Annotated in this window: 95 protein-coding genes, 2 pseudogenes and 1 riboswitch (1 of these 98 only partly in view); of the genes and pseudogenes, 44 read left to right on the top strand and 53 right to left on the bottom strand. The window is 70.9% G+C overall.

All coding sequences use genetic code 11. From position 1 onward, the window contains the following. Positions 1 to 530 precede the first annotated feature (530 nt). On the top strand, positions 531 to 1094 hold the full coding sequence (locus tag ACGF8B_RS30610; RefSeq protein ID WP_392745112.1) for a cysteine hydrolase family protein: 564 nt from the start codon (positions 531 to 533) through the stop codon (positions 1092 to 1094). A 657-nt stretch (positions 1095 to 1751) separates the two neighbouring features. After that, positions 1752 to 2084 (top strand): glyoxalase superfamily protein, encoded by a 333-nt coding sequence (locus ACGF8B_RS30605; RefSeq protein ID WP_392745111.1) that lies wholly within the window; start codon positions 1752 to 1754, stop codon positions 2082 to 2084. 6 nt (positions 2085 to 2090) lie between these two features. Here the strand turns inward: ACGF8B_RS30605 and ACGF8B_RS30600 are convergent, their stop codons facing one another. Next, positions 2091 to 2819 (bottom strand): ArsR/SmtB family transcription factor, encoded by a 729-nt coding sequence (locus ACGF8B_RS30600; RefSeq protein WP_392745109.1) that lies wholly within the window; start codon positions 2817 to 2819, stop codon positions 2091 to 2093. Positions 2820 to 3020: 201 nt separating this feature from the next. Between ACGF8B_RS30600 and ACGF8B_RS30595 the strand changes: the two genes are divergently transcribed. Then, a complete protein-coding gene (locus ACGF8B_RS30595) occupies positions 3021 to 3431 on the top strand; it encodes a GNAT family N-acetyltransferase (RefSeq protein WP_392745107.1) in 411 nt (136 codons plus the stop codon). A gap of 81 nt (positions 3432 to 3512) precedes the next feature. Here the strand turns inward: ACGF8B_RS30595 and ACGF8B_RS30590 are convergent, their stop codons facing one another. Both ACGF8B_RS30590 and ACGF8B_RS30585 read right to left on the bottom strand, forming a co-directional pair. Further along, on the bottom strand, positions 3513 to 4097 hold the full coding sequence (locus ACGF8B_RS30590) for a hypothetical protein (protein WP_392745104.1): 585 nt from the start codon (positions 4095 to 4097) through the stop codon (positions 3513 to 3515). Between the two features lie 205 nt (positions 4098 to 4302). After that, positions 4303 to 4965, bottom strand: a complete 663-nt coding sequence (locus ACGF8B_RS30585; protein WP_392745103.1) for a GDSL-type esterase/lipase family protein — start codon at positions 4963 to 4965, stop codon at positions 4303 to 4305. A gap of 814 nt (positions 4966 to 5779) precedes the next feature. Between ACGF8B_RS30585 and ACGF8B_RS30580 the strand changes: the two genes are divergently transcribed. Then, positions 5780 to 6232, top strand: coding sequence for a nuclear transport factor 2 family protein (locus ACGF8B_RS30580; protein WP_392745100.1), 453 nt, complete (start codon positions 5780 to 5782; stop codon positions 6230 to 6232). A 514-nt stretch (positions 6233 to 6746) separates the two neighbouring features. Here the strand turns inward: ACGF8B_RS30580 and ACGF8B_RS30575 are convergent. Beyond that, on the bottom strand, positions 6747 to 6974 hold the full coding sequence (locus ACGF8B_RS30575) for a hypothetical protein (protein WP_392745099.1): 228 nt from the start codon (positions 6972 to 6974) through the stop codon (positions 6747 to 6749). Positions 6975 to 7393: 419 nt separating this feature from the next. On the opposite strand from ACGF8B_RS30575, the gene ACGF8B_RS30570 reads away from it, so the two are divergent. Next, complete coding sequence (locus ACGF8B_RS30570) at positions 7394 to 8926, top strand: MFS transporter (protein ID WP_392745096.1); 1533 nt, start codon at positions 7394 to 7396, stop codon at positions 8924 to 8926. 11 nt (positions 8927 to 8937) lie between these two features. Here ACGF8B_RS30570 and ACGF8B_RS30565 read toward each other — a convergent pair whose 3' ends face one another. Beyond that, positions 8938 to 9870: a sigma-70 family RNA polymerase sigma factor gene (locus ACGF8B_RS30565; RefSeq protein ID WP_392745093.1), complete on the bottom strand. Its 933-nt coding sequence runs from the start codon at positions 9868 to 9870 to the stop codon at positions 8938 to 8940. 73 nt (positions 9871 to 9943) lie between these two features. Here ACGF8B_RS30565 and ACGF8B_RS30560 point away from each other — a divergent pair, with 73 nt between their 5' ends. Continuing rightward, positions 9944 to 10657 (top strand): FMN-dependent NADH-azoreductase, encoded by a 714-nt coding sequence (locus ACGF8B_RS30560; RefSeq protein ID WP_392745090.1) that lies wholly within the window; start codon positions 9944 to 9946, stop codon positions 10655 to 10657. Positions 10658 to 10795: 138 nt separating this feature from the next. Here the strand turns inward: ACGF8B_RS30560 and ACGF8B_RS30555 are convergent, their stop codons facing one another. From ACGF8B_RS30555 to ACGF8B_RS30535, 5 genes are all read right to left on the bottom strand, one after another. Continuing rightward, entirely contained in the window at positions 10796 to 12418 is a 1623-nt protein-coding gene (locus ACGF8B_RS30555; RefSeq protein WP_392745088.1) for a beta-N-acetylhexosaminidase, read from the bottom strand. 8 nt (positions 12419 to 12426) lie between these two features. After that, positions 12427 to 13287: a carbohydrate ABC transporter permease gene (locus tag ACGF8B_RS30550; protein ID WP_392745085.1), complete on the bottom strand. Its 861-nt coding sequence runs from the start codon at positions 13285 to 13287 to the stop codon at positions 12427 to 12429. Then, complete coding sequence (locus tag ACGF8B_RS30545) at positions 13284 to 14321, bottom strand: carbohydrate ABC transporter permease (protein ID WP_392745082.1); 1038 nt, start codon at positions 14319 to 14321, stop codon at positions 13284 to 13286. Before ACGF8B_RS30545 ends, ACGF8B_RS30550 begins: the two co-directional genes overlap by 4 nt. Further along, positions 14308 to 15645 (bottom strand): extracellular solute-binding protein, encoded by a 1338-nt coding sequence (locus ACGF8B_RS30540; RefSeq protein ID WP_392745079.1) that lies wholly within the window; start codon positions 15643 to 15645, stop codon positions 14308 to 14310. The genes ACGF8B_RS30545 and ACGF8B_RS30540 overlap by 14 nt, the downstream gene beginning before the upstream one ends. A 225-nt stretch (positions 15646 to 15870) precedes the next feature. Further along, the gene (locus ACGF8B_RS30535; protein ID WP_392745076.1) at positions 15871 to 17058 is read right to left on the bottom strand and encodes an ROK family protein; all 1188 of its coding nucleotides are present in this window, start codon (positions 17056 to 17058) and stop codon (positions 15871 to 15873) included. A 393-nt stretch (positions 17059 to 17451) separates the two neighbouring features. Between ACGF8B_RS30535 and ACGF8B_RS30530 the strand changes: the two genes are divergently transcribed. The 7 genes and pseudogenes from ACGF8B_RS30530 (at position 17452) to ACGF8B_RS30500 (ending at position 25492) form a co-directional block, all read left to right on the top strand. After that, positions 17452 to 18162, top strand: coding sequence for an endonuclease/exonuclease/phosphatase family protein (locus tag ACGF8B_RS30530; protein WP_392745074.1), 711 nt, complete (start codon positions 17452 to 17454; stop codon positions 18160 to 18162). A gap of 376 nt (positions 18163 to 18538) precedes the next feature. Next, the gene (locus ACGF8B_RS30525; RefSeq protein ID WP_392745071.1) at positions 18539 to 20140 is read left to right on the top strand and encodes a right-handed parallel beta-helix repeat-containing protein; all 1602 of its coding nucleotides are present in this window, start codon (positions 18539 to 18541) and stop codon (positions 20138 to 20140) included. A 131-nt stretch (positions 20141 to 20271) separates the two neighbouring features. Beyond that, a pseudogene (locus ACGF8B_RS30520) lies at positions 20272 to 20394 on the top strand (LacI family DNA-binding transcriptional regulator); the annotation flags it as partial. 51 nt (positions 20395 to 20445) lie between these two features. Beyond that, entirely contained in the window at positions 20446 to 21294 is an 849-nt protein-coding gene (locus tag ACGF8B_RS30515; RefSeq protein ID WP_392745300.1) for a LacI family DNA-binding transcriptional regulator, read from the top strand. A 286-nt stretch (positions 21295 to 21580) separates the two neighbouring features. After that, the gene (locus ACGF8B_RS30510; protein ID WP_392745069.1) at positions 21581 to 24001 is read left to right on the top strand and encodes a glycoside hydrolase family 2 protein; all 2421 of its coding nucleotides are present in this window, start codon (positions 21581 to 21583) and stop codon (positions 23999 to 24001) included. Between the two features lie 306 nt (positions 24002 to 24307). Next, positions 24308 to 24649, top strand: a complete 342-nt coding sequence (locus ACGF8B_RS30505) for a DUF402 domain-containing protein (RefSeq protein WP_392745066.1) — start codon at positions 24308 to 24310, stop codon at positions 24647 to 24649. 288 nt (positions 24650 to 24937) lie between these two features. Then, positions 24938 to 25492 (top strand): hypothetical protein, encoded by a 555-nt coding sequence (locus ACGF8B_RS30500; RefSeq protein WP_392745064.1) that lies wholly within the window; start codon positions 24938 to 24940, stop codon positions 25490 to 25492. Between the two features lie 68 nt (positions 25493 to 25560). On the opposite strand, the gene ACGF8B_RS30495 is transcribed toward ACGF8B_RS30500, so the two are convergent. After that, entirely contained in the window at positions 25561 to 26205 is a 645-nt protein-coding gene (locus tag ACGF8B_RS30495) for a hypothetical protein (protein WP_392745062.1), read from the bottom strand. 194 nt (positions 26206 to 26399) lie between these two features. On the opposite strand from ACGF8B_RS30495, the gene ACGF8B_RS30490 reads away from it, so the two are divergent. Beyond that, a complete protein-coding gene (locus ACGF8B_RS30490) occupies positions 26400 to 27167 on the top strand; it encodes a class I SAM-dependent methyltransferase (RefSeq protein WP_392745060.1) in 768 nt (255 codons plus the stop codon). A gap of 148 nt (positions 27168 to 27315) precedes the next feature. On the opposite strand, the gene ACGF8B_RS30485 is transcribed toward ACGF8B_RS30490, so the two are convergent. After that, complete coding sequence (locus tag ACGF8B_RS30485) at positions 27316 to 28131, bottom strand: NmrA family transcriptional regulator (protein ID WP_392745058.1); 816 nt, start codon at positions 28129 to 28131, stop codon at positions 27316 to 27318. A gap of 85 nt (positions 28132 to 28216) precedes the next feature. Between ACGF8B_RS30485 and ACGF8B_RS30480 the strand changes: the two genes are divergently transcribed. Then, positions 28217 to 28639: a winged helix-turn-helix transcriptional regulator gene (locus tag ACGF8B_RS30480; protein ID WP_392745055.1), complete on the top strand. Its 423-nt coding sequence runs from the start codon at positions 28217 to 28219 to the stop codon at positions 28637 to 28639. 273 nt (positions 28640 to 28912) lie between these two features. Here ACGF8B_RS30480 and ACGF8B_RS30475 read toward each other — a convergent pair whose 3' ends face one another. The 3 genes from ACGF8B_RS30475 to ACGF8B_RS30465 all read right to left on the bottom strand — a co-directional run bounded on the left by ACGF8B_RS30475 (position 28913) and on the right by ACGF8B_RS30465 (position 31571). After that, positions 28913 to 29464, bottom strand: a complete 552-nt coding sequence (locus ACGF8B_RS30475; RefSeq protein WP_392745053.1) for a DoxX family protein — start codon at positions 29462 to 29464, stop codon at positions 28913 to 28915. A 275-nt stretch (positions 29465 to 29739) separates the two neighbouring features. After that, on the bottom strand, positions 29740 to 30411 hold the full coding sequence (locus tag ACGF8B_RS30470) for a response regulator transcription factor (protein WP_392745050.1): 672 nt from the start codon (positions 30409 to 30411) through the stop codon (positions 29740 to 29742). Continuing rightward, entirely contained in the window at positions 30408 to 31571 is a 1164-nt protein-coding gene (locus tag ACGF8B_RS30465; protein ID WP_392745048.1) for a sensor histidine kinase, read from the bottom strand. Before ACGF8B_RS30465 ends, ACGF8B_RS30470 begins: the two co-directional genes overlap by 4 nt. A gap of 137 nt (positions 31572 to 31708) precedes the next feature. On the opposite strand from ACGF8B_RS30465, the gene ACGF8B_RS30460 reads away from it, so the two are divergent. The 3 genes from ACGF8B_RS30460 to ACGF8B_RS30450 all read left to right on the top strand — a co-directional run bounded on the left by ACGF8B_RS30460 (position 31709) and on the right by ACGF8B_RS30450 (position 35372). Then, positions 31709 to 33286, top strand: a complete 1578-nt coding sequence (locus ACGF8B_RS30460) for a hypothetical protein (protein WP_392745045.1) — start codon at positions 31709 to 31711, stop codon at positions 33284 to 33286. A gap of 224 nt (positions 33287 to 33510) precedes the next feature. Then, positions 33511 to 34752: a DUF4303 domain-containing protein gene (locus ACGF8B_RS30455; protein WP_392745042.1), complete on the top strand. Its 1242-nt coding sequence runs from the start codon at positions 33511 to 33513 to the stop codon at positions 34750 to 34752. Between the two features lie 323 nt (positions 34753 to 35075). Continuing rightward, a complete protein-coding gene (locus tag ACGF8B_RS30450; protein ID WP_392745039.1) occupies positions 35076 to 35372 on the top strand; it encodes a hypothetical protein in 297 nt (98 codons plus the stop codon). Between the two features lie 151 nt (positions 35373 to 35523). Here the strand turns inward: ACGF8B_RS30450 and ACGF8B_RS30445 are convergent, their stop codons facing one another. After that, positions 35524 to 36228: an alpha/beta hydrolase gene (locus ACGF8B_RS30445; protein WP_392745036.1), complete on the bottom strand. Its 705-nt coding sequence runs from the start codon at positions 36226 to 36228 to the stop codon at positions 35524 to 35526. A 365-nt stretch (positions 36229 to 36593) separates the two neighbouring features. Here ACGF8B_RS30445 and ACGF8B_RS30440 point away from each other — a divergent pair, with 365 nt between their 5' ends. Beyond that, positions 36594 to 37751 (top strand): protein kinase family protein, encoded by a 1158-nt coding sequence (locus ACGF8B_RS30440; RefSeq protein ID WP_392745034.1) that lies wholly within the window; start codon positions 36594 to 36596, stop codon positions 37749 to 37751. Between the two features lie 139 nt (positions 37752 to 37890). Here ACGF8B_RS30440 and ACGF8B_RS30435 read toward each other — a convergent pair whose 3' ends face one another. Beyond that, positions 37891 to 38757, bottom strand: a complete 867-nt coding sequence (locus tag ACGF8B_RS30435) for a bifunctional 5,10-methylenetetrahydrofolate dehydrogenase/5,10-methenyltetrahydrofolate cyclohydrolase (RefSeq protein ID WP_392745032.1) — start codon at positions 38755 to 38757, stop codon at positions 37891 to 37893. 21 nt (positions 38758 to 38778) lie between these two features. After that, positions 38779 to 38864, bottom strand: a riboswitch (ZMP/ZTP riboswitch). Between the two features lie 97 nt (positions 38865 to 38961). Here ACGF8B_RS30435 and ACGF8B_RS30430 point away from each other — a divergent pair. Then, on the top strand, positions 38962 to 39954 hold the full coding sequence (locus ACGF8B_RS30430; RefSeq protein WP_392745029.1) for a phosphotransferase family protein: 993 nt from the start codon (positions 38962 to 38964) through the stop codon (positions 39952 to 39954). 111 nt (positions 39955 to 40065) lie between these two features. Here ACGF8B_RS30430 and ACGF8B_RS30425 read toward each other — a convergent pair whose 3' ends face one another. The 7 genes from ACGF8B_RS30425 to ACGF8B_RS30395 form a co-directional block, all read right to left on the bottom strand. Continuing rightward, a complete protein-coding gene (locus ACGF8B_RS30425) occupies positions 40066 to 41313 on the bottom strand; it encodes an MFS transporter (protein ID WP_392745027.1) in 1248 nt (415 codons plus the stop codon). Further along, positions 41310 to 41945: a helix-turn-helix domain-containing protein gene (locus tag ACGF8B_RS30420; protein WP_392745024.1), complete on the bottom strand. Its 636-nt coding sequence runs from the start codon at positions 41943 to 41945 to the stop codon at positions 41310 to 41312. The genes ACGF8B_RS30425 and ACGF8B_RS30420 overlap by 4 nt, the downstream gene beginning before the upstream one ends. A 92-nt stretch (positions 41946 to 42037) precedes the next feature. Beyond that, on the bottom strand, positions 42038 to 43531 hold the full coding sequence (locus tag ACGF8B_RS30415; protein ID WP_392745021.1) for a S1 RNA-binding domain-containing protein: 1494 nt from the start codon (positions 43529 to 43531) through the stop codon (positions 42038 to 42040). Between the two features lies 1 nt (position 43532). Further along, positions 43533 to 43703 (bottom strand): hypothetical protein, encoded by a 171-nt coding sequence (locus tag ACGF8B_RS30410; RefSeq protein WP_392745018.1) that lies wholly within the window; start codon positions 43701 to 43703, stop codon positions 43533 to 43535. A gap of 380 nt (positions 43704 to 44083) precedes the next feature. Beyond that, positions 44084 to 45364: a lipase family protein gene (locus ACGF8B_RS30405; protein WP_392745017.1), complete on the bottom strand. Its 1281-nt coding sequence runs from the start codon at positions 45362 to 45364 to the stop codon at positions 44084 to 44086. A gap of 118 nt (positions 45365 to 45482) precedes the next feature. Beyond that, complete coding sequence (locus ACGF8B_RS30400) at positions 45483 to 45992, bottom strand: GNAT family N-acetyltransferase (protein WP_392745015.1); 510 nt, start codon at positions 45990 to 45992, stop codon at positions 45483 to 45485. 111 nt (positions 45993 to 46103) lie between these two features. Then, positions 46104 to 46598 (bottom strand): GNAT family N-acetyltransferase, encoded by a 495-nt coding sequence (locus ACGF8B_RS30395; RefSeq protein WP_392745012.1) that lies wholly within the window; start codon positions 46596 to 46598, stop codon positions 46104 to 46106. Between the two features lie 198 nt (positions 46599 to 46796). On the opposite strand from ACGF8B_RS30395, the gene ACGF8B_RS30390 reads away from it, so the two are divergent. Further along, the gene (locus ACGF8B_RS30390; protein WP_392745010.1) at positions 46797 to 47303 is read left to right on the top strand and encodes a DUF6624 domain-containing protein; all 507 of its coding nucleotides are present in this window, start codon (positions 46797 to 46799) and stop codon (positions 47301 to 47303) included. 226 nt (positions 47304 to 47529) lie between these two features. Here ACGF8B_RS30390 and ACGF8B_RS30385 read toward each other — a convergent pair whose 3' ends face one another. Further along, positions 47530 to 47805, bottom strand: a complete 276-nt coding sequence (locus tag ACGF8B_RS30385; protein ID WP_392745008.1) for a hypothetical protein — start codon at positions 47803 to 47805, stop codon at positions 47530 to 47532. A gap of 219 nt (positions 47806 to 48024) precedes the next feature. Between ACGF8B_RS30385 and ACGF8B_RS30380 the strand changes: the two genes are divergently transcribed. Then, positions 48025 to 48627, top strand: a complete 603-nt coding sequence (locus tag ACGF8B_RS30380) for a dihydrofolate reductase family protein (protein WP_392745005.1) — start codon at positions 48025 to 48027, stop codon at positions 48625 to 48627. Between the two features lie 193 nt (positions 48628 to 48820). Here the strand turns inward: ACGF8B_RS30380 and ACGF8B_RS30375 are convergent, their stop codons facing one another. Together ACGF8B_RS30375 and ACGF8B_RS30370 are read right to left on the bottom strand one after the other, a co-directional pair. Further along, on the bottom strand, positions 48821 to 49741 hold the full coding sequence (locus tag ACGF8B_RS30375; RefSeq protein ID WP_392745003.1) for a hypothetical protein: 921 nt from the start codon (positions 49739 to 49741) through the stop codon (positions 48821 to 48823). 79 nt (positions 49742 to 49820) lie between these two features. Next, complete coding sequence (locus tag ACGF8B_RS30370) at positions 49821 to 50624, bottom strand: cysteine hydrolase family protein (protein WP_392745002.1); 804 nt, start codon at positions 50622 to 50624, stop codon at positions 49821 to 49823. Between the two features lie 71 nt (positions 50625 to 50695). Here ACGF8B_RS30370 and ACGF8B_RS30365 point away from each other — a divergent pair, with 71 nt between their 5' ends. The 3 genes from ACGF8B_RS30365 (at position 50696) to ACGF8B_RS30355 (ending at position 52365) form a co-directional block, all read left to right on the top strand. Beyond that, a complete protein-coding gene (locus ACGF8B_RS30365; RefSeq protein ID WP_392745000.1) occupies positions 50696 to 51208 on the top strand; it encodes a PadR family transcriptional regulator in 513 nt (170 codons plus the stop codon). Positions 51209 to 51351: 143 nt separating this feature from the next. Then, positions 51352 to 51714 carry a hypothetical protein gene (locus ACGF8B_RS30360; RefSeq protein WP_392744998.1) on the top strand — a complete coding sequence of 121 codons (363 nt, stop codon included), beginning with the start codon at positions 51352 to 51354 and terminating at the stop codon, positions 51712 to 51714. Positions 51715 to 51834: 120 nt separating this feature from the next. Then, on the top strand, positions 51835 to 52365 hold the full coding sequence (locus tag ACGF8B_RS30355; RefSeq protein ID WP_392744995.1) for a GNAT family N-acetyltransferase: 531 nt from the start codon (positions 51835 to 51837) through the stop codon (positions 52363 to 52365). Positions 52366 to 52413: 48 nt separating this feature from the next. On the opposite strand, the gene ACGF8B_RS30350 is transcribed toward ACGF8B_RS30355, so the two are convergent. Then, positions 52414 to 52992 (bottom strand): hypothetical protein, encoded by a 579-nt coding sequence (locus tag ACGF8B_RS30350; protein WP_392744992.1) that lies wholly within the window; start codon positions 52990 to 52992, stop codon positions 52414 to 52416. A 200-nt stretch (positions 52993 to 53192) separates the two neighbouring features. Beyond that, positions 53193 to 53690: a MarR family winged helix-turn-helix transcriptional regulator gene (locus ACGF8B_RS30345; protein ID WP_392744990.1), complete on the bottom strand. Its 498-nt coding sequence runs from the start codon at positions 53688 to 53690 to the stop codon at positions 53193 to 53195. Between the two features lie 194 nt (positions 53691 to 53884). Between ACGF8B_RS30345 and ACGF8B_RS30340 the strand changes: the two genes are divergently transcribed. The 6 genes from ACGF8B_RS30340 to ACGF8B_RS30315 all read left to right on the top strand — a co-directional run bounded on the left by ACGF8B_RS30340 (position 53885) and on the right by ACGF8B_RS30315 (position 60343). Then, positions 53885 to 55141, top strand: coding sequence for a cytochrome P450 (locus tag ACGF8B_RS30340; protein WP_392744988.1), 1257 nt, complete (start codon positions 53885 to 53887; stop codon positions 55139 to 55141). A gap of 13 nt (positions 55142 to 55154) precedes the next feature. Further along, a complete protein-coding gene (locus tag ACGF8B_RS30335) occupies positions 55155 to 55352 on the top strand; it encodes a ferredoxin (RefSeq protein ID WP_392744986.1) in 198 nt (65 codons plus the stop codon). Next, positions 55349 to 56692 (top strand): NAD(P)/FAD-dependent oxidoreductase, encoded by a 1344-nt coding sequence (locus tag ACGF8B_RS30330; protein ID WP_392744983.1) that lies wholly within the window; start codon positions 55349 to 55351, stop codon positions 56690 to 56692. The genes ACGF8B_RS30335 and ACGF8B_RS30330 overlap by 4 nt, the downstream gene beginning before the upstream one ends. Before the next feature lie 59 nt (positions 56693 to 56751). Continuing rightward, the gene (locus ACGF8B_RS30325) at positions 56752 to 58209 is read left to right on the top strand and encodes an MFS transporter (protein WP_392744980.1); all 1458 of its coding nucleotides are present in this window, start codon (positions 56752 to 56754) and stop codon (positions 58207 to 58209) included. An 89-nt stretch (positions 58210 to 58298) separates the two neighbouring features. Next, positions 58299 to 59096, top strand: a complete 798-nt coding sequence (locus ACGF8B_RS30320; protein ID WP_392744977.1) for an SDR family NAD(P)-dependent oxidoreductase — start codon at positions 58299 to 58301, stop codon at positions 59094 to 59096. Positions 59097 to 59194: 98 nt separating this feature from the next. Further along, a complete protein-coding gene (locus ACGF8B_RS30315) occupies positions 59195 to 60343 on the top strand; it encodes a DUF4419 domain-containing protein (protein ID WP_392744976.1) in 1149 nt (382 codons plus the stop codon). Between the two features lie 27 nt (positions 60344 to 60370). On the opposite strand, the pseudogene ACGF8B_RS30310 reads toward ACGF8B_RS30315, so the two are convergent. After that, positions 60371 to 60598: pseudogene (locus tag ACGF8B_RS30310) on the bottom strand (ABC transporter ATP-binding protein); the annotation flags it as partial. A 259-nt stretch (positions 60599 to 60857) separates the two neighbouring features. Here ACGF8B_RS30310 and ACGF8B_RS30305 point away from each other — a divergent pair. The 6 genes from ACGF8B_RS30305 (at position 60858) to ACGF8B_RS30280 (ending at position 68507) form a co-directional block, all read left to right on the top strand. Beyond that, positions 60858 to 61958, top strand: a complete 1101-nt coding sequence (locus ACGF8B_RS30305; protein WP_392744973.1) for a helix-turn-helix domain-containing protein — start codon at positions 60858 to 60860, stop codon at positions 61956 to 61958. A gap of 299 nt (positions 61959 to 62257) precedes the next feature. Then, on the top strand, positions 62258 to 63211 hold the full coding sequence (locus ACGF8B_RS30300; RefSeq protein ID WP_392744971.1) for an alpha/beta hydrolase: 954 nt from the start codon (positions 62258 to 62260) through the stop codon (positions 63209 to 63211). 31 nt (positions 63212 to 63242) lie between these two features. Continuing rightward, complete coding sequence (locus tag ACGF8B_RS30295) at positions 63243 to 64868, top strand: flavin-containing monooxygenase (RefSeq protein ID WP_392744970.1); 1626 nt, start codon at positions 63243 to 63245, stop codon at positions 64866 to 64868. Continuing rightward, positions 64865 to 65776, top strand: a complete 912-nt coding sequence (locus tag ACGF8B_RS30290; RefSeq protein WP_392744967.1) for an SDR family NAD(P)-dependent oxidoreductase — start codon at positions 64865 to 64867, stop codon at positions 65774 to 65776. The genes ACGF8B_RS30295 and ACGF8B_RS30290 overlap by 4 nt, the downstream gene beginning before the upstream one ends. 435 nt (positions 65777 to 66211) lie before the next feature. Next, positions 66212 to 66844 (top strand): TetR/AcrR family transcriptional regulator, encoded by a 633-nt coding sequence (locus ACGF8B_RS30285; RefSeq protein WP_392744964.1) that lies wholly within the window; start codon positions 66212 to 66214, stop codon positions 66842 to 66844. A 67-nt stretch (positions 66845 to 66911) separates the two neighbouring features. Beyond that, on the top strand, positions 66912 to 68507 hold the full coding sequence (locus ACGF8B_RS30280) for an MDR family MFS transporter (RefSeq protein WP_392744962.1): 1596 nt from the start codon (positions 66912 to 66914) through the stop codon (positions 68505 to 68507). A gap of 70 nt (positions 68508 to 68577) precedes the next feature. Here the strand turns inward: ACGF8B_RS30280 and ACGF8B_RS30275 are convergent, their stop codons facing one another. Both ACGF8B_RS30275 and ACGF8B_RS30270 read right to left on the bottom strand, forming a co-directional pair. Continuing rightward, positions 68578 to 69354 (bottom strand): hypothetical protein, encoded by a 777-nt coding sequence (locus ACGF8B_RS30275; protein ID WP_392744960.1) that lies wholly within the window; start codon positions 69352 to 69354, stop codon positions 68578 to 68580. A gap of 81 nt (positions 69355 to 69435) precedes the next feature. Continuing rightward, a complete protein-coding gene (locus ACGF8B_RS30270; protein ID WP_392744958.1) occupies positions 69436 to 70320 on the bottom strand; it encodes an alpha/beta fold hydrolase in 885 nt (294 codons plus the stop codon). A 58-nt stretch (positions 70321 to 70378) separates the two neighbouring features. Between ACGF8B_RS30270 and ACGF8B_RS30265 the strand changes: the two genes are divergently transcribed. The 3 genes from ACGF8B_RS30265 to ACGF8B_RS30255 all read left to right on the top strand — a co-directional run bounded on the left by ACGF8B_RS30265 (position 70379) and on the right by ACGF8B_RS30255 (position 72725). Next, on the top strand, positions 70379 to 70969 hold the full coding sequence (locus tag ACGF8B_RS30265; RefSeq protein WP_392744956.1) for a TetR/AcrR family transcriptional regulator: 591 nt from the start codon (positions 70379 to 70381) through the stop codon (positions 70967 to 70969). 198 nt (positions 70970 to 71167) lie between these two features. Continuing rightward, positions 71168 to 71668: a DUF1203 domain-containing protein gene (locus ACGF8B_RS30260; RefSeq protein ID WP_392744954.1), complete on the top strand. Its 501-nt coding sequence runs from the start codon at positions 71168 to 71170 to the stop codon at positions 71666 to 71668. 484 nt (positions 71669 to 72152) lie between these two features. Beyond that, positions 72153 to 72725 (top strand): GNAT family N-acetyltransferase, encoded by a 573-nt coding sequence (locus ACGF8B_RS30255; protein ID WP_392745298.1) that lies wholly within the window; start codon positions 72153 to 72155, stop codon positions 72723 to 72725. Positions 72726 to 72850: 125 nt separating this feature from the next. Here the strand turns inward: ACGF8B_RS30255 and ACGF8B_RS30250 are convergent, their stop codons facing one another. The 12 genes from ACGF8B_RS30250 to ACGF8B_RS30195 form a co-directional block, all read right to left on the bottom strand. Continuing rightward, on the bottom strand, positions 72851 to 74254 hold the full coding sequence (locus ACGF8B_RS30250) for a hypothetical protein (RefSeq protein ID WP_392744951.1): 1404 nt from the start codon (positions 74252 to 74254) through the stop codon (positions 72851 to 72853). After that, the gene (locus ACGF8B_RS30245) at positions 74244 to 76625 is read right to left on the bottom strand and encodes a hypothetical protein (protein ID WP_392744948.1); all 2382 of its coding nucleotides are present in this window, start codon (positions 76623 to 76625) and stop codon (positions 74244 to 74246) included. Before ACGF8B_RS30245 ends, ACGF8B_RS30250 begins: the two co-directional genes overlap by 11 nt. A gap of 318 nt (positions 76626 to 76943) precedes the next feature. Next, entirely contained in the window at positions 76944 to 78518 is a 1575-nt protein-coding gene (locus ACGF8B_RS30240; RefSeq protein WP_392744945.1) for an amidase family protein, read from the bottom strand. Between the two features lie 87 nt (positions 78519 to 78605). Next, entirely contained in the window at positions 78606 to 86834 is an 8229-nt protein-coding gene (locus ACGF8B_RS30235) for a type I polyketide synthase (protein WP_392744943.1), read from the bottom strand. A gap of 220 nt (positions 86835 to 87054) precedes the next feature. After that, complete coding sequence (locus ACGF8B_RS30230) at positions 87055 to 87717, bottom strand: DUF5701 family protein (RefSeq protein WP_392744940.1); 663 nt, start codon at positions 87715 to 87717, stop codon at positions 87055 to 87057. Between the two features lie 207 nt (positions 87718 to 87924). Continuing rightward, positions 87925 to 90210, bottom strand: a complete 2286-nt coding sequence (locus tag ACGF8B_RS30225; RefSeq protein WP_392745296.1) for an ATP-binding protein — start codon at positions 90208 to 90210, stop codon at positions 87925 to 87927. A 284-nt stretch (positions 90211 to 90494) separates the two neighbouring features. Beyond that, a complete protein-coding gene (locus ACGF8B_RS30220; RefSeq protein WP_392744938.1) occupies positions 90495 to 91721 on the bottom strand; it encodes a ferric reductase-like transmembrane domain-containing protein in 1227 nt (408 codons plus the stop codon). A 633-nt stretch (positions 91722 to 92354) separates the two neighbouring features. Next, a complete protein-coding gene (locus ACGF8B_RS30215; RefSeq protein WP_392744937.1) occupies positions 92355 to 94472 on the bottom strand; it encodes a PAS domain-containing protein in 2118 nt (705 codons plus the stop codon). Positions 94473 to 94720: 248 nt separating this feature from the next. Further along, complete coding sequence (locus tag ACGF8B_RS30210) at positions 94721 to 95710, bottom strand: lytic polysaccharide monooxygenase (protein ID WP_392744934.1); 990 nt, start codon at positions 95708 to 95710, stop codon at positions 94721 to 94723. Between the two features lie 401 nt (positions 95711 to 96111). Next, positions 96112 to 96888, bottom strand: a complete 777-nt coding sequence (locus ACGF8B_RS30205; RefSeq protein ID WP_392744931.1) for a VOC family protein — start codon at positions 96886 to 96888, stop codon at positions 96112 to 96114. Positions 96889 to 97225: 337 nt separating this feature from the next. Continuing rightward, complete coding sequence (locus ACGF8B_RS30200; RefSeq protein ID WP_392744928.1) at positions 97226 to 98035, bottom strand: aminoglycoside N(3)-acetyltransferase; 810 nt, start codon at positions 98033 to 98035, stop codon at positions 97226 to 97228. Positions 98036 to 98152: 117 nt separating this feature from the next. Next, complete coding sequence (locus ACGF8B_RS30195; RefSeq protein WP_392744926.1) at positions 98153 to 98668, bottom strand: CGNR zinc finger domain-containing protein; 516 nt, start codon at positions 98666 to 98668, stop codon at positions 98153 to 98155. 26 nt (positions 98669 to 98694) lie between these two features. On the opposite strand from ACGF8B_RS30195, the gene ACGF8B_RS30190 reads away from it, so the two are divergent. Together ACGF8B_RS30190 and ACGF8B_RS30185 are read left to right on the top strand one after the other, a co-directional pair. Beyond that, positions 98695 to 99204 (top strand): GNAT family N-acetyltransferase, encoded by a 510-nt coding sequence (locus tag ACGF8B_RS30190; protein WP_392744923.1) that lies wholly within the window; start codon positions 98695 to 98697, stop codon positions 99202 to 99204. Further along, entirely contained in the window at positions 99192 to 100556 is a 1365-nt protein-coding gene (locus ACGF8B_RS30185; protein WP_392745295.1) for an MFS transporter, read from the top strand. The genes ACGF8B_RS30190 and ACGF8B_RS30185 overlap by 13 nt, the downstream gene beginning before the upstream one ends. Here ACGF8B_RS30185 and ACGF8B_RS30180 read toward each other — a convergent pair. Further along, complete coding sequence (locus tag ACGF8B_RS30180; RefSeq protein WP_392744920.1) at positions 100489 to 101082, bottom strand: GNAT family N-acetyltransferase; 594 nt, start codon at positions 101080 to 101082, stop codon at positions 100489 to 100491. The two genes, ACGF8B_RS30185 and ACGF8B_RS30180, sit on opposite strands and share 68 nt — an antisense overlap. A gap of 149 nt (positions 101083 to 101231) precedes the next feature. On the opposite strand from ACGF8B_RS30180, the gene ACGF8B_RS30175 reads away from it, so the two are divergent. Beyond that, complete coding sequence (locus tag ACGF8B_RS30175; RefSeq protein ID WP_392744918.1) at positions 101232 to 101669, top strand: GNAT family N-acetyltransferase; 438 nt, start codon at positions 101232 to 101234, stop codon at positions 101667 to 101669. 126 nt (positions 101670 to 101795) lie between these two features. Here ACGF8B_RS30175 and ACGF8B_RS30170 read toward each other — a convergent pair whose 3' ends face one another. From ACGF8B_RS30170 to ACGF8B_RS30135, 8 genes are all read right to left on the bottom strand, one after another. Next, the gene (locus ACGF8B_RS30170; protein WP_392744916.1) at positions 101796 to 104600 is read right to left on the bottom strand and encodes a hypothetical protein; all 2805 of its coding nucleotides are present in this window, start codon (positions 104598 to 104600) and stop codon (positions 101796 to 101798) included. Next, positions 104597 to 105709 (bottom strand): AAA family ATPase, encoded by a 1113-nt coding sequence (locus tag ACGF8B_RS30165; RefSeq protein WP_392744913.1) that lies wholly within the window; start codon positions 105707 to 105709, stop codon positions 104597 to 104599. The genes ACGF8B_RS30170 and ACGF8B_RS30165 overlap by 4 nt, the downstream gene beginning before the upstream one ends. Before the next feature lie 12 nt (positions 105710 to 105721). Further along, positions 105722 to 107296 carry a VWA domain-containing protein gene (locus ACGF8B_RS30160; RefSeq protein WP_392744911.1) on the bottom strand — a complete coding sequence of 525 codons (1575 nt, stop codon included), beginning with the start codon at positions 107294 to 107296 and terminating at the stop codon, positions 105722 to 105724. Further along, on the bottom strand, positions 107293 to 108681 hold the full coding sequence (locus tag ACGF8B_RS30155; RefSeq protein WP_392744908.1) for a hypothetical protein: 1389 nt from the start codon (positions 108679 to 108681) through the stop codon (positions 107293 to 107295). The genes ACGF8B_RS30160 and ACGF8B_RS30155 overlap by 4 nt, the downstream gene beginning before the upstream one ends. Beyond that, complete coding sequence (locus ACGF8B_RS30150) at positions 108681 to 109184, bottom strand: hypothetical protein (protein ID WP_392744906.1); 504 nt, start codon at positions 109182 to 109184, stop codon at positions 108681 to 108683. Before ACGF8B_RS30150 ends, ACGF8B_RS30155 begins: the two co-directional genes overlap by 1 nt. A gap of 823 nt (positions 109185 to 110007) precedes the next feature. Beyond that, positions 110008 to 110433, bottom strand: coding sequence for an ankyrin repeat domain-containing protein (locus tag ACGF8B_RS30145; protein WP_392744904.1), 426 nt, complete (start codon positions 110431 to 110433; stop codon positions 110008 to 110010). 69 nt (positions 110434 to 110502) lie between these two features. Next, complete coding sequence (locus ACGF8B_RS30140) at positions 110503 to 111282, bottom strand: S1 family peptidase (RefSeq protein WP_392744902.1); 780 nt, start codon at positions 111280 to 111282, stop codon at positions 110503 to 110505. A gap of 308 nt (positions 111283 to 111590) precedes the next feature. After that, the gene (locus ACGF8B_RS30135; RefSeq protein ID WP_392744900.1) at positions 111591 to 114131 is read right to left on the bottom strand and encodes an ATP-dependent Clp protease ATP-binding subunit; all 2541 of its coding nucleotides are present in this window, start codon (positions 114129 to 114131) and stop codon (positions 111591 to 111593) included. A 362-nt stretch (positions 114132 to 114493) separates the two neighbouring features. Between ACGF8B_RS30135 and ACGF8B_RS30130 the strand changes: the two genes are divergently transcribed. After that, on the top strand, positions 114494 to 115055 hold the 5' portion of the coding sequence (locus ACGF8B_RS30130; protein ID WP_392744897.1) for a hypothetical protein. 209 nt of this gene lie beyond the right edge of the window; the window shows 562 of its 771 coding nt (coding positions 1–562); its start codon is at positions 114494 to 114496; its stop codon lies off the right edge, out of view.

The following is a 115055-nucleotide window of genomic DNA, read 5'->3' as shown; positions in this document are numbered from 1 at the left end:
CGTTAGTGGTCTAGACCCATCTGCACTCCAGTGAACTGCGGAAACGGCTCGACGTAGGCAGAAATTTTTTCAAGTGGGCGGAACGGAAAGGGAGTTCACGGCCCAACTGAGTGACGTTGCACCGGTGGCGCGGGACACGGCACCGATCCCTCAAGACCGGCCTGTGCCGCGCCCGAGGGAGGGTGGGGACATGTCGCCACCCTCCCGTGGAGCGCGTTCGGGGCCACGAGAAGGCGCCGACGCCGTGACGATCGGCCCTGATCCCGGATGACGACGGCAGCCCCGAGCACTCGGGCCGGATCAGCGCAGAGGATGGGCCGGTGCGGAAATCGCTGCTGCGCCGCCGCCCTTCTCCCCGCATGCGCGACCAGCCGCCCCTCGGATGTACCGGCCCAACTCGCCCTGGCGGGCCGCCTGGTGTACCGCGCACCCGGCAGGCACACTGCCACGGTGCCCGCGACCGCGCACTTCCCGGGCATGGTGAACCCGTCCCACTTCAGTTCCGAACCGATGCCGCTCCTGGAGATCTAATGGCCAGCGCCCTTCTCGTGATGGATGTCCAACGAGCCGTGATCGACATCGCCGACGACGGCTCGGGGTACCTGCCTCGCCTGAGCAGGGCAATCGAGGCCGCCCGGGCTGCGAACGTCCCCGTGATCTACGTAGTCATCGCGTTGCGCCCCGGCTTTCCGGAAGTCAGCCCGCGCAACAGGGCTCTCACCGCCGTGGCGCGGGCCGGACTCCATGTCGAGGGCGAGGCCGGCACCGAGATCCACCCGGATGTCGCGCCGCGGCCGGGTGAGGTGGTGGTCACCAAGAGACGAGCGAGCGCCTTCTCGGGGAGCGACCTGGACGTGGTGCTCAGGGCGCACGGCATCGACAGCCTGGTCCTCACGGGCATCGCCACCAGCGCCGTGGTGCTGCACACCTTGTGCCAGGCCAACGACCTGGACTTCGGCCTCACCGTCCTCGCCGACGCCTGTCTGGACACCGACCCGGAGGTGCACCGGTTCCTCACCGAGAGGCTGTTCCCGCAGTGGGCGGACGTCGTCACCGTCGACGACTGGGCCGACGCGATCACACCCCGTTGCTGAAGGCCCGGTCAGTACCGCTTCCGCTGGGGCATGTCATCGGACGGACCGATCCGCGCATCGGGCTCCGGCACCGGTGAGAGATCATGCGGCGGCGGCCGGAAAATCCGGACGAATTCCGGGTGTTCGCCTCAAGACCGTGCTCGACCGGGTGCGGTGAATACGGCATTTCGCCGGAGCTTCGCTCAGGACATCCCTGGCACCACGCGGGCGTGCACATGCGGCTGAAGTTGCGACAGATCCGACCGCGGATCGGGCCACGGGAGTACCGGGTGTTGCAGCCGTGGCACCCGCTGCCGCACACCGCGCTCGCCGGCCCGACCGGCTTCGGCCGGCTGGTCGGCGATCACGACGGTCTGTGGCGGCTCGCCGCGCTCTTCTCCTTCGCCGCCTGCTCCCGGCACACCATCGTGCACATCCCACTGCGGGACGGGGTACCCATGGATGGTGGGTACGAGCCGTACCTGGAGGTCTGTGGCGGCCGGGTCGGCCTCGTCCCGGTCCACCACACGCTCGCCCTGTGTCCCACCGCCTGGCCCGACCTGAGCCGCCGCCTCGGCCGGGGCGGTCCGCTCACCGTCCGGACCGGCGGACCACCTGTGGCCGGGTGCCGGACCGAGCGGCGTCCGCCTCGCCCGACCGGCCTGAGACGATGGGCACATGGACGAGCAAGTGATCCCCATTCTTCGCGTCGAGGACGCTGCGGCAGCGGTCGAGTGGTACGGCCGTCTGGGCTTCACCAAACAGTGGGAACATCGCTTCGAACCGGGACTGCCCGCGTTCGTCGAGATCGCCCGGGGCCAGGTCCGGCTGTTCTTGTCGGAACACTCGGGCGACGCCCGCCCCGACACGCTGGTGTACATGCGTGTCCACAATGTCGAAGCTGTCGCCGCCGAGTTCGGCGTACACGTGGAGGACGCACCGTGGGCACGTGAGATCGAGCTTCAGGACCTTGACGGCAACCGCCTGCGGATCGGCACGCCGGCCGAGTGAATCCGCTCAGCGGCGCGCTGCGCCAAGCTGCTCCGGCGGCAGGCCCAAGTAGTCGTTCCATGCCCGGCGGCCGGTGGAGGTCACGGCGAGCGCGCGCGTCGTTCCGATCCTTGTGACCCAGCCGACGGCGAGGGCGTGGCTGCACAGCGCGGCACCTACCGCGCCTGCCAGGTGGGGCCGGCGCTCGGTCCAGTCCAGGCACGCGCGCACCGGCGGGCGGTGTGAGCCACTCGGCACCGTGATGCCGACCTCGGCCAGCCAGGACACTCCCCTGCTGGTCAGTCCGGGCTCGGACCCCCACTCCAGCAGGCCCCGCCCGACCATGGCGTCGGTGATCGCCAGCGCGACGGTTCCGGCGAGGTGGTCGTAACACAGTCGGGCACGGGCCAGTGCCTGCTGACGGCCGGAGGCCGACAGTGAACGCGGCCGGGCGGTCCGCTGCGGGGCGAGCGCGGCCAGGCCCTCGATCAGCTCGACCACCCGGTGGTCGGCCACTCGCACGTAGCGATGGCGTCCGTGCCGCTCCTCGGCCAGGAGTCCGCCGCTGACGAGCAGGTTCAGATGCGACGTCGCGGTCGAGGGCGCGACCCCGGCATGACGTGCCAGCTCGTTCGCGGTCCATGCCCGGCCGTCGAGCAGGGCCAGGCAGAAGGCCGCCCTGGTCCCGTCGGCCAGCAGCCTGGCCACGGCAGCCAGATCGACGCCCACGTCCCGACCTGCGCGCTGAGTGTCCATGCGGCCAATTGTCGCCGACCTCGGTTCGATGCCCGTCGAAGCGTCCGCGCCATAGCGTCACCGGATGCCCGAGGCGCCCTTGGGCCGGAGGCGCGCCGCCTCCGCTCACACACCGGAGGAACCATGCCCGCGTCCGAGCCGCCCGTAAGCGTGCCGCCGTGCCCCGAACCCCGGACAGATCTCGTGGTCACCGATTCCCCGATGCCTGCGGACATCGCGGTGATCTCCGACGCACTGGACCGGTTCAACACCGAGAGGACGGGAATCGACGACCGCAGACCGCTTGCCGTTCTGGTCCGTGATCCCGAGACACATCAGGTGATCGGCGGACTGACCGGGCGTACCTCGCTCGGGCTGTTCTTCGTCGACCTCTTCTTCCTGCCTCCTGGGCTTCGTGGCAGCGGACTGGGTGGAGAGATCCTTCGACAGGCCGAGAACGAGGCCCGCGCCCGCGGCTGCCGCGCGGCCGTGCTCTACACGATCACTTTCCAGGCACCCGGCTTCTATCGGAAACAGGGCTGGAGGCTCCTGGGAGAGGTGCCCTGCGATCCGCCGGGGGCCGGCCGAGTCTTCATGACAAAGGCGCTCGTTGCCGGGGCCGGCAGCGTCTGACCGGACAGCGGGATGGGGCGTCGTCCGGCGCGGCACGGGACGGCGTCCGTCCACCCTGGATACGGGTACGGACGTCGCGTCTCATCGCCCGACGAGGAGGGTCCACCGGCTTCCGCCGCCGGTACGAGTGTGTCCCAGCAACCGCGCCTGCTCGCTCTTCAGCCGTGTGAACCTGTCGCAGGTGTACTCCTTGAGGTCCCGCCCCGGAAAGGGGATGAGCGACAGGTGCTCTTCGTAGTTGCCCTGGGCCCACCGCGCAGCCGTGATCTCGTAGCCCGCTACATGGGCGCAGAGCTGGAGGAGGGCCTGGGGCATCTCCTCCTCGATGAGAAGGTCGGCCCTTGTCACCACCACGTCCCGCATGGTCTTGATGTTCGGTATGAAGACGGTGGTGGCCCAGGTGCGCCACTGCGCGAGTTCCTGATCGGTGGGTGGCGTGTCGTGTCGGAACGGGTCACGACCGTCCGGTCGGGCGTACCTCTCGGAGAACGTGTCGTAGGTGCGGCTGTTGGCTTCCATGAGGGCGAACAACGGCCCGTAGAAGTCGCTCAGTTGCTGATTGACGCGCGCGAGCCGGGCCTGCCTCTGCGCAAGGCGCAGGCCGTTCAGGTAGGTCGCCAGGTAGCCGATGAACGCGAGCCCGACGGTCAAGATCACTGTAACCATGACAGGGGATGCTATGGGTCTGCTCGTCGGGCCGGGGCGAGGGGACGCGCTCCGGCGACGCGGGGTACGGGTCGGCTCCGGCCGCGTCCGTCGCGGCCCGTACGCCGGGTGGTGCCCGGCGATCGGACCGCGACGGCGCCGAACTGCGGTCGCCCGCCGGGGCGGGCCGTGAACAGCACCGGTTCGCGAGTGGTCACGAGGCCGATCACATGACCAGGCGCAGCCAGGCCGCCGCGAGTGCGGCGTGGCCGGCCGGCGTCGGGTGTACACCGTCCGCGCTCCAGTACTCCGGTCCGGTCGTCGCGGCGAGGTCGGCGAACATGGCGTCGGCGGCGAGCAGTTGCGCGCCGTAGGAGCGGGCGAGACTGCGCACGGCCTGGATCTTCGGGTCCAGATCGGTACGCCATTGCCTTCGCTCCTTCTCTCCGATGCGCATGGCACCGGCCTCCACGACGCCGTGGACCGGCAGAAGGAACGGCTCGATGAGGATCAGTTCCGTGCCCGCCCCGGCAAGGGGCGCGAGGAGGCGGTCGTAGCCCGCCGCGAAATCCTCCACGGGGATCACGTACCCCTTCGGGTCCAGCGTGTGCCAGCCCATGTCGTTGACCCCGACGAGGATCGACACCACGTCCGGGCGCGCGTCGAGTACGTCTGCCTGCCAGCGGGCTTCGAGGTCCATCACCTTGTTGCCGCTGATCCCGGTGTTCAGCCAGGTCACCGGGCGATCGGGATGCCGCAGTCCCCACTCGCCCGCGACGCGCAGCGGATAGCCGAAACCGAGACCGTCCTCGCTCTCCAGCCGTTGGCAGTCGGTGATCGAATCACCGGTGAACATCATGGTGCTTCCCGGTCGGACAGTGATCGTCATATGCGCTCCTTGGATCCCGAACCCACAGCCGGATGGGCACCCGGCCGAACCTCTCGAAAGGTGCCAGCGCCCACCGACATCCGACCGACAAGCCCCGAGACGCCACCGACACCACGGCGCCGGCCGCCGATCGCCCCTGGTCAAAGCGTCGCTCGACCAGGCCGATGGCGGCGGCCGCGAGGATGTCCCAGCCGACGTACCCACAGATCCGGCGGGCGCTCACACTCGCCCCGCGCCGGGCTCGGGCCTTCGAGTGGTCCACGGACCCGCTGTTCGTCGGCAAGGTCCGCGATGTCGTCGCCCACTACTGCCGGCGGGGCTCCGACCCGGGTCACTGGGCCGTGTCTCACAATTGATCTCGACCGCCCCGGGTATCGGGCCAGGTCGCCGACCGGGGCGCCACGTGAGCAGAGGTGGCCATCGCGGTGTTGGTCCTCCGGCTCAGGACGGACGGCTGACCGCGGCGTCCAGTCCGAGCCGGACCGCACCAGCAGTCCGGGCTCGGTTCCAGGCCGGCTCGCCCGAGGTCGCATCGCTGTTCACCAGGTCCGGACGGGGGCGGTGACACGCTGCGCCGGACGGCGGGCCGCACTCTCCTGCCGCCGGCTTCGGCCTCGTCGGCCGACTGCGGACTTCGGCCGCTGCGCGCGTCACGGGAGACTGGGCGGCGGGCCCCACCTGCCGCGGCACCTGGGCTGTTGCAGAAATGGGTCGGGGTGGCCATTACCCGCGAGGTAATCGTCGAAGGCCCCAGGGCTGGAAAGAATGCGATCTCCCCGCGTCGATACGCGGTTCCGCAACGGAAGGAACGGCCATGCCCTCGGACACACCCACGACCACGCGCTCCGTGGTGGAGGAGTTGCTGCGTCGGATCGGCGAGGGCGACCCCGATCGCATCGCCGAACTCTATGCCGAGCGGGGCGACTGGAAGCTGGACTGGCCGGAGTCTGAACACGGCCGCGTTGCCACCCCGTGGATCCGGCATCGGCGCACACGCAGCGACGCCGCGGCCCACTATCGCGAACTCGCGGAGCACCATGTGCCCGGGCGGGAGGCAACCGAGGTCGAGCGCGTCCTCGTCGATGGCAATGATGCGGTCGTGCTCGGCGAAATCCGCCAAACCGCCCGGCCCACCGGGCGTGCGTATCGTGCGCGGTTCGCACTGCACCTCACGGTCGAGCACGGTCTGGTCACCCGTCACCATGTCTACGAAGACAGTCTCGCCGTTGCTCAGGCGTTCAACCCGGAGTGCGGTGAGGGCCGTTAGCCGCATGGGCGGCGAGTGATCGCAGCCACACGTTGCCGGCTGCGACCTGCCCAGTCACCTCGTGGTGGACGACCGGTTCGCCGTGGCGGGCCGCGACATCACGGTGCCCCTTGAGCGGGTCGCTCGTGCATCGGCCCGCGTGCCGCTCCCGGAGGACCGCACCGACCGGCGGCGGTCCTGCCCAAGGCATGGACCGCCTCGTCGGTACCGACGGTGGACACCGGCGCGGGCTGCGCGATTCCGCCGCCGTCGGCCGACCGGACGACGCCCGGTGCGAGGATGTCGAGCAGGCCCCGCAGATCGCCCGGTCTCGCACGAGTCCGGCGTGTTCGCCAGGTCGTCGGGCCGACCGGCAGGCCGCACACGCGGGCCGTCCCAGATTCGCTGGATCCTGGGCAGGCCGGCTCTTACCACGGCCACGGCCACGGCCACGGCCACTGCCACTGCCACTGCCAAGGTCAACGCCGACGCCGACGCCCGAAGGTCGCCGCCACGGCCGTCGCATCTCCTGCCCTCAGCGGAGATTCCCGGTGAGCCAGGCCAGCAGTCTCGGCTTCTCGTCGCAGTCCCCTACACCGTCGGCTGCCAGGTAGTCGCTGTAGCGCACGGTCTTCATCGGCGCGTCACACGCCGGGAGCCGGACGGGTTGCCCCAGGTACCAGCCTGATGCGAATACGGCGGCCAGGACGGCGGCGGCCGTCACCCTGCGCGGGGTGATCCATGCGAGTCTCGGTAGGGGCATGACCGGCGAGCCTACCGGCAGGTCGGCGGGAGGGTTCGGCCGAGGCGGGCGATCCGGCGCAACCCCCCGGCCGGAGCCGTCGAGCTCAAGAGACGCTGTCGGCTCGGCAAGATTCCGCGACCACCCTCACGTGCCGGTAGCCGGCTCCCGGGTTCCGCACGCGTCCCGCCGCATACGTGACGGCGAGGCCTCTGGACAGCGCCTCGCGGATGCAGACGCTCGTCGGAGCCGGCGTACCGAGCGTGACGAAGGGCCCCGCGTGGACGGTACGTCTCCTTGGGACACACGGCCGGCGGCCGTGTGTACCGGTCCACCGGAGCGGCGTCCGGCATCACCGTCCATTGTCCGACCACAGCGCGAGTGATACATTGGCGTCTCAATTAAGACTCATACGTCTTACCCAACCCTCTGGAGTCTCAATGTCCCGCCCCGCCGTGACCCCGGTCGCAGACCGTGTGCACGCGCGCCGCTGGGTCGTCCTGGCGATCCTCTCCGGCAGCCTGCTGCTGATCGCGATGGACACCACGATCCTCAACGTCGCCTTCCCCTCGCTGGTCGCCGATCTTCAGCCTGGTGCCGTGGAGCAGCTGTGGATCATCGACGTGTACGCGCTCGCCCTGTCCGGACTTCTCGTGACCGCCGGTGCGCTGGGTGACCGATGGGGTCGCAAGCGACTCCTGCTGGTCGGCTTCGCACTGTTCGCGGCGGCCTCGCTGGGCGCGGTGGCAGCCACCGAGGCGTGGCATGTGATCGCAGCCCGCGCGCTGCTCGGCGTCGGCGGCGCCGCGATCATGCCCACCACGCTGTCGATCCTGCGGCACGTCTTCACCGACGCCCGAGAGCGGGCGTTCGCCTACGCGGTGTGGGCAGCGGTCATGGGAGGCGGCATGGCGCTGGGCCCGGTCGTGGGAGGGCTCCTGGTCGAGGACTACGGCTGGCAGTCTGCCTTCCTGCTCAACGTGCCCATCGCGCTGACCGTCATCGCCCTCGGTATCCGGTTCCTGCCCGAATCGTTCGCTCCCCGCGCCGGACGCTGGGACTGGACCGGCGTCGCCCAGTCCATCGTCGGCATGATCGCGCTGGCCGCCGGTATCAAGCAGCTCGGCAAGAGCGGGCTCGCCTCGCCCCTGCCCTGGCTGATGCTGGCGCTCGCAGCCGTCGTCCTGACCCTGTTCGTGCGCCGTCAGCTACGCCTTGCCCACCCCCTGCTGCATGTGCGTCTGTTCACCAGCCGTGCCTTCAGCGTCTCGGCCACGGTCCTCTTCCTGGGCATGGTCGCGCTCGGCGCAGTGCTGTTCCTGCTCACGCAGTGGTTCCAGTACGCGCAGGGTTACTCGCCTCTCCAGGCGGGACTGCGGGTACTGCCCGCACCCTTGGCCCTGGTGGTGACCTCCCTGCTCGCACCGGCACTCATGCGTGCCCTTCCGATCCGCCACGTCATGGCATCCGGCCTGGTCCTGATGGCCGCGGGACTGGCCCTGCCCTGGCTGGCCCAGGACGGTGACGATCACCTCGGGTACCCCGTCATGGCGGCCGCCCTCGCCCTCATCGGCTTCGGCGCCGGGCTCGCCACGACGGTGGCTTCGGTGACCCTGATGGCCGCCACGCCCAACGAGCACGTCAGCGGCGCGGCCGCGATCGAGGAGACCTGCTACGAGCTCGGCGCCGCCCTCGGGGTGGCCTCGCTCGGTTCCCTGGCCGGAGCCCTGTACCGGAGCAGCCTGCCGGCCTCCGTCCCGGCCGCGGCACACGACTCGGTGGGTGAGGGAGCCCATGCCGCCCAGGAAATCGGTGGCGCCCAGGGTGCCTCGCTCCTGGAACAGGTGGCCCGCGCCTTCACCCACGGCATGACACCGGCCTTCGCCATCGGATCCGCTCTGGCCCTGGTCGCCGCGGCGGCGGCCTGGGCCTGGATCCCCCGTGGCATCCGGCCCACCGAGAACGCGCACTGACCGGTCCGCCGTCACCCCTGCCGGCGGCCGGTGCGGTGAAGGAGCTCGGCGTCGACACCGCTCTCGGTGAGAACGGCCAGGTCGAGGCGGTGGAGGCGGTCGGGATCCGCAATCACTTCGTACGCCGCGATCCTGTCCTTCTCGACGGTGAAGGTGAGCGCGATCAGCAACCGGCCGCGCGGAGCCACCACGAGCCCCACCCTGCCGTCGACCAGGGCCGGTTCCGCGAGACGCGACCTGTGCGCGAGGAGTACGGTCCCCTCCGCCACGGCCCGCGCGCCCCGGAGCTCGGCGGCCGCGCCGGGGGTCAGCACCGCGGGGTCGCTGCGGCGCACCACGTCGGGTGCGAGCACCGCGAGAATCGCGTCGAGGTCACCGGCCCGAGCGGCCGACAGGAATGCGGAGACGACCCGGCGGTGACGGGCGAGTTCATCCGCAGGGACCGCGGGAACGCCCCGCACCTTGTGGCGCGCGCGGCTGGCGAGCTTCTTGGTGGCCACGGGAGTGCGCTCCAGGATGGGCGCGATCTGGCCGAACGGAACGGCGAACATGTCGTGCAGCACGAAGGCAACACGTTCGGCGGGCTCAAGGGCGTCCAGCACGACGAGCAGCGCACGGCTCACCGAGTCGGCCAGCAGAGCGCTGTCCTCCGGCCGGCTGCCCTGAGCGGGCTCCGAGACCTGGTCGAGCACCTGCTGTTCGGCAAGGTCCTCCCGCCGTGCCGTGCGGGCGCGCAGCATGTCGAGGCAGATGCGCGTCACCACGGTCCGCAGCCAGCCGGCCAGATTGTCCACGGCGCCGACATCCGTCCGGCCCAGACGCAGCCACGCCTCCTGCACGGCGTCCTCGGCTTCGCCCGGTGAGCCGAGCAACCGGTAGGCCACTGCCTGAAGCCGGCCCCGTTGCGCCTCGAAGTGTTCGGCCAGCCCGTCGCTCTCGTTCACCGGTCACCTTTCCTCGTCCCTACTCGTCACCTCTATGACGAATGCAAGCAGCCCGAGGTGACAGGAGAATCCCATGACGTCCTTGCTGCATCTGGATTCCAGTGCCGATCGCTCCGGTGATTCGGTCAGCAGGGAACTGACCGCGTTGTTCGCCGAGACCTGGCGCGCTGAGCACGGCCGTGCCGGAGACCGTTGTCGTTACCGGGATCTGGCCGCCGATCCGGTCCCACCACTGGATACGGCCTACTGCACGCTGGGGCGGCGGCTGGAGCGGAACGGTCTTCCTTCCCCGGCCGACATCGGCGCATGGATCCGCAGCCCGGCGGAGGAGCGGGAGTGGGCGCTGACCCGTCCGCTGATCACCGAGCTGCTGGCCGCCGACACCGTCGTGATCGGTGCCCCGATGTACAACTTCTCGGTCTCCGCCCTGCTCAAGGCGTGGATCGACCGGGTTGGGTTCCCCGGCGTGTTCACGCACCCGGACACCGGGAACAGCCTGTTGCACGCCACGAGGGTTGTGGTGATCACAACGCGGGGCGGTTCCTACGGCCCGGGTACTCCGCGGGAGGCGTGGGACTTCCAGACGCCGTACCTACGGGCCTACTTCGGCAAGCAGGGCGTGGCCGAGGAGAACATCCACTTCGTCAGCGCCGAGCTGACGATGGCCGCGGTGGTGCCGCACCTGGCCCATCAGCAACCACTGGCGGCCAATTCGCTGGCCTCGGCACGGGAGGAGGTGACCGCGCTGGCCGCCGCCCGCCTCCCGGTGGGCCGGACCACCGGGTGAGCCCGGCTCCGGGCGTACGCGGAACGCGGACGTGAGTGAAGGAGCCGGGCCCGGGGCGACCGGTGATTTCTGCGGAACCGGCGGCCTCCTCCGCCGAGGCCGCCGGTCGGATCGTCGGTGCCCTGCGGACTGCGGTGGTCAGGACCTGATGTCGGCCACGAGTCCGTCTATGAATGCCTCCCGCTCGGCGAGCGTCGACGGCCGCCCCACGATGCCGGGACGGGTCTGCCACGGCAGGGGGCCGGTCTCGCGGCGGTACTCGACGCCGACGGCGTCCAGACGGGCCAGATGGTGGTCCAGGCGGCCGCGGAACTCCTCGTACCGACGCTCGCCGGTGGTCCACAGCGCCTCGGCGACGGCGCAGAGGCGGGGGAACGCGAAGTAGTCGACGGTCCGTGGCGAGTCCATGTGCTCGGTCCAGATGTTGGCCTGGCCGCCCAGGACGTGTTCGCGTTCCGCGTCCGTCAGCTCGGGCGGAACCGGGTCGAATCCGTACGCCGTCTCCACCGTGACGGGCACGGCCACGGGGATCGGCTCGTCGGACCGGTCGGACTGCCGGTAGTCGAGATACACCTGGTCGTCCGGGCACGCGATCACGTACAGGCCCCTGCGGGCCGCGGTGACGGCACCGGTCATGCCACGCCACGAGGCGACGACGGATCCGGCCGGCACCTCGTCCTCCAGCAGGTCGTCCCAGCCGAGCAGACGGCGTCCGCGCGATGTGATGTGTGAGCCGAGTTGCCGTACGAACCAGGACCGCAGCTCGTTCTCGTGGCGCAGCCCGCGTTCGCGCATCAACTCCTGGGTGCGCGTGTCCTCGCTCCACTCGGTCGTGGGGCACTCGTCGCCGCCCACTCCGACGACCGGGCCGGGGAAGAGGTCCATGATTTCGTCGAGGACGTCGCGGAAGAAGGCGACGGTCGACTCCTCGGTGTTGAGGACGCGGGGGTTGACGCCCCAACGCGTCCACACTTCCGCCGGTTCGCCGCCGACCCCCAGTTCGGGATAGGCCGCGATCGCGGCCTGGGAGTGCCCGGGTATGTCGACCTCGGGGACGACGGTGATGTGCCGCTGTGCCGCGTATCCGACGATCTCGCGGATGTCGTCCTGGGTGTAGAAGCCGCCGTGCGGTCGTCCGTCCCCCGGCGCCTCGGGGGGCGCGCCGAGCGGGGACTCCCGCCGCCACGCACCGACCTCGGTGAGTCTCGGGTGCCGCAGGATCTCCACCCGCCAGCCCTGGTCGTCGGTGAGGTGCAGATGCAGTGTGTTGAGGCGGTGCATGGCCATCAGATCGAGGAAGCGCAGCACGTCGTGCTTGGGCATGAAGTGGCGTGCCACGTCCAGCATCGTGCCGCGCCAGGCGAACCGCGGCGCGTCCTCGACGCGTACGGCGGGCGCCGCCCATCGCACCCCGGCCACCTCGCAGCGGCGGTGGACCTCTGCGGGCAGCGACTGCAGCAGGCTCTGGCATCCGTAGAAGGCGCCGGCCCGGTCGCCGCCTTCGACGACGATGCCGTCGGAGCTCACCCGGAGCCGGTACGCCTCCGGGCCGAGGCCCTCGCCGAGCCGCAGGTCGATCGTGTGCTGTGCCTCGGGCAGGTGCGAGAGGAACGGCAGGTCCAGGCCGGTGGAGGGCCGCAGGACCGACTGCAGCCAGCGGGCCGTGGAACGCAGCTCCGGCGCGGCGGTGATCGCGGTGGAGGCGTCGAGAACGAACTCGCCGTTGCCGGTCTGCACTGATGTGGGGCGAGGGAGGAACATCGGGCGGATCATCCTTTCACTGCTCCGGCCGACATGCCGGAGACCAACTTGCGCTGAATGAGGAGGAAGAACACGACCACCGGGAGGGAGAAGATGACCGAACCGGCCATCTGCGCGCTGTAGTCGGTTCCGCTGGCGGGGTTGGTGAAGGATGCCAGCCACACCGGCAGGGTGTACTGGCCCCGGTCCTTCATGAACGTGTAGGCGATCAGGTAGTCGTTCCAGGCGGCGATGAACGCGAAGATGCTCGACGCGATCACGCCCGGCAGCACCAGCGGGAAGAGGATCTTCCAGAGCACCTGCCAGGTCGAGGCTCCGTCGAGGCGGGCGGCCTCCTCGATCTCCACGGGAATGGCCGCGAAGAATCCCCGCATCACCCAGATCGAGAACGGTAGCGCCAGTGCGAGGTAGGCGAGTATCAGTCCGGTGTAAGTGCCCAGCAGTCCGGCCTCGTTGAAGACCAGGAAGGTGGGAATGAGCAGCGCTGTGCCCGGCAGCATCTGTGCCACGAGGATCGCGACCATGACGGTGCGCCGGCCCCGGAACCGGAACCGCGAGACCGCGGCCGCCGCGAACAGGCCGAGCACGACGGCGACGATCACTGTTCCGCCGACCACGAGCAGGCTGTTCCACAGGTTCGTCCAGAACCCCGTCCGGTTGAGCGCGACATCGAAGTTGTGCAGGGTGGGTGAGCCGGGCCAGAAGTGCGGCGTCGCCGTCATCGCCTCGGCGCGGGGCTTGAGCGCGGTGTTGACCATCCAGTAGACCGGGAAGATCCACACGAGACAGAACACGATCGCGATGCCGTTGCTGAGCAGCCGGCCCCGGGTCGCGATGGAACGGGTGCCGCGTGTGCGGAGCTTGGTCACAGGTCCTCCCCGGAACGCAGCAGGCGTCGGATGTACAGGGCGGTGACGGCAAGCAGCATGATGGTCGTGATGACGGACAGCGCCGCGCCCTGGCCGACCCGGAATGCCACGAAGGCGGTCTTGTAGGCGAAGACGCCCAGTGTGGTCGTCGCGGAGTCGGGCCCTCCGGCCGAGACGAGCCAGATCTGGTTGAAGACGTTGAAGTCCCAGATCACCGACATCAGGGTGACCAGTGTGAGTGTCGGGCGGAGGAACGGGAGGGTGACGGACCACCACAGGCGCCATTCACCGGCCCCGTCGAGGCGGGCGGCCTCCTGCAACTCTCCCGGCATCTGGCTCAGGGCCGCGTACAGCGTGAGCGCGATGAAGGGTACGGCCTGCCAGACGATGAGCAGCCAGATGGACAGATAGGCAAGGGGCGCGCTGTTCGACCAGTCGGTGTTGGTCATGTCGCCGAACAGGCCGGTCCGGGTGAGCAGCCAGTTGACCACTCCGTATCCGGGCTGGAAGAGCCACTTCCACACGAGGGACGAAGCGACAGTCGGCATCGCCCAGGCCAGGATGAGGACGATGGTGACGGTCATGCGCATGGCCGTGCCCAGCCGGGTGAGGAGTTGGGCGACGCCTGCTCCCACGGCGACGCTTCCCGCCACCATCGCGGCGGTGAACACAACGGTCCGGGTCAGGGCGTCCCAGAACTCCGGCTGCGACAGGAGGTCGGTGTACTGGCGGGTGCCGACGACATCGAACGCGCCGGTGAACAGGGAGCGTTGGTCGTAGTCGGTGAACGACGCGTAGACGAGGAAGGCGATCGGTGCGACGGTGACGGCCAGCATCACCAGCCCGGCGGGAGTCAGCAGCCACCACGCGACCCACGGTCCGCGGTGCCGTGCGGCCGCGGCGCGGGTTCCGGCACCGGCGCGGCGCCGCGGCAGCGCATCGGGGGCGGGCCCGGGTGCGGAGTCCGGGAGGGACACCTTCGGGTTGTCTGCCGTCTTCGGGTTGCCGCGGACGGGCTGGTCAGTGCTGGGCATTGAGTACCCTGCCCACCGTCTTGTCGAAGGTTTCGGCCGCCTGCTTCGGGCTACCGGTGCCGGAGGCGATGGAGGAGAACACCTTGTCGATGTCCTTGTTGCCCTCCACTGCCGCCCAGTCGGCGGCGGCCGGGGTGGCCTTGGATCGCAGAGCCGCGTCGAAGAACCCCCGGAACAGGGGGTCGGCCTCGCCTCGGGCGGCCTTCACCGCACCCGTGCTGTTCGGGATCCAGCCGTCGTGGCCGGCGACCCACTGCTTCTGCACGGACGGTGCGGTCGCGATCTTCACCCACTGCAGGGCGAGGTCCGAGTTGGCGCTCTTCGCAGCGATGCCCCAGTCGGATCCGCCGAGCATCACGGGCTGGGACTTGCCGGACCTGCCCGGGAACGGGAAAGTCCCGAGGTCGGATTCCTTGAAGGCGGGGTTGGCCTTCTTGATGAGAGCGATCGTGGCATTGGTGGCGCTCATCGCCGCCGCCTTGCCGTCCGCGAACACCCGGGTCTGGTCGGGGTTGAGCGTGTCGATGGTACGGGTGGACGGTGCGGAGAACTCGTTCTGGAACTGCTTGTACTCGTTCAGCCCGCGTTGAGCCGCCTCGGAGCCGAGCGACCCCTTCCAGTCGGAGCCCTGCTTCGCCGCGATGTCGCCGCCCGCGTCCCACACGAACTGCACACCGGTGTGCCAGTAGCGGCCCGGCAGGTAGAAGGGGGAGAAGTCGGCGGCGGTGTTCGCCGCGCGTATCCTGCGCAGGGCACCGGTCAGTTCGTCGAAGGTGGCAGGGGCGGACTTCACGCCCGCCCGGTCCCAGATCTTCTTGTTGTAGATCACCGCGCGGGCACCCGCGAACGAGGGCACGGCGTACAGCCGGCCGTCCACCGTCGCGGGCTCTTCGAGACCGGCCAGCCAGGACTGCCCCTGCTTGAGATCCTTGGTGTACGGGGTGAGGTCCATCAGCCCTCCGCTGGCGGCGAAGCTCGCCACCTGCGTGTTGCCTATGTCGATGACGTCCGGCGGGGTCGAGGTCGCGAGCGCCGTGGTGATCTTGGTGGTGATGCCGTCCCAGTTCTGGACCTCCACCTTCACCTTGGCGCCGGTCTGCTGGGTGAACTGTTCGTTCATCGCCTTGAGCGTGGCGTCGGAGTAGTCGCCGTCCATCACCCATACGGTCAGGTTCTTGCCCTCACCCTTGACCACGGGGACCGCCCGGGGCTTCGTATCGCCACCCGAATCTCGTCCCGCGGACCCCGAGCAGGCGCTCGCGCCGAGGGCCGCGGTCAGGGTGACGGCCACAAGTGCGCTGTACCGCTTGCCTATATGTGTCATGGAAACTCCTGGGGAGATGGCCCTGGGAAGTGGGCCCTGAGCAGGGCGGGTTCCGCGGGGGCAGGTTCTGAGAAGGGCAGGTTCAGAAGGGCGTGCTCTGACATGAACAGGCTCTGGGCGGAACTGTCTCCGGATCGAAGGCTCCGGAAGGACGGCGTTCCGGGAGAAAGGCGTTCCGGGAGGGACAGCAGGTGCGGGGCCGGCAGCCGGTCAGGGGCTCGTGTCTCACCACACGCCGAGCTCGCCCGAGAGGACGATGCTGGCTCCGCCGAGCAGGATGAGGTCCGGGTCGCCCGCGAGTGACCGCATGGCCAGTGAGGCGCTGATGGGCGCGTATGTGCGTGCCCGGATCACCGCGGCCGCGGAGTCGAGGAAGGGGCCCTCCACAAGGTCCGGCGGGCCCAGCAGCGCGATCTCGTTGAGGTTGAGCACACTGCTGATCGGGGCGAGTACGGTGCCCAGCGCCCGGCCCGCGTCGGCGAGTACGTCGTCGTGTTCGGACGGGTCGCGGCCCGCCAGGCGTTTGCGCAGTTCGGCCGCGTCGATCAGTGGTTCCAGGCATCCGCGATGTCCGCAGACGCACGGATCGCCGTCCTCGTCGACGGTCACGTGCCCGATCTCGCCGGCGGCGAACTGCTCGCCCTCGACGAGTTCGCCGCCCACGATCAGGCCCGCACCCACACCGTGCTCGATGGTGATGACCATGAGGTTCTGTGTCTTGGCGTTCCGGAAGTGCAGTACGGCGAGCGCGGCGATGTTCACGTCGTTGCCGACGTAGGCCGGCACACCGAAGCGTTCCGAGAGCTGGGTGGCGAGCGGTAGTTCGCTCCAGCCGAGATGCGCGGCGTGATGGATGACTCCGGCATCGCCGACGATGCCGGGCGAGCCGACCCCGATGCCGAGTATGCGGCGCGGCGCGAGGTCCACCAGCTCGCCGACGAGCTCGTGGACCAGGCCGATGGCACGTTCACCGACGATGTCCCCGTACTGGACACGGGCACGATGGACCACCTCGCCCCGGAGGTTGAGGACCGCGCCGCTGAAGTGTGCGCTGCCGGACAGGTCCAGGGCGAGGATGTGGGCGGCGTCGTCGTCGATCCGCATCACGCTCGCCGGCTTGCCCAGTCGGCTGTCCTTGCGGGGACCGGTGTCGACGACGAGCCCGTCGCCTTCGAGGTCGGCGATGAGCGCGGACACCGTGGGGGCCGTGAGACCCAGGGTCCGCGCCATCTCCGATCTGCTCATCGCGCCCTGGTGGTACAGCGTCGCCAGAACCAGCGCGCGGTTGTGGATCCTGCTGTCCAGCGTGCTCGCCTTGGTCCGCTCGGGCGGCTGCCGACGCGCGGACACCCGCGCCAGCCCGCGCTCGGCGCGGCGGCGGGGGTCGGTCGACGGCAGGAACGGCTCGGACACAGAGTTCGCCTCCGGGTAAGTAAAGACCCTTTAATTAAAGGACTTTGGATATGTTCGGGGCGAGCGGCCCCGACGTCAAGGGATCGGCGCGAACAAAATCCGGGCCCCCATATCCGACCATCAGGCCATTGAATGGTGAAACGGTCATCTCTGAACAATTCGCCAGTTGAGTGTTTGACTGAGCGCGGTTATGTTCAACCACCTTCGGAACGCCGTGAGTTGGCGTTCGCTTTCTGTGTGATTCGGAGGTGTGGTGTGTCTCGTACAGGGAACAGATGCGCGTTGATCATGGTGACGGCCCTGACCGCTGTGACGGCTCTGGCCGCTACCGGGACGGCGTCGGCGACGTCTGCGGCGTCCCGGATGTCGGCGGCCGGACGTGACGTGACGGTGATGACGTTCAACATTCACCATGGTGCGGATCCGGACGATGTGCTGAATCTGGATCATGTGGCCCAGGCGGTACGGCGGTCGGACGCAGATGTGATCGGCCTGCAGGAGGTGGACCGGCACTTCGGCTCGCGCAGCGACTTCGCCGATCAGGCGGAGTGGCTCGCGAATCGACTGGGCCTGCACCTGGCCTACGGCACGAACCTGGACCTGGATCCGGAGAAGCCGGGCGACCCACGACGTCGGTACGGAACAGCGGTCCTCTCGCGCTTCCCGATCGTGAACACCCGCAATACGCTCCTTCCCCGTTCGGAGACGGGCGAGCAGCGGGGGCTGCTGGAAGCCGATCTCATGGTCCGGGGAAAGAAGATGCGTTTTCTGAACACACATCTGGAGGACACCTCGCAGGCCGAGCGGCGGACGCAGGTGGCGGCGATCAACGTGATCGTGAACGGCTCCCGTCTTCCCACCGTGCTGGTGGGCGACCTCAACGCGACACCGGACAGCGACGAGATCGCTTCGGTGACGAAGCGGCTGACCGACACCTGGCCGACCGCGGGCAAGGGGAACGGATTCACGTACGACTCGGTGAATCCGCGGGAGCGGATCGACTACGTGTTCGCCTCGTCGGGCGTCGAGGCGCGACGGGCCCGGGTGCTGGACGTGACGGTCTCCGACCACCGGCCGCTGCGGGTCGAGATCAGCATCCGGTAACACGGGCCGACATGCCACCGCGGCGCATCAGGACCACCGGGAGGCCGCCTGGTTTTGCCGGCCTCCCGGACCGTGCCCGCCTCGTCCGACGTCCTGCGGCCGCTCACCGGCCCGCACCACCTTCACGTCCGGGTCGAGCCGGGCCGTTCGGGGCGTAGCCGGGCATGAGCCAAGCCGGGCCGAGCACTGAGCCGGGCGGAGAGGAGCGACTCGTCCGCTTCCCGTCCCGCCATCTTCCGAGCCGCCGCCTCGCGACGCTCCGCAGCTCCACAACAGCACACCGGGCGGGCAACGCCACGCCCCTGCGAACCGAAACCCACGCCAGGCCGGCCGACTCCGACCGCGTCGGGCAAGCAACCAAGGAAAGCGGAGACAGATGACCATACCCTTGCCACGCCGCTCCGGGACCGTACGGGCGGCAGTCGCAGCGCTCGTCGCCGTCGCGCTGGCCGCGTCCACAGCACCGGCCGCTTCCGCGTCCGCACCGACCACCGCCCGGGGCAACTCGGGGCAGGTTCAGTACGTCGACTGTGGGGCCGCGTCCGGAAAGGAGAACGGCTCGCGCAACCAGCCCTGGAGGACTCTCGATCAGGTCAACCGCCTGAACCTGAGGGCCGGCAGTTCGATCCTCCTCAGCCGCGGCAGCCGCTGCACCGGCACCCTCGCCCCGCAAGGCACCGGAACGCCTGGCAGGCCGATGGTGATCGGCGCATACGGACGGGGTGCGAAACCGGTCATCGATGGCGGTGGGAACGCCGAGACGCTGTTGTTGAAGAACACCCAGTGGGTCGAGGCGAAGGACCTGGAGATCACCAACTCCGGGAATCCCGGCCGCAACAAGCGTGGCGTACGGGTACAGCTGGAGGACTTCGGGACGGGGACGCACTACCGGCTCACCGGCCTCGACATCCACGACATCCGTGGTGACGACACCAAGGGCACCGAGGGCTCCGCCGGCATCCTCTTCTCCGTCACGGGCTCGAAGAAGCCGACCAGGTTCGACGACGTGGTCGTCTCCGGCAACACCGTCCGCACCGTCGACCGCGAGGGGATCTACTTCGCCTCCACGTGGAACAACCGCCCGGTGCACGGGGACTACGACCCCGACGGTCCCGCGTACCTGCCCTCCACCCGCATCGTGGTACGCGGCAACACCCTCAAGGACCTCGGCGGAGACGGCATCGTCATCACCGCCACCGACAAGACCCTCGTCGAACACAACCGCCTCGACGGCTTCCAGCGCCGCTCGGCCGGCTACAACGCGGGCATGTGGCCGTGGAACGCCGACAACACCCTCTTCCAGTACAACGAGGTCTCCGGCGGCGAGACCACCCGCGACGGCATGGCCTACGACATCGACGAAGGCACCTTCGGCACCGTCTTCCAGTACAACACCAGCCACGACAACGCCGGCGGCTTCTTCCTCGTCTGCACCGCCACCGGCACACTCGCCGACGCCGTCATCCGCTACAACATCAGCCGCAACGACCACTACCGCGGCATCGAAACCTGCTCCGGCTCCTTCGACGCCGTCCGCGCCCACAACAACACCATCTACATCGGCCAGGGCGTCACCCAGACGGTCATCAACGAGAACACCACCAACAAGCACGACATCGCCTTCACCAACAACATCGTCGTCAAAGAAGGCACCGGCGACGCCACCTTCAACCTCAAGAGCAACGCCGTCGCCCTCTCCCACAACACTCTCACCAACACCCGGAACACCCCCGGCAACCCCGACGGCACCACCGCCGACCCCCGCCTCACCGACCCCACCGGCGCGCTCCCCGGCGGACTACGCCTGCGCACCGGATCCCCCGCCCTGCGCGCGGGCACTCCCGTCCCGGGCTCCCCTCGCCGGGACCTGTACGGAAACCCGGTCGGCAATCCGCCCAACACCGGCGCGTACCAGGGCCGCGGTGTCGCCGGGCCGCTGCGGCCGACGGCCACGGCCGACGCAGGCGACGCCTCGTAGCAGCCACAGCCGGGCGGCCCTCCCGCAAGGACCGTCAAGGGGCCGCCCGGCCGAACGATAGGGTCTCCCCAGACTTCCCCCACCGGGATCAGCTCGGCGCAGAACAGGAGCGGCGTGTGAAGCGGCCGACCATGGCGGACATCGCACGCCGCGCCGGCGTCTCCAAGGTGGCGGTCTCGTACGCGCTCAATGATCTGCCGGGCGTCTCCGAGACCACTCGCGCATCGATCAAGAACATCGCCGAGGAGTTGGGCTGGCGCCCCAACAGCGCCGCCCGAGCCCTCACCGGCGGTCGGGCGCAGGCAGTGGGCCTCGCCGTGCGGCGCCCCGCCCGGACGCTGGGCGTCGAACCGTTCTTCATGGAGTTCATCAGCGGGGTGGAGAGCGTCCTCGTCGAGCGGTCGTACGCGCTGATGCTGCAGATGGTCGACTCGCAGGAGAGCGAGATCGAACTGTGCCGCCGCTGGTGGGGCGAGAGGCGCATCGACGGCATTCTCCTGATGGACCTTCAGACCGATGACCCCCGCCCGCCCGCCGTCGAGGCGCTGGGCCTGCCCGCGGTCGCCATCGGACCGCCTCATGTGACGGGCGGGCTTCCCGCGATCTGGTCGGACGACGGTGAGAGCGTCCATGAGATCGTCCGCTACCTGGCGGCACTCGGCCATCACCGGATCGCCCGTGTGGCCGGGCCCGCAGGTCTGGCGCACACGGCGGTGCGGGACGCGGCCCTGAGCAGGGCATGCCAGGAGGCCGGGATCCCCGAGGCGACCGTGATCCACACCGACTACACGGGCGACGAGGGCGCCCGTGCGGCGCGGAGCCTGATGATCTCGCCCCGGCGCCACACGGCGATCGTCTTCGACAACGACATCATGGCCGTCGCGGCACTCTCCGTGGCCCAGGAACTGGATCTCTCCGTTCCCGCAGACCTCTCGATCGTGGCGTGGGACGAATCGCCTCTCACCCAGGTCGTCCGCCCCGCGCTCTCGGTGATCACCCGCGACATCCCGGCCTACGGCGCCCGCGCGGCGAGCGCGCTCCTGTCCCTCGTCGCGGGTGAGCCGGCGGAGGACATCCGCATGGAAGGCGCCGGCTTCGTCCCGCGAGGCAGTACCGGCCCGCCGTCGCCGGGCGGCGTCCCGCACTCGCGTTGAGCAGAGATCCGTCGCACCCGGCCGAGGCTCTATGCCAGCCGGACCTTTACCGGTAAAGTTCAGATCCGCGGCCGCTGCCCAGCGTCGATTCCCTCGCACCACAATCAGCACAAGTCAGGCTCGTGCGGCCGTCATTGCCGACCGAAGCTTGATCGGTTCATGGACAGTGCGGCGAACGCGTGACCGGTCCGCCGTCCCCGAACCCCATGTGTGCCGCACGGACCGGGCACGCCGCCCAACTCCGTAAACGCATCCGTCAGCTGCCAGGCGATTGGAGCCGTACACCATGAAGGACGTCACCCAGCTGAGCGAGGGCTGGAGCCTGCGCCACGAGGACGCTCTGTTGCCCGCCGACGTCCCCGGCTGCGTCCACACCGATCTGCTCACCGCCCAGGTCATTCCCGACCCCTTCATCGGCCGCAACGAGACCGAGATCGCCTGGGTGGGTCAGCGGGCCTGGTCGTACGTGACCGAACTGCACCACGGCACCGAGCACGAGCGGACCGATCTGGTCTTCGACGGACTCGACACCGCCGCCGACGTCGTCATCGCCGGCGAGAGTCTCGGCACCACGCGCAACATGCACCGGGTTCACCGCTTCGACGTCACCGGACGCACCGGGCAGCTGGAAGTGCGATTCGATTCGGCCTACGCCGAAGCGGACCGCGTCCGTGCCCTGACCGCGGAGCGCCCGAATGCCTACCCGGAGCCCTTCCAGTACATCCGAAAGATGGCCTGCAGTTTCGGATGGGACTGGGGCCCCACTGTCGTGACCGCCGGCATGTGGCGGCCGGTACGCCTGGAACACTGGTCCACCGCTCGCCTCGCCGACGTCCGCCCCCTCGTCTCGGTCGACGGTTCCACCGGCCGCGTCGAACTCCGGGTGCGCACGGAACGCACCGCGAACGGCGCCGGCCGACGGCTGACGCTGCGCGCCTCCGTCGCCATCACCGGTGCAGGTGCCGGTGCCGGTGCCGGTGCGGAGATCGCCTTCGAGGGCGACGAAGCAGTGCTGATCCTGGACGTCGACGAGCCGGCGCTCTGGTGGCCGCGGGGATACGGCGAACAGCCGCTGTACGACCTCGATGTGACGCTGCTCGACGAGCGGGGTGACCGGCTCGACGCCTGGACGCGCCGCATCGGTTTCCGCACGGTCGAGATCGATCGTTCCTCGGACGCCCGGGGCACCGGGTTCACCTTCGTCGTCAACGGCGTACGGATCTTCGCGCGCGGGGTCAACTGGATCCCCGACGACGTCCTGCCCTCCCGGGTCACGCCCGAGCGCTACCGCACACGACTGACCCAGGCCGCCGAGGCCAATGTCGACCTGATCCGGGTCTGGGGCGGGGGCATCTACGAGGATCACGCGTTCTACGACGTGTGCGACGAGCTGGGGCTCATGGTCTGGCAGGACTTCCTCTTCGCCTGCGCCGCCTATCCGGAGGAGCAGCCGCTGCGCGGGGAGGTCGAGGCCGAGGCTCGTGACAACGTTATCCGCCTGATGCCGCACGCGAGTCTGGTGCTGTGGAACGGCAACAACGAGAACCTCTGGGGGTTCCGGGACTGGGACTGGGAGCAGCCGCTGGCCGGCAATTCCTGGGGCGAGGGCTACTACCTCGGCATGCTGCCGCGGATCGTCGCCGAGCTCGACCCGACCCGCCCGTACACGGCCGGCAGCCCATGGTCCGGCTCGTGGGAGCACCATCCCAACGATCCCCGGCACGGCACGCACCACTCGTGGGAAGTGTGGAACCGTCAGGACTTCGCCGAGTACCGCGCGGACGTACCCCGTTTCTGCGCGGAGTTCGGCTGGCAGGCTCCCCCCGCCCTCGCGACGCTCCACCGCGCCCTGCCCGGCGAACGGCTCGCCCCCGACTCCCCCGGCATGACACACCACCAGAAGGCGGAGGGCGGCAACGGCAAACTGGATCGGGGCATCGAGCATCACTTCGGCCTGCCCGAGGGCGACTTCGACCGGTGGCACTATCTGGCGCAGGTCGTCCAGGCGCGCGCCGTCGCCGCAGGAATCGAGCACTGGAGGGCGAGCTGGCCGGTGTGCGCCGGCACCGTGGTCTGGCAGCTCAACGACTGCTGGCCGGTCAGCTCGTGGGCGGCCATCGACGGCGACGGCCGATTCAAGCCGCTCTACCACGAACTGCGGCGGCTCTACGCGGACCGGTTGCTCTCCCTCGTGCCCACCGCCGACGGCCCCGTGCTGGCCCTCGACAACCAGTCCGGCTCCGCCTGGCGGGCGACGGTCGTCCTGCGTCGACTCGGCACGGAGGGATCCGTGCTGCACGAGGCGTCCTTGGACCTGGAGGCGGGCCCGCGATCGGTCACCAGACTGACGGTGCCGGGCCCTCTGCTGCCGGCGGACTCCACCGGGCAATTCCTCGTGGCCGATGCGGACGGGCTTCGGGCGGTGCATTTCTCCGTGCTCGACAAGGAGTTCGCCTACCCGGCTCCGCGGTACGACGTGCGCCTCGATGCCCGGACCGGAGCCGACGCCGTCGACGTCGTCGTCACGGCCCGCACTCTGGTCCGCGATCTGCTCCTGCAGCCCGACCGTCTGGCCTCCGACGCCGTGGCGGACCGGGGCTTGATCACGCTGCTCCCCGGCGAGGAGGCACGGATCACCGTGAGGGGCTGGGCCGACCCCGACGTTGCCGCCGCACGTGAGGCCCTGTTCAGCGTGGGCGCCTCGTGAGGACCCCCGCCGCCCGGGTCACGAAGGTACGTACCGGGCTGAGCGGCCTCTGAACCGGCCCCGATTGCCGGATGCCGGCCGGCGCCGCCCTCCGGCATTCCTTCGGCACCGCCGGGTAAGCCTCCTGACGTGATCGCAGGGAATGCCACGGTGCTGGTCGACATCCGGAAGTACGACGGAAGCCTGAGTGCGCGGTGGACCGCTGACCGACTCGGTGAGGACGAGCACGGCGTGTGGTTGGGCACGGCTCGGGGTGTCCCCGTCGGTTCGGACACGGGTGGCTGGACGAGCCGGTTCCGTCACGTGATGTTGGTCCCGCGCGGCGAGTGGTGGACGGCCACGTTCTGCGCGGACCCGGGACCGGAGATGTACTGCGACGTGTGCACGGCACCCGAGTGGGACGCGGACGGGACGGTCCTGCGCATGGTGGACCTCGATCTCGACGTCGTCCGGGACCGTGGCGGGGAATCCCGTATCGAGGACGAGGACGAGTTCGCCGAACACCAAGTGAGCTATGGCTGTCCCGAGAGCGTTACGAGCAGGGCGCGACAGACCTGTCAGTGGTTGATGGAGGCGAGCCGTCGCGGGCGTGACGGCGTCGAGCCCTTCTCCTCGGTGTACCGCTACTGGCTCGACCTCGTTCGGTAGTTCCGGAGACGGGGCTCGGCACGACGGCACCGGGCCCAGCGCACTGGAGGTGTCCACGCGTACCACCGTTGTCCGGTGGCGGCGTCGGCGGACTCCCTCGCGCCGTGGGACTGCCGGGCTGGAAGCCGCAGCTCCGGTCAGCAGCCGTCCAGGACTGTTCGGGTGGGGTCGGTGCGTACCGGTGTGGTGTCGAAGTGGCACAGCGGGCGGCTACGGGAGGCTGGCGCTCCGAAGCAGGCAGGGAGAGAGCGTGTGAGCGGGCTCAGTCGTCGAGGTGTCCGGGGCCCTGTGGTCGTGGGCGACAAGCGAATGGCCGGCGATGCCGGTGTGCTGGGGACCGCGCTTGCCGTGGTGCTGGCGTTCTCGCTGGCACAGGGCTCGTGGGAGTGGTTCTCCACCTATCTCGGGATGACGCTGCTCGCGGTGGTCCTGTCCTTTGGCCATGTACCGGTGTGGACGCCGGACCGGCGGGTTGCCTACGGGTGGAGTCTGATGGCCTTCTCACTGGTGGTGGGTCTGTGCGTGGCACTGACGTTGGCACCGGCGCTACAGCGCTGGGACTGGCTGTTCCCGATGCCGGGCACTCGTCAGGCGTGCGTGGAGTCGGGCCGGTACGAGAGCCTGAGAACACAGAACGCTCTCGGGAACCTGGCCGGGCGTGACAGCGACGCGCTGGCCCACACGCAGCTGATGCAGAGCCGCCAGGCCGTGAACGGCTGTCTCGCGTCGACGACGACACGTTGGCTGCCGGTGTACGCGTTGGGGACGGCTCTGTTGGTGGGTGCGGGTTCGTGGTCATGGGAGCGGGCGCGGGCCCGGAAGGCGGCTGCCGGTTCCGGTTGAAGCGGTACCGACGAGGTCACGGACTCCCGGGCCGCGGTCCGTCCGACCCGGTGCCCGGTCCCGCTCGGTCACGAACCGGTGCCGCCGTGCTCGGCGGGCAGGAGCCCCGTGCCCGGGGCGAGGGCCGTCGCACGCACTTCGGGATGAGCCCGCAGCCACTCCACGAGCGGAAGCACATCATTCGCCGGCGCGTAGAGACGGAGCAGAGTTCCGTTGTCTTCGCGGCGCGGCCTCCCCGCCACACGGTAGGCACCCATCTGCCGGACGAGCCGCAGGTGCGGCCCGTTGGCCACCTCGGCCCCGACCACGTCGGACCAGGGCACCTCCACTGTTCCGAGCCAGTTCGAACGCACCACGTCCGGCGTCAGTTCGACTGCCGGCTTCCGTGGTCGGGCCACGGCCCGCACGCCGGCCGCTCCGAGTCCGGCAGCGATCAGCAGGACCAGTCCACCGGCGAGCACGACGGCCGGGCGGTAGGCCGTTGTCGCGCCGGAGCGGCCGGCGAGCTCAATGTATTCCTGGCCCCACCGGGTCACCGCGCCGACGCAGGCCATGACACCGGCGACCGCCGCCAACACCAGGGGCACGATCAGCAGGGCGGCCCGGTGCCGGCTCTGCCGGAGTTCCGCGGAACCCTGCGGCGCGTAGGCCAAGCCCGACTGCCTCGCCCGCCATCGGTTCGACAGTGGTGGAGGATGCGGGACTTCGGTCATGGCCGGAGTCTACTGTTCCGGCCCGCCCGTACCGCAGTCATGTTCGACCTGGCAGGCGCGCGAGCCGCCGACGTCCCTGGGGATGCCGGGGCGGGCGCCGGGCCGTACCGCAGGAGTGCCGCCTCCCCGTTGCCCTGGGTGCGGGCTTGGGGGGGGCGGCCACCGCTGTCGCGACTTGTGTCAGGATGTGCGGCATGTCCGATCGCGCGCGAAGCTTCGGGGTGATGGCGGAAGCCTACGAGCGGTTCCGGCCGGGGTATCCCGTGGAACTGTTCGATGTGGTGATGGCGTACGCGGGTCGTCCGGTCCGGTCTGCCCTTGAGATCGGTGCCGGGACGGGCAAGGCCACCCGTCTGTTCACGCGACAGGGCGTCACGGTCACCGCGACCGAGCCTGACCAGGCCATGCTCGACGAGCTGCGCGAGCACGTTCCGGCGAGCGTCAGTACGGTGCGGGCCGCTTTCGAGGACCTGCGGCCGGGCGAGGAGTACGGGCTTGTCTATGCGGCGGCGGCGCTGCACTGGACGGCCCCGGAGGGCCGATGGACCCGTATGGCCGCGCTGCTGGAGCCGGGTGGTGTGTTCGCCTCGTTCGGGGGGCCGATCCAACTGGCCGACCCCGCCGTGAAGGAGGCGGTGCGTGCGGCACGAGCACCGTTCTTGGAGAGTGACGAGATCCCGTCCCCGGACGGGACGCCTCCGGAGTGTGAAATGCAGTGGCCGGGTACGGAGCTCCAGCGGTCCGAGTGGTTCACCGATGTCCAACAGTGCGCGATCGAACGGCGCTTGACGATGAGCGCCCATGAATACATCGGCCAGCTCTCGACCATCTCCGCCTACCTCGTCCTGCCGCCCTTCGAGCGGAAGCAGACGTTCGACCGGATCGTGCGGGTTCTGCCTCGGACCGTCGAGATCGCCGCCGATGTCACTGTTCATCTCGCCCGTAGACGCCACGAGCGGTAGTGCCTCGGCAGCCGGACCGGTGCCTCCGCGAAGGGTCGTCCCGCACGGTCGCGCAGCAGTGCGGCGAGCCGTTCGTGACAGGCGGGCGGGCGGCGCTCGTCGTCGGTGGCCCTCGGACGGCAGCGGCGCGTTGGCGTGGGCATGGAGTTCAACTGGACTCCGGCCGCGCGGCGGCGGCCGCGGCGGCGGCGATGGCCAGCGTGTCGCGTGCGGGGTGGTCGAGAAGGTCCTGAAGGTCCGTGCTGGTGGTGCCGAGGAATCCATGGCGGACACTCGTGGCGATGGAGGAGAGCATGGGCGGCTGGAACGGCAGGAGCCCGGGGGTGTCCAGGAGCCTGCGCCGGTACTCCGCCAGCCCGATGGTGTGGTGGCCCGTTCCCAGGTGACCGGCAACGGACGCCGCCGTGATCGGTACGCCGACGAGGTCGTAGACGCGTCCGCTGTGACGCTCCGGATCGACCGCGACGATCGCCGCCGCATCGGCCAGGTCCGCACGGGCCACGGCTGCCAGTGCGCCCGTGCCGAACGCGGACTCCAGCGTATCGCCGTCCCAAGTCATCAAGGCGCCGAAGAGTTCGGCGTACAGGCCGTTGCGCAGGATCGTCCAGCTCAGACCGCCGGCTGTGACGAGCCGTTCGGTGGCGCGGTGGGCGAGCGCGAAGCCGAGGTGGTCGCCGGCGCCGGTCAGGCTCGTGTAGACGATGTGCTGGACGCCGTCGCGGACGGCGGCTTCGACAACTGCCGCGTGCCGCCGGATCACCCGGTCGTCCTCCGCGTAGCCCGCGGAGACCAGCACGAGGGTGGTGACACCGGCCAGGTCGAGACCGGACGGGTTGTCGAAGTCCAGCAGCCGCGTCGCGTCGCCGGGCGTTCGGCTGCTGCCGGTCGCGTCCGCCTCGCGGGCGTGCAGAGCGGCGAGAGTGAGCGCGCCGAGACTTCCGTTCGTGCCGGTCACCAGGATCATGGGTCGCCGTCTCCTTCGTGGTTCTCTTCAGTAACTACGATGGGATCCTGACCCGTCCGCCCATCGGCCACAAGAAGGCAGTTCGATGTCACTCACGCACACCGGAGTAACCCCCGAGCCTGCGGAACTCGACCCCTGCGGGCAGAAGGACCACCCCGACTGCGGCATCCGGGATGTGCTGGACCGGGTCGGCGACAAGTGGTCGGTCCTCGTGATCGTGGAGCTCGCCGGCGGGCCGCGCCGCTTCCGGGAACTGCAGCGTGCCATCGAGGGCATCTCTCAGCGCATGCTCACGCTCACCGTGCGCAGGCTGGAGCGCGACGGGCTCGTCCTGCGCACGGTCTACCCCACCGTCCCGTCCCAGGTCGACTACCGCCTCACCGAAACCGGCGCAAGCCTGACCCACCTCGTCAAGGCACTCGCCGAGTGGTCCTCGGCGCATCGAGCAGCCATCGCCGAAGCCCGACACGATTACGACCGGAAGCATCCCGGCCACGATGTGCGTTGACCGGGCAGTCCTGGTCCACGCCCGGCACTCGTGGGCGCCGGTCATCTGGTGGCCCGAGTGCTCGGCACCTGCGGCTGCCCGGCATACGGCAGGGCGAGGTGGCGGAACACCCCGGTCAGGACCGTGTGCTCCGTGATCGGCGTCGTCGCCCCGGCAGCACGCGGCGAACTGGGCGGAGAATTGGACGGACCGGGCGGGCGCGCCGGTGGTGTGTCGAGGGCGGTCGGTCGGCCGGGGCGAACCGCACGGCCCGTTGCCACGGGGATGCCGCACTCAAAGGCTCAGGACTACGGCAGCTCCGATGCCGCCCACGAACAGTGCGAAGGCGGCCTCCGGCCAGCCGCCCCGCCCCCAGCGGAATGCTCTGTCGAGTGCGTACCGCCCGGGCCCGATGGCGGCGATGGCCAGGGCCACCACTGCGATGCACACATTGAACTCGACGCCGCCCTGCGATTCCCACAGGCCGTGTGCCGCGGTTACGGTCGCCATGGCGTTGATCATCACACCGATCAGGGCAGCCGACGCCAGTGGCGTGAAGAGCCCCAGGGCCAGGCCCAGGCCGCCCAGAAACTCTGAACCACCGCCTATGGCGGCATAGAGCGCTCCGGGGCGGTATCCCAGAGCGGCGAAGCCCCTGCCCGTTGCGTCGAGGCCTTCGCCACCGAGTATTCCGAAGAGTTTTTGGGATCCGTGCCCGGCCATGAGAAGACCGAAGGTGATCCTGACAAGCAGCAGACCGCAGTCACCGGCGGATACCGCAGTCTTCTCCGGCACGCGGGGCACCGGCTCGGGCGGGGCACGCAATTTCTCATCGATAAACTTCATCGGATTCTCCAAAATCCAAAATCATATGGTCTCTCCATCCTTGCTCCTCCCCCGCCCGGCATCGACCCCGCAGCCGTGGGGTGCGCGCGGTATCAGCGGGTACGAGGAGGCATGACCGCCGCGGATGCGGGCCCCGGGCGTTCCACGCCGGAAGTCGCACCAGACGTCCGGCTACGTGGGGAGACCGGCGGCCGGGGTGGGCTCGGCCCGGGCAGAGGTCATGGGAAATGGGACATGGGGTTGTTCGCTGCCTGGTACCGGCGCGCTCCGCCGCGTCAGGAGGCCGAAGCTTCGCTGATGCGATAACCGACGCCGGGGGTCGTCGTGATGACCGGCGGGCCGCCCAGTTTGCGGCGCAGCCGGCCGACGGTGACGGTCACCGTGTTGGTGAACGGATCGGCGTTCTCGTCCCACACCTGTTCCAGGAGGTCCTCGGCGCTCAGAAAGCCGGGGACGGCACGGAGCAGCGCCTCCAGGACGGCGAACTCCTTCACCGACAGCTCCAGCGGGCGGCCGCCTCGCAGGGCCGTCCGGCGTACCGGGTCGAGTTCGAGGTCGGCGGCGCGCAGTGTGCGGGACCGGGCGTTCGGCCTGCGGCGGGCGAGAGCGCGAATGCGCAGGATCAGCTCCGGGAAGTGGAAGGGCTTGGCGAGGTAGTCGTCGGCTCCGAGGGTGAGGCCGCTGACCCGGTCGCCGGGTGTCCCGGCCGCTGTCAGCATCAGCACCATCGCACGCTGGTCCCGCTCGGTGATCATCTGGCAGAGCGTGTCGCCGTGGATGCCGGGCAGGTCGCGGTCCAGGACCACGACGTCGTACGCATTGTGGCCGAGTTTGGCAGCGGCGGTCAGGCCGTCGTGCGCGATGTCGACGGCCATTCCCTGATCGCGCAGTCCCTCGGCGACGACTTCGGCGAGCGACTGCGCGTCCTCCACGACCAGTACCCTCACCGTGTCACCTCTCCGGAAGCCGCCGCCGTCGGCAGCGTCACACCGACGTACAGCCCGCCTTCGGGCCGGGCCAGCAGGACGAGGCGGCCGCTGTGCGCTTCGGTGATGGCCGCCACGACCGACAGCCCGAGGCCGGAACTCCGTTCCGATCCGGTCCGGTCGGCGCCGAGCCGCTCGAACGGCTCTGTCAGCCGGTCCACTCCGGCCTGGTCCAGAACACACCCGCCACTCTCGACGACCAGGCGTGCCCCGGTGTCGTCATGGTCGGTGGAGATCCTTATCCAGCCGCTCTCCTGGTTGTGCACGATCGCGTTGTCGACCACGTTCTCCACCATCCGGGACAGCAGCGCGGCGTTGCCCCGTGTCCAGGTGTCCGGTCGTGTCTCGTCGCCGACGGTCAGTCTCTTCGCAGTGATGTCGGTGGCCCGGGCGGTCAGTGCCTCCCGCACCAGCTCGCCCAGCGACACGGAGACCGGGTCGGCGAGGGCGCCGTGCTGGGCCCGTGCGAGGACGAGGAATCCGTCCAGCAGGTGGTCCACCCGGTCGAGTTCGGTCCGCAGCCGGCCGGCCAGCGCGACGGTCTGTGCCGCGGGCTCCGGCTTGGCGACGGCAACGTCCAGCGAGGCCCGCATCGTCGCCAGTGGCGTTCGCAGTTCGTGCGAGGCATTGCCGACGAACCGGCGTTGCGCGACGAATGAGGCTTCGAGGCGTTCCAGAAGGCCGTCGACCGTGTCGGCGAGTTCCTTCACCTCGTCGACGGGTCCGGCCACGGCGAGCCGTCGGTGCAGGTTCTCCGCGGAGATGCGCCGTGTCGCCGCGGTGATCAGTCGCAGCGGGCGCAGGACCCGGCCGGCGAGGACGCGGCCGAGCAGGAGCGAGACGCCGGCCATCACCACCAGTGCGCTCAGCGAGCCGACCAGCAGTTGGTGGCTCTGCTGGGCATGCACATCCGCGAGTTGCCTTCCCAGATCCTGGATCTGCTGTTCGGCGGCGGCGAGATCGGTCCCGCCGGGCGGGGGCTGTTCGGGGGCGACGCCGGTTCTCCGGCTGCCGGACATCAGGTAGGTCAGGGCGAGCAGCACGATTCCGGACCCGAGGAACCCGGCCGCGTACAGGATCGTGAATCGCCGGCCGACGGTCCCACTCCACTGCTTTCCCACGTTCCTCTTCCTCCTCGGGTCCGGTGGCCTTCCTTCCCGGGTCCGGCAGCCGCACCCAGACTGCCCCACAGCACATAACAGCGGGATGACAGCGGCGGTTCGGTCCATGTCATGGGCGGGTCCGTAGAACCGATGCCATGCACATACTCACGACGAACGAACTTCTCCGACGGATTCGACAGCTCCGGCAGATCCGCGAGGTCCGCCAGGAGTGGGCCGGCTTCCGGCGTCCGGGTCGGCTGGTCGCGACGGCGGCTGCGGCGCTGCTCGTCATCGCCCTCGGTCTGCTCCCCGCGTTCGGTGTTCACGCGTCCTGCGACGGTCCCTGCCCGCCCGAACCGACCGGGCCGGACGGCTCCCGCGTCAACGACCAGTTCTATTTCCTGCATCGTGACCTTGGCGAGAACGGCAGTATCACGGTCCGCATGACGTCCATGTCGGGCACGATCACCTATCCGCCGCCGGACCATGACCGGATCGTCCCCGGCCTGGTGCCGTGGGCGAAGGCCGGGGTCATCATCAAGGACGGGGTCCGCCAGGGATCCTCCTACGCGGCGTTGATGCTCACCGGCGGCCACGGTGTGCGGATGCAGTACGACTACCGTCATGACATCGCGGGGAGCAGCAGACGGGTTTCGGCCGGATCGCCGCGCTGGCTGCGGCTGACGCGGTCGGTCGACACCATCACGGGTTACGAGTCCGCCGACGGCCGGCGCTGGACGAAGGTCGGCACGGCACAGCTGTCCGGCCTGCCCGGGACCGTGCAGGTCGGCCTGTTCGCCACGTCTCCCGGGGATCTGACACTGCGGTCGGCCGGCCTCGGCGGCGCCACCGAGGAGGTGCGTTTCACGCAGGCCGGCGGCACGTTCGACCGGGTCGTCCTCAAGAACGCTCCGTCCGCCAGGGGTTGGCGTTCGGACGCCGTCGGCGAAATGAACCGGACCGACTGGGAGAAGTACCACAGGGCGTCCGGTGCGGTGCGGGAGAACGGCACGATCAGCGTCACCGGGACCGGCGACATCGGGCCGGGAGGTACCGAGGGGGGTGGCCGCCCGGTGGAACGCAGCCTCGGCGGTCTGGTACCCGCGCTGCTCGTCGTGCTCGTGGTCGCCGTACGGTTCGTCGCCTCCGAGTACCGCCACGAACCAGGACACGGCACGCCGGTCACCCGCCGGATGCTCGTGGCGAAGGCGGTCGTCGTCGGAGCCGTCGCCTTCGTGACCGGCCTCCTCTCCGTGGGCGTCGTGATCGCGGTCGGCGTAACGGACCTGAAGGAGAACGGGGCCGCCGTCGCCGGAGTGTCCGTGCTCACCGGCGTGCGGGTCGTCGTCGGGACGTCCGCTGTGCTCGCGCTCTCCGCCGTGCTCGCGACCGCGCTCGGCGCCCTGCTCCGGCATCGTGTCCGGCTCGCGCTTCTGGTGGCCGTACTGACGATCGTGGGCCCGTACGCCGCGACCTCCGTCCCACTGCTGCCCGACGGTCTGTCGCGGTGGCTGCTGCGGCTCACCCCTTCCGCCGGCTTCGCGGCCCGGCAGACCCTCGTCGAACACCCTCAGGTCATCGCCCATTACGCGCCCTCCACCGGGTACTTCCCGCTTCCGTGGTGGGCCGGGATCGCGGTGCTGTGCGCGTACGTGGTGGTGCTGCTGGTGCTCGCGCTGAGCCGGCTGCCGCGCGGTGGTGTGCCGACCGGGCAATCGCGGCACGGGAGCTGATCGCCGGGAGGGCCGGCGGGTCGTGTCCCGGCCGGAGGATCGTGGGGATCTGCGGTGTCCGACTTGGAGCAGCCGGGCTGCGACCGTGGCCGCCGGAGCGCAAGCCCCTGTGTTCCCGGAAGCCATGGGCGTGACCGTTCCGCGCGGAAGGCACCGCGCCCGGTGGTCCGGAGGCCCTCCAGGTGCGTGGTTGCCTGCCTCTACGCCCTTGGTAGGGTCCACGGATGCGTTTCGACTGGACCGGTCTTCGAGCGGCGATACGGGACCAGGTCGTCGGCTTCGTCCGGCGCATGTGCGCCGAGCATCCCGACGAGCACATCTACGGTGCGGCCGTCCACGAGTTCTACGCCGAGTCCGGCGGCACCATCGCCTGGACGCTCGTCGGCGTGGCGAGCGAGGAGGGACTCGCAGCCGCCGCGCCGGACGCACTCGATGCCCGGGCCCTGCGGTGGAGCCCGGCGGACTGGCCATGGCAACTCGACCCCGGGGCGATCGAGAAGGAGTGGGCCTCCCGGCTGGAGGCGGCCGCGACGGCAGAGGACGGCCGGCACTGGGACACGGTCCACCGGCGCTACCTCCGTACCGCTGCAAAGGCCTGCACGGCAGCAAGGAAGCAGCTGGTGGCCGAAGGGATCGTGGGCAGGGACTTCGTCGTCGTCGCGATGGACGAGGAGTGGGCGCTCATTCCGCTGAGCCTGACCCGGGCACAGGTACGCAAGCACTTCCCCGAGCTGGACACCGAGCAGCGCGAGACGGACCGACTGGCCGCGCTGCCCCCGGTACAGCAGGTGGCCGAGCTCGTCGCGATCGTCGGGTCACACCCGTCGCCGCTGCCCTCCGAACAGGCCGTGCAGTGGCTTCGGACGCTCGGTGAGCTCGCCGTCCCAGCCGCGCTGGCGCGTCTGGACGGTTCGCCCGACAAGTGGCTCTGGGCGAAGCTCCTGGCCGACATCGGCATCGCGTCGGACGGGGTGTCCGACGCGCTGGAACGAACCATGACGAACGAGCACCTCGACGAGCCGGACCGGTCCTGGGCCGCGGCCGCGCTCTCGCGTCTGGGCCGGATGGATCTGGTGGTGAAGCGGCTCGACGTTATTCCGCCGGGGGTGGCGGCTCAGGGCTTCGCCGCACCATATACATCCTTTCGCGACCACGGTGCCCATGGCCCCCTCGACTACGCGCCGCTGGAGAGCGCACTGGCAGTGTGCCCGGACCATGGTCCGGCCGTGTCCGAGCAGCTCGCCCCGGGGAGAGGGCTCTGCTCGATCGGCCCGGACGAGGCCGGGACAGCGCTCGCGGCACTGACCTCGGCACTGCCTGTCGTCCGGCGCCACGCACTCCTCGTTCTGTCCGACGCACCGCTCAGCGCGGAGCAGCGCCACCGCTACTACGCGCGGCTGACGCAGTTGAGCCGGGACGACCCGGATCCGCTGGTACGCGAGGCCGCCGCCACGCTTCGAGGGTGAACGTACGCGGGCTCTCGCCCGTTCCGGTGCGTGGCGCGGGCTCCGTTCGACGGACTCCGCTCGGCACTGCTCGGCGGCGCGGGAGTCAACTCGTTGTGTGAGGTCCGGGACGGCCGACGCATGCTGCGCACCTGCCTTTCCGGTGTCCGGGTGCCGAAGCCGGTGCGGAAGACGGTCTTCGTACGGTCGGCAGTAAACGCTTGCGGCCAGGTTGTCCCGATGATCGACGGCCTCCTCTGCTGACCTTCGACGACATCTTCGTGCCCGAATGAAGTACCGCCCGCGAGTTGCTCGCCGCACACGAAGCGCGCGTCAGTCTCTTCGTGAGCGCGCTCGACCGGCTCACGCCGGCGGGCTGGCCCCGGCTGCGCGAACCGGCCGCGGACGGCCACACGGTGGGTGCCCATGGCATGCGGCATCTGAACGCAGCCGAGCGGGTGGCCGAGGTGGGTTCGGACGCCTACCTGCGTGACGAGGTCGGCCCCTGTGCGGCCGGACCGTGTGCGGAGGGGTTCGACCCGCGTACCTTCGCCTGTCCGTACTCCGCCCGCTCGGAAACCTCGGACGCGCTGCTCACCGAAGCCTTCACTCGGCTTCGTGGCGGCCTCAGCGTCCCGTAGGGCCGAGAGCTCGCCGATATCGACGACTTCTTCGTACCCGTCGCCGAACTGCCCGAACGCCGACGATCTGCCGGAGGCGCCCTTTACCGGGGACGGACCGTTCGGACAAGGCGGGTCGGGCACGTCGGGCGGATCAGGCATGTCGGCCGGATCAGGCGGATCCGGTCGAGCCGGCAAGTTCCACGAGGTGCCGGGCCGTGCCGGCAGGGTCGACGATCTGATGGAGGTGCGCGCCGGGCAGGTGCGCCACGGGCCAGCCTCGCTCGTGTGCCTCGGCGGAGCAGTCCTCGTACGGCGGGCCGAACAGCAAGTAGGAGCAGGGGTGGTCGTCCCAGCCGTCGGGGACCGGGATGCGCTGCTCGTAGTAGGCCAGCGGCAGGGCCGGCTGCTCCTCGACGACCGTTCTCCGCACCGCCGGATCGGAGAACATGGGTGCGACGTCCGTCTCGTCCCACCAGTCCGTCCAACGCGGCAGCCTGCCGTTCACCGCCATCGGGCGGAGGAACTCCTGAAATTCGGGAGAGGCGACAGGTGTCGGCCCGATCCGGGCCGGCAGCGCGGCATCGACGAAGATCGAGCCGGCAACCGGATGGTCCAGACCGGCACGGATCGTCGGGAGGAACAAGCCGGCGTTGCTGTGAGCGACCAGCGTCACCGGGTTGCCGACCGGTACCTGCCGCAGGTCGTCGCGGACGGCATCGGCGATCCGGGGCCAGAAGGGCGGAGCACCGGCGCCGATGTGCAGCAGGGACGGCACCCGTACCTCGTATCCCGCAGCCGTCAGGTGTTCGGCCACGGGTTGCCAGGTCGAGGGGCCCACGGAAGGGCTGTGGACGAGAACGAAGATGGGCTGCATGTGACGATCCTGCCGTCCTGTCCACGGGAACGCGACAGCGTCAGCCGACAGCAGAACGGCGGCTCCGCAGCGGGCCGGAAGCCATGTCGTGTGTGACCGCGCGCTGATGCGCGATACGCCTGGAGGCCCCGTCCGGCCTGGCGTCCGGGCAGCGACAAAGGCGTTGGTGCGGTTCTCGAAGACCGCGGCCTCGCCCGCTGCCGCCAGGCCGCTTGCCGTGGCGGGACCGCTCCTGGAGACGGCAGGGCGATCACCCGTACCCGGCCCTGCGCACCGGCGCTCAGGGCGTGAGCCGGTTGCCACGCATAGGATCGATCACGCCAGTGAGTTCGCTGATGTCGCGTTCGGGCATTGAGGAGTCGTTCATGGACCGTCCGGACCCACGGCGCACGGCACGCCTGGCCGCATACGTGTCCGTCTCCACCCACTTGTCGCTGTTGAGCGACCGTCGACTCGGCGAAGTCGTGGCCTCGGCCACCCCTCTCGGGTCCGGCATCGGCGGCAGGTCCGCAGAGCTCGATCTCGACGGAACCCGGGTCTTCGTCAAGCGAATCCCTCTGACGGACGTCGAGTTGCGGCCGGAGAACGTACGGTCGACGGCGAACGTCTTCGGGCTGCCGACGTTCTACCAGTACGGGGCGGGCTCCTCCGGGTTCGGCGCATGGCGTGAGCTGGCCGTGCACACGATGACCACCGGTTGGGTTCTCGGCGATGAGCACGAAGGCTTTCCGCTGACGTACCACTGGCGGGTCCTGCCGGACTCCCCTCCCCCGGCATTCGCCGACGAATTCGGCGGCGTCGACGGTGCGGTGGCCCACTGGGAGGGCTCGCGGGCCGTGCGTGACCGGCTGGAGGCCATCGGTCGATCCTCGTCCAGCCTTGTGATCTTCCTGGAACACGTGCCACAGACTCTCCGCACGTGGCTCGGCGACCACGGGGCGGCCGCAGCGGAAGGTCCGTACGCCCCGAGGTACGCGTGGGCGGAGGAGGCCCTGATACGTGGAGCCGACTTCATGAGCTCCCGGGGCCTCGTCCACTTCGACGCCCACTTCGACAACGTCCTGACCGACGGCCGGTTGATCTACTTCGCGGACTTCGGCCTTGCCCTGAGCTCCGCCTTCGAACTCTCGCAGGCCGAAACCGAGTTCCTCTCCGGCCACCTCACGTACGACGGCTGCTACGTCGCGAACCACCTCATCCGTCACCATCTGCCCGCACACCTGCGCGGCGGCACGGAGCACGGGGCGTTTCTGCGCAACTGGATCGCGGGGGAAAGATCCGCGAAGGTCCCACCCGCCATAGCCACGGTTATCGATCGGCATGCTCGGACAGCCTCTGTTGTGGACGAGTTCCACCGTCGGCTGCTCTCCGAGAGCAAACTGACCCCGTACCCTGTCGCCGACATCGAGCGGGCGCGGCAACAGGGCGACTGTTCAACCGGTCAACGGGGCGGGCGCGACGCGGCCCACGCCGTCCCCCTCCCCGCCCCCGTCCAGTCGGATCAACCAAGGCATCGACCATGAACGCCCCGGCCGCGAGCGACGGTGCGCCGAGCCGTCATCGACGCCCTCGCGTCGGCCGCGACCGGACCGCTTCCCCCGCGATGTGCGATGCTCGGCATCGTCACGGGTCACGGGTCACGGCATGCTCCCGGTCGGCAGGTCAGCCCTGCTGGATTCCGAGCTGGTTCGCGGCTGCTTCCACGGTCTGTGCGAGCAGGACGGCGATGGTCATCGGCCCGACGCCGCCGGGCACCGGAGTGATCAACCGGGCACGGGTGAGCGCCGTGTCGAAATCCACGTCGCCGGTGTTGCCGGGGTTGTAGCCGGCGTCGATCACCACAGCTCCAGGTTTGATGTCCTCACCCCTGATCAACCGTGGCCGCCCCACGGCGGCCACCACGACGTCCGCTTCCCGGACGAGCGACGACAGGTCCGCCGTGCGGGAGTGGCAGTACGTCACTGTTGCGTTCCTGGCGAGCAGAAGCATCCCCACCGGCTTGCCGAGAATCGCGCTCCGCCCCACCACGACAGCGAGCTTGCCGCCGAGTTCGACGTCGTACGCCTCCAGAAGCCGCATGATCCCGCCGGGTGTGCAGGACATGAAGCCGGGCAGGCCGAAGCTCATCGCGGCGAAGGACTGCATCGTGACCCCGTCCACATCCTTCGCCGGGTCGATGGACTCGAACGCCGCTCGCTCGTCGATATGCGGGCCGCAAGGATGCTGGAGCAGAATGCCGTGTACTTCCGGATCGTCGGACAGACCAGCGAGGACGTCGATCAGTTCTGCCGTTGTGGTCTCGGCGGGCAAGCGGATGTACCGGGACTTGATCCCCGCCTTCGCGCACCGCGCCTGCTTCATACGGACATAGGTGACCGAAGCGGGGTCCTCCCCCACCAGCACCGTCGCCAGACAGGGACTGGTCCCCGTCCGCCGCTTGATGTCCGCCGCGTGGGCGGCCGTTTCTTCGGTCATGCGTCCGGCAAGGCTCGTGCCGTCCATGAGCTGGGCCGTCTGAGTCCGGGACATCGTCGCCTCCAGGCGTTGCTGACCACTCGCCCAGGCGCACGGCATCGACTCTTCGTCAGACCGCTCCCCGGTGGTACTCCACCTCAGCGCCAGTCACGGTCCGGGCACCACTGTAGTAGACGCGTCACGCCGACACAGGTGAACGGTCTCTCCGCGGAGAGTATCCGGTGGCGCACGCGGCACCGTCCTGTGTAACTTCTGCGGATGCGTCGCTTCGCGGAGATCGAAGACCTGTCGGAACTTGTGCGTGATGCGCTGGGGACGGGACACCGCGTCGTCGCGGTGGACCGGTTGCGCGGGGGAACCAGGAAAGGCGTGTACCGGGTTCGGCTCGATGGCCCCCGTGCCGGGAGCGTGATCGTCTACAGCTGGGCCGAGGACGAGAACTTCTGGCCGAGTACGAGGGCTGGTGATCCGGCCGACCCCTTCGTGCCCGCCTCCGGGATGGTCCCGTTCCTGGCCGCGCAACGGGCCTTGCACGGCATCGGAGTTCGGGTTCCGCAGGTACTGCTCGCGGACGACAGCCGACGCCGGTATCCGGCAGACGTCGCCGTGATCGAGGACGTGACCGGCGGCACGCTCGAAGCCCTGTTCAAGAGTGATCCCGCGCGCGCCTCGGGGGCACTCGGCGATCTTGCCGAGATGCTCGGTGTGATGCACCGCAGTCCGGCCCGGAACTACGGCAGTGTGTACCTGCTGGAGCGGGGCGACGGCGTGTCCGAAGTCTCGTGCGAGCGCCGGGTCCTCGATCGTGCCCTGGAGGATCTCAAGGAGGCGGCGGGGCGTGACGGCAGCATCGCGGCGGCTGAAGCCGCGTTGCACGACCGCCTGCGGGAGCTGGCCGAACGGGTGAGTCCTCGTACGGAGTACGGGCTGGTCCACGGCGAACTCGGACCCGACCACGTCCTGGTCGATGCCGACGGGCGCCCCGTCCTGATCGACATCGAGGACCTGATGTACTTCGACGTCGAGTGGGAGCATGTCTTCCTCCGGCTCCGCTTCCGCGAGCGGTACGCCGCACTCGACCGGCCCGGTCTCGACCCCCGACGACTCGACCTGTACATGCTCGCGATGCGACTGTCGCTGGTGGCCGGTCCTCTGCGTCTGCTCGACGGTGACTTCCCCGACCGTGCGTTCATGCAGGGGGTCGCCGACCACAACGCGAAGCAGGCGCTGGCACTTCTGCCGCCGGTGTAGCCCGTGGTCGGACCGAGCGACGCGGAGCCGTCGCCCGGTCCTCGACGTGACCGGCGCAAGCGGGCGGGCCGGAGGCGGAGAGCGGTCGAACTCCGGTACACCGCAGGGTGGTTACCGTCCGTTCGGCGCGGCGGGCCGGAGTTCGGCGCATCGTAGCGCGGGGACAGCCAGGCCGAGCGCTGCGGCAAGCAGGCAGACGGCGCCGCATCCGGCGAAGAACACACCGGCACCCCACAGGGCCACCGTCACACCGACGACGGGAAAGAGCGCAGGGGCGAGTCCCAAGGTGCACAGGGTCGTGACCGAGGTGACCCGGCCGAGGAATCGGGGGTCGGTCTCCGTCTGGAGCAGAGCGCCCGTCACCACCGTGGTGAAACCGCTCGCCAGGCCGATCAGCGCTCCGAGCGTCACAGCGACGGGCAACGAGGGCGCCTGCCCCATGGCGACCGCTCCCGCAGCGGTCACGAGCAGTGCCGCGGGCATCACCAGCCCCGCACGCGGAATCCGGGACGACATGGTGAGCAGCGTCCCCGCGGCCGCTCCTCCGACGCTGAACGCGCTCGCGACCCAGCCCATCCCCGAAGCGCCCCAGCCGCGTTCGTCCGCCAGGAGCACCAGTCCGGTGGCGACCGGGCCGCTGAAGCACATCTCGCTCAGACCGATCACCGCGGTGAGGGGTGTGAGCATCCGGTGGCGGCGGACGTAACGCAATCCGTCACCCAACTCACGCCAGGCTGAGGCGTGGCGAGGCATCTCGCTCGGTGTGGTGACCCGTACGGTGAGCAGTACGACGAGCGACATGGCGAAGAGAGCCCCCGCGGCCGTGAACGCACCGGCCGCACCGCCGATCGCCAGCACCGATCCCGCCAGGAGCGGGCCGACGGCGTTGCTCAGTCGGATCGACAGCCCGCGCATCCCCTGGACCCTGGCGAGTTGTTCGGGTGCTGTGATGCGTGGTGGAAGAGCGCCCACCGCCGGCATGAACACCGCGTCGACCACGCCGAAGACCAGCGCGACCGCGACGAGCAGCCACACGCCCGGCGAGGCCGACATGACGGCCACGGCCACGGCGAGCATCGCCGCGCAGCGGACCGCATCGCCGACGACGGCGACCCGGCGCGGCCCGAACCGGTCGGCGATCACGCCCCCACCGAGCATCAGCACCGCCCGGGGAAGTGCTCCGGCCGCGACCACCATGCCCGCCTGCGACGGCCCGCCGGACCGAGTGGCAGCCCAGGACAGCGCGAGGAAGTACACGACGTCGCCCGTGACCGAAGCCGTGTACGCGGAGAGCCAGCGCAGGACATTGACATCCCGGTGAGCAGGCCGCGCGGCGGCGGCCACGCCGAATGTGCTCACGCGTCGCCGGCCGGCGGCAGGGCCGCACCCGGTACCGGAAACGCCTGCATTTGCAGCACCACGGGGGTGGAGCCTTCGGGCGCCTCGCCCGCTCCGCGGCGGTAACGTTCGATCACCTCGAAGAGTTCGGACTTCATCCGATCCGCGTCGGCAGGGGTCAGGTGCAGGAGGAAGTCGCTGTACGAGGTGACTTGAAGCCACTCCTGAGGGAGCAGGGCCACCTCCTGCGCGGCCCTGCGCAGTCGGTCGGCGGCGGCCACGGCGACTGCCTGGGTGTACGCGCGCCCGGCCTCGCGCTGTTCCACGGGTGCGGTCGCGGGGTCGTGGATGGACTGGCGGTGGACGGACTTCCACCATCGCTCCCGCCCGGTGCCCCTGCCCGGCTCTTCCCCGATCAGCCCGCCCGATGCGAGGCGACGCAGGTGGTAGCTCGCCGCGCCGGGGTTGATGCCGAGTTCGTCGGCTATGCGAGTGGCGGTGGAGGGGCCACGTTCACGCAGCAGGGTGAGCACGGTCAGGCGTAACGGGTGAGCCAGTACACGCAGGGCGGCGGTGTCGAGTTCGACGTCCCGCTCCGAGGACTCGATGTCCCGCTCCGAGGGCTCGCCGGATTCAGCGGAGGAAGCAGCCATGCACCGAAAATAGACCTGCAACAGTTCTTTCGAAAGAGATGTTGTGAACAGTCGCGCAAGAAGCCGGTGCCTCGGTGCGTCCGCTTCATCCTTCACACGCCGGCGGCAGGGATCTGAGCACGGGCAAGGACGGTGCGGCGCGTGCGGTCGACGTCGAGGATCTCCACGGTGAGGATGTCGCCCACCCGCACGGCGTCCTCGGGTCTCTCGGCAGGTCTGTCCGCCGGCCCTTCGGTGTGCACCAGCGCCGCGATGCCGTCGTCCCGGTCTTCGATACGCACGAAGAACCCGAACGGCACGACCTTCGTGACCGGGCCGGTGACCACTTGCCCGATCCGCTGCGCGAGCTGCGGCCAGGGGTCCTCCTGCACCGCCTTCAGCGACAGCGGAACCCGCTCCCGGGACATGTCGACGTCGAGTACTTCGGCCGTGATCTCCTGGCCGACACCGACGATGTCCGTCGGATGGTCGAAAGGACGCCAGGACAGCTCCGGAATGTTGATCATCGCGGTGAAGCCGCCGATGTCGACGAATGTGACACCGAAGTCCGCGATCAACTTCACGGTGCCTGTGACGAGTTGACCGCGCCGCAGGGTCTTCAGGAAGGCCCAGTCCCGGTCGCTGGGCGTCGGCTCGGTCCGCCAGCGGGCGCGGAGTACGCCGTCGCTGTCGGGCAGTACTGCCGTGAGGAGCGGGAGCCGCTCGTCACCGGTGACGGGCAGGACGGCGGCGGCCCGCGCGTCGGCGATGCAACGGGTCACTGCCTCGAACCGGGTCTCGTCGGCAATCGTGCTGTCGATCCGGCCGTCCGCGTCCTCCCGGAGGACCACCACCGTGCCCTCGTCGGGCAGTGCGGACACGGCCTCGTCGACCTCGGTCAGCAGGTCCGGCCAGACCGTCAGTCGGGCGCGGGGAGCGAGTCGAGCACGCACGGTCTCGATGTTCTCGTACGTGAGGCGGTGCCAGCGGGACGCGTTCCCGACGTAGGTCTCCTCCAGGAGCGCCGCGCGGTAGGAGCCGGACACCCACCGCAGACGGTCCCAGAAGTCGGCGTCGGCCGGGCGCTGTACGTGTTGCCGATCGGGGACGAAGTCGTAGGGCGATGCGTCCAGCCGCTCCGGGAACAGTCCGAGCGTGCGGGTTCGGTCCAGCGCCGCTTCGCACTGCCGGCTGCTGCCGACGTACAGGTATTGGTCCCGCCCGACGTGCACCGAGAATCTGCCTTCGACCTCCAGACGGCACCATGCGCCGTTGTCGCGCAGCATGGCCCTGACGAGTTCCAGGCCGGCTTCGATCGACACCCGCGCGCCGTCGTGGAATCCGGCGAGGCCGTGCGGGAGGAGGGCTGCCGGTCCGCGGCCGTCGACCGGCGGCTCCGGGCCGAAGCGGGCGGAACCACTGATCTCCGGTTCACGGACGGACAGCCGGCCGATGCCGGTCTCCTCGGCGAAGGCGGCGACGGCCATCAGGTACGCGGCCTCGACCGGCCCGTGGTCACTGGTCTCGGTTTCGGCACCGGTGTAGTGGCCGTGCTGATCGCGGTCGGCCGGGTCGTATTTGGTGATCCGGTAGACATGGGGCAGCACGTCACTGCCCGTCGGCCGTCGAAGACACGAACCGGTCGGTATCCAGGGCAACGGGACTGACGAGCCGAGGCTCCGGGCCGGCCAGGTGGTCCGAACCGTGCAGGATCTCGCGCCGGACGGGCAGGCACTGCCCGCCGGGTCGGCGTCCCACGCCGCCGACGTATTCGTTCATGTCCGCAGCGTACGGGAACACCGGGCCGACCTGAAGATCACCGGGCGGGCCGGGTGACCCACCATCAGTGCGGATCGGTCTCGCCCCTCTGCTCCGGGAGGAGGGCGATCCACCACACCGCGCAGGGGTACAGGAAGTATACCGACGGCTTCTCCCCCAACGCCGAAGGGGCCGATCAGCGCCTCCGCCGGGCTGCGGGGCCGAAGCCCGGGCCGCACGCCCACGCACGCATCTGCGATGCGCTCGCGAGAGTGAGATCTCTTGGGCAGTGCGGCCCGGGGCCCCGGGTCGGCATCGGTCCAAGCCGTCTGTCCGATGGAACCGGTACGGGTAGGGAAGGTTCCAGGGGCGGCGGCGATTCCGAGTCCGCTCGGGACGTCTCAGTGCGCGTCGGCGGTCTCGTCGAAGAAGCGGACGATGCGCGGAAGAGCCTGCCTCACCGAGCTGTTGTGGTCGTAGTCACCGACGTCCGTGAGCCGGAAGTCGGCACCGTTGTCCGTCAACTGCTGTGCACAGTATGCGGAATGCGAGGCGTCGACGTCCTTGTCACCACGGCCGTGGAAAAGGCTCACGGGCACGTTCGGCTTCCAGTCACACGTGGTGTCCAGCGCGTGGAGTCGCTGCTTGAGGACACCGCCGGGGGTACGGATCCTGTCCAGGAAGTCCTCGGTGAACAGATCCTTGGATGCGGGCGGCAGCGCACCGGCGATCTGCTCGGTCGTGTGATCGCCGTCGAAGAGCCCCTCCACGATCTGGTCGTACGGTGCACGGAAGGCTTCGCTCGGCGAGCTGTAGAGGCCGTAGGTCTTGTTCCAGGCCGTCGCGAAGTAGGCGAGGTAGAGGCCGGACTTGTCGATCTTGTCGTCCGCCGCGGCTGCCTCGAAGACGGACAGATGGAACGGCCCGGCGACCGGGGCGAGCGCTCCGAGCCGGAAGTACTGGTCGACGCCCTCCTCCTGGAGGGCCCGGCCGACCAGCATGGTCGCGGGCCCGCCTTGCGAGAACCCACTGACCTGGACCCTTCGGTCGAGCTCCCGGCCGCTTCGATGAGCGAACGTGCGCGCCGCCCGCAACCCGTCGACGGTGGCGGCGACAGTGGCCCGTGGATCGCCGTACGGGTGGAAGCCCTCGCCCACGCCGAGGCCCACGTAGTCGGGCGCCGACACCGCGCGGCCGGTCGAGGCGAGCAGGTACGCGGCGAGCCGGTCGCTGGAGGCGGGGTTCTCCGACGCGACGTCCTTGCGGTAGGCGATGGTGCCGTGCAGCCAGGCGGCGGTCGGCAGATGACGGCCGAAGGTCCTGGGCAGCACGAGAAGCTGGCTCGCCGTGGTGGGCTCGCCCGCGCTGTTCGTGGTGCGGTAGACGACCTGGTATGCCGTCACACCGTGGCGTACCTGGGAGGAGTCGACCTTTCCCCGCAGTTCCGCGGCTACCTGCTGTGCCGTCAGATCAGCCACCTGCCGGGAGGAGACGATGGATCCGGCCCGTGCCGGTCGCATTCGGGTGTCGTCGATCGAGGCCTGCTGGGCCGGAGCCGGCCGGTCCACGGCGTACACGGACGAGGTCACTGCCGATGCGGGCACGGCCAGGGCCGCACCGGCGCCGAGGACTGCCATGGCGACCAGCAGGCGGGCCGGAGTGCGCTTGCGCTGTGAAGTCATGCGGGGATCCTGCCTGTTGGCGTCTCCACAAGGACATGACGCCAGCCGCCCGCTCTGCGTAGGGCAGGCACCACCGGGTTTCCCTAGGGGTTTGCGCGATCCACGCGGCCAGGGGCGTTCATGCGCCCGGCAGGACGCCCTCGCCGGGCAGGCCGAGGAGGTACCAGTCGGTTCGGTTGCCGTCCTCCTCCAAGAGCTGCTTGTCATAGGTGAAGCCCGACCGTCGCGCGGCTGCTGCCGACGCGTGGTTCTCCGGATCCACCCGGATCACCGCCTGGGTCATCCCTTCGGCTGCGGCGTACCGGCAGATCAGGCGGACGGCACGGGTCACCAGCCCCTGCCCCCGCCAGGCCGGGTAGAGCGCGTAGGAGATGTTGCCCTGCCCGGGCTCCAGGCCCGCCACATCGAATCGCAGATCGATGTAGCCCACCAGGGTTCGCCGGGCAGCCGTACGGATCCCGAGCGCACGCAGTGGTCCGCGCGTGGCCCATTGCTCGATGCAGTGGCGGAAGTACGCCTCGATGCCGGCCCGGGTCGCCGGCTCCCCACTGAGCCACCGGACCAGGAGTTCGTCCTCGCCGGCCAGATGCGCGTCGACATCGTCCAGGCACGGAGGAGACAGAACCACAACCCCATCTGAAAGGTTCACGTCATGCATACAGCCACCATCACCCCCTGACTCCCGACCTGCAAGCGAGTAATTACGGAGCCGTGCGTCCGCGACCCGGATGGCATCCGGTCAGTCGAAGTCGGGAGCCGGTGATCGACCGTCGGGGGCCGCCGCCGCGGCCTGCCACTGGCAGAGATAGAACAGCTCGGGGTCACCCTCATCGAGGCCGTGGAGAAGACCGACAGGGCTCCACCCGGCTCGTTGGAGCAGCCGCTGCATCGACTGGTTGGAGACGTTGGTCGAGGTGAACAGCTTCGGGGTCGTGCACGAGGCCGCCACGGCGTCCAGCAGTCGGCGGCCAACGCCCCTGCCACGGGCGGAGGGCGCCACCATCAGCATCGTAACGAATCCCTGCTCGAAGAACGTGTACTCAACCACGCAGTAGCCGAGCAGGCCGGACGCGTCCTCCGCCACGACCGCCAGGCCCCGTCCGCACCACCTTCGGATGCTCGCCTGTCGCCCGTCGTCGCCTTCGACCGCGATCACGTCGATCCCGACCAGCGCGTCCGCGTCCGACTCACTCGCACGGCGCACGACGAACTCGCCCATATCCACTGTATCCATGCGGTCATGCTGCCAGCCCACGTCGGATACCCGCCCCGCGCCCCTCCGGCGCAGCCGCCACCGCCCCGGCCGTAGATCCATTATCCCCACACGAGAAGGCACCTGTCACCGTTCTCCAGAATGATCTTTACGCCCGAGATGCACCTTTAGGGTTGCGATCGAAGAACACAACACACCTATCCATTCAGGGAGTTGAAAGTGACGCATGACGTTGCCGCGCTGGCGGTGGAACTTACGGACATGGCTGCCGCCGATCACCGGTCCTCGGCCGGTGCGAACAGCGATGACCCGGCCGCGCAGCTGGCATGGCGCCGTCTGACCGCACGGCACGGTGACCGGCTCCGCGAGATCATGGACGAGTACGGCTGGCCGACGACCGCTGTGGTCGGCGAGGAGGCCGCACGCGCGGCGTGGTTGATCGCTCAGCACGCCGACCGGCAGCTCGACGTTCAGCGTCGTGCCCTCCATCTGATGGAACAGGCGGTGTCGGCAGGCGCGGCCGGCCGACGTGAACTGGCTTTCCTGCGCGACCGCACATTGGTCAACGAGGGCCGCGAACAGGTCTACGGCACACAGATCGCCGGCGTGAAGGACGGGACACCGGTTCCGTGGCCCTGCGAGGAGCCCGAGCGCGTGGACGACCTACGTGAGCAGGTCGGCATCGAACCCTTCGACGAATACGTCGCCAAGTTCGCGATGCCCTGACACCCCGCGCCCCGTTCCCCGTTCCCCGTTCCCGGTCCTTCTGCGGCAGATCATTTGCTTCGCGACCCGCCTGCCGCGATGCTGCCGGGCTGGGTACGGGGCCTGCCGGGCCAGGTCCGGGACACAGGGCTTTCGCCGGCGCAGCCCGGAGCCGAGTGCAGCCGGCCTGGGGCGCGTGCCCGCGATGAGGGCCGGTGCCGGCCCGAAACACTCCGTCCGCCGCCGTTCAGTCAAGAGCCCTGTACTCGGCTGACGGCTGGGCCAGTTCGGGATGCGCCACGGTGTACCGATCTCCGTGGATCGCGAGCATCGCCCAGTGCCACGCCTCGTCGTGGAAGATGAGTCCGCGGAACGGCGCGTCACTCGGCTCGTACGGGTAGCGCTCCAAGGCCGCCGCCCAGGCATCTTCCGGTGCCAGCTCGCCGTGCCGCTGCATCAGCCACGCGTAATGACGCCGCTCGGCCCGAAGACACTCGACGTACTCCGTCTCACTCCAGGTCATGCGGGCGACCCTAGCCGAGGCTCCTGTGCGCGGCCGCGGCTGCGGCTGCGGCTGCGGCCTCGTGCTCGTGCTCGTGCTCGTGCTCGTGCTCGTGCTCGTGCTCGTGCTCGTGACAAGCACGTAGTGATCATGGAGACTCTGGCACTTGGGCCTACGGCTTGCCTCACTTCGCGCCGCATGCCGATCGCCACTGCCAAATCGATCAACGGAAGGTCGTCCGTGCGCAAACTCGTGTACTACATCGCGTCCTCTCTCGACGGATTCATCGCGGGACCGGACGGTGCCGACCCTTCGAGCGCGGACGGCTTCTGGCCGATCCCCGAGGACTACATTCAGCACCTCGTCACCGAGTACCCGGAGACCCTTCCCGGACCGGCCCGTGCCGCATTTTCCCTCACTGACGGCGGCAAGCACTTCGACACCGTCGTCGAAGGACGGCGTTCCTACGAGATCGGGCTCAAGGCCGGTCTGACGAACGCCTACCCGCACCTGCGGCATCTGGTGTTCTCCCGGACGCTGAGCGAGAGCCCGGACCCTGACGTGGAGCTGATCGCCGACGATCCGGCAGCGACGGTACGCCAGTTGAAGCAGCAGGACGGCAAGGACATCTGGCTGGTCGGCGGCGCCGAGCTGGCCGGTGCGCTGTATTCCGAGATAGACGGGCTGGTCATCAAGTTGAGCCCGCTGACAATCGGCTCCGGAATTCCGCTCTTCTCCCACAAGGCAGTGTTCGATCCGTGCAACTGGGATCTCACCGACCACACCGTCCTGAAGTCCGGGGCTGTCTTCCTCACCTACGCGCGCAGGGTCCCCGCCCAGTAGCGACAAGCGGGGGTCCCGGCAGCCCGAAGAACCGTCGGGATTCGGGAATCGCGGGCCGGGCGACGCCCACTCGGCACCCGGTCCGCGGCCTTCCCGTACGACAAGGTCGGCCCTCAGGATCCGTACGTACGGATCCTGAGGGCCGACGTCACACCACACGGTGCCGGGGCCGCAGACCGAGTCAGGGTCAGGGTCAGGGTCCGCAGAGCGGCACGGTCCTCACGTAGCCACCGAGGTTCTCGTCATCGGTGCCCAGGAGGGCGTCGGAGGAGCCGGGCAGGCATTCCACCGCCTCAATCTTGTACTGCGGGAATGTCCCGAGCACCGTCGGGGACTCCGCGAGCGCGACCCGTACCCGGCCGGCGGCCGACACGGTCACCCGGCCCGCGTCGCTCACCGCGGAGTCGAACGGGCCGTCGTCACCGGCGTCCGACGCCGAGCTCACGACGATCCGGCCGGATCCGGTCACCGAGATGTCCGAGATATGCCGGGTGCCCTCGCCGGTCGGGTACGACGCGACGTAGGACCGCCGTGTCACGGCACCGAACTGCGGCTGCCCCCACGGGGCGAACGACAGAGGTGACGCGTTCAGTGTGGCGGGACGGTCCGCGCCGGCTCCCCGATCGGCCCACAGTGCGGCGAGCTTCCCGTCCCGGGCGACGAGTGCGAAGCTCTCGAAATCGTCGCCCTCGGCGATCCCGGGCAGCGGCGTGTAGTCGACGACTTCCGCCGTGGAGCCGGCGACCTTCAGACGGTAGACGATGCCGCGACTGGCGAGCGCCAGATACTCCCCGGGCATCCCGGGGACGGCCTCGATGGCCTCCAGATCGACGGGTTCCGGTCCGTCCCAGGTGATCGGGGAGACGCCGTCGGAGCCGTCGCGGTGGGTGATCCGGGAAAGGCGCTGCTGCCCGGACCGCTTGTTGTCGTGCACGGCCAGCGCGTACACCCCTCCTCCGTCCGCGGTGCGGCCTTCGTACGCGAGGCCGCTGACTCCGCTACGGGCGTCACCGCCGACCTTCTGCCATTGGCCGGCGTCCGCTCCGGCCGGGGCACCGCCGAGCATCGTCAGCAGCGCGGCCGCTGCGGTGATCGAGGCCATGCGCTGCAACATCGGGAGTTCCACTGGGAGTCGCTCGCCTTCTCTGTCCGACAGGCACGAGGTCACGCGCCGGGCGTCACGTTATTGATCATCACGAGCGCGTCCCAGCGGTGGTTACGCCATTTGCCGGAGCGCGAAGTCGAACTGGGCAGGCGCACATCACGCATCGCGCGCCATGCCTGTCCCGGCCCGGGTGCCGCGTCAAGCGGCCCTCGCCGCTGACTCCGTCCTCCGGCGCCGGTGCGGCGGCCTTCAGTCGGTCCGCGATCTCCCGGGCGGTCAGCACCAGGGCGAATCCCTTGCGCAGGACGGCGAGTTCGGGCTCCTGGCGGGACTCGTCGTCGGTGGCCGTGACATCGGCTCCGAAAACGACCTGGTAGCCACGTTCATACGCCTGCCGGGCCGTGGTGCCGCAGCAGTAGTTGGTGAGTGTCCCCGTGACGACGACCGTGTCGCGGCCGAGATTGCGCAGCATCGTGTCGAGCGGGGTGTCGTGGAACGCGCCGTAGGACGGCTTGCGGATCAGGGCCTCGTCGCGGCGGCGCCCCATCGGGGCCCACACCTCGGCCGGGCCGGGCCTGCGCCAGTCGGTGTCGGCGTGAGGGAGCCGGCTCAGAGCCCGTGGCCGGTCCAGGCCGAGATGTGTGTCGTCGAAAATGGTCCAGATGACCGGGACCGCGGCGGCCCGGCATTCTTCGACCAGTCGATGCAGTCCGGGCGCCATCCGGGTGGCCGCGGGTACCCAGTAGGGGCTCCACCCCGGCCTGACGAATTCGTCCTGCATGTCGATGACGAGCAGCGCCGTCCGCTCCGGTCGTACGTCGAACGATGCCCGGCCGTGCTCGTAGGCGTCGCGCGCCCGCGCGGTCACCCATTCCTCGGTGTACTCCATCATCGTTCCCCCGCCTCGAACATCGCCCCTACCTCGAATCGATGTACCTCGTTTCGATGTGCGAGAGTAGCAGGATGCTGGAACTTGCGATCCTGGGATTCCTGGCCGAAGGCCCCCTGCACGGCTATCAACTCCGCCGCCGCATCGCACACTTGTCCGGTCACGTCCGGCCGGTCAGCGACGGCAGCCTCTACCCGGCGATCAACCGCCTGGTCGGGGCCGGGCTGCTGGACCGGCGGGCGGAGCCGGGCGCCTCGGCCGCCCAGCGGTACACCCTGAGCCTGACCACCGCCGGCCACACCGAACTACTGCGTCGGCTGCGGGACGCCGACGGCCTGGAAATCAGTGACGGCACTCGGTACTTCACGGTCCTGGCCTTCCTCTCCCGGCTTCCCGACACCGCCGACCAGCACGCGGTGCTGCGTCGGCGGCTGGTATTCCTGGAACAGCCCGCGAGCTTCTTCCACGACGGCGACGTCCCGCTCGGTGTCGAGGACACCGCCGACCCGTACCGCCGAGGCATGCTCACCATCGCCCGTGCCACCAGCCGGGCGGAACGGGCCTGGCTGCGGGAGGTGCTGGCCTGACGTCAGGCCGGCAGCGCCAGGTGCCGCAGGGCCGGCCGGGGTGCGGAAACGTCGTGGCCGACCGCCTTGTCGTGCGGGTATCGTCCGGTTCCCCGGATGAGCCGCTCCGGCGGCCTCCGCCCCGTCCCCAGAGAGCGATTCCGATGAGCAGCCGGCAGGCAACGACGACCCTTTGGCGCCCGACCGGCCCCGCGGAGCTGGATCTGGTCCGGGAACTGAACTGGCGCGCGTGGCCACCTCGTCTTCCCGAGCAGCCCATCTTCTACCCGGTTCTCAACGAGGACTATGCGGTCCGGATCGCCAGGGACTGGAACGTGAAGCACGACGGTGCCGGGTTCGTCACTCGTTTCGAGGTCGATTCGGAGTTCCTGTGCCGCTACCCCGTACAGCAGGCCGGCGGCCGGACGATCCTTGAGCTGTGGGTGCCGGCCGGGGAGCTCGACGAGTTCAACGCCCATATCGTCGGCGAGATCCGGCTCGTCCACGAATTCCGCGGGAGATCCTGAGGGCTGTCCGGGTCGTCGTTTCCGGAACGCCTTCGAGGCTTGTTGTGGGAGCGTTGTTCCGCACACGGACTCGGGAGCGCACCGTGCGGTGCCGGCCCCGCACGGTGCGAGGATCTCGACATGAACAACGATCTCCGCTTCCGCCTAGCTGACGAAACCGACCTCCCCACTCTCGTCCGGCTGCGCGACGACGCCGCCCGCTGGATGCTCGCCCGGGGTATCACCGGGCAGTGGCAGCCCGGCGAGCTGGACGAGGGCCACTTCCGCCGGATCATGGCGGATGGTGAGGTCTGGATCGCCGAGGCCGACGGCCGCCCGGCCGGGGCCTGGGAGTTGTGGTGGGCGGACGAGGACGCCTGGGGGCCGCAACCGCCGGTGGCCGGGTATGTGCACCGGCTGATGGTGGATCGCGTCGGCGCCCGGCCGGGTACGGGGCTGCGGCTGTTGCGAGCCGCGGAGCAGCGGGTGGCCGCGGCGGGGCGGGCGTTCGTCCGTCTGGACTGCCTGGCCGGGAATACCACCCTGAGCGCCTACTACGTGAACGACGGCTACCGGGTGGTCGGGCACAAGGCCGGTAAGCAACAACCCGGCGGCATACCCAAGTCGTTCACGCTCCTTGAGAAGGCCCTGCAGGTCGACCGCGAGGGCTGAAGCCGCCACGGCCACAGGGGGAGCACCGCAGAGGGCGCACCAACCCCGTCAGCGGCGGAGTGCGTAGCGGGTCAGGCGGGAGCGGGCGGTCCGCCGGCCGACCCCGAGGGCCATGGCGACACCGTCCCAGTCCGGCCCGTCCACGGTGTCGAGGCTGTACGCGGCAGCCGCGGCTGCGCGCCGGGTCATGCGTTCCAGGGTGGCGGCTGCCCGGATCGCGGCCAGTGGCTGATCGGCGGCCGGGGCCGTGAGACGTGTCTCGACCTGGTCGAGGAGGGCCGCGAGGTCGACCGGCAGGGGAACCGCGCGGGCCTGTACGTCGGTGATGTGGGCGTCCCAGTCGGCTTCCGGGCCGCTGGTGTCGAACGGGTACGGATTCCGCCGTTCGACGCCCTCCCAGTCGAGCGGGTAGCGGGGCGTGCCGCGCCAGCCGCACGAACACGCACCGCGCATCTCGGTGGCGACCGGAGCTCCGAGCGTGCCGTCGCAGACGTACCAGTCAGTGCTCTGATGCACCGTCGGCCCGCTCCCGGCGTCGAAGTACACCGGGCCCGGTTCCGTGCCGTCGGCCAGCAGGACGCCGGGCCGGCCCTCGTGTTCGTCGCCGAATTCCTCGGTCTCCCACATACCGGACTCCTCCCCCACCGGAACTCCGACGAGTCGCGACCGGCCGGCCCGGGCGACGCACTCGAAACGCCACTCCGGTCACGGGCCCGGCCGACCCGTCGACACCCCTGCCCGACCACGGCGAGTCCCGGCGGGCGGATACCCGAACCGGTGAATCGGTCGACGGGAACGACCGGAACGACCCAGGAGTGCGGTACTTGTCAGTCCGCCGCCGACGAGGGGATGTCCGGTCGGCCCGCGCGGGACCAGGTGAGGCCTTCGAGCTGTTCGATGCTCTGGTTGAACTCCACCAGCAGGGTGAGGAACTGCTCGGTGCGCTCTCCCGTCCACCCCGACGCCTCGATGAGGCGCGTGGTGCCCGCCCGGCTGATGGCGCGATCCGCCTCCAGGCGTTCCAGGCCGAGTGCGGTGGGGCGGAATTTGCGCGCCATCCCGCCCTCGGGGTCGGGGATGCGTTCCACCAGGCCGTTGCGGAGCATCGCGCTGACCTGGCGGTTGATGGTGGACACGTCGACCTGGAAGGTGTGCGCCAGTTCCTTGAGGGTGAGCGGATCACCGACTTCGAGTCGGGTGAGCAGGACGTAGGCCGAACGTTCCAGGCTCTGGCCTATGCGGGGGCCCCGTGCGGCGATGAAGTGCCGGGACAGCAAGGTCAGCTCCCGTTCCAGATCGCTCAGCCGGTGCGCTTGCTCACTCATGTACTTGGTCCTCTTCCACCGTCGGTTCCCACTCATCATCGCGCATTCCCGCCCCGTCCCGGAGGACACCGCGGACCAAGCTTGTGCACTATGCACATCATGTGTATCTTGAACATTATGTGCATGATGCCTACACCGGTCGGCACTGACCGCACAGCCCACTTGCTCGACGCACCCGAGGCATGGAGTCCCGCATGAGCGCAGACCAGCCCGAGGATGAAACAGCTGTTACGTATCCGACCGCACGAACCTGCCCCTTCGACCCGCCCGCCGAATTCACCCGGCTCCGTGCCCTCCCCGGGCTCCCGCGCACGCGCGCGCTGGAGGGCGCACGTCCCTGGCTGATCACCCGGTACGAGGACGCCAGGGCCGTACTCGCCGGCCCGGCGTTCTCCGCGCGGCTGGACAGTCCCGGCTTCCCTCTCTTCAGCCCGGGCGACGTTCAGCAGCGCGACGACCGGGTCGAGAGCCTCATCCGCAGCGACGACCCCGACCACCTCACCCGGCGACGTCGGCTGACCCGGCATTTCACGGTCAAGCGGGTACAGGCCATGCGCGCAGAGATCCAGCAGGTGGTCGACTCCGCGCTCGACGACCTGCTGGACGCGGGATCGCCCGCCGATCTGGTGGCGCTGGTGGCCCGCCCCGTTCCGGCACGGGTCATCTGCCTGCTGCTCGGGGTGCCCTATGCGGACCACGCCTTCTTCCAGCGGGCGGCCGCCCGGGCCCTGGCGGGCGACGCGGACCCCGCCGACGTGCGGATCGCCCTGCGCGAACTGGGCGACTACCTCGACGTACTCGTCCAGGAGAAGGCGCGTACGTCCGGCGACGACGTCCTGTCACAGCTGGCCCGCGACCTGCTGCTGCCGGGCACCGTCGACCGGGCGGAGCTCGTCAATGTCGCGATGACGCTGCTCGTCGCGGGCTTCGAGACCACCGGCAACATGATCGGTCTCGGCACCGCGCTCTTCCTCCGCCATCCCGAGCAGCGGGACCTGTTCATGGCCGGGGACGAGACCCTCGGGGCCAACGCGGTGGAGGAGCTGCTGCGGTACCTCTCGGTGGCCCAGCACCCGCGTCAACTGGCGGTCCGGAGCGAGGTGACCGTCGCCGGATGCCTCCTCTCGCCCGGCGACGGTGTGCTGATCTCGCTGCCGTCGGCCAATCGGGATCCGCGGGAGTTCGAATCCCCCGACGCGTTCGACATCGGCCGCACCGCCCGCGGGCACCTCGCCTTCAGCCACGGCACGCACCAGTGCCTCGGCCAGGCGCTCGCCCGGCTGGAACTGCTGCTGACCTTCCGCACCCTGTTCGCCCGGGTGCCCGCGTTGCGACTGGCCGACAGTTCCGATCGCCCCGACGGTTCCGAGGGCTTCGAGGACTTCGAGGACTTCGATGTCAACACCCGGAGCCGTGTCCACGGTTTCAACTCGCTCCAAGTCGCCTGGTAGGAGAGCCACTTCGATGAAGATCGACATTGATCAGGACAAGTGCGTCGGCGCCGGCCAGTGTGTACTGGTCGCTCCCGAGGTCTTCGACCAGCGGGACGAGGACGGGGTCGCCGTCCTGCTGACCGAGGATCCCCCGGCCCAGAAGCGCGGCGGGGTCGAGGAGGCAGCCCGGATCTGCCCCGCCGCGGCCATCCGGGTGGACGGCCGGTGAACCGGCACATCGTCGTCGTCGGCGCCGCGGCAGCGGGACTGGCCGTCACGGAGCAGCTGCGCCGCCTCGGTTACGACGGTGACCTCTCGCTCGTCGGCGCGGAGAACCATCCACCCTACGACCGTCCTCCGCTGTCCAAGCGCTTCCTCGCCGGCGAACTGAGCGCAGAGCAGCTCCGGTTGGCGGCGCCCGAAGCCCTGGACCGGCTGGCGCTCTCCATGTACCGCGGCCGCCGGGCGGTCGCCGCCGACCTCGACTCGCGCACCGTCACCCTGGATGACGGGACCGTGCTCACGTACACCGACCTGGTCGTCGCCACGGGCGTCACTCCGCGCGGACTCACCGGTACCGGGCCGTCGGACGGTGACGGACAGCCGGGCGACGTCGGACGGCCCGGCCGTGTCGGGACGCTCAAGACCCTGGACGACGCGCGGGCGCTGGCCGAGCAGCTGGGGCCAGGTCGACGGGTGGTCATCGCGGGTGGCGGCTTCCTCGGTACCGAAACCGCGTGGACAGCCCTTGCGCTGGGGTGCGAGGTCACACTCGTCAATCGCGCCGCGACTCCGCTGGCGGTCCTCGGCAGTCACGTCGGCTCCCTGGCCGGTGAGAGGCTGTGTGCGGCCGGCGCCACCCTGCTGAACGGGCGCACGGTCCGAGCGGTGCACCAGCGGGACGGGCTTCCCGACGCCGGGCGCCCGACCGTCCTGCTGAGCGACGGCACCCGGCTGCCCGCCGATGTCGTACTGGGCGCGATCGGCTCGGAGCCGGCGACGGACTGGCTCGATCCAACCGGACTCGACCTGTCCGACGGGGTGCGCTGCGACGCGGGCGGCCGGGCCGCGCCCGGCGTGTACGCGTGCGGTGACGTGGCGTCCTGGTACCACCCACGCCACGGTGGGCACCTGCGTCTGGAACACCGGATGCAGGCCGGCGAGCAGGCGCGGGTCGTGGCCGCCAATCTGCTGGGCGGCACGGAGGTACTGGACTCCGTCCCCTTCTTCTGGACGGATCAGGGACCGCACAAGATCGTCGTGCACGGCCTGATCGCACCCGGCGCGGAGTTCATGCCCCTTGAGGTCGATCCGGACCGTGACCGCTTCACCGGTGTCTACCGGCTGGACGGGCGACCCGTCGCCGTACTCGCCTGGAACTCGCCGAGGGAGGCGCTGCGCCTGCGCCGGGAACTGCTCATCGATCCCCGGTCCGCCGGTGCCCCGACGCCCGCGATGCCTGCGATGCCTGCGATGCCCGCGACGCCCGCGACGCCCGCGACGCCCGCGACGCCCGCGACGCCCGCGACGCCCGCGACGCCCGCGACCGGGATACCCGCACCGCAGTAGAACCACCCGTTCATGTCCATCGGCGCCCGACGGGCGCCGATCCGTTCAAGGAGCCTCAGTTGTCAGCCAGATCCACCCGCGCGGTGGGACCGGGTGCGGTCACCGCCGTGATCGCGCTGAGCGGCGTCGTGGTGTCGCTCATGCAGACGCTCGTCGTCCCGATCATCCCGCAGCTCCCGCAGTTGCTGCACGCCGAGCCGTCCGACGCGTCCTGGGTGGTCACCGCCACGCTCCTCGCGGCCGCCGTGGTGACACCCATATCCGGGCGCCTCGGTGACATGTTCGGCAAACGCCGGATCCTCATCGCCAGCCTGGTCGCGCTCGTCGTCGGCTCCGTGGTGTGCGCCCTGTCCGACAGCCTCGTCCCGGCGATCATCGGCCGGGTACTGCAGGGCCTGGCCACCGGCGTCATCCCCGTCGGCATCAGCATCCTGCGCGACGAACTGCCCGCCGAGCGCGTCGGCGGTGCCGTGTCGCTGGTCAGCGCGAGCCTCGGGGTCGGTGGTGCGATCGGGCTTCCCGTCTCCGCCGCCATCGTCCAGTACGCCCACTGGCACGTCCTGTTCTGGCTCTCCGCCGGGCTGGGACTGGCCTGCCTCGCCCTGGTGACCGCCCTCGTACCCGAATCCCCGAACAAGGCGCCCGGCCGGTTCGACACCCCTGGTGCGATCGGGCTGGCCGTCGGCCTGGTGTGCTTGCTCCTGCCGGTCACCAAGGGCGGCGACTGGGGCTGGACGAGCGGCGCCACGCTCGGGCTGTTCGCGGGCGGCATCGTGGTCCTGGTTCTCTGGGCGGTCTACGAGATGCGCGTCTCCCAGCCGCTGGTTGACCTGCGGGTCACCGTGCGCCGGCCCGTGCTCTTCACCAACCTGGCCTCCGTGCTCGTCGGCTTCGCCATGTACGCGATGTCCTTGACCCTGCCGCAACTGCTCCAGTCGCCCGAGGCCACTGGCTACGGCCTCGGCCAGTCCACGCTCGCGGCGGGTCTCGCCCTGGCACCGGGCGGCCTGGTCATGATGGCCCTGTCGCCCGTCTCGGCCCGGATCACCGCCCGGCACGGTGCCCGCGCCGCGCTGCTGCTCGGCGTGTGCGTCATAGGGATCGGCTACGGCGTCGGCCTGTTGCTGATGTCGGAGGTGTGGCAGATCGTCATCACCTCGATGATCGTCAGCGCCGGTGTCGGCATCGCCTATGCCGCAATGCCCGCCCTGATCATGGATGCCGTCCCGGTGACCGAGACGGCATCCGCCAACGGGGTCAACGCGCTCATGCGGTCGATCGGTACCTCCACGTCCAGCGCGGTGATGGCCGCGATCCTGGCGAACATGACCATGCGGCTCGGCCCGGCCTCGGTTCCTACCGAGCACGGGTTCCGCATGACCTATGTCGTCGCGATGGTCGCCACGGTCGTCGGGCTCCTCCTCACCCTCGCCATCCCGCGAGTCCAACGCTCCTCCGCGGAGCAGGTCACCGGGACGGAGGCCGTACAGCCCCGGGCCACCACCGGAAAGCACTGAGCCGACCGGGCCGGCTGAACCAACAAGCCCAACAGCACCACAGCACCACAGCACCACAGCACCAACAGGTACGACGAAAGGACATGGCCATGGAACGCCTCAAGGACAAGGTCGCGGTCATCACCGGCGCGGGCAGTGGGATCGGAAGGTCCGCCGCCGAACTGATGAGCCGGCAGGGCGCCCGCGTCGTGGTCGCCGACCACAACACCCAGGCCGCCGAGGAGACCGCCGCGATCATCGAGGCCGCGGGCGGACAGGCGCTGCCGGTCACCGTGGACGTCACCGACGAGGGCTCGGTCGCCGACATGGTCGCCGCGACCGTCAGGGAGTTCGACGGCCTGCACGTCCTGTGCAACCACGTCGGCGGGACGAACCCGCGCAGGGACCTGGACCTGCTCCGCATGGACATGGACGAGTTCGACCGGGCCGTCGCCCTCAATGTGCGCAGCACCCTGCTGGGTTCCCGCCACGCGGTGCCCCACATGATCGGCGCCGGTGGCGGATCCATCATCAACACGGCCTCCGTGGCAGCGCTCGTCGGCGACGTCCTGCAGACCTCCTACGGTGCCGTCAAGGCCGCGGTGGTCAGCATCACCAAGTCGATCGCCGTCCAGTACGGGCCGCAGAACGTGCGCTGCAACGCCATCGCTCCCGGCGCGGTCATGACCCCCGCGCTGGAGAACAACCTCCCCGAGGACGTCGTCGAGGCGCTGCGCAGGGGCAATGCCCTGCCGTACCTGGGCTCTCCCGAGGACATCGGCCACACCATGGTGTTCCTCGCCTCCGACGAGTCGCGCTACCTCACCGGCCAGCTCCTCGTCGTCGACGGCGGGATGACCATGCAGTCCTCCGCCGCCCCCGGGCGGCGTGCCATGCTCCCCGGCTAGGGTCCGGCCCCGGGGGCGGTGGCGACCGCCCCCGGGCGCACCGGCTCGGTAGAATCGGGTCCGGTCGTTGCTGGTGAGGGTTGTTCCTGGGGGTGCGGATGGCGGTCGAGATCGTCCTGCCGCTCGGCGAGGACGCCGACCCGGAGGGCCTGGCCAGGGCCGATGCCGATGCTTTCCGGCTCGCTTCCGAGCTCACCGAGATCGGCAACGAACGCTTTCTGCGGGCGGCACTGCCCGGTCCGGCACACTTCCACCACCGCAGCACCGAACGGCTCATCGGCCGGCCCGGTCGCGATCCGGAGGCCGACGAACCCACCTCCAGCCTCCTGCTGCGCGCGATCCATCTGTGCTTCACCGCCCACCTGCCCCTGAGCCTGTCGCCGGACCTGCTCTGGTACGCGATCGTGCACGAGACGGCCGTCCACATCCGGCTGAACTCCCGTACGTACGAGGGGCTGTTCACCAGCACACCCGGCGAGCGGCAGGAGATCGCCGTCCGTGACGATCTGGCGGCGTCGGACTGGGGGCGCTCGGTCAACCTGGTCCAGCGGCCGTTGCGCACCCGGATCGGCGACGACGTGGCCGATCTGTTCCAGCCCACGTTCTCCACCACCACCCCGGACGACGCCACTGCCGCGCTGGTGGCGCTGATGGACGCGGTCAGCCCCTACTACCGCTTCCGGTGGATCTCGCTCTGCGGCATCCCCCGGATCAGGCTGGAGGGCTCCGGCCGCGACTGGCGCCTGCTGGCCGGCCGGGTACGTGAACTGGAGGAGTGGTTCGACGGCCTGCGGCCGTGGTTCCAGGCCCTGCACCCCGTGTTGGACTCGATCAGCGCGACGGCTTCGGGGTGGGGAGCGGACAAGGACTTCTGGCGTTCGCTGTACAAGTGGGAGTCGGCGTCGGGCGGGGACCGGGTCACGGGTTGGATCACCGCCTTCTTCGCCCATCGGTACACCGACGACGGCCCCGTTCCGAAGGAGTCGTTCGGTCCGGGGACTTCCGTGGAGGAGGAGTTTCCCTCGCACCTCTCACAGGTCCCGTTCCGCTGGCAGACGCCGTCCGGGGACCGCCGGATGGCCTTTCTCGGGGGCGTGCTCGGTATCACCCGTGACGGTGAGTGGATCCGCCCCCGGCTCGGTCATGCCGTGGTGGAACTGCCGCCGCCCGATTGCCCGGACCGTGAGCGGGCGGAGGAGGAGCGCGCGGGTGACGATTGCCCGCACCTGCCCGTCACCGCGGACTGACAGACCGGTCGGCAGTCCTGGGGTCGGTCAGCGTTCCTGCGAGAGTGCCAGGATTTCAGCGAAAGGGCCGTCGGCGCGGACCAGGTCCTCGTACCGGCCCTGTTCGGTGATCCGGCCGTCCTCCATCACGACGATGTGATCGGCTGTCCTGGTGTTCTCCGGCCGATGGGTGACGACGACCGTGATGCGGTCGCCGGTGATTGACTTGATCCGTTCGAAGATGCGGTGCTCGCCCCGCGGGTCCATCTGCGAGGACCAGGGCGGTGTCCGTCTCGGTGGTCAGTCTCTGGGTGATCCGCCGCTCGGCGTACGCCCCCAGCGCCCCCACCCTCCGCGCGAGGGCGGCGGCCTCGCGAAGCACGGCGCGGCCGGCGCTCCACCCGGTTCGACGAGTACCCGGCGGGCACTGACCGGGTGGCCCCGGCGGGCCCATGCCTCTTCCCCGGCCCGTCGCCGTGGACGACACTCGTCGCAAGATCAGAACACTCTGCGACGGGGAGATCGGGGTGGGCACATGCGGGGTCTCGTACTGCGGCTGGCCGGGCTCAATGCCGGGGCGGAGAGCGCCATGCGGCTGATCGGCTTCTTCGACACCCTCGTCGAACAGCGGCTGGGGCTCGACGGGGTGCTGGGGACGGCAGCCCGGGTCGCCGGGTGTCCGGTCGGTCTGGCCGGGCCCGGTTCCGACGGTCTGGCAGCCCGGCCGGACGGCGGTACCCGGCCGGGCGGGCCACCTCCGGGCGCGGCCGTACGGGAGCTGCGTGGCGGGCAGTGTGCCTGGCTGGCACGCGAGGGTGGGTCCCAGCCCCTGGACGGGTTGTTCCTGGAGCGGCTGGCACTGGCCTGCGACACCGTGCTGAGCCGTCGGGGAAGTGAGGCGGTGCCGCTCGACCCGGCGCTGCTGGAGACTGCCATCAGCTCCACCGCCCCGCTGCCCGAGCGGGCACGCGCACTGCGTTTGCTGGGTTTCGCGCCTTCGGGCCCGTTCACTGTCCTGGCCGTCGACGGCGGGCACGGCCCGCAGGGGCTGGTGCCGGTCCTCGAACGGCTCCCCACCGCCCCGGCGGGGCGGCGCCGCACGGCCGCGCTGGGCCCGGTGCACGCGGTGGCCGTGGCGGGCCCGCTGCCCGAGCGGTTGCTCGCCCCAGCGGGCTTCCGGATCGGGGTCGGCCCCGAGGTCACGGCGACGGAGGCGCCGCGTTCCTGGGAGGGCGCGATGCGGGCGCTGCGGTTCGCGGGGACCTCGCGCTCGGATGCGGGGCTGGCCCCGGTCGCGGAGGAGCCCGCCATCTACCACTCCTCGCTCGGCGCCTTCGAGGTGCTCGCGAGGGAACTGTCCGGGCCGGCCATCGCGGGCATCGGGGACCTGGACGTCCTGGACGCGCTCGCGGCGGAACCGGGCAGCGGCACGGAGCTGCTGACCACCCTGGAGGTCCTGGTGCAGGCGGGTTCGCTGCGCGCGGCGGCGCGGGATCTGCACCTGCACCACAACTCGGTGGCCGTCCGGGTCGCCCGGGCGGAGGCCGCGCTCGGCTACGGACTGGGCGAGACGGTGGGCCGCTTCCGCCTCGCGCTGGCCCTCGCCCTGCGCCGGCTGCGGGACAACCCGGCGTAGCGCCGACCACGCAGGCGGCGCGGCGGAGAGCCAAGAGGACGGGGTGGAAGAGGAAGCGAAAGAAAAGACGGGGGCCGAGGAAGGGGAGGGAAGAGGAGGTCGCCGAACGGACGTGTCCCTGTCCCCTTCCTCTCCCCGGCGCAAGCCGCCAACCGGCTCGGACGGGGGCGGATCGCGCGCCACCCGGCTCATGACCCGGTCGGGGCGGCGGACACAGACTGACGGACGTCAGCAGCGGTTCTCCCGGGCGGTCCAGTTCTCCGTCCGGGGCCGCTCCGTGCCGTCCGCCGGAGGCCCCCGTGCCCCTTCCCCTGCCCGTGGATCCCGAACTCGCCCCGTGGCTCGCCCTGCTGCCCGCTCTCGATGTCGGTGATGCCGCCGCCGCGCGGGCCACCGTCGAGGCGATGGGCGCCGCCGCGCCGCCCTTCGTCGTCCCCGTGGGCGTCGAGGCGAGCGCGCACCGCGTTCCGGGGGCGCCGGACGCCCCCGACGTTCCGTTGACGGTCTTCCGTCCGACAGGGACCGGGACCGCGCTGCCCGCCGTGCTCCATGTGCACGGCGGCGGGTTCATCCTGGAGGAGGGGGACGGGGACCGGGCCCTCGCCGCGCGCTGGGCGGCCGACCTGGGTGCCGTTGTCGTCTGCGTACGTTACCGCCTGGCTCCCGAGCACCCCTATCCGGCCGCCACCGACGACTGTTACGCGGCTCTGGAGTGGCTGGCCGGGAACACCGCGGGTCTGGGGGTGGACCCGGCCCGGATCGCCGTCGCGGGGATCAGTGCCGGGGGCGGTCTGGCCGCCGCACTCGCCCTGCTGGCCAGGGACCGCGGCGGACCGGCGCTGTGCTTCCAGTTGCTGGACATACCCGAACTGGACGACCGCCTGGAGACACCCTCGATGCGGGAGTTCACCGGCACACCGGTGTGGAACCGTCCCAACGCCGTACACAGCTGGCGGGCCTATCTCGGGGCGGACCGCGACCCCGGCGCCCCGGTACCGGCCTATGCCGCGCCCGCCCGTGCCGAGGACCTGACGGGGCTTCCGCCCGCGTACGTCGCGGTCAGCGACCTCGATCCGCTGCGCGACGAGGGCCTCGACTACGCCCGGCGTCTCGTACAGGCCGGTGTTCCCACCGAACTGCACCTGTTTCCCGGCACCTTCCACGGCGCGGCGGGCTTCGTGCCCGACACCGCCGTGACCCGCCGCATGACCGAGGGCGCGCTGGGCGCGCTGCGCCGCGGCCTCTCCGCCTGACGGCACCCCACTCCCCCGCAAGGAGCCGCACATGACCGACTCAGCAACCTCCGTGCCGGAGTACGACGCACTCGTCGTCGGCGCCGGATTCGGCGGCCTCTACGCCCTGTACCGGCTGCGCGCGCACGGGTTCAGCTGCCACGCCTTCGAGACGGGCGACGACGTCGGCGGCACGTGGTACTGGAACCGCTATCCAGGAGCCCGCTGCGACGTCGAGAGCCTGGACTACTGCTACTCGTTCTCCCCCGAGCTGCACGCGGAGTGGGACTGGTCCGAACGCTTCGCCACCCAGCCCGAGATCCTGCGCTACGCCGGACACGTCGCGGACCGCTTCGACCTGCGGCCGATGATCTCCTTCAGGACCCGGGTGGCCTCGGCCGTCTGGGAGGAGGAGACCAGGACCTGGCTCCTGACCACCGATGACGGCTGCCGTGCCCGGGCGAGGTTCCTGGTCACCGCCGTGGGCTGCCTGTCCGCATCCCGCGTGCCCGACCTGCCCGGTCTCGGCAGCTTCGGCGGCGAGGTGCACCACACCGGCCGCTGGCCGCAGGCGGGCGTCGATCTGGCCGGCAAGCGCGCAGCCGTCATCGGCACCGGCTCCTCGGGCATTCAGGCCGTACCCGAACTCGCTGCGGAAGCACGTCACCTGACGGTATTTCAGCGAACGCCGAACTACAGCCTCCCGGCCCGCAACCGGCCTCTGTCGGGCCGGGAGAGCCGACGGGCCAAATCGGAGCTGGAGGAGTTGCGTACGTATGCCCGTTCCGGATTCTCCGGCTTCTACATCGCCTCCACCGGCCGCTCGGCCCTCGATGTGGGCGAGGAGGAGCGCCGGGCCGTCTTCGAACGCAAGTGGGCGATCGGCGGGACCGAGATCATGTCGGTCTTCAGCGACATACTGACGGACGGGAAGGCCAACGAGCACCTCGCCGAGTTCGTCCGCGAGAAGATCCGGGACGCCGTGGACGACCCGGAGACGGCACAAAAGCTCGTTCCCCTGGACTACCCCATCGGCGCCAAGCGCATCTGCGTCGACACGGGATACTTCTCCACGTACAACCGGGAGAACGTCGACCTCGTCGACCTGCGGGCCGAACCGCTCGTGGAGATCACCGGGAACGGCATCCGCACCGAAGCCGGCACCTACCCGGCCGACGTGCTGGTGCTGGCCACCGGTTTCGACGCCATGACCGGGCCGCTCACCCGTATCGACATCCGCGGGTCGGGCGGCCGGGCCCTGAAGGAGCAGTGGGCCTCGGGACCGCGCAGCTACCTGGGCCTCGCGGTGGCCGGCTTCCCCAACCTGCTGACGGTCACCGGACCGGGGAGCCCGTCGGTGCTGGTCAACATGGTGCGGGCGGTCGAGCAGCACGTCGACTGGATCGTGGACTGTCTGCGGTGGCTGCGCGAGGACGGGGTGGACCGGATCGAGGCGCGGCCCGAGGCACAGGACTCCTGGGTCGCCCATGTCAACGAGGTCGCCGACACGACCCTCTACCCGCGCGCCGATTCCTGGTACGTGGGTGCCAACGTGGAGGGAAAGGCACGGGTGTTCATGCCGTACGCGGGTGGGCTCAACCACTACCGGGAACGGTGCGAGGAAGTCGCGCGGTCCGGCTACCGGGGCTTCGCTCTCGGTACGGGGGGCTCGGCATGAGGCGGGACACACTGAGGCTGGACGGGCGCTCCGTCGTCGTCACCGGCGCGGGCCGGGGCCTCGGCCGGGCCTACGCCCTGGATCTCGCGAGGCGCGGCGCCCGTGTCGTCGTCAACGACCTGGGGACGGCTACGGACGGCACTGGGAGCCAGGACGCGGGCCCGGCGGCGCAGGTCGTCGAGGAGATCCGGGCGGCCGGCGGAACAGCCGTCGCGAGCACCGCGGACGCGAGCGGCGTCGAGGGGACGCGCTCCCTGATCGCTCTGGCACGTGCCGAGTTCGGATCGGTCGACGGGATCGTGGCGAACGCCGGAATCTACCGGCCGGGACTGGACTTCACCGACATCGACGAGGCGCTGCTGGAGCGGATGACGGCCATTCACTCCCTCGGCGCCTGGCGACTGGTACGGGCCGCCTGGCCCCACTTCACGGAACGCGGCCGGGGCCGGATCGTCCTGGTCACCTCGGCGGCGGGTCTCTACGGCATGGCGGGGAACGCCGCGTACTCCCTGCTCAAGGCGGGGATCGTGGGGCTGACACGGACACTGGCCGCCGAGGGCGCCGCGTACGGCATCCGCGTCAATGCCGTGGCCCCGGTGGCCTGGTCGCGGATGTCGGCGGCGACCGAGGGCGTCCCGCCGGAGGTGCTGGAGCGGATGCGGGAGGAGGCGCCGCCCGAGGCGGTCGCGCCGGTGGTGGCCGCGCTGCTCGCGGACGGGGTGCCGGTCACGGGCGAGGTGCTGAGCGCCGGGCGCGACCGGGTGGGTCGGGTACTGACGGGTGAGACCCCGGGCATACGCTCGGCGGACGGCGGTCCGCTGCTCGCGCAGGACCTCACCGAGCGGATCGACGAGCTCCTGTCCGTGGACGGGACGGTGTACCCGGCCTCGGCACACGAGACTCCCTGATCGCTCCGGTCTCCCCGAGTGGGGTCGTGGGGCGGGTGGGCGGCAGGGGATTCCTCCGCGCCGCCCGTCCCGGCACACAGGCTCGGACCTCTCCGGCGAGGAACCGACGGGCGCCGCGCAGGGCCGTACGGAGCCGGCGCCGGGCGGCGCGGCTGTCGAGGCGGATGTCGGGCCCTCCGGGAAGAGTGCTGCCCGCCCGCCGGCCCGAGGGCAGGCGTGAGGCGTCGAGCCCGTCGGGCCGCGCGACGGGAGTGCCCGGTTCCCCGGCGTCGCGAGTGCCCAGTTCATGGCACGCCGACCACCCGGAGTGTCATGACGCGCCACGGCAGGGGGTCCTCCCTCCGGCCGTGACACCCGGGTTCCGGTTCCCGGCGGCCCGACCGGGCATGCGCACCCCAGGCAGAGAATTTTGCACATCACGCAAATTTGCATAGCATGCACTTCATGAGTGCCGACAACCCCGCCAGCGCCGACGACACGGCCCTCGGGCTGCGCGAGCGCAAGAAGCGCGCGACGCGCAACGCGCTGGCGGACGCGGCACTGCGCATGGCCGCGGACCGCGGGATCGAGCACGTGACCGTGGAAGCGGTCACCGATGCGGTCGGCGTATCCGTGCGCACCTTCTTCAACTACTTCGCAGGCCTTGAGGACGCGATCACCCGCCCCGCCCAGGACAACGCCGAGCGGATCCGTCGGGCGGTGCTCGACGCGCCGGACGAACTCACGGCGCTCGATGCCCTGCGCGGGGCGATCGGCCAGGAGCTCGCCCACATCGAGGAGGACCACGAACGCTGGGAGCTCCAGATGGCGGTGCTCAGGACCAGCCCCTCGCTGCTGCCCGGCTTCCTGGCCGCCCGGGGTGCGGACGAGCGCGCGCTGATCGCCGCCGTGGCCGAGCGCCTCGGCCAGGATCCCGAGTCCGATCTCCACCCCAGGCTCCTCGCACACGTGACGCTCGCCGCCGTGCGCGCCGCCGTCGAGCTCTGGGTGGCCTCGGGCCGTACCCGTACGTTCCAGAGCATCTACCACGAGGCGTTCGCCTCACTGGCCGCCGGCCTGGGCGACTGAAGCACATTCGAAGGCCCCGCACCGGAGCCGTTCACCCGAGAATCCAGAGAATGAGGAACGCCAGCCGATGAGCGCTGCCGTCACACCCGAAGCCGGCACGGCCGGTGCGCCCGAGGGGGCCGCACCAGCCATGTCGCGTCGTCAGATACTCCAGGCCATGTCGGGCCTGATGGCCGGCATGTTCGTGGCCATCCTGGCGTCCACCGTGGTCTCCAACGCACTTCCCCGGATCATCGCCGACCTCAACGGCACCCAGTCCTCGTACACCTGGGTGGTCACCGCCGAGCTTCTGGCGATGACGGCGACCGTCCCGATCTGGGGCAAGCTGTCCGACCTGTACGACAAGAAGCTGCTCATCCAGCTGTCCCTCTCGATGTTCGTCGTCGGCTCGCTCGTCGCCGGCTTCTCGCACAGCGTCGGCCTGCTCATCGTGAGCCGTGTGGTCCAGGGCATCGGCGCGGGCGGCCTCACGGCGCTCGCCCAAGTCGTGATGGCCGCGATCATCCCGCCGCGTGAACTCGGCCGCTACTCCGGCATCTTCGGCGCCGTGTTCGCCGTCGGCACCGTCGCGGGGCCGCTCATCGGCGGTGTGCTCGTGGACACCTCCTGGCTGGGGTGGCGCTGGTGCTTCTTCATCGGCGTGCCGTTCGCTCTGCTGGCGATCGTGCTGCTCCAGCTCACCCTGAAGCTGCCCACAGTCCGCAGAGAAGTGAAGATCGACTATCTCGGCGCCGTCCTCATCATGAGCGGGGTCAGCGCACTGCTGCTCTGGGTGACCCTCGCCGGCAACCGGTTCGACTGGGCCTCGTGGCAGACCGCCGCACTGGTCACGGCCGGTGTGGTCCTGCTGCTCGCCGCGGTACTGGTCGAGTCCAAGGTCCAGGAACCGATCATCCCGCTGGACATCTTCCGCAACCGCACCGTGGCACTGACGACCGTGGCGAGCCTGCTGGTGGGCGTGGCCATGTTCGGTGGCACGGTGTTCCTCTCCCAGTACTTCCAGATCTCGCTCGGCAAGACGCCGACCGCGGCGGGCCTGATGAGCCTGCCGATGATCCTCGGTCTGATGATCTCCACGACCGTCGCCGGGCAGATCATCTCCGCCCGGGGCAAGTGGAAGGGCTTCCTGATCGCGGGCGGCATCATCATGACCGCGGGCATGGGCCTGCTGTCCACGATCAGCGCGGACTCCTCGTTCGGGCTGCTCAGCGTCTACATGGTGGTGCTCGGTGTGGGCGTCGGGATGCTGATGCAGAACCTGGTGCTGGCGGCCCAGAACGACGTACCCGCCTCGGAGCTGGGAGCGGCGACCTCGGTGCTGTCGTTCTTCCGCAGCCTCGGTGGAGCGATCGGCACGAGCGCGCTGGGTGCCGTGCTCAGTCACCGGGTGGCGAGCGAGATGGCCAAGGGCTTCGGTGGGGCGGCGGACAACGGGGGCGCCGGCCACGGCGTTCCCGACCTCTCCAAGCTTCCCGAACCGGCCCGGGAGATCGTCGAGCACGCGTACGGGGTCGCGACCGCGGATGTCTTCCTGATCGGAGCCCCCTTCGCGTTCCTCGCTCTGGTCGCAGTGCTGTTCATCAAGGAGAAGCCGCTCAAGACGCAGAGCGGCATGGAACGGCTCGCGCAGGAGAACGCCGCCGCGGCGGAGTCGACGCACTGATCCCGCAGGGGCGCCGAGGGCACCGGCCCGCACCGATCGGCCGATCGGTGCGGGCCGGTGCTCTCGGCCGTCAGTCGGTGGGAGAGGCCGGCCGGGCGCCCGACGGCGCTCCGCGGCTGATTTTCCTTCCGGTGGAGCGGTTGCCGATGAGCGCCTGCCGGATCTGTGCCGCGGTCGCCCGTGCGTGTTCCGAGGTGGAGATCGCCTCTGCCGTGGCGGGAACGAAGCGGTGGGCCGGCCGGCGGCAGTAGGGGCAGGGCCCTCCGTCGGCGAGGAGGTAGCCGTCCTCGCACGCCCGGTTCGAACAGCTGCCGGGGCATACGAGCGCCTCGGCGATCTCCTGGGGCGCCCAACGGCGACGGTTCTCCTCGTCGCGTTCATGGATCGCGTGCGACCAGCGGTTGCTCCAGCGCCTCTCGATACGGTCGAGGAGCTGGGCGGCCGTGCGGTGCTTGAGCTCCTCGAACAGGATGTCGGGCAGGGTGCGTGGAACCCGGTGCCCGAGCGCCTGGAGCAGCGGCTGGGGAAAGCCCTGCATGATGAAGCGGATCGGGTCGTTGCCCGGGCTCTGCTTCCACTGCTGGCAGTGGCAGGCTCCCCCGTCGGGCAGCGGGCCGTGGCAGCGGGTGCACAGTCCGCGGCAGTCCACGCAGATCCCGTCGTTGAGTCCGTCCAGGTGTGACGCGGGCGCTCTGCCGCATTCGCGGCAGCAGGCCGCGCACGGCCCGCACAGCCGCTCGTTGCCCTGCTGGGTCGTCCAGTTCCGCTGCTGACAGCGGCAGCACAGGCTGGTGTTGCAGTAGTCGCTGTGCTCGCCGTTGTGCCGGCCGAGGGGAGCGAAGGACATGGTGCTTCCTCTTTTCGTGCCCGCGCACGTATCGCTCCGTACAGACTACGGGCTGCCCCGCGGTGGCCGGTGGACAAGCGCTCAGGCGTCCTCCTCGATGAACCGGCGCAGTTCCCGGGCAAGTGCCGCCGGGTTGTCCATGGGGACCAGCGTGCCGGCCTCGGGGATCTCGACGTATCGCCCCCGCGGCAGCAGTTCGGCCAGGCGCCGGCCGGTCCTGTGCGGCATCATCCGGTCCTGCGCGCCCCAGGCCACCAGCGCCGGCCGGTCGAAGTGCCGCAGCCGTTCGGCGGCCCGCAGATAGGTGTCCTTCCTGGTGGAGCGCAGAAAGCGGGCGAGGTCCGCGCGGACGGCCCGGTCGGTGAGCAGCGGCCGGTACCAGCGGCGCACCCGCTCGTACGGGATCCCGTGCGCCGTCATGCCGCCCAGTGAGCTGCGCATCGACACCAGGAAGGGCACCCGGAACGACTGGAGCAGCAGGAACAGCCCGCCCGGCACCCGGCTCGCCGCCAGCAGGGTGCGGCCCTGGATGCCCGGCGGGTAGTTGTCGAGGGCTTCGCAGGAGGTGAGTACCAGCCGGGCGACGCGCTCGTCGCGCACGCCGGCCAGGAGCTGAGCGGTGCCCGCGTCGTTCTGGACCAGCGTGACCGCACGCAGGTCCAGCCGCTCCAGGAATTCGGCGAGCAGGTCCGCGACCCCCTGGGCCGACAGATCCGCCGACGGCCGCATCGGGCGGCGGTGACTGCCGAGCGGCAGGACGGGGACCACCACGCGGAAGTCCTCGCGCAGCTCCGCCACGATCGCGTCCCAGACCGATTCGTCGAAGGCGAGACCGTGGACGAGCACCACGGTCTCCCTCGCTCCGTCCCCGGTGCCCGCATGGACACCGGTGTCGGCATCGATTTCGGCATCGGTGTCGGTGTCGGTGTACTCGATGGTTCCGGCGCTCAGTTCGATCTCCGGCATCGCGTGGCCTCCCCATGACCGTGACTTGATAGACCGATCTAGTGAGAGACTATCCGGCATGAGGACCACCGGCGACACCAGGCAGCGGATCGTCACCGCCGCCACCGAACTCTTCCGGCGGCAGGGCTACGCGGCGACCGGCATGAAGCAGATCGTCGCGGCGGCCGGGGCTCCGTACGGCTCGGCGTACCACTTCTTCCCGGGTGGCAAGGGCCAGCTCGGCGAGGAGGTGATCCGTACCTCCGGAGCCGCGTATCTGGAGCTGATCGGCGGTCTGTTCGCCGACCCCGAGGCGGATCCGGCAGCCGCCACCGCCGCCGCCTTCACCGGCGCGGCCGAGACTCTCCGGGAACTGGACTTCACCGACCCGTGCCCGATCGCCACCGTGGCGCTGGAGGTCGCCAGTACGCACGAGGGGCTGCGTCGCGCGACGGCGGACGTCTTCGCCTCGTGGGTCGACGCCCTCGCCGCCTTCTACGCCGGGGCGGGCATCGAGGCGCAGACCGCCCGGGACACCGCCGGTTCGGTGATCGCCCTGCTGGAAGGGGCCTTCATGCTCGGCCGCGCGGCCCACGACACGGCTCCGGTCCTCGCGGCGGCCAGGGCATCCGCCGCGATCGTCCGCGACGCCCTGGGCCCGGCCGGGTAGCGTCGGGCCCCGACGGAGTCGTCCGGCCGTCAGGTGGTGGCCGGGAACAGGTCTTCCTGCTGCCGGCCCAACTGCTCGACACCGGCACCCGGCACCCGGCACTGGTGGACACTCCGACCGGCCTGCTCGGCCGATGCCCGACAGGGCCGCGTCCGTTTTCCGCCAGCACCGGGACGGGCGGCTGCGGATGCTGGAGCCATGACCACGACTTACGAGGTGCGGGCCATCGACCCCACCGTACTGAAGCAGCTTCGGGAGCGGGACGACGCCGGTCGTGCCCGGACGCCCGTCACCGATCCTGAGGGCGGTGCCCCGCTGCGCTGCTGTCTGCGGCACAGCGAGGCGGGTGAGCGGATCGTCCTCGTCTCGTACGCGCCGTTGCGGCGCTGGGCGGCGATGACGGATGCCGAGCCAGGCCCGTACGACGAGTGCGGTCCGGTCTTCGTCCACGCCGACGAGTGCGACGGACCCGGTTCCGGCACCGGCTACCCGGTCGAACTCCACGGTGCCCGCCGGGTGTTGCGCGCCTACGACGGCCAGGGACGCATCCTCGGCGGGCGGCTGATCGAGATCCCGAAGGAGCGGGCGGCCGAGGTGGACGACGCGCTGCACGAGGTCTTCTCCGATCCGCAAGTGGCCCTCGTGCACGTCCGTGCGGTCGAATTCGGCTGTTTCATGGTCGAGGCACGGCGCCGGTAGACGAGGCGGAGAGTGCTGCTCCGCACAGCCGCGCGGCCGGGTGGGCGAGTGTCCGGCCGTCCCTGCGGAGCGGGTGGCGGCCGAGGTCGTCGCCCGGGCCCGGCAGCCGGAATCATGCGCCTGCACCGCCGACAGCGCGGGCACATGTTTCCGGCGCCGCTGGGGGTGAGGAGCACTCGGGTCTGCGACAGCCTCGTCCGCCGACGCTGCGCAGTAACTCCACCTCCCCAGCGGCACGACCAGCCTGCCGCACGAAACGGCGCCTCGGCGTGCGTTGAACCGCAGGTCGGTACACGTATCTGTGCCGCCGGACCCGTCTCACCCCGATGGCGTCGGCATACGTACCGGCGAGGTGGCAGAGGTACGTACGACTGCGGGGCGCGACCGTGACTCGTCCTCGTCCGGGTCCGAGCCCGCTCGCCGCTCATCGGCCCGCCGTGGATATTGGGTGGCCGGCACGACCGCCGGTGGTGATGATCACGGCATGCATGTCTTCCTGGAGACCGAGCAGCTGGTGCTGCGCCCGTTCACCGACACCAGCAGCGACGTAGATCTTCTGTTCGCGCTGGACAACGACCCCGATGTCATGCGCTTCATCAACGGCGGCCGGCCGACAAGCCGTGAGGCGATCCGGGCACAGACTCTGCCGCGGCTCCTCCACGACCATCCGTGCTTCGGTACCCGTGGCTACTGGGCCGCCGACGAGAAGGCCACCGGGACGTTCCTGGGCTGGTTCGCGTTGCGCCCGGTCGATGAGCAGAGCCCGTTCGTGGTCGAGCTCGGCTACCGGCTGAACAAGGCGGCCTGGGGCAAGGGGTACGCCACCCAGGGGTCGCGGGCCCTGATCGACAAGGGGTTCACGGATCTCGGGGTACAGCGGGTCACCGCGAACACGATGGCGGTGAACACCCGGTCCCGGCGTGTGATGGAGAAGGCCGGCCTGTCGTTCCTCCGGACCTTCACCGAGGACTGGCCGGAGACGATCCCGGGTTCCGAGCACGGTGACGTCGAGTACGACCTCGTCCGGGCCGACTGGGAGCGGGAGCGGCGCCGGTAGCCGTCGCCGATGTGCCGCTTCGGCCGGCGGACGGGGCAGCCGGGAGCCGGCGGCCCGTCAGCGGTTCGCCATGTTCAGCGGTTCGTCGGGATCAGCGGTTCGCCATGTACAGAGGTTCGTCGGGATCAGTCCGTGGCCGCGCCGTCGTGGTCCTCGGACTGCTGCCGGGCGCGGCTGAACTCACCGGTGCCGACCCGGGCGGCGAGGGTGTCGTCGGGGCCGGAGAGCAGGGAGCCGTAACCGGTGGCGGCCCACAGGCTGCGTTCGGCGGGCACCTCGAAATAGGGGACGGTGCGGCCCCGGTCCCGGACCGCGAGCACCTGCGGCGAGCGGCGGGCGCGCAGGGCCTGGCCGCAGTCCTCGCAGACGGCGACATCCACCCGTTCCCGGCGGCCGAGCGGGCGCCAGGTGGTCCGGCGGACGGCCGTGCCGTGCCGGGGGTCGAAGAAGCACAGGGGGAGGCCGGGGGCCGGGACCAGTGCGGAGCGTCCTTCCTCGACCAGGGCCAGCACTCCGACCAGGTCGGGGAGGCCCCGAGCCGCGTCCAGCACCCGGCCGGCCGCGTCGTAGGCGTCCAGGGCACGGCTCAGGCCCGGGGTGTCGGCACCGTCGGCCTGGTCCACGGCCTCGCCCAGGGCGAGCAGCTCGGCGGCGGCCCGGCGGCGCAGCCCCGCCTCGTCGGCGGCCTGGTCGGCGGCGAAGACGGCGTCGGGGAAGCTGAAGACGGTGTGCCGGGGCGAGCGGCGGCGGCGCACCACGAAGGCGGCGCCGGCGACGGCGAGGACCAGCACCGCGACGACCGTGAGCAGGGTTGTCGAGCCGCCGCCGGAGGCGTGCTCCTCGTCCTTCGGCCGGGCCGAGTACTCCTTGTCGATCCTGGCGGTCTCGGCCTCGTAGACCTCGGTGCCGTTGCCGGCCTTGATCAGTTCCACGGCCTTGGCGACCCGGGCGGCGAGGCCGGCGTCGTCGAGTTCCTTGAGGAAGCCGACGGCGGAGACGGCGTCGCGGGTCTGGTGGGTGTCGGTCGGCCACTCGGTGCCGTTGAGCCACTTCCCGTACTCGTCGGTGGTGATCAGGATCAGCTTCTGCTCGCCGAGCCGTTCCTTGACCACCGCGGCGAGGGTGCGGGCGTCGCCGTCGAAGGCGTCGCCCTTCTTCAGGGGGACCAGCACCACCTTGATCGGCAGGCCGGTCGCGGCGATCCGGTCGACGAGGGCCTGCTCCTGGGCCGGGTCGACCGCGGCCGCGTAGGACGGGTCGACGTGGACGGGGTCCTTGGCCAGCGACTCGGCGATCGTCGCGGCGGTCGGTCCCGTACCTGCGGTCGCCGCCCGGGCGGGGGCGCCGGTGCCGAGCAGACAGGTGCAGGCCAGCAGCAGCGCGGTCAGCAGTCCGGCGGCGCGGCCCCGGAGGGCGCCGACCGGTCGGACGCTGCTCGGGCAGAAGCTGCCCGGGCGGTCGCTGCTCAGGTGGTCGCTGGTCGACCGGTCGCCGGTCGGGCGGTGACGGGTCGGTCGGTCACTGGACACTGGCGGACTCCCTGGCCCTGAGGATGAGTGCTTCGAGCCCTTCGCGGGCGGCCGGCAGGACCTGCCCGGCCTCGTCCCAGGCGGTCCGGGAACGGCTGTCCGCGCCAGGCAGGCTCAGCAGCCGTTCCGCGGCTTCCCGTTCGCGGGCGGCCCGGTCGGCGGTGCTGCGGCCGGCGCCGCTGCCGCGGAGGGCGTGGTGGCAGGCGGGACACAGTCGTGCGGGCCTGGGGCCGATGCCGATGTCGGCGAGCCATCCGGGGGCCTTGCCCCCGGTGGCCGCGCCGTGCAGCGGGTTGAGCCGGCAGAGGCTGGGATCGGATTGCCCCTGGAGGGCGGCGAGCCCGGCCCGGGCGAGCACCGCGACGGCGGCCAGGTTGCCCGCCTCCGTGGTGACGTCCGGGTGCTCGTCACCGGAGTCGGCCAGCAGTCCGGCTGCGTCCAGGCAGTCCCAGGCGCGGGCGCGGCCGGGCGCGTCCTGGTCGGCGGCGGCCAGCTGCCCGGTGAGTTCGCGGACGTCGGCGGTGGCCCAGGAGCGCAGTTGCCGGACGGACGGCAGCGCTGTGGCGTGCCCGGGTCCGGAGTGCTGCGGCGGCGGCGAGGGGTCGGCCGCGCCCGCGCGGCGGGAACGCAGCACGGCCCGGGCGACGGCGATCACCAGCCAGGCGATCAGCAGCAGCACGCCCAGCAGCATCGTTCCGAGCATGAGCCCGGGGCCGAAGTCGCTGCTGAACAGGGCGGGCAGCCGGTTGTCATGGAGCGGGGGAAGCTCGGTGTCCTGGGGCACCGAGTCGTAGCCCTGCTCCGGCCGGGCGGCGGCGACGGCGTCCAGGGTCTGGTCCAGGCGCGGCACGATCCGCAGGTCGCCGTCCCTGCGGTACTCCGGGTAGCGGACGCCGGACGGCAGACGCATGAAGCGGCGTGAGGAGTCCTGGTCGGTGCCGAAGGTCTCCAGGTCGATCCGGCCGGACACCGGGTCGATCAGCACGTAGACGCCGTTCTGGCCGGTGCGTTGGTGGACCCGGGCGAGCAGGGTGCTGCTGATGCCGCCGCTCTCGTCGTCGCTGCCGGTCGTCGTGACCAGTACGTGCACCGGGCCCCTGGGGGCGAGTTCGGCGATCCGCTGCCGGATCGTGGGGAGGTCGGCGGCGGTCAGCACGTACGCGGTGGACGGGTCCTGGTAGACCGGTCCGGCGGCGAGCCCGGCGGCTGCTTCCTCCACCCGTGCGTTCAGGTCGTCCTGGGTGACTTCGAGATACGGGCTGTCGACGGTCTGCGGGAAGACGGTGGGCGCGGCCAGCACCACGGCGACCGCGGCGGCCACCGTGGCCACCGCCGTCACGGGAAGCACACCGCGTCGTCGGGAGGCGGGCCAAGTGGTACGGGCCGGGGCCTTCGACTTCGCAGCGGTCTTGCCGGACCCCTTGCCCGATCCCGTACCGGATGTCTTGCCCGATCCCGTACCTGACCCCTTGCCCGATCCCTTGCCCTGGTCCGTTCCGGAATCCTCGCCGGATCCCTTCCTGGATCCCTTCCCGGGTCCCTTCCCGGGTCCCTTCCCGGAGTCCTTCTCCAGGCGGACGGCCGGGGCCCGCGAGCCGGTTGCCCTCTTCGGGCCGGTCGGCTCCGGCCGGTCGGAACGGCGGCGGGAGAGCCGGATACCGAGGGCCAGGACCAGGCCGGGGATCACCACCACGGCCAGGCCGAGCAGCAGGTTCTGGTTCTGCCGGTCGGTGGAGCTGATGTACAGGTCGGGCGAGCCGTCCTCGTGGTAGCGGTCGTACAGCTCGTCGGCCCTGGCCGCGGCCCGGTCGTGGCCGGAGGCGATCGCGTCGGCGAAGGACTCGAACGCGGCGAGCGGGCCGGCCCCGTACGGGGTGCCGTACAGGGCGATGCGGCCGGCCTCCTCGACCGGGACGTCGACGCCGAACGCGGAGGCGGTGATGCGGCTGTGGTCGCTGATCAGCACATACAGCCCGTCCTCGCCGAGCCGGTCGTGCACCAGGCCGAGCAGCGTGGCGTCCCCCGCGGGCAGCGCCAGCACATAGGTGGGCACGCCGGTGCGCTCGGCGAGGGCGGCGATGTCCGGGGCGAGTGAACGGGGCAGTCTGCGCGGACGGTCGGCCGAGACGTAGACCGGGTTCCGGCGCAGCTCCGCGGCCAGGTGCTCGGACTGGGTCGCGCCGTCGGCGGGCCGACCGCCCGGCGTGGTGGTGGCGGTCACCCCGGGCGCTGCCGTGACACCCGGCGCGGTGCCCGGTTCGGCCGCGACGGCCGTTCCGGCGCTGCCGAGCAGCACGAGCGACGCGAGTGCCGTGCCCACCCGGGCCCCGAACGTCCCGCTCCGCCTCCGTATCCCTGACAGCGTCCGCATCGGCGCCTCCCCCTGGTTCGGCCGGTCACTCTACCGGCGCCGGGTTCCGATGCGTACGGATACCTCCTGGTCCGGGCGGCGCGGGGCGGTCGGACCGGCGGCGACAGGGGCGGCGCGGGGAAGACGGCCGGGGTCGCGGCCCGGCCCTGCCCCGTCTCCCGCCCCACTCTTCGCTCTCTCTGCGCCCCCTCCCGCGCCCCCTCTTCGCCCCGTCCGTCGTCGGAGCCCGGCGGCCGGCGAAGGTGTCGTCGCCGGCCGCCTCAACGAGTGGTGCCGGACGGCGCCCGAAGGCAGGTACCGCGTTCGTCCCCGGTCGCCTCAACGAGTGGCGTCGGACGGCACCGAAGGCAGGTACCGCGGTGCCCGCCAGGCGTCCAGCCGCCGTTCCACCGCCGCCCCCAGCGACAGCAGCTCGGCGTCCTGGCGGTCGCCGGCCATCAGGAGCAGGCCGACCGGCAGCTCGCCGACGAACCCGGCGGGCAACGACAGCGAGGGGTACCCGGCGACGGCGGCCGGGGTGGAGGACGGGATCACGTCGTTGTCGCCCCGGGCGCAGTCGGTCGTCCAGGCGGGCGGGTTCGCCGGGGAGGCGATGGCGTCCAGGTCGTGGGCGGCCATGGTCTCGTCGATGGAGCGCCGGGACAGGTCCTTCAGCTCGGCGCGTGCGGCCCGGTGGACCGGATCCGTGGTCGGCGGCGCGACCAGGGCCTGCTCGAACAGCTCCTGCCCGGCGAAGCAGGTCCGCTCGGCCGGGTGCGTGCGGTTGAATCCGACCAGCCCGGCGAGGTCGCGAGGCCCGTTGCGGGTGGCCAGATAGGCGTCGATGTCCCGGTGGAACTCGCTCAGCAACGCCGGGAACTCAAGTTCCGCGAGCCTGTCCTGGTACGGCGGGGTCACCTCGACGACCTCGGCCCCGGCGGCACGCAGTCGCGCAGCGGTCCGGGTCATCAGCGCGTCCGTCCCGGCGCCGAGCGAGGGGAGCCGCCACAGTCCGATCCGCTTGCCGCGCAGACCGGCGGGTCGCGGGGCCCCGTCCGTGAGGCCGAGGGCGCGCGCGGCGTCGCCGCCGCTGAGCACCGAGAGGGTGATCGCGGTGTCGATGACGTTGCGCGCCATGGGCCCGGCCGTGTCCTGCTCGGCGGAGATCGGGACGACGCCCGACTGGCTGACCAGTCCGAGGCTGGGCTTGTGGCCGACGATCCCGTTCATCCCGGCCGGGCACACGATGGAACCGTCCGTCTCGGTACCGATCGCCACCTGCGCCAGCGACGCGGCGAGCGCGGCGGCCGATCCGGAGGACGATCCGCACGGATTCCGGTCCAGGACGTACGGGTTGTTCGTCTGCCCGCCCACCGCCGACCAGCCCGACGTCGGTTTCGCCGCGCGGAAGTTGGCCCATTCGGACAGGTTGGTCTTGCCGAGGATCACCGCGCCTGCCGCGCGCAGCTTCACGACCAGGTCCGCGTCCGTGTACGGCGGGCTCCCGGCCAGTGCCGTCGACCCGGCCGTCGTCGGCATGTCGCGGGTGTTCACGTTGTCCTTCAGCAGGACGGGGATGCCGTCGAGCGGACCGCGGACCTTCCCGAGGCGGTGCCTGACGTCGCTGGCGGCCGCCTGGCGCAGGGCCGTCGGGCTGGTGCGCAGCACCGCGTGGATCTTCGGGTCGACGGCCTTGATCCGCCGGAGGTACGACAGGGTCAGCTCCGACGAGGTCAGGGCCCCCCGGTTCATGCGTTCCTGCAGCTCGGGGATCGTCACCGTGTCCAGGTCCACTCCGCGCAGGAGCGTCGGCCCGGAGTCGGCGGCCACCGCGGGCTGCCCCGGCACACCCGTCGCCAGCAGGGGTGCCGCGGCCAGGGCCGCGGTCAGGGCCGCAATGCTTCGCTTCTTCATGGGAACAGCCCATTCCAGGAGGATCCGCGGGCGCAAGAGACTTCTGCGCCTCCTTTCGCGTCGCACCCGCGCCCTCCCGGGGTGTCCTCAGCCCAGGTCGCCGAGCCATCGGTGGACGGCGAGTGCGGTGGTGCGGGCGTGCTCCTCCAGCATGGTGAAGTGGTCCCCGGGCACGGTGATCCCGGCGTGCGGCAGGAGCCAGTCGGGGGCGGGTTCGGTGCCCGGCAGCCGGTCCTGGGCCCGTACGTACAGGGTGGGGCAGGCGAGTGGCGCGGGTTTCCAGCCCTTGAAGAGCTCGAAGTATCCGGCCATGGCGGTGAGCCGGCCCGAGTCGTCCGAGGTGAACTCCGCCGCCCGGCGCAGCATGTCCGACGTCATCGCGGAGAGCCTCTCGTCCCGGTCGTCGTGACCGGGCGGATAGGTGTCCACCAGGACGACGGCCACCGGGGCTGCGCCCTCGGCCTCCAGACGCTCGGCCACGGCATGGGCCACCCAGCCACCGGCCGACCGCCCCAGCAGCACCGGAGGGCCTTCGCCGGCGGCCGCGCGTACGGCCGCGGCCTGGGCGGTGACGAGGGCGTCCAGCGAGGCGGGCAGAGCCTCGCTGGGCTCGAACCCCGGGTGCCGCACCGCGGAGACCGGTCGCAGTCCGCGAAGCCCGGCACCGAAGCGTGCGTACTCCTGCGGTCCGGACAGTGCGCTGAGCGCGGGGGCGCAGACGAGCCGGGCCCCCGTGCCACCCGCCGCGAGCACGACGGGTTCGTGCGCGGCGCCGGGCGCCCCGGTCCTGTCGAAGACCGGGCGGAGACGGGCTGCGACGGTGAGGAGCACCATGCCGTCCCAGCCCCGTCCCCGGTCGCATGCGGTGCGGAAGAGCGCGCCCAGGGAGTCCGGGGCTCCCCCGGCATGCGGTGCTTCGGCGGCCCGCGCCGGGATGACCGGCGGTGCGCCTGCCCCGCCGGTGGTGTCGGGCCGTGCCGGGGCGTCGGGCGCGGCGCCCGCTGACGGTGCGTCGGCGGCATGGCGGCGGGTCAGCTCGGTGGCGAGCGCGCGCGGTGTCGGGAAGTCGAACAGCAGCGTGGACGGCAGTGCCAGCCCCGTCGACGCCGCGAGTTCGTTGCGCAGATCGACCGCGGCCAGGGAGTCCAGCCCCAGGTCGGCCAGCAGGGCGTCCTCGTCGATCTCGCTCGCCTCGTCCCCGTGGCCCAGGACGCGGGCCGCCAGGGTCCGGATCCTGGCGAGCAGCGCCACGCCCCGCTCCGCGGGAGCGGCCGGGGCCCGGCCGGGTCGGTTCCCGCTCCCGCCACCCGCTTCGGCGGCAGGCATCGGGAGCCGGTTCGCAGCCGGGTCACCGGCACGGAGAGCGGCCGGGGCGAGACGGGCCGCGACCACCACGGGCTCGTCACCGGCCACGGCGGCGTCGAGGAGGGCCAGACCCTCCTCGGGCCCGAGGGGGCCGAATCCGGAGCGGGCCATCCGCCGCCGGTCCGCGTCACCGAGGTGCGCCATCATGCCGTCGTCCTGCTGCCAGGGGCCCCAGGCGATCGACGTACCGGGCAGTCCGAGCCGGGCGCGGTGTCGTGCCAAGGCGTCCAGTACGCAGTTGGCAGCGGCGTAGTTGGCCTGGCCGGCGGAGCCGAAGGTACCCGCGATCGAGGAGAACAGCGCGAACACCGCCAGGTCGTGTTCCCTGGTCAGTTCGTGCAGGGCGAGAGCGGCGTCCGCCTTGGGGCGCAGCACCCGCCTCAGACGGTCGGGGGTGAGCGCCGCGACGACGCCGTCGTCCAGCACCCCCGCGCTGTGCACCACTCCGGTCAGCGGGTGGGCGGCCGGTACGGCGTCGAGCAGGGCGGCGAGCGCGGCCCGGTCCGCGACGTCGCAGGCGTGGACGGCCACCTCGGCGCCCGCCGCACGCAGTTCCGCGACGAATTCCCGGGCTCCCGGCGCGTGGGGCCCGCGCCGGCCGGCGAGCAGCAGATGCCGGACGCCGTGGGCGGTGACCAGGTGCCGTGCCACCAGCATGCCCAGGGAACCGGTGCCGCCGGTGACCAGGACTGTGCCCTCCGGGTCGAGGGACCGCCGCCTCCGCGGCTCCGGGTCCGTCCCGGCCAGTGGCGTCAGCTTCGGCACGTACGCCGCCCCCCGGCGTACGGCTGTCTCCGGCGCCGGGGCTGCCAGCAGGGCGGGCAGGGCGTTCCAGGAGTCCGGGTGGCCGTCGACGTCGATCAGGGCGAAGCGGCCGGGGTTCTCGCGCAGGGCCGAGCGGACCAGGCCCCACACCGGTGCGTGCGACGGTACGGACGGCTCTTCGCCGGATGGGCCGTCGCCCCCGTGTCCGTCGTCGGCCGGGGCGACTGCGCCGGACGTCACGAGAACGAGACGGGAGCGGGACAGGTGCGGCTGGGCGAGCCACTCCTGGACGAGCCCCAGCGCCCAGTCCGCCGCCCGCAGCAACTCGGCGGCCTGGTCCTGCGCGTCGCCGGTCGTGGCGGGCGGCGTCGGGCACGGGGCCACGACCACGGTGGACGACTCGTCGCACGCCGCCGGTCCGGCGTACACCGGGACACCGGACCCCAGGGGCGCGAGGACGTCCACCAGCCGGGTGCCGGCCGTGCCGAGAACTCCCCAGCGGGGCATCGCCGCGGGGACGGGCGGTGCGGTCGGCGGTGTCCAGTCCGTCCGGTGCAGGGCACCGGTGAGGGCGTCGGTCGCCGATCCGGTGCGCGGCAGGGGCCGGAGCGTCAGTGCACGGACCGTCGCCACCGGTGAGCCCGTCCCGTCGGTCAGCTCCACTCGGGTCTGCCCGTCGGTCCCGGGTGTCGTCCGCACCCGCAAGCCCTGTACGCGGGTGCGGTGCACGCGAACCCCGCTGAAGGCGAACGGCAGGGACAACCCGCCGGCCGCCGGACCGGCTGTCCCGGAGCCGTTCGTGACGAGGCTGTCCAGGGCCAGGGCGTGCAGCGCCGCGTCGAGCAGCGCGGGGTGCAGGACGAATCCCGGGCCGTCCGCCTCCTGCCCCGGGGCGCGGGCCGCTTCGGGCAGTACGACATCGGCGTACAGCTCCTCCCCGTGGCTCCAGGCGGCGCGCATGCCCCGGAAGGCGGGGCCGTAACGCAGCCCGTCGGCGGCCAGCCGCTCGTACGGTCCGGTGGCCGGATCGCCGGCACTCAGCGGTACGGCCGCCTCCGGCGGCCAGGGTGTGTGCCGCCGGGGGGCGCCGCCGGTACCGGTGGTGGCCGCTTCCCGGCCTGTGGGCGGCCGGGCCGGCGAGAGGGTACCGCCGGCGTGCCGTTGCCAGGGCCGGTCGCCCTGCGGTGTGTACGGCCGGGAGTGGAAGAGCACGGTCCGCCGACCCGCGCCGTCCGGTCCCGCCACCTTCACCTGCAACTCGACGGTGCCGTCCGGGGGCAGTGCCAGCGGCGCGGTCAGCACGAGCTCGTCCAGCTCGGCGGCGCCCGCCGACTCACCGGCGTGCAGGGCCATTTCGACGAAGGCGGTGGCCGGCAGCAGGATCTCCCCCGCCACCACGTGGTCGGCGAGCCACGGCTGGTCGTGCACCGAGAGCAGCCCGCTGAGCAGTACCCCGTCGTCGTCGGCCGTACGGGTGACCGACCGCAGGAACGGATGGGTGGCCCCGGCCGCGGGGGACACGACCGGCCGGCCCGGTTCGGGCTCCAGCCAGAACCGGCGGCGCTGGAAGGGGTAGGTGGGCAGTGCGACGCGCCGCCCGCCGCGCCCGGCGAACACTGTCCGCCAGTCGACCGGTGTGCCGTGGGCATGCAGCGCGGCCAGTGTGTCGAGCAGGGCGTCCGCTTCCGGCCGCTTCCGGCGCAAGGTCGGCAGGACCAGCGGTGCCGGGCCCCGCCCGCCGCCGCCCGTCCCGACCGTGTCCGGGCCGGCCGGGGCGAGGCAGTCCCGGACCAGGCCGGTGAGCACCCCGTCCGGCCCCAGTTCGACGTAGTGTGCCGCTCCTCGGTCACCCAGGTACGCCACCGAATCGGCGAAGCGGACCGGCCGGCGGACATGGTCCACCCAGAACTCCGGTGTGCGCAGTTCCTCGTCGGTGGCCGCCCGGCCCCGCACGGCGGTGATCAGGGGCAGCCGCGGCGCGGCGAAGGACAGGCTCCGGACCACGTTCGCGAAGTCGGCCAGCGCGGGTTCCATCCGAGCGGAGTGGAAGGCGTGACCGACCCGCAGACGCGTCGCCGAACGGCCCCGCTCCCTGAAATGCGCGGCGACCTCGTCCACCGCGGTCCCGTCGCCGGAGACGACCACCGAGGTTGGCCCGTTGACCGCGGCGATCTCCACCGCGCACCCCGTCCCGGCGAGGTGTGCGGCCACTTCGTCCTCGTCGGCGGCCACGGCGGCCATCGCGCCGCCCGGCGGCAGTGCGTCCATGAGCCGGCCCCGGGCGGCCACCAGTGTGCATGCGTCCCCGAGGGACAGCACCCCGGCGACATGTGCCGCCGTCACCTCGCCCACCGAGTGCCCGGCCACCAGGCCGGGGCGTACCCCCCAGGCCTCGAACTGCCGGAACAGGGCGGTCTCCAGGGCGAAGAGAGCCGGTTGCGCGAACCTGGTCGTGTGCAGCAGCGCGCCCGTCTGCGTACCGGGCTCGGCGAACACGACGTCCCGCAGGGGCACCGGCAGCAGTGTGTCGAGCAGGGCGCAGCACTCGTCCCACGCCTCGGCGAAGACCGGGTGCAGTTGCCGCGCCTCGTACAGTTCCCGGCCCATGCCGATGCGCTGGCTGCCCTGGCCGGTGAACAGCACGGCCGTCGGGCCGTGCCGACGGGAGCTGCCGGTGTGCACGCCGGGACGGTCGACGCCCTCGGCCACGGCCCGCAGGGCGCCGAGCAGTCCGGCACGGTCCCGGGCCACCAGCACGGCCCGGTGGTCGAAGGCCGCGCGTGTGGTGGCGAGCGAGTACCCGATGTCCGCCGGGGCTGCGTCGGGGGCTGCGGCCGTGTGGTCGTACAGCCGTCGTGCCTGGGCCCGCAGCCCCGGCAGGCTCCTGGCCGACACCGCGACGGCCACCGCGGCCGGTCCGGGACGTGCCGTGCCTTCCGGCTCCGCCACGGCGCGCGGAGGCTCTTCGAGCACCACGTGGGCGTTGGTGCCGCTGATGCCGAACGAGGACACCCCCGCCCGGCGCGGACGGCCCGTGGCGGGCCACTCCACCGCCCGGCTCAGCAGCTCGATCCGCCCTGTCGACCAGTCGACACGAGGGGTCGGTTCGTCGGCGTGCAACGTACGCGGCAGCACTCCGTGGTGCATCGCCTGCACCATCTTGATCAGGCCGGCCACGCCGGCTGCGGCCTGGGTGTGGCCGATGTTGGACTTCACCGAGCCCAGCCGGAGGGGGTGTTGCCGTTCGTGGCGCCCGTACGTCGCGAAGAAGGCCTCCGCCTCGATGACGTCTCCCAGCCGGGTGCCGGTGCCGTGCGCCTCCACCGCGTCGATGTCGCCGGGGTCCAGCCCCGCGTCCACGAGGGCCTGCCGGATCACCCGCTGCTGCGCCGGTCCGTGCGGTGCGGTCAGTCCGTTGCTCGCCCCGTCCTGGTTGATCGCCGAGCCACGCACCACGGCCAGCACCGGCAGCCCCGCGCGGCGTGCCTCGGACAGCCGGCCGAGCAGCAGCATGCCGGCGCCCTCGGCCCATCCCGTGCCGTCGGCGGAAGCGCCGAACGCCTTGCACCGGCCGTCCGGGGACAGTGCCCGCTGACGGCTGAACTCGACGAACGACGAGGGCCCCGACATCACCGTGGCACCGCCGGCCAGCGCGAAGGCGCACTCGCCCCGGCGCAGCGCCTGGGCCGCCAGGTGCAGGGCCACCAGGGACGAGGAGCACGCGGTGTCCACGGTGAGGGCCGGGCCTTCGAGACCGAAGGTGTAGGCGATGCGCCCCGAGGCGACGCTTCCGGCGTTGCCGAGGCCGAGATAGCCCTCGACGTGTTCGGGCGTCCTCGTCAGGTGGCGGGCGTAGTCGCTGTACATCAGCCCGACGTACACCCCGGTCGGCGAGCCGCGCAGGGTGCCGGGGACGAGACCGGCGTGTTCGAAGGCCTCCCACGCCACTTCGAGCAGCAGTCGGTGCTGCGGGTCCATGGCCAGGGCCTCGCGGGGCGAGATGCCGAAGAAGCCGGGGTCGAAGCGGTCCACACCGGAGAGGAAGCCGCCCTCGCGCACATACGTCCGTCCGGAGCGCCCCGGGTCCGGGTCGTACAGCTCCCGGGTGTCCCAGCCCCGGTCGGTGGGGAAGGGGCCGATGGCGTCCCTCCCGTCGGCCACCAGCTGCCACAGCTCTTCGGGAGAGGTCACGTCTCCGGGGTAGCGGCAGGCCATTCCCACGATCACCACGGGGTCGTCGTCCGAGCGGGCCGGACTCCGGTTCACGGGCCCGGCGTCGGCCGGCGCGGCGGCGTTCCGTTCACCGAGGTGGGCGGCGAGCGCGGAGACGGTGGGGAAGTCGAAGGCGACGGCCTCGGAGAGCGGCAGGCCGGTCACCGCCGACAGTCGTTCCCGCAGCACCGTCGCCGTCAGGGAGTCCATGCCCAGGTCCCGCAGTGCCGTGCGCGGTTCCACCTCCCGGGCCGGGCAGCCGAGCACGGCCGCCGCCTCGTTCCGCACCAGGGTCAGCAGGTCCCGCGACGGTTGCCCGGCGGCCCCTGCGCCCAGTGCCCGCGCCGGCAGGCCGGCGAGGTCACGCCGCACGATCTTCCCGGAGCCGGTACGGGGGATCTCCGCCACCTCGAAGAGTTCGGCGGGCACCTTGTGTCCGGAGAGTTCCGCACGGCAGGCGGCGAGGACACTCCCCCGGTCCAGCGCGTCGTCACCGGGCCCGGCGACCAGATAGGCGACCGGTACCTCACCGAAGGAGGGGTGCGGGCGTCCGGCCACGGCGGCGTCCGCCACCCCCGGCAGTCGTCGCAGCACGGCTTCCACTTCCGAAGGGTGGACGTTCACCCCGCCCCGGATGATGAGGTCGCTCGCCCTGCCTGTGATCGTCAGTTCGCCGGAGGCGTCGATCCTGGCCAGGTCCCCCGTGCGGAACCAGCCGTCGCGCAGTACTTCCGCGGTGGCCTCTGGCCTGCCGTGGTATCCGGCCATGATCCCGGGTCCGGTGACCCACAGCTCGCCCTCTCCGGTGTCCTGGCCGTCGGTGCCGCCGCCGACCCGGACCCGGGTGCCGGACAGCACCCGGCCGCACGATGTCGCCTCACCCGGCGCCGGCATGGTGACCGGGCCTGCCTCCGTGCTGCCGTAGTGCTCCAGGTAGGGGGCGCCGCAGATCGCCTCGAAGGACTCGCGGAACCCGGGCCCCGCCGCGGCGCCCGCACTGACGCAGCCCCGCAGCGCGGGCGCGCCGAGACCGCCGCCGCCCTCGGCGCCCGCTTCGCCGCGCACCGTGTCGAGCAGCGCGGAGTACGTGGTCGGGACGCCGCCGAGCAGGGTGAACGCGGCGTCCTTGTCCCGTAGTTCGCCGAGCACTCCCGCCACCGAGAACCGGGGCAGCAGCACCGCGCTCGCCCCGACCGCCGTCACCCCGAGGAAGCACACGATCTGGCTCATCGCGTGGTGGAGGGGCAACGGCCACAGCACGTGGTCCTGTTCGGACAGGCCCAGGGCACCGACAAGGCCCGCCGAGACCGGGGCCAGGCGGTTGCGCTGGGTGGACAGAACGCCCTTGGCCGCGCCGGAGGAGCCCGAGGTGTAGAGCAGCCAGGCCACTTCGTCCAGTGCGAGATCGTCCCGGGCCGGCGTCATCGGCTCCGTGCCCGCCAGCTCCTCGTACCGCAGAACGCCACCCGCGACCGGGGCGGGCCCGCCCCCGGTGCCGCCGTCCTCGTCCGCCGGTCCCTGGGAACCCGTGCGCGTGGACGGGTTTCCTGTCTCTCCCTCGTGGCCGCCCCCGACCGCCACCACGGTCAGTCCGGGCCGGCCCGGCAACGCGGGCCGCCGTGCCAGGCCGGCGTCATCGGTGATGAGCACCCGGGCCCCGCTGTCGTCCAGCAGGCGGGTCAGTTCCTCGTCCGGGTTCCCGGGGTCCAGGGGTACGCCCACGCCACTCGCCCGGGTGACGGCGAGCAGGCTCTCGACCGCCTCGACCCGGTTGCCGAGCAGTACGGCCACCCGCTCACCGCGCACCAGACCGAGTCCGGCCAGGTGGCCGGCCAGCCGTGCGGTCCTGAGTTCCAGCTCCCGGTAGGTCACCCGCGTGACCACGTCCTGGAAACAGACCTTGTCCCCGAGGCGCCGGGCATGGTCCCGGAGCAGTTCCGGCAGTGTTCTGACGATGTCGGCGTGCGTACCCACCGCATGACCTCCCTGAGACGACCCGCCGTTGAGGACGACGGCACGGTGCACCGGGTTGCCTCCCGGCGGCGGGTGGACGGTGCGGGCGGCGGCGTCCGGACAAACACCCGCTCGGCGCACGTCAGTTCATGGCGCCGTGTCACCCGTCCATGATCCACCACGCGAGATCATTTCCAGGACACCGTCCCGGAAGGCGCTGGCACGTGGCCCGTCCCTCGGCTCACACCGACTCGCGGCCGGTGGCGGAGGCGAAGCCCAGCCAGGTGTGGCGGTTGCCCCACCAGCACCAGCCGACCTTCGGGGCGTTGCGCCGCTCGCTGCCGTCCCTCCCGGTGCCGTTGCTGATCCAGATCGCCGGGGTGCGGGCGTCGAAGCCTCCGTTCGCCTTGCGCAGCCGGGAACCGATGGTCATGAAGCAGCGGTTGCGCTCCAGGGCCCCCGGTTGCTGGAGCACCCAGTGGATGCCCTCGGTGAGCAGCAGCGGAGAGCGGTCCTCCCCGGTGAGGGCGGGCAGCGCCTCCTCCGGGCTCCAGTCGGCCTTGTCGTCGCCGCGGTCGATGCCGGTCACGAGGTAGAGGGAGGCCTCGGGCAACTCGATGTCCACCGGGGCGAACCGGTCGACGTCGGGCATGTCGACGACGACGAATCCGGGCTTGCCGTCACGTCGGAGCAGCGGCGCGAGGGCGGAGGCGGGGGCGCGGTCCGGGTGGACGACGAGCAGTGCGTCCGTACGGTCGTCGCCGGCGCCTTCGGCGAAGGCGCGCACCTCGTCGGCGGGTATGCCGGCGAGTTCGGTCACCCCGAGTTCGCTCAGTCGCTCCGCCTGAGCGGCGAGCGACGGGAGAGGGCCGACCGTGGTGCTGGTGGAAGCGGTACCGGGCACAGTACTCCTCGGGTCGTGGTGCAGAGCGAGTGGATCAACGATGCGGCCGGCCGGGTTGTTCCCGCCGGGCACGGCCGGTCAGGGGTCCGCCGGCCGGCCGCCGGCTCCTCGGCGCGCAGGACCGTCGAACGGGTCGTCGGACACTGGCGCACGGCGGTCCGTTCGACCGGAACACCGGCTGTTCCGGCCCGATCCAAACGAAAGAACCTAAGGACTGAGCACCGACGCGATCTCGGTACGTGAGTCGATCGCGAGCTTGGTGAGGATGCGCTCGACGTGTGTGTCCGCGGTCCGCTTGGAGATCACGAGCCGCTCGGCGACCTCCCGGTTGGACAGCCCCTGTGCGACGAGCGTGGCGACTTCCCGCTCCCGCGGGGTGAGCACCTCGGTCACCGGGGACCCCGACCGGCTGCGGGGCAGTCGCTGCCCGGCCAGTGGGCTGTCGGTGTCCGCGCGGACCGCGTCCAGGATCTCGGTCCCCGACAGCCGGGCCCCCACGCCGTACCAGCGTTCGTACTCCGTGTTTCCCAGCGTTTCCCGCACGGCGTTCCGGGTCGCCTCCTGCTGTTCCAGCACGGACGTCAGCATGGCCACGGGGTCACCGCCGTGCCGCCGCGCGCCTTCCGCGTATCCCAGCAGCCATGCCGCCCTCACGTGGCGTTCCTGCTGTGCGGCGTGCCAGGCCAGGCCCAGACAGCAGAGCGCGGCGACCAGCACGTCTCCGATCTCGCTCATGGCGTCGAGGGCCTGCCGCAGCGCGTCGGCGCCTTCCTCGTGGCGTCCGGCGAGCCAGAGGATGAGGCCCTCGGCCATGAGGGTGGATCCGTAGAACTGGCGATCGCCCGTGCCGTGCAGATGGGCCAGCCCCACCTCGCACAGTTCGAGGGCCCCGTCGGTGTCCCCGAGCACCGCCCGCAGCAGCGCGCCTTCGTAGTGGACCATGCTGATGCCGAGCGAGTCGCCCACGGCGACGATCCGCCGGCGCCCCTGTTCCAGTTCGGCCAGTCCCTCCTCGATCTCGCCGCAGAGCGCTCTCATCGCCCCGATGTACGGCTCGGTGAACATCGCCACGCGCTGTTCGTCGCAGTTCAGCGCCGCCTCCCGTGCCTCCCGGAAGAGGGTCGGCGCCTCCGCTAGGTCGGCGGTCCAGGTGGCGAACACGCCGGACATGAACAGGCCCCAGGCCCGCTCCGCGCAGTCCTCGGGCACCAGACGGAGCCCCTTGTCGATCCAGTACCGCCCCTCCGACAGGGTGCCGGTCGCCCGCCAGTGCGGGGCGAGCCGCACGGCGAGGCTCAGCCCTTCCGCCGCGCGGCCCGGGGCGGTGAAGGCGTACTTCATCGCGGCCCGGATGTCGGCGATCTGGCCGCGTACCGCTCGATGAAGCTCCGTCTGGGCCGGAGTGATGAGCTCGGCCCACAGCCGGCCGGCCGTGTCGCGATGGTGTTGGAAGTGCCGGCCGCGCACGGCGGGCGCGTTGCTCTCCTCGTCGAGGCGCTCGGCACCGTATTCGCGGATCGTGTCCAGGAGTCGGTAGCGCGCCCCGTCCTCGCCCACGCGTTGCACGACCGATTTGTCCACCAGGCCGAACAGCGCCTCCAGGACCGCGTCGGACGGGAGCCCGTCGCCCCCGCCCACCCGTTCCGCGGCCGACAGTTCGAACGGGCCGGCGAAGACGGACAGGCGTGCCCACAGCAGGCGCTCCGCCGGGGTGCAGAGCTCGTGGGACCAGCCGATGGTCGTACGCAGCGTCTGGTGCCGGGCGCAGGCCGCGCGCTGCCCGCCGGTGAACACCTCGAACCGGCGGTCCAGCCGGGACACCAGCTCGGCAAGCGGTGCGACCCGCAGGCGTACGGCGGCCAGTTCGAGAGCGAGCGGGATTCTGTCGAGCCGTTCGACGAGTGCCAGCGTCTGTGTCCGGTTGGCCTCGGTGACGGTCCAGCCGGGCAGCACCCGGGCGGCCCGCTGTGTGAACAGCTCCACGGCGTCGTCCACTCCGAGCGGTGTGATCGGCATCGTCCGCTCGTCGGACACGTCGAGGGGCTGCCGACTGGTGGCCAGTACGCACACCTCGGCGGCCTCGCGCAGCAGGACGTCGCAGAGTACGGCGCAGGCGTCGACCATGTGCTCGCAGGTGTCGAGCACGATGAGCAGCTGCTGCCCCTTGAGATGGTCGACGACCGCGTCCAGTGGCTCCATCCCGGCCCGGTCCGGGACTCCCAGCACGGTGGCCAGCGTCGCGGGGACGAGTTCCGGGTCGGAGAGGGCCGACAGTTCGGCCAGCCACACCCCGTCCGGGAACCGTTCCCGCAGCCCCTCCGCCGCGCGCAGGGCGGTGCGGCTCTTGCCGACACCTCCGGGGCCCACCAGCGTGACCAGCCGTACTTCGCCGAAGGCAGCCTGAATCAGCGAGATCTCCTCGGCACGTCCGACGAAGCTGGTCCGCTCGGCGGGGGGTTGTCCGCCGCGCCGCTGCCCGAAGCCGAATCCCATGGGGCCCCCGTGGTGATCAGGTTCTCGCGCCATTGCGAGAAGTCAACACAGTGTAGATGTACGACTCCGGAGCGTGGTCGGCGTTCGAATGCGCAGGCAGGTACGGGCATGTACGGGCGGGGGCGGCGCGGGGGCGGAGAACCCGGCGCCTCCCCGGGGTCCACGGACCCGCCCGTGGACGGGATCGCTCTCCGCACGGCCGGCACGGAACCGGACGGCCGGCGCCGGGGCCGGGGCCGGGGCCGGAGCCGGAGCCGGGGCCGGAGCCGGGGCCGGAGCTCCGGTCACAGGGCGAAGCTCTCGGTGTGGATTCGCTTCTGCGGAACCCCGGCCTGGACGAGTGCCGCCACCGCAGCGACGGTCATGCCGTGCGGCCCGCACAGATAGACGTCGCGCCTGGCCAGGTCGGGGACCAGACTCCGCAGCGTCTGCGGGGCGAGCGGATTGAACGAGGCGTCGGACGGGCCGAGCAGATAGTGCAGTCCCGCCTGACGGAACGCGGCTATGGCCTCCAGTTCCTCCCGCAGCACCAACTGCTCCTCGCTGCCTGCCCGGTAGAGCAGGGTGATGTCGCCGGGTCCGCCCGGCAGCGCCTCGAAGAGCGCCCGCATCGGTGTGATTCCCACGCCGCCCGCGAGCAGCAGCACCTTGCGCCGCTTGCGTCGTTGGGCCGTCATCGCACCGAAGGGACCGGTGGCCAGCACTCGTGTACCGGGCTTGAGCCTTCGGATCCGCCGGGTGTGGTTCCCGACCGCCTTGACGGTGATCCTGAGTCTGTTGTCCCGCACGGGGGCGGAGAGCGAGAACGGCAGCGCGGAGTGCCAGACCCGGCGCCGCAGGAACCGCCAGCGGAAGAACTGCCCCGCCTCCGCCTGGAGTTCGCCGAGACCGTCCCCCTCCATCACGACCGAGAACACATCGGGTCCCTCGGCCCTGACCTCCACGACCCGCAGGTTGTGCTTCAGCGCCTGGCGTACGGGGACGACGATCCGGTACCGGACCAGCAGTGCGACGACCGCGGCGTGCAGCAGCGCCCACAGCCAGAAGGCACAGGTGTTGCCGGCGAGGTCCGGGCCGGTCATCTGGTGCGCCACCCCGAGCGCGGCTCCGAGGTAGGTGAGCAGGTGCACCGCCCGCCAGGTCTCGTGCGGGATCCGGCCGCGTACCGACCGCGCCGATACGGCTCCGGCGGCACACAGCAGCACCAGTCCCAGTGTGGCGAGCGCCAGCTGCGTACGGCTGAGCATCTGCAACGCGGACGTCAGCAGGTCGTCCCCGTGGCGTGCGGCGGATCCGCACAGGGCGAGCAGTGCGTGCCCCAGACACAACAGCAGTACCCAGCGCCCGCTCCACGAATGCCACCGCGCGAGCCGGTCGGCCCCGACGCCGTGTTCGAGGGCGGGCACCCGTGCCATCAGGAAGAACATGCCCAGAGCTCCGTAGCCGGCGAGCAGGCCGGTGAGATGGGCGAACGTCGCGAACAGCTCGTCGAGCCGGAGTGTCGGCCGCATGCCCACGGCCCACAGGGCCAGGACCCAGAGGACTCCCGCGACCAGCCCTCCCCGCAGGGACTTCGGAGAGATCCGAAGGGGCACCGGGAGTCGGGGCCCGGCGGGGAAGGCCTGCTTCGCGACTCGTGCCAGATGCTCGCGGCGCGACCGCGCAGGCTGCTCGCGGTGCCTGGTCCGCGCGGGCTCCGCGGGTGCCGACCGGCTCGCGGCGTGCCGGGGGCCGGGAACCGGACCGGGGGACGCCGGTCCGGTGCGCGAGGCACGCCGCCGGCCCACCGGAGCGCCCTTCGGCCGAAATGCGGAGGGGTTCATATTCACTTCAGGATGGTCCCGGGTTTCCACAGAGCTGAACCTAGCTGCTGGAATCTCACGAAAAGGCCGGCATCGGCTTCCTTGAAGATCCTTAAGGTTTTCTTGAGTCTGACTTTCGGACCGGATAAGAACCGCTCCACGCCGACCGGTTCGCACGGTTCACGCACCGCGAATTCACGGCCCTTTCCGCATCTGCCGGAAATTCATGACACCGGGCGTCGATTCCGGACGCGCGACCGCCGGCCGTGGTCATTCATTCGGTGTGACGGTGGAGATCTCGTGCCGGCCGGAGTCCGGGCGGAAATGCGGGGCCCTGCCGAACTACGTGACCGATGCGTCCAGCGCGTCCGGTGCGTGGTACAGAGTCACCCCGCCCGGCAGGGACTGTGCCGGGGCAGGGGGAGGCGGTTCGGGCCACTCCGAGGGGGCCGGCATCAGCTCGGGGACACCTTCCGCCCGGGCCGGTGCCGTCCCGAACCGGGTCCAGGGCACTACCTCGGCCGTGGCGGGCCACTCCTGCGCGGCCACCAGCACATGCCGCCCGTCCTCGGTGGACAGCGGTACGGGAAACCCGCCCTCGTCCGCCTCGAAGGCCGGCACGCCCGCGTACATGGAAGCCGCGCCCCCTCCTTGCACCCCGTGCAGATGCACGGCGTCTCCGGGCGCGGCGTGCTTCTTCGCGCCCTCGGACGCGGTCACCACGACGCCTTCGGCCGGGCGCCCCCGGCGGCGGCCGGTCGGTCCGGATCCGCGGTGCGCGGGAGCCGTCGAAACGCGCGGGACCATGTCCATGGCAGCGCGCCGGGCATGTCGACGGCCGCTGCCGCCGGTGTCCGGGACCTCTCCGGAAGACCCGGGAGCGGGCAGGGCGTGCCGGGCGTCCGGGGAAGGCCGCGCGGTGGCGGCTCTCCTGCCCGCCGCGACGGGCACTTCGAGGACGTACGCGGTCCCGCCCGTCTCCCGCACCTCGCGTGCCCGCACCACACCACCGTGCGCGGCGACGATCCCCCGCACGATGGGCTGACGCACGGGGTCGCCGCCGGTGTGCGGCCCCCGGACCTCGATCCGTACGGTGTCTCCCCGCTGCGCTGCCACGACGACGATCGTCGGGTCGACACTCGCGGCACCCATGTCGTCGTCGATGCCCGCCACGTCCGCGACGAGGTGGGTGAGCGCGGTCGCGAGCCGTTCCGGGTCGATCTCCGCCTCGATCGGCGGTGTGTCCACGGAGAACCGGAGCCGGCCCGGGCCGATCAGTTCGACGGCTCCGTCGATGCCGTCGTCCACCACTTGGTCGAGCAGGACGACCTTCTTGCGCAGCCCGTCCGCGCCCGCGTCGAGCCGCTGGTACCCCAGCACGTCGTCCACGAGGGCGGTCATCCGGGCGTATCCGGCCGACAGGTGCTGCAGGAGCCGGTTGGCCTCCGGCCACAGGTGAAAGGCGTCGTCGGCCGCCAGGGTGCCGAGTCCGGTACGCAGTCGCTCAAGAGACCCGTGCAGGGCTCCGTCCAGGACTGCCTTCAGCTGCGCGTGCCGGGCGTCCAGGGCGGCGTAACGCTCCTCCTGCTGGCCCAGTTCGGTGTTGTGCCGCTCGATGAGGTCGGCGAGCTGCTCCTCGTGCTTCTGCGCGAGCTGCTCGTAGCGGCGCTGATCGGTGAACGTCATGACCGCGCCGACGAGTTGACCCCCGTCACGTACCGGTGCGGTGGTGATGTCGACGGGAATCGGCTCGCCGTCCTGCGCCCACAGGACCTGCTCGCGGACCCGGTGCTTGCGGCCGGATCCGAGGGTGTCGGAGAGCGGTGATTCCTCGTACGGGAAGGGCTCGCCGTTCGCCCGGGAGTGCAGGATCAGCGGGTGGAGCTGCTGCCCGCCCAGCTGGCTGGCCCGGTAGCCGAGGATCTGTGCCGCGGCCGGGTTGACCAGTACGACGCGGCCCTCGGTGTCGGTGCCGACGACCCCTTCCGACGCTGCCCGCAGGATCATTTCCAACTGCCTTTGCGAGCGCACCAGTTCGGCCTCGGTATCGAGGGTGCCGGCGAGGTCCCGTACCACCAGCAGGAGGAGCCGGTCGTCGCTGTGGCCGTGGTAGGGGTCGGACGTCTCGTGCCGGTCGTCCAGGTGGACGCCGGTGACCTCGGCGGCGAACTCGTTGCCGTCGGCACGCCGGGCGACCATGCGTGCGGGCGCGGTGCGGCCCTGCCCGCCGGCGTCCCCGGGCAGCGGCATCGAGCCCGGGAGAAGGCGTGGGTCGAAGTCCGGCAGCAGGTCGAACAGCCCACGGCCGACCAGCACCGTGCCGGGCATTTCGAACATGTCGAGGGCCATGGTGTTGGCATTGACGATCGTGCCGTTGCTGTTCACGAGCACGAGGCCGTCGGGGAGGGCGTCAAATATGGCCGCGAGGCGGTCGGCACCTCGGGATGGTCTGTTGTTCACGACGACGCTTCCTTCCTGAACCACCGCATCTTGCCCGCAGGTCCTCCGGGGCCGGCAGCTTCCTGCCGTCCGGAACACGGGCGGGTGAGGGGTGTGGGGTACGGTCCGCCCGCGCAGGCGCGCCGTCGCGATGTGGGCCGCGACAACAGCGCCCTGCACGAGCACGCGGCATCGGGCCGATTCGACTCGCCGCATTGCCACTTGGCGTGCCGCGGCGAGGGGCCGCCGCGGCACGGGGCGAGGGGAGGTCAGCGGCCGCCTGCCGCCGAGCGACGACGGCCGAGGGCGAATACTGCGGTCGCGCCGATCGACAGCACGGCGGCCCCGGCGATGGCGATGTAGGGCGTGCTGCTGCTGCCTCCGGTCTCGGCGAGTTCGGTGTTCGGGGACTGTCCGGTGGCGCCGTCGGTGCCGTTGGCCCCGGGTCCGGCGGCCGCGTCGGCTGCCGCCTTCGGCGCGGGCGAGGCACCCGAGCCGGTCTGCGTGCCGTGGCCCTGGTGCTGGACCGAGGACTTCGCCGCACCGTCCGCGATCTTCTGCTCGGTCGGCGCGGACGCCGTCGGCACGGGGGCGTCGGAGCCGCCGGCCTTGTTCCCCCCGCTGTCCTTGCCGAAGACGACGTCCGAGCAGGTGTAGAACGCCTCGGGGGAGTCCGAACGCTGCCAGATCGAGTAGATGAGGTGGCGGCCGGACCGGGCGGGGACATCGCCCTGGAACACGTAGTCGCCGTTCTCCATCTTCGGGTCGGCGACCTCAACGAACGGCTTCGCCTCCAGGTCCGACCACTTCAGCGGCTTTGCCGGGTCGTAGGACGCCTTCGTGATGTACAGCTCGAACGAGCCCTTGTGCGGGGCGGTGCCCTTGTAACGGAAGGTGTGACTGCCCCCGGACATCTTCGTCGACGGCCAGTCCGCCCGCGGCAGGTCCAGCCCCCGGTACTTGTCGTTCGCCGCACTGCACAGCTTCCCGTCGGGAATGATCTGCTTCGACTTCCCGACCGCATTCGCTATGTTGACCGCGTTCCAGTCGTAGAAAGCCTGCTTTCCACTGGCCTCCACAGCCGCCTTGCACGCCGCCGACTGCGGCGACTCCACACCCTCCGCATAACAGGCGGCGACACGGCTCACCGGATCCGTCATCGACCCATGGGCCGACGCCGGAACACTCAGCGAAAAAGTCAGCGCAAGCGATGCGCCACCCGCAGCAGCACACACGGCAGCCTTGCGGCGAACGGTCATGGAAGAACTCCTCACCAACGATGATCTCCGGGGGACAGACCTGCGGGACAGCCATTCGGCACGGCATCTCCACGGCCCGGCGATCAGCAACCTAACCCCGGAAACCCCGGCAATCGGCCCCCCGGAACCGCCACGGGCAATTCTTATGGATGCCTTAAGGCATTCCTCAGGCTCCGATCACTCAAGCGAGTTCCCGTTCCGTCGGACAGCCTCGGAGGCCGGTGCCCCGGGGTGACGGTGACTCAGTCCGCCCCCGCACTCCGCGAGGCGCCCGTGGTCCATGGCGAGCCGGGCTCCGGTGGACCGGGTCCGCATCCGTCGCCGCAGGCCGGGACGGGCTGAACAGGCGTTGCTGCGGCGGGAGGACGGCGTCCGCGGTCTCGTACGGGCGGGGCCCGCCGTCACGGGCCGGACACGGTGAAGAGCGCGCCGTACGGATCGCGGATGATGAAGGCGTTCTGCGACGGGTCGTCGAGTGCGGGAACCAACGACGACTCGCCACCGGCGTCGAAGGCCGCGGCCGCGGCGCGTGCGCCGTCCTCGACCCGGAAGTCGACGATCCACCGGGGCCGGATTCTGGGGTCCGCGGCGGTTTCGACGCCCCCGCCGCGCAGGGTGGCAACAGTGCGTCCTTCAAGCCCGACGCGGACGTGGTCCTCCGCGTAGTCGACCGTGCAGCCACCTGGAGGCTGGGCCCAGTCGAAGATCCCCGCATAGAAGATGGCCGCCTCGAAGGCGTGGCGTGTCTGCAGGTCCAGCCGCGCGGGTGCGCTGCCCCGCCCCACCGACCAGGCAAGGGCCATGCCCTCCCAGATGCCGAATACGGCGCCGTCCCGGTCGGCGGCGATCGCCGCGCGGCCCTCGGCCAGCTTCACCGGACCGACGGCGAGTGTGGCACCCCGCTCCCTGATCCGGTCCGCGGTCTCGTCGGCGTCGTCCACGGCGAAGTACGGGGTCCAGACAGCGGGCGTGCCGGCGGCCGGAGAGCAGCAGCCGATCCCGGCCACGGGCCGGTCGTGTGCCACGGCCACGGAGAAGTTGCCGCCGAGGGTGCTCGCGACGAACTGCCAGCCCATGACATCGGCGTAGAAGCCCTGCGCCGAGTCCAGATCGTGAACGATCAGGCTCACCCAGCAGGGAGCGCCGTTCGCGTGCCTGATCCTTCCGAGGGCCGGCATTCGATGCTCCTTCGGGTCGTCCGCCGCTGCCGATGCCCCACGGATCGCCCCTCGCTCCACGTGGACGACTCCGCCACGTGGTCCGCCGTGAGTTCCGCGATCGCTCGCCTCCCGTACCAGGGGCTCGGCCCCGTCTCCGTGACCGACCGTCGTACGGGGTTCGCCCGTCGGTGACCGACGTCCTGGCGATCGGCAGGCCGAGTTCGTGATCCAACCGTGTACCTCGGACCGCTCCACCGCACCTCAGCACTCCGGCCCCCACGCCCGATCCCACACCGGCGGGGCCGGTGAGCGGGCCCGGCCGGACTGTCGGCCCGGCACCCCGGGCCGGGCCCGGTCACGTCGTGGCTGCGCGCGGACGGTGCTCGGACAGCCAGCCCTCGGCGTACGCGACGGCGTCGGCCAGGTCGAACAGCCTGGCCTGCGCACCGCCCACCGCGCCGTGCACCACCCGGTGTTCCTCCTCGAAGGCCGCTCCCAGTTCGTCGAAGCGTTCCGAGCAGATCGAGGTGTCACGCACGGTGGCCCACACACGGCCCTGCGGAGTCATGACCGCGAAGGAATTGTCCGCCTGCGGCGAGGGAACGCGGTACTCGGCCAGATGGAACGCGGTGCAGGATTCGAAGCCCACCCCCAGGAGAAGAACCCGCGCCCCGCCCTCCTCCAGCCGGGCAAGCGGGCTGTGCTCGCCGAGCCGGCAGTCGAGCGCGTGACCGTTCATGAGCGCGGCGGCACGTGGGCCGATGGCCGCGAAGGACGTCTGCGGATGGCAACTGCGTACCGCACCGGGCCAGTTACGCACGGTTTCCGGGACGACACCGACGCCGAGGGTGGGAGTGGTCCGCGCGTCGAAGGCGGGCGTGGAGGCGCGGATCTCCGCCCACCACGCCTCGGGCACGGGCGGGTTCGTCCAGTACGCCGGGTCCGAATTGTCGGCGCAGTGGGCCGGAGCCACCAGAGTCCCCGTGTGACCGAGGGTGTCGAGCAGCGCCTTGACGACGACGGCAGGGCCGCCGCAGACCCAGCCGAGGGAACTGAGCGAGGAGTGCACAAGGAGGGTCTCACCGGCGCGCAGGCCCATTGCGCGGAGGTCGGAGGTGAGCGAGTCACGGGTACACATGGGGCTGGGCGAAGATTTGATGGACATGACCGGTCAGTGTCGAGGCACCGAGCCGCCCGGGCCACCGATTTTCGGCACGGGGCGCGCTTCGGTTCCGGCCACACGGCAGTGGCGCTCGAAGCGTGCCGGAGCAACCGCTGTCGGTCACCGCAGGGCACGGTGTCGACGTACCGCGTCGCGGTTGGCACACCGCTGGGAGCAGTAGCGCCTGCGTCCGGTACGGGAGGTGTCGGCGAAGATCACGGTGCATTCGGTCACGGCGCACCGCCCGAGCCGCCGCATGCCCCGTCCCACCAGGTGCAGCGCGGTTCCGACGGAGATCAGCGAGAACAGCAGGGGGCCGAGCGGCTGCCGGTCGTCGCGGTAGTGCAGGTGCCAGCCGTCGTCGGCGTGGTCGGTCAGCCTCGGGTGGGTGGCGGCCGCTGCCAGCATCCGGTTGAGCAACTCGGCCCGTTCACGCTCGTCGTCGGCGTCGACGACCTTCTCCCACGCGTCCAGTACTTCCTGGGTGCGGTCGACGTCCTGTGCCGTGACGGGGTGTTCGAGGGCCAGGCCGGCCGCGCGGCAGCGGTCGGCGAGTTCCCCGGCGTTCGCCGGGCGCCGGTTGGCCAGATCCGCGGCCAGGTTCACGACATCCTCGCCGTAAGGGTTGAGGTGCATAGGACCATTACACCAGTCTGGTGGTCATGAGACCACGCACTGGGAGCGGAGCCGCTGTACGGCAGGCGACGGAGGACGACATCGCGGAACTCGTGCGCCTGCGGGCGATGTTGTTCGAGAACCTCGGCGGCGACTTCTTCGCCCCCGCATCGGGAGGCGAAGACTGGCTGGATGCCCTGACCACCGTACTCAAGGATCAGCTGACCACGTGCGCCGAAAGCGGCTCCGGCACCGTGCGCATCCTCGTCGCGGACGGTGAGAACGGCCTGGCCGCCTGCGGCATCGGCACGATCGAACAACGGCTGCCCGGTCCGCACCTGCGCAACGGCCGGATCGGACAGGTGATCGGCGTGGTCACCGACCCGAGGTCCCGGCGACGTGGTCACAGCCGCAGGATCATGCAGGGACTGCTCGGCTGGTTCCGGGAGAGCGATGTCGCCCGAGTCGATCTCTACGCCTCCACCGAGGGCGAACCGCTGTACCGCGATCTCGGTTTCACCGACCACCCCGACCCGTCGCTGTACTGGCGCCCGTGACCACCCGGCGCGGCCTCTCCTCCGCTCCCCACGCCCACTCCTTCCGCTGGGTCGTCCTCGGCATCGCGACCTTCACCCAGGCGGCGTCCGGCTTCTTCGTGCAGGGCATCGGCGCGATGGGCATCCATCTTCAGAACCAGCTGCACTTGAGCACTGCCCAGTTGGGCCTTCTGATCTCGGCAGCCCAGTTGGCTCCGCTGGCCGGCCTGCTGGTGGCCGGGGAGCTGCTGGACCGCTACGACGAGCGCTGGGTCGTCGGAGCGGGCGCCTGCGCGGTCGCGGTGAGCCTGTGCGCGGGAAGCCTCGCGCCGGGCTACGGGGCTCTGCTCTGTGTCCTGCTGGTCGTGGGCGCGGGATACAGCACGGTTCAGCCCGGCGGGAGCAAGTCGGTCGCGTCCTGGTTCGACGCCTCCCAGCGGGGTTTCGCGATGGGCATCCGCCAGGCCGGTCTGCCACTGGGCGCCGCACTCGCCTCTGCGGTGCTCCCCCACCTGGCGATCACCCTGGGCTGGCGATCGACGCTTCTGGCCGGTGGCCTCGTCGCGCTGCTGGGATCCGCCGTCTTCATGGGCTTCTACCGCCGGCCGCCCACCGAGACCTTGGAGACCAGTCACGTCCTTCCTCGGGACAGCACACCGCGCGCCCCGCTCAAGTCCCGACTCGGCATCCGGCTACGAATGCTCCGCGAACCGTCGATGGCGAGGATCATGCTGTCCGGGACGACCCTGATCTCGGTGCAGTCCGGCGTGGGCATCCTGACGGTGCTGCACCTTCATGAAGCGGCTTCCGTCGGCGCCGGCACGGCGGCTCTCGTCCTGGTGGTGGCCCAGGGAGCGGGGGTCGTCGGCCGGATCTGCCTCGCCGCGTGGAGTGACCGCAGCAGGTCCGGACGGTACGGCGCCGTCATGATCTGCATGGTCGCCGTAGTCATCGGAATGACGGTGCTGATGACACCGCTGGGGCGGTCACCGGCGATCGCCTGCTGCGTACTCGTCTGGCTCGGGTTCTTCGGCTTCGGCTGGTACGGCCCGTGGGTCGCCCACGTGGCCGAATCCGCTCCACCGGGCAGAACCGGCTTCGCCCTCGGGCTGGCCATGTCGGCCAACCAGATCGCCATCGTCACGGTGCCACCCGCCCTCGGCCTGCTCAAGGACCTCACCCACAGCTTCGTCCCGGCCTGGGCCCTCCTCACCACGATAACCGCTGCCGCCCTGATCGTCCCGGCCGGGGCAGAACGCAGGCGTCGCCAGTCGTGTTCCACGCGTCGGACGGATTTCGCCCGGTTCACTTCGCGTTCGCCGCGGGATCCAGAGGACGGCCCGGGGGTTCGCCGGCCGGGTGCAGCTGGGTGAACTCGTGGGTGATCAGGCCCATCAGGACGAGATCGTGGTGCCGTCCGGCCATGAACACGTGATCGCGGAGGCGACCCTCCTCGACGAATCCGAGCCGGCGGTGAAGTGCCAGCGAGGCCCCGTTGTGCGCGAAGATCCGTACCTGGCACTTGTGGAACCGCCGCTCGGCGAACATGTGGCGCAGCAACAGCAGTACGGCTTCCGCCGCGTACCCGTTGCGCCGGAACTCGGCCCCGATCGTGATGCCGTACTCGAACCAGCCCGAACGCGCATCGGCGTGGAACGTGCCCAGGGAGCCGACGACCTTCCCGGTGTCGGCGGCTTCGATCACCAGCTGGAAACAGTCCCCGTCAGTACGGGCAACAGCCTGCTCCTTCGCCCGGGCACGATGACTCTCGGCGGAACGAGGCGGGTTCAGCAAGTCTCCCAACCGCTCCTCGTCCTCGGCGAAGCGCATGAGCGCGGTCCAGTCGTCCGGCTCGATCCCCCGCAGACGTATCCGCTTCCCCACCCAGAACGAAGTCATCCCTCATCGAATCACGCACCGGCATCGCCGTCCAGGGCTGTCACCACCTCTCACAACACCACCCTGACCAGGTACTTCGCAGCACAGACGGTGGCCTGCGGGGCCGTTCCCGCACCGCGTTCGCGGGACTTGTCGGTAGGGTCACGTTCATGAGCGTCGAGGTGCAGGTCGTCCGCGAGGCGACCGATGAAGTGGTGGAAGCGATCGCCCGGCTGCTGCCCCAGCTTTCGAGCACGGCCGGTGTGCCCGATGGGGAGTCCGTGACCCGATTGCTGCGCAGTGACGCCAACACCCTGTTGCTGGCCAGGGTCGACGGCCGCGCGGTGGGCATGCTGACTCTGATCGTGTGTCCGTTGCCGTCGGGGCTGCGCGGCCGCATCGAGGACGTTGTGGTCGACGAGGCGGCGCGGGGTCACGGAGTGGGAGCGGCGCTGACCGAGGAGGCGCTTCGCCTGGCCGACGCGGCGGGGGTACGGACGGTCGATCTCACCTCTCGTCCGTCCCGCCGGGCAGCGAATCGGCTGTACGAACGCCTGGGATTCGAGGCCCGTGACTCCACCGTCTACCGGTTTGCCGTACGGCCGTAGGCGCCCGGCGCCGACCGGCGCGGCCGGTGCCGGTCCCGCCGGGGCCGGCACCGGACTCGTCGTCCTGGACGGATCCGCGGCGCGTGTGCACCTGCGCCGTGCGCTCGTGTGTCCGCACCGAAGCGGTCATGCTCCGGTCAGCAGCACCTCCAGTGCGACGGCCGTCTCCGGATGGCGGCCCGGCAGTGCCGCGCCTGCCGGGCGGCCGGGCTCCGCCGTCTCCCACGGATCCTCGCAGCCCAGCAGGGCCGCCACCGCGTCGCATGTCGCGGGGTGCGCGGCGAGGAGTGTGCAGCCGTGGGAGCCTCCGGCACTGTGTGCGGAAAGCATGGCCTCGGAGTCCGGCCGGGAGTGCCACGGCGGCACCCACGCGTCCAGTGCCGCGAGCCGGCCGGGGAAGGTCCGTCCGGCCTCACGGATCAGCAGGGGAGCCAGTTCCGAGCCGCCGGACCGCAAGGTGGTGATCAGCGTCGGCAGCCATGGCAGGAGCACCGGGTCCGGCAGCCGTGCGAACGCGTTCGAGACTGCCTCCACCACGAAGTCCGTGAGGCCCGGGACCGGTTCCAGGGCGTGCACGAAACCGCTGAGATAGCGCGGGTAGGCGGGTACCACCAGGGGGTTGCCGAGCAGCTCGTCGCACTTGGCTCGCAGGTCCGCCCGGGAGAGGTGGCCGAGCTGTACCTGCGCCGCCCACAGCAGGGCCGTCTTCGGCGGCTCCTCGGGATGTGACTGGGCCACCGCCAGTTCCAGCTGGGTCCGGTCGCAGCCCAGCGACAGCGCCAGGCTCTCCATGCTGAACAGGAAGCCCAGCATGGCCGCCACCTGGCGGACGGTGGCGTCGTCGTCGGTGAAGGCGGTCGGCAGCAGAGTGCAGTAGTGGGCGTATCCGGTCTTGGCGAAGGACTCGATCCATGGCGGCAGCACCGGCTCGCTGGTGCGGTAGTACGCCAGCAGCCGCCGCACCCGGCGCAGTACCTCCGGCGCACCGTCGACGCTGCGCTCGGCCGACAGCACCTCCAGGGCGTGGGTGCCCAGTTCGTCGGCGAGGCGGCGGCTGCGCAGGTACAGCGTGGCGTCCTCGACGGCTTCCAGGACGGTCGCGGCGGTGGCGCGCCGGTCGTAGGCCGTGCGGCGCAAGCGCTGTTCCAGCACCTGCTCGATGCTGACGCCCTCGTAGCCCAGCTCGATGAGCGCGCGCTGGTAGGTGCCCAGAGCGAGGTCCCACGATTCCTGGATGGGCCGCTCCCCCAGTTTCCGCTCTCCCATGATGGGGCGGGCGGCGCCCTGCGGCATCAGGTGGCGAAGCATCCACAACGCGTCGGAGCACCGCTCCAGTTCGGGTCGCGAGGCGATGTCCAGCAGTGCTCGTTGTACGCCGCTCTGCTGGAGCTTCAGGCCCAGGGGGGCGAGCCGGTCGTGGACGTCACGGGCCAGTGGCGGCAGCGCCTCGTAGCCGACCTGGCCGACCCGGTCGCCGCCCATCATGATCTCCACGAGGCGCCGCACATCGCGCCGGCCCGGCACGGTGTCCTTCTCGATGCAGGTGACCGCCGCGTCCTGGAAGTCGTACGGCGTGGGCTTGGCCCGGTCACGCATTCCGGCCAGCAGGATCGACGTCTCGAACACCGCGATGGCGTCGGCCGTGGAGGCGAGGTAGCCGTTTCGGCGGGCGGCGCGCACGATCTCCACCGACCAGCCGAGCAGTTCCGCTTCGTCGAGCCGGTCCAGGGCCGGCGGTCGCTGCAGGAATCCGGTGAGCCTGTCCGAGGGCGGGAGCTCCGGGGCGGGCCCCGTCGGGGCTGCGGCCTTCTTGGCTCTCGACTTCTTCGCCCCCGCCTGCCCGGCCAGGCGGAAGGGCTCCACGCGGGTGCGCCGGACGTTCTTCGCCCACACCGTCGCGGCGATGGACACCGATCCTGCCGCGAGGCCGAATTGTGCCTCGATCGCCGCGTGGCTGGACGGGATCAGGCCGTGCTGCCACGTGGTGGCGCTGGGCGGGCTGATCTCGAAGGTGTCCGTGCCGTGGACACCGAACTCGGCGACGCGGCTGGCCGCGTGGAAGGCGCCGCAGACGTAGAGGCAGTCCGCGGGATCGGTGCCGGTCGCGGCCAGGTGTTCGCGCATCCTGGTCCACATGTGGCGTTCGCGGTCCTCGTCCACCCGGACCCGGTGGGCGTCGCCCGGTGCGAGTCGCCGGAAGAGGCTGCCGATCAGGAGCATGACCTGGCGGTAGGTGTCGTGGTCGCTGTCGCCGAGCGGCAGCTCGACGTACTGGTGCCACCACTCCGACCAGTGCCGCACCTTGCCGTGGTGCAGCAGGTGTTCCTCCAGTTCGGCGAAACGCGGTCGCAGGTCTCCGATCTCCACGCCGACCGCGTCACCGTGCAGGGCGGCCTCCTCCTCGGCGGGAGGCGCGTCCGGGTCGGCCGGCCCGGCGGACTCCGTCGCGCGCGCGTCCCACTGGAAGACGTGGTCCGAGGAGCGGTCGACGAGGACGAGTTCCACGCCCGGGGTGTCCAGGGCGTAGGCGATCGCCTGGTATTCGGCGGAGGCCTCGGTGATCGGTGCGACCACCGAGAGCGGCGACCACTCGGCGGGGAAGCCGTCGACCTCCGTCGCGAAGGACTGGACCGCCACCGGGAGCTTGCAGTTGCGCAGCTCGGTCAGCAGGGGCGCCATGTCCTCGCACAGTTCGAGGTAGACCACCTTGGGCTGCTTCTCCCGCAGGCGACGGGCCATCGCGACGGCCGAGGCGGGTGAGTGATGACAGACGGGGAAGATTTCGAGCGGCTCGCGGACCGCGTGGTCGACGTCGTCGACGATGCCGAGGAGGATGCCCTCCAGGGCATCGGGTCCGTCGGCGAACGTCGCGGCGGCCTCCTGCAGCTGACCACGCAGTCCTTCGAAGGTCCCCTCGTGGGTGCTGGTCATGACAGGGTGGCGATCGCGTCGCGGCCGCCCTCCAGGAACTCCGGCCAGGAGCCGCCCTCTTCCTTGCTGCGCGGCTCGACGACACCGTGCAGGTACTTGTTGAGGATGGCCAGGTCCTCGGGCTCCCGCCGGGCCAGTGACCCGACGAGCGAGGAGGCCAGCGTGCGGGCCGTGAGGGCGCGGTCCCCGAAGAAGTTGCTGTGCAGCACCGCGTCCTCCAGCACTCCGATCTGTTCCGCGGTGGACAGGGCGGACTCCAGTTTCTCGTCGTCGCTGCCGGCCGCGGCCGCCGAGGCTCGCAGGTCGGCGAAGCTCTGCAGCAGCACATCGAGCAGCGTCGGCGGCACTTCCAGTTCGATCTGGTGGCGGCGCAGCAGTTCCTCGGTGCGGAAGCGGACGATCTCCACTTCGCTCTTCTTGTTCGTGACCACGGGGATGCGGACGAAGTTGAAGCGGCGCTTGAGCGCCGAGGACAGGTCGTTGACGCCTCGGTCGCGGCTGTTCGCGGTGGCGATGATCGAGAAGCCGGGCTTGGCGAAGACGATGCTGTCGCTGTCCAGTTCGGGTACCGAGATGTACTTCTCGGACAGGATCGAGATCAGCGCGTCCTGCACGTCGCTGGTGGAGCGGGTGAGCTCCTCGAAACGGCCGATCGCGCCGGATTCCATGGCGGTCATGATCGGCGAGGGGATCATCGATTCCCGGGACTGGCCCTTGGCGATGACCATCGACACGTTCCAGGAGTACTTGATGTGGTCCTCGGTGGTGCCGGCCGTACCCTGCACCACCAGTGTGGAATTGCGGCAGATCGCGGCGGACAGCAGCTCGGCCAGCCAGCTCTTGCCCGTGCCGGGGTCTCCTATGAGCAGCAGGCCGCGGTCGGAGGCCAGGGTGACGATGGAACGTTCGACGAAACTGCGGTCGCCGTACCACTTCTGCGAGATCTCCCGGTCCAGGCCGTCGGAGCGATCGGAGCCCAGGATGAACAGCCGGACCATCTTCGGGGACAGCCGCCAGGAGAAGGGCTTGGGGTTGTCGTCGATGGACTCCAGCCACTCCAGTTCCTCGGCGTACTTGATCTCGGCGGGGGCGCGCAACAGGTCGGACATGAGGGGGCCTTTCTAGGCGAGGAACGTCTTGAGCTCGTTGACGAGCTTGCGGATGTGGCCGGAGAGCACCGGCGTACCGAGGTCTTTGAAGCGCTCACGGAACCACGGGTTGACACTGCCGCGGCCGGAGCTGGTGACCGACCCCACCGGGATGAACCTGGCTCCCGATCGGTGGATGGCGACCATGCTCTCGAACAGCGGCTCGTGCCGCCATTCGTAGAAGTCGGAGATCCACACCACGACGGTGTTGCGGGGCTCCGCGATCTTCGGCTGGGCCAGTGCCATGGCCACCGTGCCGTCGGTGCCGCCGCCGAGGTTGGTGCGCAGCAGGGTCTCGAAGGGATCGTGCACCCATGGGGTGAGGTCGAGGGCCTGGGTGTCGTAGGCGATCAGGTGGACGTCGACCTTCGGCAGCCCGGCGAAGATGGACGCCAGGATGGTGCAGTTGACCATGGAGTCGACCATCGAGCCCGACTGGTCCACGACGACGATCAGCCGCTGGGGTGTCGTCCTGCGGGCCGTGTGCCGGTAGTAGAGGCGGTCTACGTAGAGCCGTTCCTCCTCCGGGCTCCAGTTGGTGAGGTTCTTCCAGATCGTCCGGTCGAGGTCGAGGTTCCGGAACACCCGCTTGGGCGGGACGGAACGGTCCAGGGCGCCCACCGTGGCCTTTTCCACCTGGGTGCGCAGTACTTCGGCGACCTCGTCGACGAAGCGGCGGATCAGATCCTTGGCGTTGGCCAGGGCTGTGCCCGAGAGGTTGTTCTTGTCCCTGAGCAGTTGCTCGATCAGCGACATGCTCGGGGTGAGCTGCGAGGCGAGCTTCGGGTCGGCGAGCACCTCGCGCAGGTGCATCCGCTTGACGAGGTCGGCCTCGATGGCGCCGAGTTCCGGGCCGATCGCCGGGATCAGCCGGCTGAGGTCGGGGGTCGTGCGCCCGCCGCCGGTGCCGGTCGGGCCGGCGCCTCGGCCGCCGGCCCCTCCCCCGGCACGACCGCCGCGCAGCTCGCCGGGCCGGCAGCCCAGTGCGCGCTCCAGCCAGCCCGCGTCGGACTGCCAGCCCGCCAGCTGTCCGGCGGTGACCGTGCCCGAGCCGGTGGCGAAGACGTTGAGCAGCACCTTCGACACCAGGGCCGCCCGCCGCACTTCGGCGGCCCGGTCGCGTGCCTCGGCGGTCCCGGATCCGAGATCGGGGTCAGGGCCGGGAGCGGAGTCGGAGGCAGGTACGGGTTCGGGTACGGGTTCGGAGGCGGGTGCCATCAGGCCGTCGAACTCCGTGGCCAGCTCCGGGTGGCGCTGCACGATCGAGTCGACGGATGCCTGTGGGTCCAGCAGCGCGGAGGGCAGGCCGATGTCCTCGACGACCGCGAGGCTCGCGGATTCCAGCGTGCCCTGTTCCTCGGAGTCGAAGAGCCGGGCCAGCAGCCGCCAGTACAGGACCTGACGGCGGTTGTCCTGGGGATCCGCCTCCGGAGTCCGCAGGACGGGAGAGGCCTGCGCGGTCTGGAGTGTTTGCGGGGCCCGAGCAACTTCGTCGCCCTGAAGCGGCCCGTTCCCGGCAGTCCGCTCCGTCGTGTTGTGGTCCGTCATTTCCGCAGCAGCCTTCCCGCACGCTCCCGCAGCACGGCCACGGCGTCGGTGGCGGCCTTCTCGGCCTTGACGCCGGCCTTGTCTGTGGTACCGCCGGCCCATCCCCCGGCGTGGATCGCGACGGCCTTCTTCCGTACGGTCGTCTCGACGGCCAGGGGCTGCACGTGATACGTCCCGGCGTCCCAGCGGAGCAGTCCGATGCAGGCGCCGGATGCCGCGACGGCCTCGGGGGTGAGCGGTCCGGCGGTCGGAATGCGGTCGGTGTCGACGGCCAGGGGGCCACCGGGGAGTGTGAACGTGAGTGTGCCGTCATCCTTCTGGACCGAGTAGCCCTCCAGGAACACGGGGACGGCGATGCGCGCCGGGTGCCGGTCCAGGGGTGCTGTCGCCTCGTCGGTGGCGGCCGGCAGGGCGACGCGGGCGGTGGCGAAGGCGTCGGCGGGCTCGCCCCGGCCGGCGCGTTCGTCGCTCCAGATCAGGTCGCCCTCCGCGGTGACCGGCATGTCGGTGAGCTCCATCGACCGCCCCTCACTGACGGCGGTCAGCAACGACATGTGCGGGCGGAGCAGCTGCCAGAGACCTGCTCCGACGACCGTGTCGGGTTTCGGGACCGCGATCCCGGCGCGCACCAGGCGGGGCGCCGTGCCGTCGGCGGGCTCGAACACCGCGTGGACCTGGACCTGTACGGCGGTCGCGTGCTCATGGACGTCGACGCCGAGAGGCAGGAGACGGCCGGTGGCCGTACCGTTCATCGGCGCGTCGGCCGCGCCGGGCACCGTGAGCAGCAGAGCACGTGACCACAGATCGGCCCAGCGGCGTACCGGAGTCCGTTCCATGGAAGCGCCCGGGCAGGACGCGGCGAGTTCGGCGGCGAAGCCGTCGAGAAGCGTCGCCAGTCGGCGCAGTCCTGGATCGGGAAGCATCGCGGAGACGACCGGCGCCGCGCCGGAGACCAGGTCGTGATCGATGCCCTGCCATCCGGAGCGGGCCAGGTCGGAGAGCCAGGAGCGGGCGGCGGTGAGCAGGTTCGCCACCTGCTTCCCGGCGGGTTCGGGGGCGGTCGCCTCGCCGCGGGGTCGGCCGGTCGCCTCTTCGATACGGCTCATCAGCGCGTCGTGGACGGAGCCGAGGAGCGCGGTGCGGGCGGCGGCGAGTGCGACGAAGTGGTCTTCGTTCGCGGCTCCGCCCGCCGCCTTCTCGGCCGCCTCGGCGACCCTCGCGGCCAGCGGCGTCCCTGCGACGGCATGGGCGAGTCCGGTCAGACCGGCGCTCTGGGCGGGTTGGGGACGGAGCAGGCCCCCGACAAGTGCCCGGTCGAAGCCGTCGACGGCCGCCAGTACCTCGTCGAGCCCGGTGATGTCCTCCGCGAACAGGTCGGCACGCATCACGCCACCGCCCTGGTCGGCGGGAACCACTGCATCTCCGGCAGTGGTGCCGTGGTCGGGGTGAGTTCCAGGTAGGCGAGATGGCGCAGGAACCGGCTGAAGACGGGCGCGGCGGCCTTGGTGTCCCCCTGCGGTGGACGTGCGGCGCCCATGCCGTCGGTGATGGTATGCGCGCTCGGCTCCCCGTCCGACGGCTCGACCCTCAGGTAGCGTGCGACACGCTCGGCGCCGTACTGCAGCACCGCCTCGTTGATCAGGGCCCGGATGTGATTGCAGAACGATCCCCGCGCTCCGCCGCAGGGACGGTTGTTGTTGGTGCTGCACGCGAATGTGTAGGTGGCCGCGGCGACCGACGACACGTAGACGCGCCCGATGTCCGAGCCGCTGGACACCACACCCTGCAGGCGTCCGTCGGCCAGTTCGACGAACGGTACTTTGGCCAGCTTGCGCGGCCGCGCGGGCGCTGTCACCCGTGCCGTGCTCGACCTCTCCCAGTCTGACAACGCACCACTCCTATGTGCACCAGGGCGACTTCCTCGCCACAACGGCAGGACACGACCGAACATACCTACGGGCACTGACAATGCCCGGTCGCGGCCGCGGAACCGCCTCGTCCACCGCCCTCGGCCGGACATGGGTGTGCCCCACCGCACGGCCGCGACCGTCGAAGTGCGGTCGTGGCCGCGCGGCAGGGCATCAACGTTTCAGCACCGGAGTGAGGCGTCGTCCGCATGCGACAAGGGCCGGCGAACAGCGGAGGGCGCCCCCGCCAGGCGGGTGTCAGAAAGTGCGCGCGGGGCCCGGGGAGATCATGGCCTCACTGCCCGGGGACAGGGGGTGGAACGGGATGGCGACGAGATCGTACTGAGGACACGGCGTCGTGAAGCACTGCTTCGGCGACGGCACACAGAACTGCCCGACGGGCGCCACGACGGCAGCACACGGACTCGCCTGTGGAGCAAGGGAGCTCGACTGCGGCGCGGCGGAGCTCGTCCGTGGTGCGCCGGAGCTCGTCCGTGGTGCGCCGGAGCTTTCTCCGGCGAGCGCCGGGCTCGCAAGGGTGAGGGGCAGGGCGGTGAATGCGACCGCCGTGGCGGTACGCAGCAGGTTCTGAATCACAAGCAGCAGAGTTAGCCGCAGCTCGGCGCGCCGTCGCGGCGACGGAGGGGTCAATCACCCGTACGGGTCGCGAGGTTCACCCCCGGAACACACTTCCCATTGCCGGCAAGGGCGCGGACCGCCCCTCTTCCGACCGCCCCTCCCCCGGCCCCCGGCTTCCCCGGTCTTCGGAGGAGAAGGCTCAGACGGTCGTGGTCCGGGCACTCCTCAGGTACGCGCGACGGCTCCCGCAGCGATGAGGAGGGCGACTGTTGCGGCATGCGGGCCGGCCTGCGCCCAGTCCAGGGGCGAGCGGCCGGCGCCGTGATCTTCGCGGAGGTTCGGATCGGCTCCGTGCGCCAGCAGTTCGCGCACCGCTTCGGTGTGTCCCCAGCACGCGGCCGCGCACAAGGGCGTGCCCTCCGAGCCGAGTCCGCCGCTCTCGGTGTCCGGTGAGGCCCCGGACACCAGGAGCAACCGGGCGATCTCGGCTTCGCCGTTCACGGATGCCAGGTAGAGGGGGGTGACGCCTTCGCTGTCCGCCCGATCCGGGTCGGCCCCGGCCCGGAGGATCGTCTTCACCCGGCCGGATCGGCCCATGAGGACTGCTGTGCCGAGGTGTTGGGAGAGCTTCTTGCGCCGCCGCCGGTTCATGGGAGCGAGGCTAGCGGCCGGCAGCGCGGCGTGGACAGCCGTTCCGGCCCGCCGGGTACCGGCCTGCGATCACCCGACCGGGAGACCGAGCCCCGCGGCGATCGCGCTGACCCGGGTGAAGACGGACACCGGGTACTGGTCGTCGCAGTACTTGTTGCCCGTGGAGACCACACCGATCACCTTGCCCCCGGCGACCAGAGGGCCGCCGGAGTCGCCCCGGCAGACGCTGTCGTGGGTCTTGGCGGCCGGGATCCCGCACACCTTGAGCGCGGCGGACTCGCCCGGCTCGGTGAAGGGCGCGCACCCCTTGAGCGGCGCCAGGGTGAGCGTGGCCGACTTGAGCCGCTTCCCGGGGGTGTCGGTGGCGGTCTTGCCCCAGCCCACGGTCTTCGCGGTCTTCCCCGCGGCATAGAGAGCCGAGTCCTTCGGACCGGCCGGCTTGAGAGACGCGTACGGCATCGGCTCGGAGAGGGTGATCACCGCCGCGTCGTAGGTGAGGGTGGCCGCGGCGAACTTCGGGTGGATCCTTACCGACGCGACGTGCCGGACCGTCCCCTTGGTGCTGCTCATGTCCGTTCGCCCGCCGATGACCAGCAGGTCGCGGGGCTCGGGGGCGTCCTCGATGCAGTGCGCGGCGGTGAGCACCTTGGTGGCTGCCACCAGCGTGCCGCCGCAGAACTGCTCGCCGTCCGGAGTCTCGATGAGCATGGCGTACGGGTGGTCCACCACGGTGGTGTTCTGCCCGCCGTGGACGGCGGCGGCAGGAGTCGCGGTGGCCGCGAGACCGGCCGCGGCGAGGACGGAGGCGGCCAGCGCGGCGGCCGCGGAACGCCTGTTGAACGTGAACATGTGGTCCCCCCAGGACACATTGCGTGGCCGGTGGCCGCGCGTCGTGTGGAGGAGGATGCGCAGATCGGAGCCGGGGTTCCGTGATCGGCCGGTCCGAATCGCGCGGACGCTGCCGGAACACCGCACAGGGCTTGTCGCACAGTTCTTGGGACTGTGCGACAAGCCCTGCCATCACCGGGGAGCCGGGGGAACCGGACAGCTCGGGGTCCAGGCATCCCGGCATCCCGGGAGCCCGGGAGCCCGGGAGCCCGGGAGCCCGGGAGCCCGGGAGCCCGGGATGCCGAGCCGGGGATCTGCGGCGTCGGAGCCTACTCGGCCGCGACCGCCCCGGTACCGGCCCCGGCCTCCGTCTCCGCCGCGGCAGAGGTCTCCGGGCGCCGGGTCGAGCAGACCAGGGCGTTGTCCTTCACGTCGGCGACGATGGTGTCACCCGGCTCCGCCTCGCCGCTCAGCAACAGGGACGCGATCCGGTTGTCGAGTTCGGTCTGGATCGTGCGGCGCAGCGGGCGGGCGCCGAACTCCGGCTGGTGGCCGTGCGCGACGAGGAGCTTCTTCGCTGCCTCGGTGACCTCCAGCTCCATGTCCTGGGCCCGTACACGGCGCTTGCTGCCGTCGAGCATGAGGTCGACGATTTCCCCGAGGTCCTCCTTGTCGAGGCCGTGGAAGATGATGGTCTCGTCCACCCGGTTGAGGAACTCCGGCGGGAAGTGACCCCGCAGATCGCCCATCAGGTCGTCGCGGATCTCGGAGACATCGCCCTTGTGGGCGAGGATGCGCTGGGCACCGATGTTGGACGTCATGATGACGACGGTGTGGCGGAAGTCCACCGTTCGCCCCTGCGCGTCGGTCAGGCGCCCGTCGTCGAGAACTTGCAGCAGTGTGTTGAAGACGTCGGGGTGCGCCTTTTCCACCTCGTCGAACAGGAGCACGCTGTACGGCTGGCGGCGCACCTTCTCCGTCAGCTGGCCGGCCTCCTCGTGGCCCACGTATCCGGGCGGTGCGCCGACGAGCCGCGAGACGGTGTGCTTCTCCTGGAACTCGCTCATGTCGAAGCGGGCCATGCGGTTCTCGTCGCCGAAGAGCAACTCCGCGAGCGCCTTGGCCAGTTCGGTCTTGCCCACACCGGTGGGCCCGAGGAAGAGGAAGGAGCCGACGGGGCGGTTCGGGTCGCCCATTCCGGCCCGGTTGCGGCGCACCGCCTGTGCGATCGCGGTGACCGCCTCGTCCTGGCCGACGACACGGGAGTGCAGCGCGTCCTCCAGCTTGAGCAGCTTCTCCTTCTCGCTGGCGGTGAGCTGCGTGACCGGGATGCCGGTGCGGCGGGACACGACTTCGGCGATGTCGGCGGTGGTGACGTCCATGACGCCCTCGCGCCGTTCCTCGACACCGGCGAGTTCGGCCTCGGTCTCCGCGATCCGGAGCTTCAGCCCGGACGCCTTGTCGAAGTCCTCGGACGCGACCGCTTCGTCCTTCTCCCGCTTCAGCTTGGCGAGCTCGTCCTCGCGGGAGACGACCTCGGTGGACCTGCCGAGCGACCGCAGCCGCACCCGGGCGCCCGCCTGGTCCATGAGGTCGATGGCCTTGTCCGGCAGGAAACGGTCGCTGATGTAGCGGTCGGACAGCTCGGCCGCCGCCACCAGCGCGTCGTCGGCGAAACGGACCTGGTGGTGGGCCTCGTAGGAGTCCCGCAGGCCCTCCAGGATCTGAATGGTTTCCTCGACCGTCGGCTCGGGCACCATGACGGGCTGGAAACGGCGCTCCAGCGCGGCGTCCTTCTCGATGTGCTTGCGGTACTCGTCGATGGTGGTCGCGCCGACGACGTGCAGTTCACCGCGGGCCAGGGCCGGTTTGAGCATGTTGCCCGCGTCCATGGCGCCCTCGCCGGACGCTCCGGCGCCGACCACGGTGTGCAGCTCGTCGATGAACAGGATCGTCGAGTCCGCGGCGGCGCTGACCTCGTCGATGACGTTCTTGAGCCGTTCCTCGAACTGGCCCCGGTACTGGGAGCCCGCCACCAGGCCGGAGAGGTCCAGGGCGATCACCCGCTTGTCCTTGAGGGTGCGGGGGACGTCCCCGGCCACGACGCGCTGGGCGATTCCCTCCACGATCGCGGTCTTGCCGACGCCGGGCTCACCGATCAGCACGGGGTTGTTCTTGGAGCGTCGCGAGAGGACCTCCACGGTCTGCTCGATCTCCTCGGCCCGGCCGACCACGGGATCGAGTTTCCCGGCCTTCGCCTCCTCGGTCAGGTCGCGTCCGTACTGGTCGAGTGTCGGGGTGTCGCTCGTTCCGCCCGCCGGGGTGCCGTCGGCCCGTGCCGCGTTGTCCGCCTCGCGCCGCAGTTTGCCGGTGTCCGTGCCGTAGGCACCGAGCAGCTTGGCCGCCCCGGACTCCTGGGTGTCCAGCAGCGCGCCGAGAATGTGCTCGGGCCCGATGTAGGAGACCCCGGCCGCCTGCGAACGCTCATAGGCCTGCAGGAGTACACGCTTGGCGGCCGGGGTCAGGCTCGGCTCCGCGGACGGGGTGGCGCTCTCGCCCGGCAGGACTTCCGCGATCCGTTTGCCCAGCTCGTCGGGGTCCGCCCCGGCCTGTGCGAGCAGGGTGCGCGCCGGGTCCACCTGGGTTGCGGCCCACAGCAGGTGCTCGGTGTCCAGGTCCCGGCTGCCGTCCTCGGTCGCACGTGTGGTCGCCCGGCCTATCAGCTCACGGGCGGATTCGGTCAGCAGCCGCCCGATGGGAACCCGCTGCACCTGTGGCGGTGAGGATGCCGGGGACATCCCGAAGAACCGGTTGAGCAGTTCGTTGAACGGGTCCGGGCCGCCGAAGGAGCCGAAGGAGGACATGGTCATGGTCACCGTCCAGTGAGTGCGGGTGGGTAGTGGAGAGCGCGAGCGGTACGCCTGCCGGGATCGCCCTGCGCCGGACACGGACGTGAGGTGCCCGGGACCGCGGCGCGTCGCAGTCGCCCCGTGGCCCCCATCGACAGGTGATTTCACTAGACCAACGCCCATCCCGTCTCGCAACGGCGCGGGCGACCACCCAACGCCGGCGGCCGTTGCCCTGCACCGCGTCACAGACTTCCCGGCGATGTGACGGACCGGCCCGGAGTACGCCGTTCGGGTGGCATCCGGGGCGGCCGTGCCGCACCGCGCGGGCGACGGCCCCGGCAGGTCGCCTCGCCGACCGCCCGGACGCGGCCAAGACTTGCGCCATGAGCGACAACGAAAAGGCGGAGGATCTCAAGGGCGGCCCCGGCCACATCATCCTGCTGGCGGTCGTCTTCGCCGTGCCCGTCCTCAAGCTGGCCTGGACGCTCGGCGGCGGAGGCGAGGCGAGCGAGGCGCTGGTCGCCATGGAGCCGTCCAACTGGCCGGACGTGCTGATCGGCATGCTCCTCAACACCGCGCTGCTCGCCTCGGTGCTCGCCGTAGTGGTCTCGCGCACCACATACGCGTACTTCGCCGCGAAGGGCGGAGCCCGGGTGCACGCGGACAGCTCCGTCGTTCACACGTTGCTGGTGGCCGCCGTCGTCCCCCTCACCTTCGCGCTGGTGGTCGGGGCCTTCCACGGATGGTGGTGGGGCGCCGCGGTGGCCGTCGCCTCGTACGCGCTGCGGCTCGGCGTGATCGTCGAGTACCGCACCGGACGTCGCGAGCGCGGCAGCGGCAAGCGCACCCGTACCTCCCCCTCAGGCCGGCTCCAGCACTCCGCCGACGCCGCGGCCGTGGCCGCCCTGCTGCTGGCCGGGGTGGTGCTTCCGTTGATCGCGCTGG

The sequence above is a fragment of the Streptomyces sp. NPDC047917 genome (assembly GCF_043204345.1).
In the GTDB taxonomy this organism is placed as follows: Bacteria; Actinomycetota; Actinomycetes; order Streptomycetales; family Streptomycetaceae; genus Streptomyces; species Streptomyces sanglieri.
Note: the sequence above shows the minus strand (reverse complement) of the source record. Positions and strands in the feature narration are given on the sequence as shown.

Bases quoted from the DNA above. Each gene is read 5' to 3' on its own strand.
- ACGF8B_RS30610 (WP_392745112.1), top strand. From the start codon at position 531: ATGGCCAGCGCCCTTCTCGTGATGGATGTCCAACGAGCCGTGATCGAC.
- ACGF8B_RS30595 (WP_392745107.1), top strand. From the start codon at position 3,021: ATGCCTGCGGACATCGCGGTGATCTCCGACGCACTGGACCGGTTCAAC.
- ACGF8B_RS30260 (WP_392744954.1), top strand. From the start codon at position 71,168: ATGACCACGACTTACGAGGTGCGGGCCATCGACCCCACCGTACTGAAG.
- ACGF8B_RS30265 (WP_392744956.1), top strand. From the start codon at position 70,379: ATGAGGACCACCGGCGACACCAGGCAGCGGATCGTCACCGCCGCCACC.
- ACGF8B_RS30575 (WP_392745099.1), bottom strand. From the start codon at position 6,974: ATGCCCCTACCGAGACTCGCATGGATCACCCCGCGCAGGGTGACGGCC.
- ACGF8B_RS30335 (WP_392744986.1), top strand. From the start codon at position 55,155: ATGAAGATCGACATTGATCAGGACAAGTGCGTCGGCGCCGGCCAGTGT.
- ACGF8B_RS30545 (WP_392745082.1), bottom strand. From the start codon at position 14,321: ATGCCCAGCACTGACCAGCCCGTCCGCGGCAACCCGAAGACGGCAGAC.
- ACGF8B_RS30305 (WP_392744973.1), top strand. From the start codon at position 60,858: ATGCGGGGTCTCGTACTGCGGCTGGCCGGGCTCAATGCCGGGGCGGAG.
- ACGF8B_RS30200 (WP_392744928.1), bottom strand. From the start codon at position 98,035: ATGTCCATCAAATCTTCGCCCAGCCCCATGTGTACCCGTGACTCGCTC.
- ACGF8B_RS30420 (WP_392745024.1), bottom strand. From the start codon at position 41,945: ATGGCTGCTTCCTCCGCTGAATCCGGCGAGCCCTCGGAGCGGGACATC.
- ACGF8B_RS30285 (WP_392744964.1), top strand. From the start codon at position 66,212: ATGCACTTCATGAGTGCCGACAACCCCGCCAGCGCCGACGACACGGCC.
- ACGF8B_RS30525 (WP_392745071.1), top strand. From the start codon at position 18,539: ATGACCATACCCTTGCCACGCCGCTCCGGGACCGTACGGGCGGCAGTC.
- ACGF8B_RS30190 (WP_392744923.1), top strand. From the start codon at position 98,695: ATGAGACCACGCACTGGGAGCGGAGCCGCTGTACGGCAGGCGACGGAG.
- ACGF8B_RS30405 (WP_392745017.1), bottom strand. From the start codon at position 45,364: ATGACTTCACAGCGCAAGCGCACTCCGGCCCGCCTGCTGGTCGCCATG.
- ACGF8B_RS30340 (WP_392744988.1), top strand. From the start codon at position 53,885: ATGAGCGCAGACCAGCCCGAGGATGAAACAGCTGTTACGTATCCGACC.
- ACGF8B_RS30140 (WP_392744902.1), bottom strand. From the start codon at position 111,282: ATGTTCACGTTCAACAGGCGTTCCGCGGCCGCCGCGCTGGCCGCCTCC.
- ACGF8B_RS30495 (WP_392745062.1), bottom strand. From the start codon at position 26,205: ATGACCGAAGTCCCGCATCCTCCACCACTGTCGAACCGATGGCGGGCG.
- ACGF8B_RS30255 (WP_392745298.1), top strand. From the start codon at position 72,153: ATGCATGTCTTCCTGGAGACCGAGCAGCTGGTGCTGCGCCCGTTCACC.
- ACGF8B_RS30290 (WP_392744967.1), top strand. From the start codon at position 64,865: ATGAGGCGGGACACACTGAGGCTGGACGGGCGCTCCGTCGTCGTCACC.
- ACGF8B_RS30205 (WP_392744931.1), bottom strand. From the start codon at position 96,888: ATGCCGGCCCTCGGAAGGATCAGGCACGCGAACGGCGCTCCCTGCTGG.
- ACGF8B_RS30360 (WP_392744998.1), top strand. From the start codon at position 51,352: ATGAGCAGCCGGCAGGCAACGACGACCCTTTGGCGCCCGACCGGCCCC.
- ACGF8B_RS30600 (WP_392745109.1), bottom strand. From the start codon at position 2,819: ATGGACACTCAGCGCGCAGGTCGGGACGTGGGCGTCGATCTGGCTGCC.
- ACGF8B_RS30135 (WP_392744900.1), bottom strand. From the start codon at position 114,131: ATGACCATGTCCTCCTTCGGCTCCTTCGGCGGCCCGGACCCGTTCAAC.
- ACGF8B_RS30580 (WP_392745100.1), top strand. From the start codon at position 5,780: ATGCCCTCGGACACACCCACGACCACGCGCTCCGTGGTGGAGGAGTTG.
- ACGF8B_RS30435 (WP_392745032.1), bottom strand. From the start codon at position 38,757: ATGTCCCGGACTCAGACGGCCCAGCTCATGGACGGCACGAGCCTTGCC.
- ACGF8B_RS30320 (WP_392744977.1), top strand. From the start codon at position 58,299: ATGGAACGCCTCAAGGACAAGGTCGCGGTCATCACCGGCGCGGGCAGT.
- ACGF8B_RS30375 (WP_392745003.1), bottom strand. From the start codon at position 49,741: ATGTTGCAGCGCATGGCCTCGATCACCGCAGCGGCCGCGCTGCTGACG.
- ACGF8B_RS30385 (WP_392745008.1), bottom strand. From the start codon at position 47,805: ATGACCTGGAGTGAGACGGAGTACGTCGAGTGTCTTCGGGCCGAGCGG.
- ACGF8B_RS30270 (WP_392744958.1), bottom strand. From the start codon at position 70,320: ATGCCGGAGATCGAACTGAGCGCCGGAACCATCGAGTACACCGACACC.
- ACGF8B_RS30195 (WP_392744926.1), bottom strand. From the start codon at position 98,668: ATGCACCTCAACCCTTACGGCGAGGATGTCGTGAACCTGGCCGCGGAT.
- ACGF8B_RS30455 (WP_392745042.1), top strand. From the start codon at position 33,511: ATGCGTTTCGACTGGACCGGTCTTCGAGCGGCGATACGGGACCAGGTC.
- ACGF8B_RS30370 (WP_392745002.1), bottom strand. From the start codon at position 50,624: ATGATGGAGTACACCGAGGAATGGGTGACCGCGCGGGCGCGCGACGCC.
- ACGF8B_RS30220 (WP_392744938.1), bottom strand. From the start codon at position 91,721: ATGCGGCCGACACTCCGGCTCGACGAGCTGTTCGCGACGTTCGCCCAT.
- ACGF8B_RS30165 (WP_392744913.1), bottom strand. From the start codon at position 105,709: ATGTCCGACCTGTTGCGCGCCCCCGCCGAGATCAAGTACGCCGAGGAA.
- ACGF8B_RS30460 (WP_392745045.1), top strand. From the start codon at position 31,709: ATGCACATACTCACGACGAACGAACTTCTCCGACGGATTCGACAGCTC.
- ACGF8B_RS30210 (WP_392744934.1), bottom strand. From the start codon at position 95,710: ATGACCGTTCGCCGCAAGGCTGCCGTGTGTGCTGCTGCGGGTGGCGCA.
- ACGF8B_RS30540 (WP_392745079.1), bottom strand. From the start codon at position 15,645: ATGACACATATAGGCAAGCGGTACAGCGCACTTGTGGCCGTCACCCTG.
- ACGF8B_RS30275 (WP_392744960.1), bottom strand. From the start codon at position 69,354: ATGTCCTTCGCTCCCCTCGGCCGGCACAACGGCGAGCACAGCGACTAC.
- ACGF8B_RS30585 (WP_392745103.1), bottom strand. From the start codon at position 4,965: ATGACGATCACTGTCCGACCGGGAAGCACCATGATGTTCACCGGTGAT.
- ACGF8B_RS30155 (WP_392744908.1), bottom strand. From the start codon at position 108,681: ATGCGTGCCGACCTGTTCGCGGAGGACATCACCGGGCTCGACGAGGTA.
- ACGF8B_RS30280 (WP_392744962.1), top strand. From the start codon at position 66,912: ATGAGCGCTGCCGTCACACCCGAAGCCGGCACGGCCGGTGCGCCCGAG.
- ACGF8B_RS30490 (WP_392745060.1), top strand. From the start codon at position 26,400: ATGTCCGATCGCGCGCGAAGCTTCGGGGTGATGGCGGAAGCCTACGAG.
- ACGF8B_RS30175 (WP_392744918.1), top strand. From the start codon at position 101,232: ATGAGCGTCGAGGTGCAGGTCGTCCGCGAGGCGACCGATGAAGTGGTG.
- ACGF8B_RS30240 (WP_392744945.1), bottom strand. From the start codon at position 78,518: ATGAAGAAGCGAAGCATTGCGGCCCTGACCGCGGCCCTGGCCGCGGCA.
- ACGF8B_RS30395 (WP_392745012.1), bottom strand. From the start codon at position 46,598: ATGGATACAGTGGATATGGGCGAGTTCGTCGTGCGCCGTGCGAGTGAG.
- ACGF8B_RS30605 (WP_392745111.1), top strand. From the start codon at position 1,752: ATGGACGAGCAAGTGATCCCCATTCTTCGCGTCGAGGACGCTGCGGCA.
- ACGF8B_RS30475 (WP_392745053.1), bottom strand. From the start codon at position 29,464: ATGAAGTTTATCGATGAGAAATTGCGTGCCCCGCCCGAGCCGGTGCCC.
- ACGF8B_RS30440 (WP_392745034.1), top strand. From the start codon at position 36,594: ATGGACCGTCCGGACCCACGGCGCACGGCACGCCTGGCCGCATACGTG.
- ACGF8B_RS30245 (WP_392744948.1), bottom strand. From the start codon at position 76,625: ATGCGGACGCTGTCAGGGATACGGAGGCGGAGCGGGACGTTCGGGGCC.
- ACGF8B_RS30590 (WP_392745104.1), bottom strand. From the start codon at position 4,097: ATGGTTACAGTGATCTTGACCGTCGGGCTCGCGTTCATCGGCTACCTG.
- ACGF8B_RS30410 (WP_392745018.1), bottom strand. From the start codon at position 43,703: ATGAACGAATACGTCGGCGGCGTGGGACGCCGACCCGGCGGGCAGTGC.
- ACGF8B_RS30555 (WP_392745088.1), bottom strand. From the start codon at position 12,418: ATGTTCCTCCCTCGCCCCACATCAGTGCAGACCGGCAACGGCGAGTTC.
- ACGF8B_RS30145 (WP_392744904.1), bottom strand. From the start codon at position 110,433: ATGAACCGGCGGCGGCGCAAGAAGCTCTCCCAACACCTCGGCACAGCA.
- ACGF8B_RS30530 (WP_392745074.1), top strand. From the start codon at position 17,452: ATGACGTTCAACATTCACCATGGTGCGGATCCGGACGATGTGCTGAAT.
- ACGF8B_RS30445 (WP_392745036.1), bottom strand. From the start codon at position 36,228: ATGCAGCCCATCTTCGTTCTCGTCCACAGCCCTTCCGTGGGCCCCTCG.
- ACGF8B_RS30295 (WP_392744970.1), top strand. From the start codon at position 63,243: ATGACCGACTCAGCAACCTCCGTGCCGGAGTACGACGCACTCGTCGTC.
- ACGF8B_RS30570 (WP_392745096.1), top strand. From the start codon at position 7,394: ATGTCCCGCCCCGCCGTGACCCCGGTCGCAGACCGTGTGCACGCGCGC.
- ACGF8B_RS30430 (WP_392745029.1), top strand. From the start codon at position 38,962: ATGCGTCGCTTCGCGGAGATCGAAGACCTGTCGGAACTTGTGCGTGAT.
- ACGF8B_RS30355 (WP_392744995.1), top strand. From the start codon at position 51,835: ATGAACAACGATCTCCGCTTCCGCCTAGCTGACGAAACCGACCTCCCC.
- ACGF8B_RS30510 (WP_392745069.1), top strand. From the start codon at position 21,581: ATGAAGGACGTCACCCAGCTGAGCGAGGGCTGGAGCCTGCGCCACGAG.
- ACGF8B_RS30560 (WP_392745090.1), top strand. From the start codon at position 9,944: ATGACGTCCTTGCTGCATCTGGATTCCAGTGCCGATCGCTCCGGTGAT.
- ACGF8B_RS30160 (WP_392744911.1), bottom strand. From the start codon at position 107,296: ATGACGGACCACAACACGACGGAGCGGACTGCCGGGAACGGGCCGCTT.
- ACGF8B_RS30315 (WP_392744976.1), top strand. From the start codon at position 59,195: ATGGCGGTCGAGATCGTCCTGCCGCTCGGCGAGGACGCCGACCCGGAG.
- ACGF8B_RS30480 (WP_392745055.1), top strand. From the start codon at position 28,217: ATGTCACTCACGCACACCGGAGTAACCCCCGAGCCTGCGGAACTCGAC.
- ACGF8B_RS30365 (WP_392745000.1), top strand. From the start codon at position 50,696: ATGCTGGAACTTGCGATCCTGGGATTCCTGGCCGAAGGCCCCCTGCAC.
- ACGF8B_RS30350 (WP_392744992.1), bottom strand. From the start codon at position 52,992: ATGTGGGAGACCGAGGAATTCGGCGACGAACACGAGGGCCGGCCCGGC.
- ACGF8B_RS30170 (WP_392744916.1), bottom strand. From the start codon at position 104,600: ATGACCAGCACCCACGAGGGGACCTTCGAAGGACTGCGTGGTCAGCTG.
- ACGF8B_RS30345 (WP_392744990.1), bottom strand. From the start codon at position 53,690: ATGAGTGAGCAAGCGCACCGGCTGAGCGATCTGGAACGGGAGCTGACC.
- ACGF8B_RS30180 (WP_392744920.1), bottom strand. From the start codon at position 101,082: ATGACTTCGTTCTGGGTGGGGAAGCGGATACGTCTGCGGGGGATCGAG.
- ACGF8B_RS30225 (WP_392745296.1), bottom strand. From the start codon at position 90,210: ATGGGATTCGGCTTCGGGCAGCGGCGCGGCGGACAACCCCCCGCCGAG.
- ACGF8B_RS30505 (WP_392745066.1), top strand. From the start codon at position 24,308: ATGTTGGTCCCGCGCGGCGAGTGGTGGACGGCCACGTTCTGCGCGGAC.
- ACGF8B_RS30485 (WP_392745058.1), bottom strand. From the start codon at position 28,131: ATGATCCTGGTGACCGGCACGAACGGAAGTCTCGGCGCGCTCACTCTC.